Source organism: Veillonella sp. S13054-11, from assembly GCF_002959795.1.
Taxonomy (GTDB): Bacteria; Bacillota; Negativicutes; order Veillonellales; family Veillonellaceae; genus Veillonella; species Veillonella parvula_E.
In genome coordinates this window covers 1-115,343 of sequence record NZ_PPCY01000009.1, presented here as the reverse complement: position 1 = coordinate 115,343, position 115,343 = coordinate 1, and the positions used below count along the sequence as shown (strand labels likewise).

Here is a 115,343-nt window from a genome sequence, read left to right as displayed (position 1 = left end):
TAGATTGAATATGAGCTGGTGTTGTACCACAGCAGCCGCCAACATAGCTTGCACCAGCATCAACAATTGGAAGCATCAAAGGCCCCATCTCTTCAGCTGAAAGTGGGAATACAGTTTGTTTATTTATTAATTGAGGCATACCGGCATTTGGTTGACAGCTAATTGGTAAATTTGTAACGCTTGCAATCTCTTCGATAAGTGGTGTAATTTGTTCAGGCCCAAGGGAACAGTTGATACCAATGATATCAGCCCCTATAGCTTCTACGATAGTAGTTGCTACTGCTGGTGGTGTACCTGTAATAGTACGACCGTCTTCACTAAAAGAAAATTGACAAATGATTTGTACATCATCCTTTGTCTTTCCTGCTGCTTCACGAGCATCTAAAGAAGCTAATAAAGCGGCACGCATTTCCTGTACATCGATGATAGTTTCGATAATAATAAAATCAACGCCACCTTCGATTAATGCTTCGGCTTGTTCACGATATGTATCATAGATAGAGTCAAAGCTCATATTGCCTAATGGTTGTAAAAAACGGCCTGTAGGACCCATAGAACCTGCTACACGAGCAGATGGCTTAGTCTCTGCAATAGCCTCTTTTGCCACCTTTACAGCTGCAATATTAATTTCTCTTACGCGATCCTGTAAATCATAATCTTCTAATTTAAGACCACAAGCACCGAATGTATTGGTAGTGATTACATCACTGCCATGTTGTAAGTATTGAGCATGAATATCCTTTACTACTTCTGGTCTTTCAATATTAAATAGCTCTGGACAATAGCCTTCTTCTAAGCCTGCCGCTTGAAGCATTGTGCCCATAGCACCGTCAAATATATACATAAACATCTTCCTTTAACATCCTAAATTACAATGTTTCACGTGAAACACTATTGTATTGGTTGCCCCTTCATGGCAATACCAGAAATGTCGGCAGTAGTTTTACTACCTTCCTCTTCTCCCCCATCTTGGGTGTTGACTGTTGCTTTCTCTGGTAATTTTCGAGATGCACAGTTTTGTTGTGAACAAGATGTACAGCCTCGTTTAGTTTTAATATCTTCGTTTGCTGGCATTAAACCGATGATAGCCGTTACAGACTTACGTGGGAATAATAAATAGTTCTCTGTTACTTGTAAGCCAATCATCTCTGTTTTGATGATTTTAGCTAATTGTGGTTGGATTTCTAGTGGCCAGTTGCCATAACCAGGGCTAAAACGCCAAGTTGGCTTATAGCCTTGTTTTTTAGCAATTGTATTGATTACTTCGTTTACCTGATCAGCTACCTGTTCTACAGCAGTTGTGGCTGCTGCATCAAGTAATAAGCCTACCGTATAGTTACCTTGTTTAAATAACTGTTCACTACGAATTTCTACATCTTCTCCAACTGTTACGCCTAATACGTATACTTTAGTAGATTTTTCTAGATGCTTTTCGATGATAGACCCTTCAATTTTAAGCGGTGGATTGCTTAAAATTGTTTTTGTTTCTGCATCGTAATCATATTCTTGATATACACCCCTAGGTGTAGCCAATAATTGGATTTCCTTACATGCTTCGTCAACATAGTTTTGTGGGAAATCCTCAGCGTGACGAAGTCCTGCGTATCGTTTTACTTCTGCTTTGTCGATGGCAGGAAGCATTCCGTTATAGATGGGCATAGAAACGCCTCCTCTTCAAAATAAAAAGCTCTGCGTGTCCGTAGAGCGTGTGCTTACTGTTATTAATTGTATATATAAATCTTATAAAGTGATTTTTCTAGACTCTTAAGATTATCAATCTAATTACTATCTAACTAATAGTATATAGATATGAATAATACCTGTCAAAGTATATGGGGCCTGTATTCTCATATAATTTAGTAGTATATAGGTATAGTTTAAAGTTATATCAAAATGATTTTTGTTCATAAAAGTTATTGGTGATGAAGGTTTTATATGTTTAATGTTAACCATAATGTTTCACGTGAAACAATTTATTAAATATAATCTAATAATTTGTTATGAGTATATAAGTATATTAATATTAGTTCATTACATTCCGTATATTACTGTTATATATAATGTTACCGATCAAAAGTTGATTACTTTATACCTTTCGCTAATGGTGTTGTTCTATAAATAAAAAAGATGATATAAAATAATTTTGTGTATATTTGTCTATTGGTATAGATTTATATTAATATGATAATTTTTTACTGTAAAATTTTTTATTAATTTTATAACTTAATTTTTGCGTTAGATTTTAATCCTTAAATGTTTCACGTGAAACATCTAATCGTAAAACTTATAGAACATTTGATGTAATTTTTCTTATTTTGTGTTGTACTATATAGTAAAGGAATAAATTGCTATGTTTCACGTGAAACAATAAAAAATAAGTGTTGTAATTATATTAATGAAGTTATTTACCTATAAGTTTATGTGCGTAATATAAATGTAAGTAGGAAAAAATGTAGTAGATAAATAAAATAATGTAGTAGATAAAAAATTAATGAGAATTTGATTTATAAATACCGTAATTAGCATTGTTTTATGTTATAATGGAAAAGAAATATTTTGAACGAAGATGTGAGGTGAATTAAGTGGGCAAAGTTATAGCTATTACTAATCAAAAAGGTGGCGTTGGTAAAACTACAACATCAGTAAATTTGAGCGCTTGTTTAGCTGATGCAGGTAAGAAAGTGTTACTGGTTGATTTGGATCCACAAGGTAATGCTAGTTCTGGGTTAGGTATTGAAAAGGATGATTTAGAACTCTGTGTGCATGATGTTCTAATTGATGGAGAACCAATTGCTGATATTGTACAACCTACAATGCTTGAAAACCTATTTGTGGCGCCTGCAACAATTCAACTAGCTGGTGCTGAAGTAGAACTAGTTTCCGTTGTTTCACGTGAAACAATGTTGAAAAAAGCATTAGCGTCAGTACGAGATACATATGATTTTATCGTCATTGACTGTCCACCATCTCTCGGGTTATTAACATTAAATGCCTTCACTGCTGCTGATAGTGTATTGATTCCGATTCAAAGTGAATTTTACGCATTGGAAGGGGTTAGTCAATTAGTTAAAACGATAACAATTGTACAACAAACATCCAATAAGGATCTTGAAATTGAAGGCGTGCTATTGACTATGTTTGATGGCCGCACAAATTTATCTATTCAAGTAGCCGATGAAGTAAAAAAATTCTTTGGCAATAAAGTATATAAAACAATTATTCCTCGTAATGTACGTTTAAGTGAGGCGCCTAGTTATGGGGAGCCAATCATTGTATATGATCCAAAATCCAAAGGTGCTGATGTATATACGAAATTAGCTAAAGAGGTAATTAAAGCATCTAAAACTAAATAAGCACTAAAGATAAATAAGTACTAAAGCTCAATAAACACAAAAGCGAAGTAAGTACCTAAAGGTAATAAGTATCTGTTATATGTATGTATCTAATGCTAAGAATATTAGTTTTTGGTGGTTTGCGTGATTTACATATTTTAAATTTGTAAATATTTGTAAGGCCGAGAGAGGTTAGTTGTATGCCAAGAGAAATTAAAAGCAAAAAAAGCAAAGCGTCTGGATTGGGGAAGGGCCTTGAGAATTTAATGAAGGTTGACTCTGTAGAGTCTGTATTGCCTGAAAAGGAGATACATGAACTGCCAATTTCTGAGTTAGTTCCAAATGTAGATCAACCGCGTAAAAGTTTTGATGAAGATAGTCTAGCTACATTGGCTGAATCAATCAAGAATCTTGGTATTTTCCAACCGATTGTAGTTCGTAAACAAAAGAATAAATATCAAATTGTAGCTGGTGAGCGCCGTTATCGTGCTGCTATGATTGCTGGATTGAAAACAGTACCAGTTATTGTTAAAAAATATAATACCGAAGAAATGACAGAGGTTGCTCTTGTAGAGAACCTACAACGTGAAGGATTAGATCCCATTGAAGAAGCATTGGCTTATCAAGGATTGATGGATACCTATAAGCAAACGCAAGAAATGATTTCCGCTCGTCTTGGCCGTAGCCGTTCGTATATTGCTAATATGGTTCGCCTTTTAAAATTATGTGATTCTGTACAAAAAGATCTTATCGAAGGTGATTTAACCGTTGGTCAAGCTCGTCCGTTATTAGCGTTAAGAAGTGCAGCTCAACAAATGGAAGCAGCTGAACGTATTAAAGAGGGCGAGCTAAGCGCTAGACAAGCAGAGGCCCTTGTTAAGTCTATGCAAAATAAATCGTCTAAAGCAAAGGCTGGTAAACCTCAAAATACGGCAGAGGTTCGTGCTCTAATGGACCGTTTAAAACTAAGCTTAGGGTCTCCTGTGAATATTAAATTCCGTGCAGGCAAAAAGGTACAAGGAAAAATTGAAATTGCTTTCTCCTCTGAAGCTGAATTAGAAAGACTTATTGCATATATGGATGGGCAAGATCAAACAGAAGATGTGGAAACAATAGAGTTTAGAGTATAATTGGCTAGCAAAAGCAAAAGCAAAAGCAAAAGCAAAAGCAAAAGCAAAAGCAAAAGCAATAATAATAACAATCTGCGGTAAAAGTGTAGTCTACGGGCTGCGCTTTTACTATATGTAAGAGATTTATTAAATAATAAGATAAGATGTAAGACGTTTTATAATATATTTTGTAATATATGTGAAGGTTAAGTAACAAGGATAGGTTATGGAACAAACACCTAAGGCAAACCGCATACATATTGGCTTTTTTGGCCGTTGTAATGCCGGTAAGTCTACATTGATCAACATGTTAACTGATCAGCCTGTATCGTTAGTATCCGATGTGGCAGGGACTACAACAGATCCTGTAAGCAAAGCTATGGAAATCTTACCACTTGGCCCTGTGGTGATTACTGATACTGCTGGTATAGATGATACAACTGAATTAGGTGCATTGCGCATGGAGAAAACCGAAGAGGTCGTGAAAAAGATTAACTTGGCTGTTTATGTGCTTCGCACCGATGAAGAGCCAACCTCCGACGATATGCACTGGTTAGGTCTTTTGAAACAAAATAATGTACCTGTTGCACTTTTCATTAATGAGATTAATGCGGTGCCAAACAATTTAACGGAGTCTAAAGCTAGTGTAGGTAGAGATATACTGGGAGAGCGTTATATAGCAGATCATACGGGTTTATCTGATTTGGTTACTGTCATTGGCTCTGCTGACTTCACATCTGATGCGAAACGATTAGAGTTGCTTGATCTACTCGGTGGGCTAACACCACTTGATGTAGAAGGGGAGCAAACTCTTTTACAAGGTTTAGTTGAAGAGGGGGATACAATCATTCTTGTATGTCCTATCGACAGTGCCGCACCAAAGGGGCGACTCATCTTGCCACAGGTACAGACTATCCGAGAAATTCTCGATCATAAAGGCCTAGCTTTAGTCTGCCAAACAGAAGAATTACCGGCTATGATTCACTCGCTTAAGAATCCCCCTAAAATGGTAATCTGTGATTCCCAAGCATTTGATCGGGTTGATGAGTTAACGCCTGATTCGATTCCGTTGACGTCTTTTTCTATTTTGATGGCGCGGTTCAAGGGAAAATTACAGGATTTAGTAGCTGGTGTTAAGGCTATTAAGAATTTGAAAGCTGGTTCCAAGGTACTTATTAGTGAAGGTTGTACACATCGTCGTCAATGCGATGATATTGGGACTGTAAAAATACCTAATCTTTTAAAGAAGCAAGGCTATACAGATTTACAGTTAGAATTCACTAGTGGGGGAGCATTCCCTAAGGATGTATCACAGTATGATTTGATCATCCACTGTGGTGCTTGTATGCTAACACGCCGTGAGGTGTTACGTCGTATAGAATGCGCTGTTGTACAAGGTACACCCATTGTAAATTACGGTGTACTCATAGCAGCTCTACATGGTATACTAGAACGAGCAATAAGCCCATTTGTTGACGAACTAGAGGGCTAATAAATAGCATTGTAATATGTATGTAACACATACATTTAGATATACATTACATACTTGTTATATACATTGTTATATAGGTATCGTTTATCTATATTAGATATATTAAATTAAATTGCATGCAGTCATTTAACTTTCACAATAGGAGTGGTATAATTAACTGTTGGAGTTTTGATGATTGTATAGGAAGGAAAATACATGTTCGAATCGATTCAACCGTGGATAGGCATGGTTACCATCGTTCTTGTTATAGTGTTATTCGTATATTGTGTAATCTTACACATTCGTTTAGGTAGCTTGAAAAAGAAATACGATTTTTTTATGCAAGGGGAGCATGGTGCGAGCCTAGAGCGTAAATTATCTGTAGAGGTCAGTGAAATTCGCGATGCTGCGAAAGGCCTTGAGTCCTTGTTATCCGAGCAAGTGGCAATCCGCAATATTCAGAGTAATACGATACAAAAAATTGGCTTTATTAAGTATAATGCCTTTGAAAATATCGGAAATGATCTGTCCTTTGCGCTTACCTTGCTAGATGGGAACAATAATGGCATCTGTATCTCCAGTATTTACGGTCGTAGCGAATCTCGTATTTTTAGTAAACCTATTGTGAAAGGTAAAAGTTTAGTAAGTCTTTCACAAGAAGAATTAGAAAGTTTGAACGAAGCGTTGGGTGAGCGTACCAATGAGGAAGCGTTGACGAGCGCTATCGTCTCGAAATAAGGAAGTTTTATGTTGAAAATACCGGCATTCATTTCAAACAAAGTTGAAAGAAATGGTGACAACTGCATATTGACATTAACTACCAAGCAAGCGAAACTCGTTGCCATTATTGGTTCTGTAGTATTGGTCTTGGCATTGGTACTCGGTATTTGGGGCATTGTGCGTCAAGCTGAGGTTGTGCAATTACGTCAACAAACGCAATTGCAATCGGAACAGTTGAAATTGTTACAACAAAAAACAGAGGTTTTGGATAAGAAAATTCAAAACTTAAATCAAATTAGTGAAGAAAATAAGAAAATGTTGAAGGGCGCTGAATCTGGCACACCAGCTCAAGGTGGCGGGGATGGTAGCGACCCAAAGCAGGAAGCCGCTGATAATAGTGAAGCACAGACGTTAACAGCGGCACAATTATCGGCTCGACTATCCAAAATGGATAAGGAAGCACAAAAATTGCTTGTTAGTTTCTATACAATGCGCAATATCCTTCGCGATGGTGGCGCACAAGATTTGATGGCATTACAATCCATCAATTTCTCCGCTGGTTCTGGTGGTGCTGTGAATAGTACGACACCTAGTATTTGGCCAAGTAAGGGCGTTATTACATCTCCATTTGGTAGCCGTGTTGACCCTGTTACGGGTGCTATTGGTGCATTCCATGAAGGTATTGATATTGCCGATGACTATGGTTCCCAAATCGTGGCTACTGCGGCAGGGGTGGTAACCTTTGCGGGGTATACAAGCGGCGGTTATGGTAATCTCGTTGAAATCGATCATGGCAATGGCTTTGTTACCCGTTATGGCCATAATAGTGCCGTATTGGTAACGGTAGGGATGAGCGTGAAACAAGGTCAAACCATAGCTTTGATGGGTAGTACTGGTAAAAGTACGGGTGCCCACGTTCACTACGAGGTACGCCTTAACAATACGCCTGTAGACCCTATGATCTTCTTACCAATTAGCAATTAGAAATATAAAAGCTTATATAAGACCTAAAAAGAACTTGTTATGCGTGCATATGCGCTTATAGCAAGTTCTTTTTCTTTCCTTTTGTATATATATATTGTAAAATAAAAGTATATGAACGGAGGTATATCTATGAAGGCCTATGTACAAGTTTATACCGGCGAAGGCAAGGGCAAAACAACTGCCGCAATCGGCCTAGCCATTCGTGCCATCGGCGCTGGCAAGAAAGTCCTCTTCTTACAATTTATGAAATCTAAAGTATATAGTGAACATACTATTTTACCTACCTTAACAAATTTAACGTTAGAAACTGTGGGCAAGCCATTCTTTATCATCAAAGAAGGGATGAAGAGTAAGGATGAACTTGCTAAATGGGGCGATGAAGTCGTTGTCTTTGAGTCTGGTAATCCTCCGAAGGATTATGTAGCTCTCATCGAAAAAGGCTATGAACGTGCACTCGCTGCAATCAGCAGTGGTGAGTACGACCTCGTTGTACTTGATGAGTACAATATGGCTCTCTTCTTTGAACTCATTACATGGGATAAAACTAAAGCTTTACTCGATGCTCGTCATCCAGAAACGGAACTCGTATTTACGGGCCGTGGGGCTCCTCAAGAATTAATTGATGAGGCAGATCTCGTAACGGAGATGAAAGAGATTAAACATTACTACCTACAAGGTGTAATGGCTCGAAAAGGCATTGAAAACTAATCATAGGAACACCTAAGGAGGTGATGTGGTTGAGTACAGTGGCTATTGTGGTCCTCGTTATTGTGGCCATTATTGTAGCACTCATCTTGACTATCCTACTGGCACCAATCACATATAGCATCGAAATTGATGGACGGACGCCATATCGTGGCGAACTGCGCATCAAATGGCTGTGGCGCGTATTTTCACTCCACTTAGCGTACATTCAAAATAAACCATTTTTTAAGGAATTATACGTTTTAGGTGTACTTAAGATCGGTCCTGTGAAAGACTATGAACAATGGCTTGAAAATCGTGTAGATGAAGAATATCAAAAGTTAATGGATGATGACGGCGACATATCACAAGCAGAAGCTTTTGCAAAGGCTATGCAAGGAGGTGGACAAGGTCCGACTGCAAGCTCTAGCGGCACAAGCTTTGATGATTTGAAGAGCGCCCAAGGCTCCAATACAATCTTTGATGATGACGAATCACCAGGGGCGGGGAGCGCACCTAGGGCAAAGGAGCGCATTGAGCGACCTGATGCGGCTTCTAAGGATATGGATGCACAAGCTCGTGCTGAGCGGTATGATTCGATACAACAAGATCCAACGGCTCATATTCAAGATGATGATGAAGTAGTAAGTCATGTTACTTTCAATAGTGACGGATCTATCAAGGAAAAGGTATTTACAAAGGTAAATGATATTAAAACGACTGTGAAACAACGTTTTGGAAAGCCTGATCCCAATGATCCGGTAGCATCATTCAAGTCTGAAATTCCTACATTCTGGTTCATGAAACACTTGAGAAATACAGAGTTGTGGCGTCAGATATTCCTTGTGTCGAAACGATGCTATAATCACTCTAAACCACGTGATATGGCTATAGAGGGCCGATTTGGTATTGGTGATCCGTATCGGATGGGGCTTATTGCCTCTATGTTGTATAGCATTTGGCCTGAGCAAGCAGAGTCTATTGAGATAGATTATGTGAACTGGGTAGCTGAAGGCAGCGGCCATATTAAAGGTCGTATGATTCTTGCCGTATTGGCGTGGTATGGTACTAGATTCTTGGTATCTAAACCTATGCGTTCCCTATTGGGTGAAAGTGCTCGTGTCTTCTGGGTTAAACGGAAGGAAGCAAAGCAGCTAGAAAAGCTAAAAGCCGAACAGGGTCAAACAGCGTAAGGATATATAAAGTCAATTGAGTATATGAGCTGTATTATTATAGCTATAATAATAATACTTTCACAAAAAGCGGAGGTACTGTGATGGAGAACAGTAATGTAAAAGAGAATTTGGAAGTCCTATTCGAGAAGTTTAAAAATATGATTAAAGTGGAAACTGTAGTTGGTGAAGCTGTGCAAATCGGTGATACCACACTCGTTCCATTTGTTGATGTAACCTTTGGCTTCGGTACTGGTACAAACCACTGCACAGCCAATAAAAGCCAAGAGTCTGGCGGCGGTGGCGGTGGTGCCAAGATGGAACCAAGTGCGATCCTTGTCATTAAAGGTGACCGCATCGAATTGTTCAACATTAAGGGCAATCCTTACAGCAGCAGCTTTGATCGTCTTATCGGTTTGGTACCTGATCTCGTGTCCAAATTGAAATCCGATAAATACATCTATTTAAATGATGAACAATAATTCGGTGAATAATAAACCATTATTTGATGACAAATTATAAATAATTGGTGAAAGCCGAAATGCCCACATGTGTGTTCTGAATATGTCTGTATCGACTGCTTTAAGGGTCTCAGAGTATGCTTGTGGGTATTATTTTAAGTTCTAATAACTTTCATAAGTAGTTCATAGGCCTTTATTATGCTATTTATCATAGTCTTGTGAAAGTTAGCAAGATTTGTTATAGTAAAAATAGTACACTATTGGATTGTATAGTGACACTTTTAATCGAGGAGGATTTCAGATGAAATTATCTAAAAAATTGACTACCTTAGCTATCGTTGGTGCTATGTCTGCTACTGCTGCAGTAGCAAGTGCTGCTAACATTGGCTTAGTAAATATGAGCCAAGTAGTAAATAGCTACCCTGGCTATGGTGCATTAGATATGAAAATGCAACAAGTAGACGCTCAATACCGTCCACAAATTGAAAAAAAAGTACAAGAAATTGAAAAGATTAAAGACTCTGCACAAGCAGAAGCAGAATTCAACAAAACTGTAGCTCCATTGCTTCAAAAAGAAAACGAAGAAATCAATAAAATTGCTCAACCTATGATGCAAGCAATTCACAATACTGTTGAAGCTATCCGCGTTGAAAAACAAATGGACGTAGTATTGGATGATCCATACACAATTCGTGCTGCTGATGCTAACAGCAAAATCGAAAACATTACTAACGAAGTAATTAGCCGTCTTAAAAAATAATAAGCACAAAACCCCCTAACTGAGGTATCAGCTAGGGGGTTATTTATTAAAATACATTTTAATAAATCCGATAAAGGAGTGAGATTTAATGAAAGATTTTAAAGTATTAGCCACAGAGCGGTATTCGGTTCGGAAGTTCGATGCTCGACCAGTGGAGCAGGAGAAGGTAGATATGTTACTAGCAGTCGCTCGATTAGCACCTACGGCGCATAATTATCAGCCACAACGACTGCTCGTGTTAAATACAGAAGATAGCTTAAAGAAACTAAAAGATTGCACAAATGGTCATTTTAATGCACCGTTAGCGATTATTGTTTGTTACGATAATACGGTGAGCTGGAAGCGAGAATACGATGATGCGGATATGGGTGTTGTAGATGCTAGCATTGTAGGATCCCACATTATGTTTACCGTGGCCGATATCGGTTTAGGTACAACGTGGATTGCTCACTTTGATCCTGCTAAAGTACGCAAGGCATATAACTTGCCTGATAATATCATCCCTGTAGCCATCTTCCCAATTGGTTACCCTCATCCAGACTGTGTTCCTGCACCGGGCCATACAAAACGCTTTGATGTGAGTGAATTTACAATCTATAATTCCTTTTAAAAGAATGTTTTTTAGACTATGTATTACTCTATAAGTATTTAATAACTATGGATATAACTGAACTATTAAACAGTTCTATAAAACTTAATAACTATATGATTTCTCTTTAATACATAGTTCATATAAAAAGGACAGTTGTTTGTATCAACTGTCCTTTGGTATTTTATTCTGGTTTATGAATGAGGTTTACAACGAATTCGCTGTCTTCTACGAGTGTAGCTTGGATGTAGTTGTCGCCGTTGAATTCCAATACTTGTCCTGGTACGAGTACATGCTCTTCCGTTTCATTAAGGAACACTTGTACTTTACCTTTTACAACTGTAAAAATGACATTAGCTTCAGGGTGGTTATGTTTTTCCACCTTTTCACCAGCCTTGCCGCCTTTTTTTACGATTACATAGTTAGGACCTTGGAATAATAAACCTAATTCTTGATTAACTGTGCCTGCCATAATGGACCTCCTAGTTCTAATTTTTATATTGAAAGTTTAATGTAATACATACTATGTTGTATATCTGTCTTATAATTGTATTATAAATGATATTGTTTATCAATGCTGTGCTTATGGCTACAGTTTCGAAAATAGTTAAGCTATTGTATAATTTATATAAAAATAGGTATGAAAAAAGGAGCGTAAGTTACGCTCCTTTTTCAGTACATATATCTGAGAGTAGATAGTTTATATTATTTTTTACGAATTGTATATAAACGTGTACCGTTTTCTTCTGTCGTTACAAGTTCAAATGCTGGATCGATAGCTTTTACAAAAGCCTCGAACCATGTTTGGTAAGCTAATGCCATAAACTTAGGGTCAACGCCCGCTGTACGCCAGTAGCCTGCTTGTAATCTGTGGTCGCCAACCCAGGTAAATTCTTCTGGGCTTTCAGAAACCACTTGGTCACCACCATCGCAAGGCATGCCATTTACGTAGAAGTTTTGTAACGCATTGTAAATCGCTGGTGCAGTGTGTTCTTCAAGGTTATCTTGAGCCACAACGCCACATGCTTGGCCTTGTACTGCAAAGGCATCTAGAATAGCGGTTACTACGTGTACTGCTTCATCGCCGGAATTTGTGTCGAGCATATCTTTGATGAAAGCTGCTTCACGAACGGAAGCAATATTGATTTGGTTAGCTAACCAGCCGTGAATATTGCCATGGTCGATGATATTTTCCAAGGGAATGCTTGGATTAATTGGCTCGCCGTATGTATCTACGGAGATGGAGTGTAGTTCCTCCGCCAAATCATCAACAACTTTAGAAGTTTTTTCTAAAATCAAATTTTCACGCTCAACGAGCAATTGAATTTTGCGATATAACCAGTAATGGATGTGACCTAAGAATGCGGACATATTAAGCTCCTTTTCGTGCTGTTTCTAATTTCTCTACTAAATCGTATACATTAAAACCGTGGATTTCTGCGGCTTGCCATAATGGCTCAGCTGTTGCAGATGGGCAACCTAGGCAACCCATACCAATACCTTGTAATACAGGTACAACATGTGGATAGGTTTCAACGATGTCGCGAATAATTGTGTCTGGAGTGATAGGGGAACCTGCTTCGAGGCGTGGTGCTTCTACTTCAGGATCGTTACCTTGACCAGGCAAGAACACAGCTGGTTCTTCGGACTTGCTTTCAGCTGGAGCACCTTCAAGGTCGCCCAATACAGCTGCTTTGAAAGCCTCTAAACCAATGCGGTCGATGAATTCGCCCATGCGTTCGATTTGTGCGTTTTCTTTATAGTATGCGATGATTCGATCAACTAATGCAAGAGCTTCTTTTTCTGTTTTAACTTCTGCGATGAGGTCGCCGATGCGTGGATGCGCACCGCCGCTACCGCCAGCGTATACATTCCAACCGTCTACAGTACCGATAACGCCCACATCTTTCATGCGGCTTTCAGTACAAGAGTTTGGACAACCGGACACGCCGATTTTCATTTTACTTGGCATTTCAAGAGATAAATATTTGCGTTCGATTTGCATGCCAAGATGTACGCTGTCTTGTTTAGCGCGTTTACAGAAGGTAGTACCTGGGCAGATTTTTACGCTGCGCACGCGGTTGGACACAGTGTATGCTGGCTCCATACCAAGCATTTCCCATGCTTTATCTACGTCTTCTGCTTTCAAATTCGTAATCATAATGCGTTGGCTGCCAGTTAATTTAAGAACAGCGCCGAACTCATTCGCTACGTCGATATATTTTTGTAATTGATCTGGTTGAATGAAACCTGCAGGAACGCGAGGTGTAATTGCATAACGGCGTTGACCGTTTTTTATGCGTTGTAAATTTGCTGCAATTTGTGCCATATTAAATCCTTTCTCGAGCCCTCTCTGCGGAGAATAGTGGCTAAAACTACTTAGTTAATCTATAAAACTCTTTATATATTAATTATTTACGCCCTAGGGTTTTGTGAAAGCTTCGCACATATATACGGACAAGTGGGATGAGATCAACTAGGCGATGCCTCATCAAAACCCGGCGTAATGATCAGTATGGGTATTTAGAATACTGACCCGACGCTCTTAGTATAAACCATTTTAACAAACAATAATGTAACTCAAGCTACAAAAATAGAACTTTTTTAATATTAATTATTGATTGTTTACTAACTATCATTATATACGATACTGTTTACAGATGAAACCCAAGGTTACATATCGTATAATAGACATATAGAATGTTCTTGATGTAGGAGAAACGATGAAAGTCCTTTACGATACTATTTTAAAAGCAACATATATAGGTCGCCCGAATCGTTTTGTGGTGACTTTAGATTTGAATGGTGAAAGTGTGCTCGCTCATTTGCCAAATCCTGGTCGCATGTGGGAGCTCTTGTTTACGGGGGTAACGATGTACATCGTGCCTCACGGCAAGCCGGCTGCGAAGACGAAATATCGTGTGGTAGGCATCGAGCGCAATGGCGTTGTTATCATGCTCGATACAAACTACAGCAACGATGTGGCGCAACATTTGATTGAAAATAAATGTATCCCTGGTTGGGAGGAGTGGCGAGTAGTGAGACGGGAATATACGGTTAAACTACACGGCATATCATCTCGCTTTGACTTGCTCCTCACCAATGATAAGGGGGATGAGTTTTTACTAGAGGTTAAGTCTTGTACCTTGTTCTCCAAGACGGGAGCCATGTTCCCTGATGCTATTACAGAGCGAGGCCGCAAGCATTTATTGCATCTGAAAGAATTACAAAACGAAGGCTACCACACAGGTGTTCTATTCCTCGTACAATGGGACCAAGCGCAGTGGTTCTTGCCAGATTATCATACGGATTTGGAATTTGCTAAAACCTTTAAAGAGGTGGCACCTTCATTAGATTGGAAAGCCGTGGCTGTGGCGTGGGATGAGACTTTCACCATGCCTACGGTGACACATGAATGTTCCTATCCTAGTAGTATCCTCGACACAGAAGCTCATGATAGTGGCGTGTATGTGATGGTCATGCACCTCGATCACGATTTAGATCTCGAAATCGGTTCTAAAGGGATGATGCATTTCAAACCTGGTTACTATATGTACGTAGGCTCTGCGAAGACAAATTTAACAAAACGCATTGAACGTCATAAAAGAAAACGTAAGAAAATGCATTGGCATCTAGATTACTTCCGCGGTCACTGTGCAATGATAGCGGGCTTGCCGATTCGTACTAGTGGGAGGCCGCAGGCTATGACAACTTCTTCTCAGGAATGGGGTAAAGGTAAACTCTCTGACGATGCTCCGGCTGCTCGTGAAAGCACAGATGTAGATTTAACCAAAATTGACGTAGAATGTGCTCTTGCTGATGCGGTGCGAGCTATTGCGGAATGGAATGTACCGAACTTTGGGTGTAGCGACTGTGACTGCAACAGCCATCTATTCGGAATGAGCGAAAATCCGATACACAATAAAAAATTTATGAATGTAGTGGAAAACTTTAGAATGAATACATTGGATGCGCTAGTTAAGTGATTGTTGTTAATGGAGCATAACTAAAAATAGTATGGATGGGGCCCGAATACAAACATGCGAGATTATTAAAAAAGGGGTTCCCTTATCTTTTCGCTCCATAGTGACCTAAGTCGCTTATCAATAAGGGAACCCCTTTTTTATAACTGTATATGTGAATACGTCCCATCCATACCTATGTTTTGTGTTAATTAATTACTTTGACATTAACAACAAATTCACTTTTCCTTTCGCATGGGGCAAGGCCCCTGTTGGGGAAGGGGCGTGAAGTAGAGTATCAACAATTAGCTAAATTTATAAATGATTGTATTTATATATTTGATAATAAGATTTGATATGTGACGGATTATTGGGGAGAGGTGTGGTTGTGTATGAGGTTGTTTAGGCATGTGTTGTTAGGTATCGTTGGTGTTTGTAGTGTAGTGTTGAGTGGTTGTTCTTTTATTTGGACGACGGAGAATGGTGATCCTGCGACACCAGAGGATATCAAGTCTAGCGTGGAGAAGGAGTTTTCGGTTGTGCATCCGAATCTTGTTCTTCAGTCATCTGTGGTGGAGAAGGAGAAGCCATTCCAGCGAAATGTGTATGTATTTTATGATGAAAGTAATGGTATTTCCTTTACTACAAATTCTGTAGTCAAGTGGCCAACATTGCCGGCCCCTGGTGGCGAGCGAAAAAATGATGCGGATTTTGCGTATTCACAAGCGTATTTAGTTCATTTGAATGGTTCGTTAGTGGAACGTGCTAAGCAGTATGGCATGCGGATGGCGACGCACGAGGAAGCCTTGGAGCTAGCTAAGTCTAAAGCGACACGTGTAGCAGGTACTAATAAGATATCTCTATTCACATATGATGAGATTATCTTTGTAGACGAATCTGTAAAGGGTGGAGATATTCTAACCTTTATGAAATCTATATATAGCCTGTATAAACCGCAAGACAACCCAGCGTTATTGCACCCTCGTTCTGATAGAAGCGTAGGCTTTTATTATCTACCAAAAGGAGAAGCGGACAAAACAAAAGCTAAGTATTTGATCGCCTTTCGATTTATGGCAAAAAATGATTGGAAAGAAACCATGCTAACAGGTATTGGCAGTACTGGTAACGACACTTCGGCTGTAGAACGAGACTTTGCTAGCATTTTAGATGATATGATACAACATGCGGTGCATTAGCTTTGAGAGCTATGGTAATATACATTGAAAAATGATAGCTCGATATAACCGATATTTAGTATGTAAATAGACATAAAAGATAGCGTTAACACCTTAAAAATGCTATAATTATATGATGAATTAGTATAAGTGTTAGTAAAATGAGGTGAGATTGTGGCAGACCAACAATGGTCCCACGGGAATATTCATCCCGTTCAGATTGATAAAGAAATGAAGAATGCGTACATCGATTATGCAATGTCCGTAATCGTTATGCGTGCGCTTCCAGATGTGCGCGATGGCTTGAAACCAGTACATCGTCGTATTTTGTACGCGATGCACGAAACAGGCATGACGCCAAATAAACCGTACAAGAAATCCGCTCGTATCGTCGGTGACGTACTCGGTAAGTATCATCCACATGGTGATAGCTCCGTTTACGATGCGACAGTTCGTTTGGCACAGGATTTTAATACGCGCTACCTTTTGGTTGACGGTCACGGTAACTTTGGCTCCATCGACGGCGATAGTGCCGCTGCGATGCGTTATACCGAAGTACGTATGGCGAAGATTACAACGGAAATGCTTGCCGATATCGACAAGGAAACTGTTGATTTCATGCCGAACTATGATGAAAGCTTGCAAGAACCAACTGTATTGCCAGCGAAGATTCCTAATCTTCTCATCAATGGTTCCAGCGGTATCGCCGTAGGGATGGCGACAAATATTCCACCACATAATCTTAACGAGGTATGTAATGGCCTAGCGATGCTCATCGACAATCCGGATGTGACTGTAGATGAATTGATGACCGCTATTAAAGGGCCAGACTTCCCAACTGGTGCACTCATTTTGGGCCGAGAAGGCATCAAAAAAGCGTACTCCACAGGTCGTGGTAGCGTTAAAATGCGTGCTCGTGCGACTATCGAAGAGATGTCTAAGGGCAAGCATAAAATCGTAGTGACTGAGATTCCGTACCAAGTGAATAAGGCTCGCGTTATCGAAACCATTGCGAACTTGAGCCGTGACAAGGTCATCGATGGCATCACAGCACTTCGCGATGAATCTGACCGCCAAGGTATGCGCATCGTTATCGAATTACGGGCTGACGTGCAACCAGATATCGTACTTAACAAATTATATAAACACACTCAACTTCAAGAAACATTCGGCGTGATTATGCTAGCTCTCGTAGATGGACATCCTCGCGTATTGAATTTGAAAGAAGTATTGGGTTACTACTTAGATCATCGCCTCGATGTTATCGTACGCCGCACTCAATTCGAGCTTAACAAAGCTGAGGCGCGCGCTCACATCTTGGAAGGCTTGTTGATTGCCCTCGACCACATCGATGAAGTAATCGCTACAATCCGCAGTTCCCAAACTGACGAAATTGCACGCAATGCATTAATGCAAAAATTCGGGCTTTCAGAGAAACAAGCAGTAGCCATCCTCGACATGCGTTTACGCCGTTTAACAGGTTTGGAACGCGAGAAAATCGAAGAGGAATACAAGGAATTGTTGGCATTGATCGAAGATTTAAAAGCTATCTTGGCTAGCGAAGCGCGTCAACGTCAAATCATCAAAGACGAACTCGATGATATGAAGAAGAAATACGGCGACCCTCGTCGTTCTGAAATCACCATCGATACGTCTGACCTTGATGTAGAAGACCTCATTGCTGACGAAGAAATGGTTATTACCTTGACTAAACAAGGTTACATCAAACGCATGAACGCGAACGTATATCGCAACCAACATAAAGGCGGCGCTGGCGTTATCGGCATGAAGACGAAGGAAGATGATTATGTAACGCAAATTATGCATGTGCGGACCCATAATACATTGCTATTCTTCACATCTGCAGGCCGTGCATATCGCCTCAAGGCGTACGAAGTGCCAGAAGCAGGCTCCCGCAACTCTCGTGGTACTGCTATGGTTAACGTATTGCCGCTCGCGGTAGGCGAATCCGTTACGACTATGATTGACCTTGAACGGGTCCATGAAGATGTAAATTTATTCATGGTTACTGAGTTCGGCGTTGTAAAACGTACAGCTATTGAAGAATACCGCAATATCCGTCGTTCTGGCCTCAATGCAATTAACCTCGACGAAGGCGATCGTTTGATTTCCGTTAACGTAACGACTGGCAACCAAGACATCTTGATTGGCACTAAATTAGGCATTGCTATTCGCTTTAGCGAACATGATGTGCGCCTCATGAAACGGGCGGCTCATGGCGTGCGCGGCATTAAATTGAATGCAGGCGACGTGGTTGTAGGCGCTGGTGTTCTTAATACTGATGAAAGTGAAGCACAAGTGTTTACTATCTCTGAAGAAGGTTTTGGTAAACGCAATGATGCGGAAGCTTATACATTGCAAAAACGCGGTGGTAAAGGCTCTAAGAACTTCAAGATTACTAACAAAACCGGCGATGTAGTAGCCGTAGAGGTTGTTCATAACGATGACGAAGTCATGCTTATCTCTGAGCAAGGTAAAATCATCCGCTTCAATATGAATGACATCGCTGTGAAGAAGGGCAAAGCTATCTCTGGTGTGAAAACACAAAACCTCGACGAAGGTGATAAGGTAGCTAGTATTGCTGTTATTCCAGGCGCTGAAATCGAAGAAGAAGTAGAATAATATAAAACACTATATAACTATTAAGTAACCATGGGCGATCATCTTAGATGGTCGCCTCTAGTGTTGAGGAGTTTAAAAATGAAAAAATGGCTAGCTGCTATGTTTGCAGCAGGAGTTTTCTTTGTAGGTGGCTTTGGTCAAGCTAGTGCTGCTGACTGGTACTATATCGATGCTGATGCTGACGATGCGGCATGGTTTATTGACAACTCTTCTGTATATAAAACAGATGATGCGGCTACAGTACTTGTTAAAATTAACAATGTAGAAGGCTTTACATATATCTACACAGTACGGATTGATCGTAAAGAAAAAACATGGACAGAACTTGATACAACAGTATATAGCAATGCTGGTATAGCATTGTTATCCAGTAAACAAGCACAAAAACCTACGAAAATTGAACCGGATACCATGGGGGCGGAAGTTATGCAGGCCCTATGGGGTAAATAATCCAACAATTTAATAGAAGCTGATATTCGCTCTGTCTATTTAGATACTCAGAACGTATAAGTAGCCCCGAACTATCCTGAAAGCCTCCATAGTGACCTAAGTCGTTTTCAGAATAGTTCGGGGCTTTCTATATTATTAGTACTCTTACAGGGCGAATATCAGTTTTCAAATTCGTTGGATCACACACGGTAGAGAAGTAGAGAGTTATTTATTCCCTTATTTTATGGTATAATTTAAGGGAATAGTTTTATTTGTAAGGGATTAGAGCGGAATGGAGGTGTGTGTATGCGTCGTTTTGAGTATGGCCAGATTCAATCTTTGTCGTGGAAGATGGATATTTTGAGTCTTATTGCGGGGATTTATCGGGCAAATGGTAAGGAGGAGGTTTTGCTTTCACAGAGTCCTGCCATATTAGACTCGCTTGTGGAGTTGGCAAAGGTACAGAGTACAGAGGCTTCAAATGCGATTGAAGGGATTGTGACGACGAGAACTCGCCTCCGGCAATTAGTGGCTGACAAGACGACACCTCGTAACCGGGATGAGCAGGAAATCATGGGATATCGTGATGCATTGAATGTTATCCATGGGAGTTATGATTCCATATCGTTGTCGCGGAACCATATTTTGCAGTTGCACAAGATTTTGTATAATTACCAGTTTAATGCACGTGGTGGGCAGTTGAAGAGCGTACAGAATTATATTAGTGCTACGTATCCAGATGGTCGAACAGAGGTATTATTTACTCCGCTAGCACCTTATGAAACGGCGGAGGCTCTCGATCAGATTTGCGCGGAATATAATCGGGTTGTAGGTAATGGAGAGGTGGAACCACTCCTAGCGATTCCCATATTTATTCATGACTTTTTATGTATTCACCCATTTAATGATGGGAACGGTCGCATGAGTCGATTGTTGACGACGTTATTGCTGTATCGCAGTGGCTTTATGGTCGGTAAATATGTGTCCTTAGAAGCTAAAATTGCAGCAAATAAGGACATGTATTATGCGGCTTTATGCGAGTCTAGTGATGCGTGGTATGGTGAAAGCTTCTGTCCTATGGCTTTCATTCGGTATTGGTTACAAATGTTATTGGCCGTTTATCATGACTTTGAGGATCGTAGTGCTTTACTAGTAAATAGCGGTTCTGCGATGAATCAGGTGCAAGCTGCCATCGATAGGTATTTAGGGGCTTTCACAAAGCAAGATATTAGAGAATGGTGTCCAAATATCAGTGATAGTACTATTGAAAGTGCAGTGCGTACACTTGTAAAAAAAGGCAGTATCCAGCGTAAGGGTGGCGGCCGTTCGACCTATTATGTGAAGCTTTAAGTCATGGGCTCAATAGTTAGATACGATAGCCTAATCATTACGTTAATTGTTACGCTAATAATTAATCTCTATACCTAATTATTGAGTATGTTTGTCTTTCATAAAATATTTAGTTTTCCCTTATATACTAGTTTGTATATTTTTGTATTTTCTTTGAGAGGTATTAATATGAAAAAAACATTGGCAGCTGTTTTGGCAGCAGGCGCATTATTAATCGGCGGTATTGGTAGTGTTGATGCGGCTAATTGGTATACAGTAGGCACAGATAGCAATGGTGTTACTTGGTCTATCGACAACGATTCTGTTAAAAAAGACGATAAAAAAGCGGTAATGGACATTAAAGCGATGGACTACGAAGGTTACCACTATATCGTGACTGAAGAGTTCAATCATAAAAAACGGGAAGTTAAGGATCTTAAGGTGACTCTTTATAACCCACAAGGTTATGTTGTGAAAGAGGAACAAGTTAATAAAAATAGCCGTAAAGTTGAGCCAGGTACGCCTGCGTACGCTGTATTCCAACTTATTTGGGGCGGTAAATAATTGAATCCTACAGACGAGTACACTGTTGATCAGTTTAGGCTTGTTTAGATTGAATGATTTTGTGAAAGCTTCACTGGCGCACGTTCTTTTAAAGAGCGTGCGTTTTTTATGTACAATATAATTTTGTTTTAGCTCTTATAGTATTAACAATTAAGCCATTAGTTTTTATAGCGCTATAAGTAAGTCACTTATTAAGGCACGTTAGTTAACGCTTTTAAGATAGATGAATTATTCATCTTTCTATGTTAAAATGTGATTTATAGTACACTTTTTTGGAGATTTTGTGCAAAAGTGTAACAATTCTACATAGTATAAACTTTCACCATAGCGTATACTATAGGTAAGATGCAGAAGTATGGCTTGGGCGCAGTGCTCCGTAGTTTGGCATATTTCGCCCCAATAGGTTTGGTAGTTATAGTTTGTTAGAGGAGGTCCTCATGTCTCAATACGAATTTATCGATAAACGCGTGCCGATTGCACTCGACAATCCATCCATTTATCACGACATTTCCAAGTGTAAAAACTGTACGTTATGCCGTCGCGCTTGTGCGGATGTAATGAGCGTACTTGATTACTACGACCTTGATGCAAACGGCGATGTGCCTGTATGTATCCATTGCGGTCAATGTGCGGCAGCATGCCCATTCGACTCCATGCATGCTAAATCCGAGCTTGAAAAGGTAAAAGCAGCCCTTGCTGATCCTGAAAAAATCGTCGTTATCCAAACGGCTCCTGCTGTTCGTGTATCCATCGGTGAAGGTTTTGGTTATGAACCAGGTACATTCTTGGAAGGCAAAATGGTTGGTGCCTTGCGTAAACTTGGTGCAGACTATGTAGTAGATACTAACTTTGGTGCGGACTTAACCATTATGGAGGAAGCATCCGAGCTTGTAGAACGCCTTAAAAATGGCGGCCAAATTCCTCAGTTTACAAGTTGCTGCCCAGCGTGGGTACGCTTTGCGGAAATCTATTTCCCTGAATTGATTCCTAATTTGTCTTCCACACGTTCTTGTATCGCTATGGAAGCGGCTATGATTAAAACGTACTTTGCAGAGAAAAAAGGCATCGATCCTCGTAATATCGTATCCGTATCTGTAAACCCTTGTACGGCTAAAAAAGCAGAAACGAAACGGGAAGAAGAAAATGCAGCGGCTCGTTACCACAATGACGAATCCCTTGGCATGGACACAGATATTTCCATCACAACTCGTGAGTTTATTCGTTGGATTCAAGAGGAAAATATCGACTTCAACACAGTAGAAGAATCTCAATTCGACGACTTAATCGGCATGGAAACTGGCGCATCCATCATCTTCGGTAACACAGGTGGTGTTATGGAAGCGGCGATGCGTACGGCTTACAAGCTCATCACTGATAAAGAGCCACCTCCATATGCGTTGACTCACCTCGAAGACGTTCGCGGTATGGAAGGTGTAAAAGAGGCAACTGTTCAATTGGGTGATGACGTAACATTGTCCGTTGCTGTTGTTCATGGCGGTAAAAACACACGTGACTTCTTGAATGCATTGAAAGACAGTGGTAAACACTATGACTTCATCGAAGTTATGGCGTGCCCAGGCGGTTGCATTGGTGGTGGTGGCCAACCGCGCACTAAATTGCCGCAAGCGGTGAAAACTAAAGAAGCTCGTATCGGCGGTCTTTACGAAGCTGATGAAAACTACAAATGGGTTGCGTCCTATGAAAATGAAGAAATCCAAACATTGTACAAAGATTTCTTAGGCGAACCATTGGGCCATAAAGCACACGAACTTTTACACACACACTACACAGACCGCAGCGCGGTTCTTGGTACTCGTAAAGACGTAACACCTGAAACATGCCCAACATCCCCTAAATTTAAAGGTTAATGACAGCCAATTGCTTGAATATGGTGTAAGTTGGTGTTGACTATGTGTCAGTAAAGAAAGAAAAATTTAAAGGTTAATAATAGTCGATTACTCAAACAGCAGGCTGTTATAAAGTAATCAAATGCTTATACACTCATAGTAGCGTTAGCTATTTAGGGTACAACAATATAAAATAGAAAATCCTACGGGTCATGAGTGACTTGATACTCACGTAGCCTTTGTTACAGTGCGGTCACTTTTTAAACGATTCGTAGGATTTTTTTATATAATTATTCAAAATTCACATATTTTTACTGTATAACTTTATTATAATAATCCAGTATAAAAAAATTATTTTATTATGAGGAAAAGATGAATCATTTAGTGTATAATATAAAAATATACTGTACGGATCAAGAGGGGACTTATGGGTGTTGCATTGGGAGAGCAACATAGAAAGCCCATAATATTCATAATATTGCGTAAGCATTAAGGAGCTTTTAGGAGAGATGAACCAGTTTTTTCGGCGGGTCCTGAGTGGCCTTGCCTTACTAGTTGCTGTCGTTGGTACAACTGGATGCCAACATGAGAGTCAGGCAGAACAAGAAACGGTACGAACCGTATCGTACCGTGCCGTCCTGGAGTCCAATAAACCCGTGTCTGAAAAGGTGGACACTTGGATTGCGGCCATGTCTCAAGAGGATAAGGTGGGGCAGCTGATGATGATCAGCCTTCATGGTAGTACGATAGGACAATCCCAAAAGGATGTGATCCGAAAATACCGTGTCAGTGGCGTTATGCTAACGAATGAAAATCTTATTAATAAGAACCAAGTGAAAACTTTCACCAGCGATATCATGCAAACGGCGATAACCTCTAGCATGGTGACACCCTATATTGCGGTGCATCGTGATCGCATATTGCATGGGAATGAAAGTTTCTTGCGGTTGCCGAAGCCCAATCGATGGGGGCAATTGCCTATGGATCGTATCATTAATTTGGCCACGCGATCTGCTATTGAAATGCGGGATATGGGCTTTAACTTGGTTATTGGGCCTAATGCTAACCTTGGTGTACCGAATATGTCTTACACATCCGACCCCACGTGGGCAGGTCATATAAACCTTGCCATGGTGGAGCGTTACCAAATTAATCATATGTGGTCTGCTTATAACTACTTTCCGGCAGTGACCTTAGGGGATGCGTCCTTTGGATCAGCTAATGAGGCGAAAGCGTATCTCAGCAATAATGATGTAGCCGTCTTTAAACGGCTTATTGCGCAGACGACGGCGAATAGCTATATGCTTGTGATGAGCCATATCCAGATTCCTGCTATCGATAACGAACACTTGGCGAGTTCCTCTAAGCCGATTATTGATGGTTGGCTTCGCAAGGAGCTCGGCTATAAAGGTATCGTTATGACGGATCGTATCGATGTGGGTGCGTTGCAATCCAATCAAAAGATAGGCGATTACGCTGTGGCCTCTATTTTGGCAGGCAGTGATCTCATTCTTGTTGATGCGGATACGATTCATATCGATGAAGTCCATCGTGCGCTGACGCAAGCGGTGGCGGATGGAACGATTACGACCGAGCGCCTTAACGAATCGGTTAAGCGCATCTTATTGATGAAAATGCAAACGCAAATGGATCCATAAGATATTTAGGAATATTAGATTTTGTAATCAGAAATTTACGAATTAGATATTTACAAGTTAGAAATTTACAAGTTAGAAATTTACCATTAATAAACTTAGTATAAGAAAATTCAGTAACAATTTAATATACTTTATATGCAAATGACGTGCTATACCTCTCGGGTAGCACGTCATTTTTAACATATATGGATTAAACTATATAGATTAAAATCTATAGTTTAATATGTATAGCTTATCTTATAATGTATAACTTATATAACCATGCCTTATAGGATATGTGGATATCAAAGGTATATGAAAATAAAGTAATCATAAGACCTTTTATGATAGTAAGGCAACATGTATCGCATGAAAGCTCTGATTTGATGCGTAAAAAAATTAACATAATAAAAAGCTATGTTAACTATATGAAAAAAAGTTTAATAATGATTTAAAATTATGATATAATAATTTCCGTAAATAGTTGGAGGTGAGTATATGAATTTTGTGGGACGTGCTGAAATTATAGAGCGTATCCAGTCCCGAATTGCAATGGGCCAAATGAGTTTATGTGTTGTATATGGTCCTCATCGTAGTGGTAAATCCTATGTGGCTTCGCAACTTGTACGCCGTCATAAGGCGATATATTTGGCGGGGCGTATGGCTAATGAATCCGTCCATGTGGCTGATATAAATAGAGCTCTTGAGGCACGTTTTGTTCCTGCTAATGCTCAAGATACATTCGAGCCTGTAGAGAGTTTGCAGCAGGCTTTTGTGAGACTTTTTGAAAGCAGTGTGAAAACACCTCAGACTGTGGTGATTGACGATTATCCATCCTTGGTGGAAGCAGTTCCTCAGTTTCCCATTCACTTGCGCGATTTATTAGATACCTATAAAGATACGAGCCGTTTGAACATCATATTGATGGCTAATGGTCTGGAACAGCTCGATGGCCGCATCATTGGCGATCGCAGCCTTATCGGTCCTTTCGTGTCCGAATATCTCGAGGTGAAACCTTTTTCCTTAGTTGATATGAAATCCTTGGGCCTTCACTATGCAAAGGATGATTTGCGCACCGTCTTTGCCGTAACCGGTGGGTTACCTGCCTATGTGCAATACTTTGATAATGGTGAAAGTATTGATACGAATATTATTAACTTGTTCTTCTCAGTAACGGGAGCTCTCTTTGAAGAAACACAATATATCTTGCATCGAGATATGAAAAATATAACCGGAGCCAATGCCATTTTAACGGGCCTTGCTAGCTTGGAAAGACCGTATTACGTGGAGCTTTTACAAGAAAGCCAAATTAAAAGTGGTACCTTTACATCTCGTTTGAACGATCTCATGTCTATGGGACTCGTGGGCCGCATTCAGGCAAGTAACCGTGGGAACGCGAAGTATGCGGATTACCATTTCACGAATAGTATGTTCCATTTCTGGTACCGCTATGTATATAAATACTGGGGCGATATCGTGCGCGGCTATGGCGCTGATGTATATTATAATCATGTAAAACCGCAGCTAAAGGACTTTGTCCAAGCCGCGTGTATTGCGATTTAATCAGATAATTTCAGATTGAATACTACTACCTAAAGATTGAATACTATTACCCAATGATAGTATATTTCCTCTTACAATGACACCACATTGCGTATGTGGTGTCATTTTTAGTAATTATCTATTTTCAGCAATTACCCTTTGAATCGCAACGTATGGTGTACTATGGATGGAAACTAAGGCTCAAATATAACAGAATATAGGGAAATTCCAAGGAATTGCCGATTTGTCAAAACACTCTTTCCGCGGTATTGTGTACATAAGCGCTATGCCATGGCAGGAAAGGGGATTTATGTTATACACAAACGAAGAACCTTTAGTACAAAAAACATGTATTAAAACTGCAAACTTACAACATGACAACTATCAGTCAGAAACGTTAGAAACACAGGCATTACCATCTCATTCTTTACTATCGAAAGCTAATGAGTCTAGGGAAAGTATTCCAGAGGAATTGAAATTACAGACCCTCGTCTGTGGTCATCAAGTTTTATCGTCCTTGTCGGACAAGAGCCTCGTGTCCATCTGTCAAAAGCCGAATATGCGGATTCAGACGGTAGGGTATCAGCCGTGGTCCGTTGATGAACTTCGTCATGATGCGGCACAAATCGAGCTCTGTCGCAGGTATCGACCGCTCATCTTGCACTATACGAATCGCATGGGAAACCGCGAATTCCGCGAGGACGTAGAGAGCTATCTTTGGGCCATCCTCATAGAATCGATTTATAGCTTTGATTTGAACGGGGCAGTACCGTTCCCAGGCTTTGTGAAAGCTGGCGTCATGTACGGTTACATGCGGTACTGGAAGCGTGAACGATTGCGATATCGCCGTGAAATTCACATCCCAGATCGGACCACCGATGATGGAGAAGTCGCCTTTGGTATGGATATCTTCGCATCTGGCGAGAATGTAGCGGATATGGTGATGAGTGCCGATGAAGAGCATAGGCTTCGAGCACGCCTCGTATGGGCCTTAGGCAGACTATCTCCTGATCAACGAGACCTACTGCGCCGTGTCTACGGTGAGTGCCAAAGCTTGGTATCGGTTAGTGAAGAACTGAACTGCAGCCGCCAAGCCATCCAACGGCGTCACGAACGAGCTATTCGGAAGCTGCGTAGGTATTTGAGTACGGACTTTGAACACTTGTGTGTGCATTAGTTATTATAATTTAATTTCTTATTTATATCCTATATATTGCATATTTCTTTTAATCTCGATTAACAAATATACATAAAATATGCAATTCTCAATTTAAATGAGAAAATAATGACACATCAAGGTATATATAACTTTTACAAGATCATAAAGTCATTAAATATACGTAAATTTCTATAGTTTTGTATATATATTTACAAATTATACAGGCTGATATACAATTAAGTCAGCAGCAGATTAAAGCATGCTAATCTGCTTTCACAGAACACGTGTTCATTGTATTGTTGAAAGGAATGTTCCTGATTAGATTGGAGAGGATTCCATGGCAATAGATGATAAACTAACAGATTTGATGGCCGCTCGGCTATCTAAGGGAGAAGATTTGGATTTGATCTATACGAATCCAAAGAATCACATTGTTTGTTTTATTCCTACCTATCAACCTAGTGGTGGGGACAGTACGAAGTGTTATTTTGTGGATGGACGGGAAGAAATGGTTCATCTGCCGATGCGCACGATTACGCGAGAGCTGGCGATGCAGGAAGGGCTGAGACCCAATTACATCATGACCAGCGACGGTCGACGCAGCAGCTATACGGCACCTAAGACCTATGGTCCGCATCTAACCTTTGCTCATATTAAATGTCGCCGCCCTATCGGCAAGGACGTGGTGTACGGCCTCTTTAACGTGGCTATACCCTATGAATATATCGTTACTGAAGGTCCGGAACCCGATACGAGCTATATTCATGTGGCGGACTTTGCACCGATCTTGGTGTACCAATCCCCGCGTCATGTCAAACACAAACTGAACGAAGCGATGCTAGAACACTGCAACTACGTGAGAAAAATGCTAGCTCGCATCAAACTCAGCCAAAACCCTCAAGTCGTGGCCGAACTATTTATCGCCTGGAGAGACCTAACGAGATAACTCGTTGGACGGTGAAAGTAGAAATAGGAGGGTGGAGAGAAATCTGGAAAAGGAGGATAGGCGTATAAGAAAATAAATAGAACTGCGGGAGCAGATGAATTATTGAAAATAAGTTACATATGGCACCTCAATAGAGCCACCTTATATAAGGTGGCTCTATTTTCATATGTTTTTCATTAATGCTATTGATGTGCTATAATAGACCTAGATTTAATCTTTTGAAAATCAAATCTGCGCCGTTGTGATAGTGGCGCGGTTAAACGACATTATTTTAGCTCATTAAAGTGCCTTCTGGGGTGGAGTTACAATCTCCGCCGTTTTTGGTATTTTAGAACCAGTAAATATCTGTTGTTTCAAAGACAGGGTTAAATTAAATGATCCCCTAATGGGGACGGAAACCTTAGATTACGTGCATCTTTCTGATGCAGAGGGATTTCCAGGTTAAATTAAATGATCCCCTAATGGGGACGGAAACTAAAGCCATAAGCATTTTATTTTGCTCTTTTAGCAATTCGTTAAATTAAATGATCCCCTAATGGGGACGGAAACAATTTACAAAAACACGATGTTATAGGATTAGCATACCTTTTAAGTTAAATTAAATGATCCCCTAATGGGGACGGAAACTCCCTTTCGTATCGTTGGCTACTAAATATTTAAAGCCTTTCACGTGTTAAATTAAATGATCCCCTAATGGGGACGGAAACAAATCATAGATTTTTCATCGAGTGTAAATAAGTTTTTGTTAAATTAAATGATCCCCTAATGGGGACGGAAACATTTAAGAAAGGAGTACAGTATGGATATTAGTACTGTGCAAATGTTAAATTAAATGATCCCCTAATGGGGACGGAAACTTCATCGTAGGTTCTTCATATGTATTACCACTACGATTAAGCGTTAAATTAAATGATCCCCTAATGGGGACGGAAACCGTTTTACTGTGTGATATACTAACATACCCATAAGAAAATAACGTTAAATTAAATGATCCCCTAATGGGGACGGAAACGCCCCCTGTAATAACTCTTGGTGTTCTTGTGCCCTCCGTTTAGTTAAATTAAATGATCCCCTAATGGGGACGGAAACACATGGCTTGCAAGTGGTATAATTTGTTCCCCATCTTTGTCGTGTTAAATTAAATGATCCCCTAATGGGGACGGAAACTTAGTTACAGCCATTTTATTCACCGTATGTTAGCCTGTTGGTTAAATTAAATGATCCCCTAATGGGGACGGAAACCCTAAAACCCCACGTTTAAAATATTGGTATTCCAGCATAATTGTTAAATTAAATGATCCCCTAATGGGGACGGAAACGGTATCTTTTCTTCACCTCTAATGCTAATCCTTTTCCAGATGGTTAAATTAAATGATCCCCTAATGGGGACGGAAACTTTTGAGTTTTGTTGATTTCAATAGATTTCTTAGTTACAGCCATGTTAAATTAAATGATCCCCTAATGGGGACGGAAACGTACAGCAGGGCAGGAATCATCGTTACGACCGCAATAACCTGTTAAATTAAATGATCCCCTAATGGGGACGGAAACTATTACACGCTTGAGTTAACTAATGCATTGAAAGAGTTGCATTGTTAAATTAAATGATCCCCTAATGGGGACGGAAACAAAATCACGGAGTTATATCTGAAATTCTTGTAACTTTATACAAGTTAAATTAAATGATCCCCTGATGGGGGCGGAAACGAGTTATTGAACTTTTGATTAATAAACTTTTTCATAACATTTAGTTAAATTAAATGATCCCCTGATGGGGACGGAAACCCCTTTGTTATCCATTTCATTAAATGCGGTCTCCGGCATCTTGTTAAATTAAATAATCCCCATTAGGGGACGGAAACTTGTAGTTATTTACTATCCGATAGGTCTCGGGGTTTTCCTTTGGTTAAATTAAATAATCCCCTGATGGGGACGGAAACAGTAACTAATAAGAATTCCATATGACGTCCTTTCTGTGATATAGTTAAATTAAATGATCCCCATTAGGGGACGGAAACATGAAATCGCCTTCATAAGCTAATGCTTCTTTAGTAGCAGATTTGTTAAATTAAATAATCCCCATTAGGGGACGGAAACTCTACTACCACGTCCTGACGGTTGTATTCGATGAATCTTGCCCAGTTAAATTAAATGATCCCCTGATGGGGACGAGAACAATTCATGTGATTTGTACTCTATAAGTATATTCTCCAATACGTTAAATTAAATAATCCCCCTTACGGGGCCGGTTCTTATGTCAAAAACTCATATAAGTACAAAAATATAGCCAGTATATTCTTTTTAGTGAATATACTGGCTTTTTTGTATAAATCGGATGGTTTTTCTATTGGTTTTAATCAGAAATGAATATATAATGAAGTCAATAGGTTTTTTATTTCTTAAGTAGAGTTTGGAGGCGATGTGATGGGTAAATGGGATGCACTGGTAAAGGGTGCATTGCTTCATGATATCGGCAAAGTCGTGTATCGAGCTAATCAGGGAACCGATGCACATTCTAAGCGCGGCGCTGCTTTCATTGAGCCCTATTTTTCCGATATGGGCTTAAAGCAAAGTATTACTCATTGTTTGAAGTATCATCACGGGAAAGAGCTTAGTGCAGCTCAACTAAAAAATGATGATTATGCATACATTGTGTACGAAGCGGATAATATTGCTGCAGCTGTAGATCGTCGAGATCTTGAGGAAGGTGAAAATACCTCTACACAGAAGTTTGATAAAGAGTTAGCGCTTCAATCAATCTTCCGTGTATTTGGCGGTAAAACTAGTACTCAACCCTTACAGTATTATCTACGTGGCATTGATGTGTCGGACCATTTTAATTATCCTGAAAGTGATAAAACTATATGTGCATCAAGTGATAAATATAAGGCACTATATGATGTGTTAGTACAGAACTTTCAGCAACAACCAATAGATAAGATGTCCGTTAATGAGTTGTTGAGAATTTATGAAGACACTGTGTCCTATATGCCATCTAGTACGGCAACAGATCAAGCCAATGATATCTCTTTGTATATGCACTCAAAGATAACAGCAGCTGTGGCACATAGTATGGTGCATTATTTTGAGGAGCAAGGTATTACTGATTATAAAGAATACTGTTATCAGAATTCTAAAAAGTTTCGCGAAATGCCAGCGTTTCGATTAATATCTGGAGATATTTCTGGCATTCAGAATTTTATTTATACGATTCCGTCTAAAGGTGCATTGAAATCATTACGTGGTCGCTCATTCTATTTAGAAATTTTGATGGAACAAATTGTAGATGAGCTATTAGATGCATTGCAGTTAACTCGGGCAAATCTTATTTACAATGGTGGCGGTCATTTTTATGTATTGGCTCCTAATACAACAAAAACTTGTACTGCTATTGAATCTATGGAAAAATCTATTAACGAATGGTTCTTAACCGTATTTGGTACTAAATTGTATTTAGCACTTGGTTCTGCTACAGCAACAGCTGCCGAGTTAATTCAATCGCAACGTACATTATTTCGCAAGGTGAGCCAATCTGTTGGTGAGGCTAAGGCTAAACGATATTCTGAACAACACCTAACAGATCTATTTAATCCAAATAGTACGTATAATACAGTTCTTCATGGTGAGCGAGAATGTTCCATTTGCCATACTTCAACAGCAATACTATCGCCTTATGGTAAGGATACCGATGCTGAGGCTTGTCCAATTTGTAATGGCTTGTATCGCTTAGGGGAACAGATTGTTGACAGTCGAGATACGGTCTTTGTATTAGCTAGCCCTAATACGAGTGATGATAGTGAAAGTATCCCTAAGGTTGAAGTATATGTTAATAATTTGAATAGTGATGCGGATAATTTGAAGTTATATCTTTATGTGGTCCCTGAAGCATCATTACAGAAGTTTGAATCTAGTCATGAGATTTTTAGAATATACTCTAAGAATACAGCTAAAACTGGACATAATGTATTCAATCGTATTTGGTTAGCGGATTATGTAGCACGCAAGGATAATGGTCAAGTTTATGAATTTGAAGAACTTGCCGCATCTAGTGGCTTAGGGGATGATAAAGGTATTAAGCGACTTGGTGTATTGCGAGCAGACGTAGATAACCTTGGTGCTGCCTTTATCGGAGGCTTTATTTCTGAGGGCTCTGATAAATTTAAATATGGTACTTTATCACGATATGCTGACTTATCTCGTGATTTGGCAATGTTCTTTAAGGTTGCCGTTAATAAAATGGCTCAAGGTGATGTGCAAGGTTTTGGTAGATCTGTTACACCATTTACTATTTGGGCTAATAAAAAAGTTACGACTAGAAAAATTCACGTTATTTATTCCGGTGGTGACGATGTATTCCTTGTTGGTGCATGGGACGAATTGTTAGAATTAGCAATTGATATTCGTGAAAAACTGGCAGAGGTTACAGATAATAAAATTACTATGTCTGCTGGATTAGCCTTATTTTCTCCATCCTATCCAATAAGCCAAATGGCAGCGATTACGGGCCTACTTGAAAGTGTTGCTAAAGACAATGATGGCAAAGATAGTATTGCCTTGTTTGGGTTTGAAACAAATTCAAATGGTGAAGAGCGTATATGTCGTCATGTGTATAAGTGGGAGGAGCTCATTGATAATGTAATAGAAGACAAACTTTATACACTAGATCAATTGTTTGTTATTCCGGGGATTAATGAGGCTCAACCATCAAAACTGAAATTAGGGAAAGGTTTAGTTTATAAGTTGATGGACTTATTACAAGGAATTTTAAATGATAGAGTACAGGGGAAGCATATTAATGTAGCTCGTATTCTTTATTTATTAGCCCGTTTAGAACCTAAGAAACATGATCCTGCGTATGGATCATATAAAAATTTTGTTACAGCAATTCATACTTGGATTCAAACAGAAGCAGATTGTAAAGCATTATTAACAGCTTGCAACCTCATTGTTTACTATATGCGTGAGACGAAGTGAGGACAACTATATGGCACAAGATACATTTAATTGGAGTTTAGACCTTGTTAAGGTGGCTGAGGCCGTTATTAATAAGTTAGATAAGAATAAAAGCGGTAGTGCTTTTTTATTAAAATATGCACAATTACGTAAAATTTTATCTAGTGTAGTAGCAATTAAAAATAAACTGAGTGTTGCTCAACGAAGAAGCAAAGCTTTTGATAAGTTACCTAATGATATTGCAATGGATGTACGTTTTTTAAAAACTACACTTTTGTATCAAGCTGGTCGTATTGAAGAGTCTGTTGGTCGTGGTAAAAAAGTTTATCCAGTAAAGCAATTGATTGATATTAGTAAGCTTTTAAATATGATTGAAGATATTGGCACAGATGTTAAGCGTTTTGATTTACTATGTAAATATGTAGAGGCTTTAGTAGCATTCTATAAATATCGTTCTGTAGAGTTATCTCAATCACCAGAACCGGCATTTAATACTAATCAAAATAATCGTCCATCATTTGGTAACCGATAATAGGAGGAGCTTAACATGGAGAGCAATGATAAATTAAAATCTTTACGTGGTAAATTACTAATTACAGGTACTATTAAACTAGAAACGGGTATGCATATTGGGGCTAGTAATGATTTTGCACCTATTGGCTCTGTTGATACACCATTCATTCGTGATGTAGTTACTCAAGAGCCAATTATTCCTGGTAGTTCTATTAAAGGCAAATTACGTACCCTACTAGCTAAAAGTCATTGTAACGATTATATAATGAATGATATTAAAGAGGATAAAGAGGAAATCAAACGTTTATTTGGCTCCGTAAATCCTGTAAAACCAGCTCGTTTACAGTTTTATGATTTATTTATCACAGATGAAACTCGTCAACTGTTTGCTAATATAGAGACAGATACTTATATGGGTGAAATCAAGTTTGAAAACACCATTAATCGTGTTGATGGTAGTGCTAACCCTCGTCAAATTGAACGTGTTCCAGCAGGTACTGTATTTACATTTAAAGTTGCATATAACATTGAAAATGAAGCCGAAGTTACTGAAGATATGAAGATTTTACAAGAAGGTCTTGCATTACTAGGTATCGACTATTTGGGTGGTCATGGGTCTCGCGGCTACGGTCGTGTAAATATTTCTATTGATGATGTGAAGCCAGTAGGTAATAGTGCTATTAATACGCAGGATTTATTAGATATATTAAGAAAGTAGGTTGTTATTATGAACTACTATCTATATCCATTGCGTTTTCTTACACCGGTACATTTCGGGGATACCTCAGAAGGCGGTAGTTTAGAAACTATTTCTCTTACATTAGGCTCTGATGCACTATTTGGTGCATGTTGTCATGAAATCTGCCATGATACAGGTTTATTACAATCTTTTATCGACTCTGTAAAAGATCAACATATTGTACTATCTAGTTTGTTTCCGTACTGCATAGATAATGGGGAATATCAATTGTATGTACCTACACCTATCATGCAAATTGATTCAAAAGAGCTGCCTATTACAAGTTTCGCAGAGACAAAACGTGTAGCGACAGAGCAAAAGAAGATTAAGAAGATTGAGTATATCCGAGCATCACAGCTACAAAATTTTAGTCAGTATATAGAGGCCGATATTTCACAAAAATATATGCCTACCTTTGGTGCTAAACAAACATCTGCGCAGGTAAATATGCGTGGAGAAATGAGCCGACCATATTATGTGGGCAACTATCAATTCATGTCACATACGGGGTTATACTTTATTGCTGGTTTTAATGACGATGCAAGCCGGGAGTTATTTGAAGGCATATTTGAAGTTTTAGGACTATCTGGTATCGGTGGTAAACGCAGTGGTGGTTATGGGAAATTTGAGTTAGCTGACAATCCTATTAAACTAGAAGTTCAAGATATCTATAAAGATATTTCTGCTTTATATGCGTTGATTCATAATAAGCAAGGAAACATGATGTGCATTAGTGCCTGTGTTCCGACTAGTGATGAAGTGGCTACTTTAAAACAAGGTTCCTATAAATTACAAAAGCGTGGAGGCTTTGTAGGGGCTGCTGGAACTACGACTCAAGTAAAACGTAATTCCTATTATGTTGTTAAGGAAGGCTCTGTTTGTCCAAAAGCATTAGTAGGACAAATGCTTACTATTACGGGGGATACTTTACCTCATCCTGTATATCGTAATGGTATGGGCTTATGGATTGGGGTGGATTATGAGTAATCGTATAAATCATGCACAACTATCGCTCACTATTGTGAGTCCTACCAATATTGGTGGCCCTGAAAAGCTAACGACTAAGGACTATATGTACAATTACGATGCTGGTGAAGTATATCTTCTTAATAACTACGAGTGGTTTCGCTTTTTAGCACGTCATAATAAATTAGCAGAGTTTGAAGCATATATGCAGGATGAGATGGTGAGACCAAATGGTCGAACTATGTATGATTGGGCTAAAAATGCTATTGGTGCATCTCAATTAACAAAAGATACATTAGGTTCTGCTATTGGCTCTATTATGAAATCATCGATATATAATAAAGGGCGTAAAAACTCATTGAATGATATTACGCCTCAGATTCGTGGAGCCAATGGGGATGTTTATATCCCTGGTAGTTCTATTAAAGGTGTTATTGATAGTGCTATTGTTTCACATATACTCCGTAGAGATGCCAGGTTTAGAGCTACAGTGCAACAAAAACTAAAGGAAATTTTACAGAAATATAGAGATTTCCAATATGATAAGAAGCGTTGTAAACGTGAAATCGGTTCTGTATTACGAGAAGTGAACAAGTTGATTGATCGTAATATACAAGTACTGTTCGGGAATTCAGAAAAGAGAGTTAATGGTATCTTAGCTAGTGCTTTCCGAGGTGTTTCTGTTTCTGATGCTATGCCTATGGGTGTGATTAAAACAGAGGTATTAAAGAAAGAGGATTCTTGTGTTGAGGAAGATGGAACTCATGATATTTCTGTACATCGTGAGTGCATTTTACCAAATCAACAGTTCTCCTTTACATTAACCCTTGATACAGCTATGACTAAAGAAATAGGGATTACTAGTATCGATCAAGTGTTAGATATTTTACAGGAAGACTTTGATACTACTCATAAGTTATTAGCCTCTAAATTTAAGAAGGTTAGTCCGTCTGTCTTTAAAGCTCTAGACTCAGCTAATGCGTATATTGGTAGTAATACAGGATTTATTCAAAAGACTATTATTATGGCTGCTTTCACGGATGATGAAAAAACAGGAATTGATATTATTAGAGCTATTTTAGATGTGAATTTTCAAAAGGCTAAACATGATAGTAAGGATAAATTTATGGCACCACGTGCGATTAAATTAGTAAAGTGGAATGGCAATTATTATGAGATGGGGGGCATTCATATTGGCAGATAATGTTGAAATTATGGCCATTGAGTTAGGAATAACAGCAGACCCATCGATTAAAATTGTGCAGTCTATAGGTAGCGTGCTACATGGAGTCTTAATGGAGCTGGTGGGAATAGAATATGCAGGTCAGTTACATGAAACGGGCCTGCGCCCTTATAGCCAATATATCTATTTTGATAAAGAAAAAGGTCAATATATTTGGCGTCTTTCTGCTGTAACAGCAGAGGCTGTTGAGCGTATATTACGACCAGCACTAGATATGCCTGAAAAGATTTTTTTGAAACAAAAACGAGGGCATATTTATATTCAAGATAGAACTATTTTAGAGGAAACCTCTTATGAAGCGTTAATGGCTAAGTTTTGGAGTGGTGAAGCAGAATATGCGCAGGCTAAATTGCGGTGTGTGACTACAACAAGCTTTAAAGTAGATCAACAATATACAATATTCCCTGAAGCCTTTCGTATCTATCGCTATTTATTGCGTCAGTGGAACCAGTTCACTACGTTTGAAATGATGGACTCTGAAGATTTATTAGCTGCACTTGAATCAGCTGCTTTCATTCGCGACTATAATTTGCGAATGAGCATGTATGGTTTAGAAGGAGTTAAAATCCGTGGTTTCCGTGGAGAGATTGTAATGCAATTTAAGCGAAATTTAGTGATGCAACGTATCCTATCTCTATTGACTTATTATAGCCAATTCACAGGGCTCGGAATTAAGACCGCATTAGGTATGGGTGGGGTACAAAGTGAGGTAGTACAATGAGAATTCTTTATACTCCTGTAGGAGATACAGATCCTATTCGTGGTTGCTATGATGGTGGGATGCTTCATATAGTAAGGCATTATAACCCTGATATGGCAATCCTCGTATTGAGTAAGGATATGGAGCAAAAGGAAGCATCTGATAGCCGATTTTCTAAGGCTTTAAAACATGTGAAAGCTGATTTAGATATCAAGCTTATATACACAGGTCTTGAAGATGTACATCGTATTGATACTTTACAACCGTTTGTTGACCATTTCTATGAGATGCTTTCAGAATATCCTGATGCAGAGATATTGATTAATTTAAGCTCTGGTACACCTCAAATGAAGTTAATTATGTCTTATCTCAGCGTAGAGCATGATGCGGTACGAGGTATACAAGTCGATAGTCCTCAAGGTGGCTCTAATCGTTCTGAGCCAGCAGTTAATGATGACGAAGATATTGAAATCGTTATTGAAAATAACTTTGATGATCAAGGAGATACTGAAAATCGATGCCATGAACCTCAGATGGGATATATTAAGCGTAACAATCTTAAACAATCTCTTCATACTCTTATTAATAGCTATAAATATAAAGAGGCTATAGGTCTTTATCATGGCTATAAAAGAACCTTTAAAGATGGTGTTGTTATTGATGTATTACCGCTCTTAGAACATGCTCAATTGCGATTGGGTTTAGATTATAATGGTGCTTTACAAAAGTCTCGTAAAGTAGGCTCTATAAACTTATCTTCTATATTTACCGATAAGGTGCTACGCAAATTACATGAGTTTTTAATGCTTATGGAAGTGCGGTTAAAACAAGGTCAAATTGAGGACTTTATTTTAAAAACCACTCCATTTATGTATGAGTTGATGCGTTATTACTTTACTAAAGAGTTCCATGTAAACTGGCGTCAAGTTGAGAAAAAAACATCTATGGGCATAAGCCTTGATATGGTAGCATTTGAAAGCCAATATCCTAAACTATATACATCATGGAAGTCTAATACTAATAAACCTTATCGACAAGAGCTCCAATTATCTTTTTATCATATGTTACATATGTTGGAAGATCAGGATACAGTTGATACCTCTTTATTGAAGCAATTAAAAGAGATACGTAGAATTGAGAAAAAAATTCGCAATAAAATGGCTCATGAGGTTGTTGTATTTACAGAACAAGATATTTGTAGTGCTGCAGAGATTCAATCATTGCAATCTTTCTTACATCAGATTAAGGATGTCTTCTTTATTATTACTGGACGAGAAAAACAGAATAAACTAATTTACGATACTATCAATACATATGTGTTAGAACAAATTCAATAGTGTGAAAATTCATTAAACTGAATAATTTTATAGATTATCATCTTTAGACCCAAATTGATTCCTTAGCGTATTCATTTATATAAAAGGAGGCGACTATATGTCATCCCTATATGTTACAGAAGCAGGATCGTTTATCAAGCGTGACGGGGGTCATGTTGTAGTTGGTCGTAATAATGAGGTATTGTTCGAGGTTCCTTTAGAGCGAATTGAAGATATTACTGTCTTTGACTCAGTATCTATAACAAGCTCATTGGTAACTGATTTTATTGAACGTGGCGTACCTATTACATGGCTATCTGGTTATGGAAAGTATTTTGGTACTATAATCAATACTAATACTATTGACATTAACAAACATAAGAAGCAATTTGATTTGTTAGATGATAATGCATTTAGAGTGGCTATGTCACGTAAAATTATTCGGGCAAAGGTGCGTAATCAGCTGACTATTCTTCGTCGCTACGCACGAAATCTAGAAGAGGATATCAATATAGATGTGCAAATTGCGAATATTAAATCTGTACGTAGCCATATTGGTGAATGTATGCGTGTATCTGAACTCATGGGCTATGAAGGACTGATAAGTCGTCTTTATTTTGAAGCACTAGGTAAAATTGTGCCATCTGTTTTTGCTTTTACAAAACGTACAAAACAACCGCCTCGAGATCCCTTTAATGCTATGCTCGGATTAGGTTATAGCATGCTGTTTAATGAAATCTTAGCTGGTGTTATTAATGCTGGTCTCCATCCATTCGTAGGAGTCATGCATAGCCTAGCTAAAGGCCATCCAGCCCTCGCATCTGACTTAATTGAAGAATGGCGGGCGCCAATTATAGATTCTATGGTGCTATCTATGGTGAGCCGTAATATGGTAGATTTATCCGAATTTGATAATTCTGATAAAGGTTGCTACCTGACAGCAGAGGGACGTAAGGCATTTTTAATGGCCTATAATAAGAAAATTCGTTCTGAAAATCAATATATTGATGATTGTAAAAGCTATCGTGAATCTATCTATAAACAGTGTAAGCAATTTGCTAGTGCAATTATACACGAAGATGTAGATTTGTATACGCCATTGGAGATTCACTGATATGAAAAAGTTTATCGTCCTAGTTATCTATGATGTGGTGGATAACAAAACGCGTAACCGTCTTGTTAAATGCTTGGAACGTTATGGCGTTCGTGTCCAAAAGTCTGCGTTTGAAGCTTTGCTTAATAGGAAGCAATATGATGCTATGATGCGGCGAGCTAGTAAGATGATTAACCCTATAGAGGACTCCTTACGAGTCTATGTCCTTGATGACATTATAAATATCTATACTTGGGGTATTGGAGAACGTAAGGAACAAGACTGCATCATTCTTTAAATATAAACAGTTACTCTCGATTAATACTGTTACGATGTAGAAGTGTAATTAACAATAATAGAATCATTAATATTGGTAAAAGTATTTCAAGACTTGATGTTTTGCATTGATGATTCTATTATTGTATTATCTATTTTCTTATATGATATAATGGGTCTAGAATTTAACTCCTGAGAAATTAAATCTGCGCCGTTGTTATAGTGGTGCGGTTTAACGGTGTTATTTTAGTTTGCTAAAGTGCCTTTTAGGATCAATTTGTAATCTCCGCCGTTTTTTGTATTTTGGAACCAGTAAATATCTGTTGTTTCAAAGACAGGGTTAAATTAAATAATCCCCTGGTGGGGACGGAAACTAGAGGATACAAAAACAAGTATCTAATCATATTTACACCGCAAGTTAAATTAAATAATCCCCTGGTGGGGACGGAAACTAGTATTAAGAGCCGATGATGAACGTGATATGGCTCGTATTGAAGTTAAATTAAATAATCCCCTGGTGGGGACGGAAACATGTTTTTTTCATCAAGTTTAAAGCTATTCACTGCTTTTTTATGTTAAATTAAATAATCCCCTGGTGGGGACGGAAACTCGTCAGATAACGAGGAAAACTCAACTTCTTCTTTATTGTTAAATTAAATAATCCCCTGGTGGGGACGGAAACAGATTAGCTGTAATAGTTACGGTTACAGTTCCAGTGCTTTCATGTTAAATTAAATAATCCCCTGGTGGGGACGGAAACATGTCTTCGACATAGTATTTAATACGCTCTAAATCACGGCTGGTTAAATTAAATAATCCCCTGGTGGGGACGGAAACTTTCATTTTTAGTTTTAGAATTTCTTCTAACTAAAATATGTTAAATTAAATAATCCCCTGGTGGGGACGGAAACTCTACGCTTTCAAGCGTGTTAATGAATAGTTGATAGCGTTTAGTTAAATTAAATAATCCCCTGATGGGGACGGAAACCATTCCTCTCTTATTTCTGCGATAGTTGGCAGAAACTTACAACGGTTAAACTAAATAATCCCCTGATGGGGACGGAAACCTCATCGCTGCGCTTTCGTTATAGCTTTGACAATTTCTTGGAGTTAAACTAAATAATCCCCATTAGGGGACGGAAACACCTCCAATTCTTTGGCTTCTAATAATACGAGTAAGTCGATAAGTTAAACTAAATAATCCCCTAATGGGGACGGAAACTACAACATGCTCGCCAGCCGTTGCCTTTTCGTTATTTTTCATGTTAAATTAAATAATCCCCACATTAGGGGGTCGAAGCTATTTTCCAGTACGTGTTATATATTAAAATTTGCTAGTGAATGATTAAATAAAATAATCCCCATTAGGGGACGGAAACTCACGGACAAAAACATAACCGTTACCATAACCAAAGTCTTCAATGGTTAAATTAAATAATCCCCATTAGGGGACGGAAACCTTAATTTTTGTTTACTGATATGCGATTTTGTCATTTTATGGCGTTAAATTAAATAATCTCCCTATGGGTTTAGGTGCTTAGTACATAGTAAATTCATATATTAGTGATAAAGTTAAATTGTCCTTAATAAGGGACGGAAACTGACTAAGTGAAACTGGCGTAATAATTAAATCTGCAGTTTCGTTAAATTAAATAATCCCCTAATGGGGACGGAAACAAGTACCCTTTAAGGTCTATCGGTATTTGTTGATGGTTGGCGCTGGTTAAATTAAATAATCCCCAATGGGGTCAGAAAAGCACTATCTTATTATTTGTAGATAGTGCTTTTTCTTATTTTATATAAATATTAATTTTTTACGGTTGCCATTTTGAATATCCAAATCCCATCATAATAATACTCACCACGAGCATGCCGTTACCAAGGGTAATGGCGCTTTCACTTGTGGCTAGACAGGTAATAAAGGATCCGATGCCCATAATGATTGTGCCTAGTATAGCAGATAGTTTATGAATTGCCATGATAATCACCCTTTGCTTTCACTAACAACATTAGGTTTAACAATATACGTAATGACTGCGTACAGTAGGGCACCGATTACAATCCCGTTCAGCGAAGCCAGTCCGAATGGTATGAATTTAACACAGACCAATGCGATGGCCCATGTGATCCATGGAACTAGATTCCATTTTTTGAAAGTCGCTTTGTTGTAATCGATATAGTTTCCGCGATGAATCAGGTAAAAGTCTGCTAAGATAATACCGCATAGTGGTGGAACAATGATGCCTAGTGTACTTAAGAATACAAAGAGGGAGTCAATTTTATATGGTTGTGTCATTGTTGCTAATGCAGAGATAGCAATGAGCACGGCTAGCATAATATTTCTGTTTAGTTTGAAAGAGTTTGCTAGGTTCAATGATGTGGAATAGAGGTTCGCACCATTTGTTGTAAAAATGTTTGTAGTCAACAATAGTAAGCTTGGGAACACGAGGCCAAAGCTTAATAGTACGTTGATTAAGTCACCATCATTCATAGCAACGCCTGCGATAGCACCGCAACTAATCATCAACGTATTGCCGCCCAATAGACCGATTGTGCTCGCTGTAATAACATCTTTCTTGCTTTTACCATAGCGCATAATATCGGCGATACATGTGGCAGTGGATAGAATCCATGTACCGATAACGATGGTAATGCCTGAAAGTAAATCGATAGATTGTAATGGCACATAGTTAAATAATTCTTGCCAGCCACCGATTGTTTGAACCGAGCGAGCCGCTGTTCCTAGGGAAAGGAATACGATGGACGGAATTGCAATATAGCCGAATACGGCGAGGGATTTAATGCCGAGAACTGCAAAGATACCCATGATAACGGCGCTGAGCATCATAGCAATAATTTCGCCTATGTAGGAAAGGTTGAATACTTGAGCAATAAAATGTCCGTATAAAGCCGCTTGAATCGTGTACCAACCTAGATTGACGATAGGTACGAAGAGAGAGGCAATTCTAGATCCTTCCTGACCGAAGCTGTATCTCGTCAAAAGGGCAAAGGTAAGGCCTGTTTTATAGGCGATTACACTTACTAGCCCTGCAATGATACATAAGAAAATGTTGCCTAGAATCATGGCTAATAGTAATTCGTTGAAAGTCAGCCCTGCAGCTAACCCGCCTCCAGCCATCATACTAGTAACAAGAAAAACAAACCCAGTCCAAACGATAGTGAGAGAAAAGCAGGACTTCCTTGCCCCTAACGGCACAGGCTCTCTCGAGTACTCATTATCTGTGTTCGTATCAACTGGTTCAACAAACTCTAATTTCTCCTTACTCATACATCTATACTCCTTTACGTAATAAAAAAGCTACCATGATGCGTTTTAAGATTTATATAAGCATGGTAGTAAAGAACTATTATGTAGTGTAAATATAGTGAATTTTTCTAATAAAGGATACATATTTAATTTGTCATAAACGAATGGTATTTGTCTTCATTAAAACATACGTAGAATGAATATTCAATATGTACAATTGTATTAGATTCTTAAACGGATTTATTTTTGAGTACTGATAATTAAATTTAATGATAAGATATATAATAAAGTATAGTAATTCAATCAACATAATTTGCATTAAGTATACTCTTGGCAAACCGCATATATGAATGTGTATGGTGTGCAATTCGATGATGTAGTTGGAGAATAGGAGGGGCATATTATGGCAAGCACAGTAATCGATAGTAAAGTGTTTGGTGCATTATTTAGTACTGATGAAATGAGACGTGTATTTAGCGATCTAAATCTTGTACAGAAATGGTTAGATACTGAGGCAGCTCTTGCACAGGCGCAAGGTGAACTCGGTGTGATTCCTAAAACTCAAGCTGAAGATATCGTTAAGTATGCTGATGCAAAGGCTCTTAATATTGATGAGATTGGCGAGTTCTATAAATCCTCTATTACCATTGTTCCTTTGTTGAAAGCTTTCAAAGAAATCCTGCCAGATAATGCAGGCGAATATGTCCATTGGGGAGCCACAAGCCAAGATATTGTCGATACAGGTCTTATCTTGCAAGAGAAAGAGGCATACCAAATTATCTTACGAGATATGAAAGTGTGCCAACAACATGTACTCAATCTTGTAAAAAAATATAAAGATACCATTATGTGCGGTCGTACTCATGTTATTCATGCCTTGCCGATTACATTAGGTTATAAAGTAGCTGTATGGGCAGATGAATTGGGGCGCGATATTCAACGGTTAGAAGAGATTGAAAAACGTGTATTTGTGGGTCAAATGTCTGGTGCGGTTGGTACATTAGCATCACAACCAGAAAAAGGCTTAGAAACACAACAACGCATGATGGAGATTCTTGAATTAGAACAACCAACTATCTCTTGGCATGTTGCTCGTGATAGCCAAGCAGAGTTTGCTAGTACACTAGCTTTGTGTGCCGGGACATTAGGCCGCATCGCTCATGAAATATTAAGCTTACAACGTACCGAAATTCTTGAGTTAGAAGAACCGTTCTTCATGGGTAAAGTTGGTTCCTCTACTATGCCACATAAACGTAATCCTCAAGTATTAGAAAACATTATCGCTGTTTGTCGTAGTGTACGTACCATTGCTCCTGGTATTACAGAAGCCATGATTTGTGAAAACGAACGCGATTGGGGATGCTTATTAACAGAATGGGAATCTATCCCGAGAGCCTGTGAATTATTGGCTGCTGCCTTAGAAAAATCTAAAGACGTATTAGAAAATCTTATTGTATATCCAAAACATATGGAACAAAATCTATACAAACTACGTGGCTTGATGATGAGCGAATGTATCATGATGCATTTGGCACCTTGTTTGGGGCGTATGACAGCACATTCCATTGTTTACCGTACATGTATGAAAGCCTATGAAGAAGAAGCACAAATGAAAGATGCCTTGATGGCTGAACCAGAGGTTACGGAAGCCTTTACAGAAGCAGAAATCGACTATATGTTGGACCCTCATAACTACCTTGGCCTAGCCGTTCAATTTGCAGATCGAGTACTACAAAAATATAAATAAATCACTATCCTATGAATACTAAAAAGCCCGTCCTAAGACGGGCTTTCCTTATATATTTATCTATATATCCCTATTATTCGTTCCTTTTTGTATCGTATATTAGTTCGTTCTATAATAGACTTAGGATAGTTAGATGAGGTTGGGCCTCTCTTCGTCATCGAAGGGAGGGATAAGCCTATGAGTGATTATGAAATAATCATGCTCTTATTACAGGTAATAACGGTTGTTATTGCCTTTGGGGCATTAATAGTGCTTATTTGTCTCACAAAAGACAAATAGCCCTCCGTTGCCTAGTGTAACTAGATAACTGAAAGGCCATTTCCTAATCTTTTTTCAATTTCGAGATGCGCCTGACGTTACGACTCGTCTGACTATCTTCTTATATTATAGTAAGGTTATTATATATCGTCAAATTATGATGAACACTTGTATGGCATACAGTTTGATGATGGTATTGTAAAATGAGAAAACTCCTATTGGCTTTCACCGATAGGAGTTTTAATTTTATAATTGTAATTTTATAGCACTTTTAGGGCTATTATTAAGTTATAGATTTTAATAAATTGATTATATTTCTTTTACATCATCAGGTATAGCCGGAGGAGCCGGTGGTTTACCCATGGCTCTTTCAATGAACACCACAGCTACAAAGACGATGAGGCTGACGATGGAACCAAAGATGATGGACATAATGCCATATGGGTTGCCAACGAATTCCCAGTACACGCCTGCGATGGAGCCGAGCACGATGGACCAAATGCCAGCGCCAGCTGTTGCATTTTTCCAAGTAAGGCCTAGTAGGAATGCGGCGAATGGGCCCGCAGATCTCATTGTGAAAGCAAATACGAGCATCGGAATGATGGCTTTACTTACGAGGGAGATGATAATGGCGATGATACCGAGGAATAGCACGCATAGACGGCTATATCTAGTGAGCTGTGCATCGGTGAGGCTTTTACCAAAATGATGTTCCACAATATCCTTGGTAAATACAGTTGCGGCGCCTAATAGGTCGCCTGCGCCTGATGAAAGTGTGGCCGATACGACAGCGGCCATAACGAAGCCCGCCATTACTGGAGGCATGAGGTTAAGTGCTACCGTTGCCACTGCATTGTTGGCTTCAATTCCGGGGAATTCAGCTAATGCTACAAGGCCTAATACGGCAGGAACAAAGGCGAATAGAGCCATAATAATCCCGCAAATGATAGAACCGAGAACGGCCGTTCTTTCATTTTTCGCTGCGAAGTACCGTTGAACTGACTCTTGCCCAGTGGAGAAGGTCATGAAGTACATGATGATAAGGCCAATGATGGTTTTCCAACCAACCTTTGTGAAGCCCAGCTGTTCAGGTGGCAATTTTGTCACTACCGATTCCCAGCCACCCACATTGTGTAACACAAACGGCACCGCGAGGGAGAAGCCCCCAACGAGAACGAAGAAATGGATAACGTCTGTCATCGTTACGCTCCACATACCGCCGGACATGGTGTAAATTACGAGTACCGCACCGCAGATGAGGATGGCGAGCTCTGTTGAAAGTCCGGTGAGAACGCTAATAATGGTTGCAGTTGCTGTAATCTGTACGCCTGCCAGTGTAATTGTTGCCAGCATGGACAGAATGGAAGTAATGAGATGGCTAGACGCGCCGAAGCGACGGCCGATAATCTCCGGTACAGTTGTTGCCATGGCACGCCGTAAGAGCGGTGCGATGAAAGCAACGAGAATAACACCAATCCCTGCAGATACGACGTACCAACCTGCAGATAAGCCCCAAGAGCCATACGCTTTCGCTGCTACACCTACGGTACTCCCACCACCGATTTCTGTAGCCGCTAATGTGCCTGCCGTCATAAGAACCCCAATACGACGACCTGCGAGTAGATAGTCAGTACTATCTTTTACACGAATATGACAATACACGCCGACTAATAAATTCAGTAATAAATAGGCGCAAACAATAACCCAAATAATAGTCAGAGAATCCATATGACACCTCCAAAAATTTACACGATCTAGAGATTCATACTAAATCACCCTTACTACTTGCGGTGCATATATCAAGTATAGTTTAATTATCCATAAAAACTGGGGAAAATACAAAGAGGAGTTTTGTTAGAGAATATAGAATAAGAATATAATGACTAAAAATTTTGATTATGGGGTTAATCATGGGTTTTAGGGGGGGGAATAAAATGGCTTTTACAACTGAGAATCGGACTGTTTCTGATATTTTTCAACGTGCAGCAAGATACATAGTTCCACGCTATCAGCGTGATTATGTCTGGACTGTAGTTAATTGGAAAGAGTTATGGACAGATTTAAGATTTACATTAGATAATCAAGGTTCGATTCCTTGGTCACATTTTTTGGGAACTATAGTTCTAAATCATAAGTCAAATAATGAAGATGGATTAATAGTTTATGAGATTATTGATGGCCAACAAAGATTAATGACTTTGTATATTATATTAACTTGTATATATAGGAGTTATAGGCGAATAGGAACAGAAGAAGCCAATCATCGGGCCCAATATATATGAATCTTTTTTGACTTCTTTATCTCGTGATAATAATCGAGAACCAGTTATTAATAATAGCTTATATGATTATTCAATAAAAGAACTTGTAGACAAATCTATGCATAGTGAGAATATCCCCGATAATAATAAGCTTATTAAAGTTTTTTCGTACTTTGACAATCTTTTACAAGATAAAAACTTTAGTTATATTAGTGATTTTTTGGATAAAGTTTTATCAGTTAATATAGTTGAAATAATTTCAGGGGAAGATGAAGAAATATATAATATTTTTGAAGTTTTAAATGCTAGAGGGCAGAAGTTAAGACAAATAGATTTACTGAAAAACCATATTATGAAATATGTTCAACCACGAGCAGGTACATTTATTGATGAAGCTGAAAGAAAGTGGCGAGTTATACTAGATAATGCGAGTATATTAAATGACCCAGACTATATGATACATCATTTCGCCAAGTGCTATATTGATAAAAATGCAGAGAATAAGGATTCTGTTTATCGGCTTATAAAAGATGAAATTGATATACAAGAATTAGGTGTGTTTTTAGATAAGCTATATGAATTCTCTGAGAGGTATAAAGAATTAGTTAGTGGATTAGAGCATAACAGTTTAACTAAATATTTTAAAATTAAGAATAATCAACAAGTTAGATCTTTAATTGTTGCTATTTATGTTCTGCTTAATCAAAATATAATTGATAATAGTTTAGCTAATGATGCTATATTACAAATTCGAAATTTCTTTTTCAATTTTAATGTTACTAGACAAACATCTAATCAAACAGATTCTTTAATATCAAGTGCATCATACAATATATATCATTGCAAGACTGAGACTCACTTTAAATTTATACTTACTGATTTATTACTTAAGTGTAAAGAGTATATTCAGGGATATGATTTATCACAAGTGTTTACAACCAACCGAACTTTTCAATATTCTAATGTTGATCATAGTTTACGTAGAAATGCTAAGTTAGTTAGGTTTATTCTAGAAAATGTATATAATCTAGTTCAAATTGATAATTGTATTTCGATAGATGAAATGACAATTGAACATTTAATATCTGATAATGGACATGAGCCAAGCATTTTCCTATGGAATTTGACATTGACTAGTGAGGTCTTGAATAACAGTTTGGGAAATCGTCCGATTGAAGAGAAAATATCAATATTAAAAAAATCAATCCTCTATTAGAGCAAATCAGATGTTAGACTTATATATGGAAGATCAGGGTTTTAATTTTGATAGACGTAGACATGATTTATTAGATGATCTCTTTAATCATGTTTTTGTATTAAAGCCTAATATATTTCATCTAACTAGTGAGGATGTTGAGAGGTTTAATTATATCGAGTCTGTTTTGAAAGAAGCAAATGAACTAGACTTATTAAATCTTCTTTATAAGCATGGAAAAAATCTAAAGCATAAACTTACTAATTGTTTAGAGTATGAGAATTTATTGAGAATATACACAGATCTTTTTGATGAGTAGAAAGATAATTCATAGGCACAATTTTATTTGCATAGTATACTTATGCTAATATGATTGTGCCTATTTCGATTGCTTAAAATTTGGTTAAAGATTTGTTAGATTCAGTGGGTAAACTTATATATGTCATTAAAACTATACTAGTGCTTTATTTCAAGCTTTTGCTTGTTATTATGTGGGGGATTTCTTTAGGCCTTTTTTCTACGATGTCCCAAAATCCTGCATTAGAGCCCTATTCACTAGGGAATTTAAAATTATATACAATACTCTTATTGGGGAATATATGCTGTATTCCGTGGCTTGTATTATGGTGTAAAAGATTATCCCCATCCTTTAATAAACCGAAAATATACTATAGGGCTAAAGACTGAATCCGCACCAAGAAAGAAGAAGTATTTACTTATAAGGTTATTTTCCTTTGCTTAGGTATTCTGGTAAAAGCATATTTAGTAATTTATCTTGCTATTTTACTTGGCTACTGTATTGTTGTAAGCATTCCATTTTTATTTAGTATACTATCTCTTATTGTTTCTTTAATTATTTAAGAATCTGAAAGCCGAGTTACTCATCGATTTGAGTAACTCGGCTTTTATTAGTTTATCCATATATTTCTATTATTCGTTCCTTATTGTATCGTATATTAGTTCGCTATATAATAATTATAGGATAGTTAGACGAGGTTGGGCCTCTCTTCGTCATCGAAGGGAGGGATAAGCCTATGAGTGATTATGAAATAATCATGCTCTTATTACAGGTAATAACGGTTGTTATTGCCTTTGGGGCATTAATAGCGCTTATTTGTCTCACAAAAGACAAATAGCCCTTCGTTATCTTAGATGATTCGATAACTGAAAGGCCATTTCTCAAGATTTTCTGTTTTAGAGATGCGCCTGACGGTACGACTCGTCTGACTATCTACTTATATTATAGGGATAAAGATATATATCGTCAAATTGAGATAAACCTTATAAATACTAAATATATATATATGAAATCTATACATACTAAATTATAAAATTATTAATTATAGGCACGACCTTGTTTGCATAGTATACTTATGCTAATAAGGTTGTGCTTATTTTATTGAGAGACAAGATTCATTTTTTGAGAGAGGTTTTTATGATTCAACGTATTTTGATGCTAGCTCTTGTGTTGCTGGCGTTCACCATGCCTATAGAGGCAATTACATTTCAGGAGCTGAAGACATCACCACAGTTTAAGTTGGTTCATCAGCATGAGTATGAGAAACCGAGTGCTATTGTTAATGATGGTGGTGGTATGTATGTGTATTTAAATACCTATTCCGTGGAGGTTCAAAAGTATGCGCCACCACAGTATACATTAAGTGCTATTTATTATGTGGTACACACGTCGCACTATCAGGCTGAGATTATGGAAAATAAGCTTACTGTTAATTATGATGCAAACTATTCATTGGCGACTTTGATTAAATCATCTAATATGATGAATCCTAGTCCATCTATGCTGGCTTTGATTGAGGCTAGTGAAAGTAAGTCGGGCTTATTTATGTCTGATTCAGATAGTGCGATTTATACACTGGATGGTGCGCTTAAGAAGAACCCATCTTCGGAAGGTACTAGGAATCTTCCGCTCAATCGCAAGAATATTATTATGTATAATTTAGCTGATGCTATGTTTATGTCTGCGTATCAGCAGCATTTTGATGATATTGTGGTACAGTGAGGTGGACGATGAAACGCATATATTTACTTTCACTATGGTTATTAGCCTGCCTCGTATTACCTATGAAAGGTCAAGCCGTATCACAGGCAGAGTTACTAAATCCGGAGCATTATCAACATATCGACTCTACTGTTGATTCTGGCCGTGGGGATGGCAAATACTTGGACCTCAGTTCCATTAAAGCTGTGGATGCACCCGATGGTCATCGACGTGTGGAGGCGACTATTTACGTCTTAATGCCTGCATCAAATCTCATTCAAGGCATTCAACTACAATATGATTACGACTTAGAGCGATCCTTACGTCATTTGATCACTATTCATGACAGAGGATTACAACAAGGCGCTAATACGCCGTATATCTCTATTTGGCGTGCAAAACAGGAAAATTCCGGTATTATAGGGACCGTTAACGGTGGCATTGCTTTTAATAATGAAGGTAAAACACGCCGTCAACGACTTCAAAAAGAACATTTAGAAGCGATGATATTACCACCTCAATTTGGAATGGAACGGTATACAATAGCAAATATAATCTATCAGAAGGCCTATGGAGTGGCCTATGATGATGAGCCGTGATAGGTTATGAACAATACGAGAATGGTTCAAGCAGTGGATAGACTTAGGTGGATAATTAAACTTGTTTTTGGACTCTTGTTAAAACTTATACTTTTGCTTATTTGGGGGCTCTCTCTTTGGGGCTTTAGTAATCTGCTGTACGATCGATATGTATTAGAAGCATATCCATTGAAGGATTATCTTCCAGTATTGATATTTACCTTTGGGAATATTTGTATTTTGCCGGGGATTATTTTATGGTATGAAAAGATTTATCCCACATTTGATAAACCTAATATATATTATAGAGTGAGAGTCTGGTACATTTCTCTGAAAGAGCGATCTTTAGTGGGAGCATCTATCTTTTATAGTATAGATTTTGTTATAAAGCTAGGGCTATTAATGTATGGCACTCTTATTGTTTTAGCTATTGTTATTTTTGTGTCTCTTACTTGGCTCCGGTTCTGATCATTACTGGACTGATTCTTCATTAGCTCTTAAAAGCTCCTAAACACTCATATTGGATTTCTGATATATTCTTAACTTATTTACACAATGCAAAAGCCAAGCTATTCATATTTAAAAATAGCTTGGCTTTTATTATTGTCTTTAGACTGGTTCGTGACGTAGTCGCGAACCATAAAACCACCCGCTATGCGGGTGCGGCAACGAAAGTTATACAAAAAAATCACCTTGCTTAAGTATAATGTAGGTGTTCAAGCCGCATTATATGCAAAAGAAAGGTGATTTTATATGGCAACAAAGACACAGAGTCTTGCGCACACAAAATGGTTATGCAAATACCACATAGTATTTACACCTAAGTATAGACGTAAAGTTATATATAATCAATATAGAAATAGTTTACGTGAAATACTGAGGCGTTTATGTGAATATAAGGGCGTCAAGATTATAGAGGGGGAGCTTATGGCAGATCATGTGCATATGTTAGTATTAATCCCACCTAAAATAGCAGTTTCATCTTTTATGGGATATTTAAAAGGTAAAAGTGCACTTATGATGTTCGATAAACACGCAAACTTAAAGTATAAATTTGGAAATAGACACTTTTGGTCTGAGGGATATTATGTTAGTACGGTAGGTCTAAATGAGGCAACAGTAAAAAAATATATACGTGAGCAAGAGTTACATGACCAAATGAAGGATAAGTTAAGTGTAAAAGAATATGAGGACCCTTTTAAGGGTAGCAAGTAATACATATCCCCTTTGAGGGGAAGGTTACGAGTCAATGGCTATGCGGCTTGAACGTAGTGAAAGCCAGCGCCTTTAGACGCTGGCCTAGTACTACGGGCTTATAACCCGTGAGCAAACCACCCGTTTTACGGGTGGTTCTGATTAGTGGAGCACTTGTGGCGCTTATTTGTCTAGAAATAGCAAAATAGCCCTTCATTTCTTCGGAATTTAGATAAAACGAAAAGGCCATTTCTACATGTTCATATGTTATTAGAGATGAGCTTGACGGCACTACTCGTCTGACTATCTACTTATATTATATGAATAAAGATATATATCGTCAAATTGAGATAAACCTTATAAATACTAAATATATACACAAAACTTATACATACTAAAATATAAAATTATTAATAATAGGCATAGTCTTGTTTGCATAGTATACTTATGCTAACAAGGTTGTGCTTATTTATTTTATAAAAATTGAGAGAGGGTACTATGTTACGTAAAAGTTTGATTATGATGGCACTAGCAACTGCTTTCACCATGAACGTAAACGCTGTGCAAATCAAAGTGCCAGAGGGGCAACCACCTGTGCCTGGGGCCGATGCAAGCATTCCTGCTAATGCATATGAAAATTATTCCCATATTAATGAAAAGGCGATACAAGAAGCAGAGGCATTTAGTGCCAAAGTACAGAAGACCGTAGAGAAACCTAGCATTGCGATAGAAAAGGTTTTCAAAGAGAAATCTGGATTGGCTAAAGCGGTTAAGCTGGGGGAGTACTCACAATCTACTGTCATCTTACTTCATGATGAAAAGAATAATATCCGTTTAGCTGTTCCAAATATTAGCTTACGTGGAGACACGGTTGAATCTAAATCGAGTGACGGTCCTTTATTTGTGGTTCGTGGTTTTACAAGTATTTTGATGGTGGGGCCACCACATGGTAAAGAATTTAGTAAACGTATGCACAATGAAGGTGTCTATACCTATTCGGGCTTAGAAAATGCATCTTGGAAAATCCTTAAAGCCAAGACACATGTAATGTATACAGAGTTTACGCCTAAGAACACGAACACTACCTATGGTATTACATATCTTGGAGGTGGTGATGTGAAGGAACCATACCAAGATAAAATAGCTGAAGTGGTAATGAGTAATTATATTATTCCATCTATTGAATCTCTATCTAGGCTGGATAATTATAGCCATGTTAAACATTGGGACAATTTCAGTTATCGTATTCCTAAAAAGGCTAAGTTAGTGAGCGAGGTTATGGAAGATAACAAATATGAGGTTCGTACTTATGAAGATGCAGGCATTAAGATCCGTGTGTTACGCTTTCAAATAGACCCTAATGTTGTTGATAAAAGTTTGGCAAAAAAACAAATTTTTGCATTTTTGAATAAATATGGTGACCTTGAGGCGCCTACACAGTATGCAACAGTTTGGAATAATGGTCTTCCAGGCTTCCTAGTTGATCGCTATAAATCTAATGGGGGATCCTATTTACGCCATTTTACAAAGGATTCTGAATATTATTATAGTTATCGCATTGACTATGATGAAAGCAAATCTTCGTATAAGCATAAACAATTGCGCGATATGGTTGAGTATGTAGATTTTGATAATGTTGAAAGTTTACGAAAGGCACCTCAATGGCGTATAAGTGATAGCCATAAAAAGAAGCTTGATGCGGATCCAATCTTTAATCCGTGGTATATGGAATGGATTAAAATATTAACTCAATAAGATTATGTATAAAATAAGTGGTTTGAGTTGTTCATAAAATAGTTCAGGAGAGAGATCATGAAAAGAAAATATTTGATTACAGGGCTTGTTATAGGCCTGCAACTGGTAAGTGGTTATAGTTATGAATCGGATGCAAGTTGGCTGAGTAAAACTTGGGACCGCCTTGAAACAAATGCAGCGAAGCAGTCTTATGATTGGCCAAAAGCCGAACAATATAGACATTATAGTATTGGTCAGTATGTAGGTGAGAGATTGCCACAAGAAGAACTTATGGTGCTTGGAGTTCCATTAGGTAGTACTTTTGATGCGGTGAAAGCCAGTCTAGGCCAACCAACAAAGGAAACTAGATATGGCTTATCCTATGGTGGGGTAACTTTTGGTAATACTGTATTGGGAGGTATGGATAATACTGTTACGTATATATCGATTACGAATCGTGATGCGGTAACTTATAGAGGAATAGCTGTGGGAGACTCTATGAGAAAAGTCTTAAAAGTTTATGGGCGCCCAGATTACATTGATTATGATGATCGTTGGTTTTATGGATTATTACAATATAGAACTGATATGATGAACGGCATACTATTTGAACACAAAGGAGATAAAGTAAGTAAAATTATGATTTATAAATGATTATATTCTTACCATATCTATGAAAAAAGCCGAGCTTTTAATTCATAGAATTAGCTCGGCTTTTATTACTGTATTCATATATTTGTATAATATAATGCTTATTGTATCGCATATTAGTTCGCTATATAATAATCATAGGATAGTTAGACGAGGTTGGGCCTCTCTTCGTCATCGAAGGGAGGGATAAGCCTATGAGTGATTATGAAATAATCATGCTCTTATTACAGGTGATAACTGTGGTTATTGCTTTTGGAGCTTTAATAGCGCTTATTTGTCTCACAAAAGACAAATAGCCCTTCGTTATCTTAGATGATTCGATAACTGAAAGGCCATTTCTCAAGCTTTTTTGTTTTCAGAGATGAGCCTGACGGTACGACTCGTCTGACTATCTACCTATATTATAGGGGTAAAGATTTATATCGTCAAATTGAGATAAACTGGAGGTTCTTATGAAACCATTTGAAACAAAGGATTATAAAGCTTTTACCATGTTTGAGAATCGTTGGGCTCTTGTTACGGCTGGAACGCTTGATGATTTTAATACGTGTACGGTTAGTTGGGGTAGTATGGGCAACATATGGGGCCCTAATGGTGGTGATATATCCACTGTGACGGTGTATATCCATCCGGCGCGTTACACTCAAGAGTTTATGGCTAAATATGATACCTTTACAGTTAGTTTTTTCCCTGAAAGCTATCGCAAGGCTCTTGGTTATTTAGGTTCTCATTCTGGCCGCGACGAAAATAAGGTGGCTAATTCTGGACTAACACCAGTTGCGGCGGGCGATGGGGTGACTTTCAAAGAAGCAGAGTTAACATTTGTATGTAAAAAGCTATATGAACACCAATTCGATGAAGCCCACTTAGCAGATAATGTAAAGGAATATTATGCAGCGAATCCATCTATGTATACTCAAGTTGGTAAAGATCGCTGGGAACCACATTATATGTACATCGGAGAAGTAGTTGAGGCTATAGGAGTCTAGTTTTATATAAGATTTATTCATGTTGAGAGAATGATATGATTAAGAGCGTGTTTTTAATAGGTTTTTGTTCACTTGGCTTTATGGTAACGGCACATGCTGCCAATATAGATCTTCCTGGTGGAGATGCCATGGTGTCTGATACTGCTTATGAAAGCTATTCTTATAATAGTGTTGATATGGATTTGGTAGAGGCTCAGTTTAGACGTCACTCAGGCCCTGTGGTAGCACAGACTGTGAAAAATGGGCGTAGGACGGTAGAGCAAGCTAAGGCATATATGGATGGCAATGCCAAGTTTTTAAAACGCCAAGCTAATCAAAGTACGGTGTTCATCTTTGACGATGGTACACAGCATATTCGCTTTTCTATGCCTTATCCAAGTCTTGAAAGTAAGGCGATTAATGATAACACTAATTCCGTTGTTAATGTCGTAAATGGTATCCCTCAATATTATATTAAAAGTATAAATGCAGATATCGTAGTCGATGTGGATGATAAGACTACCTATACGGATCGTGCCTTCACATATAAAACGGTAAAAAATGGTCAATGGCAGCAGAAGTATGGGATTATGACACGTATCTCTGGAAAAGAAGAGAAAGCTGAGCCGCGTACGAGTACGGGTGTTGAGTTTTCCCTGCCTAGTGATACGAACCATGTGTATCGTGTTAACATCATAAATCGAGGTAATGGCAATCCAGATCATATTAGGTATGCAGAAGGGGCTTTAGCGAATTATGTGATTCCATCGGTAGAGGATACAAAAGCGATAGATCGCTATTCTAATGTTGAGAAATGGGGAAACTTTGAATATCGTGTGCTCAAGAATAGTACGAGAAAAGCCGATTATGAGCCTACCTCCTATGGTGAGGAAACGCGCGTTTATAAGGGGGGCGATATAGTGCAGCTGATTAAGCGCCGTCCGATTTTTTCAAATGATGAAAAACATTTTTATTCAGGTGCTTTTTCTACGATGGATACGATGAGCCGAAAATACCCATATTCAGTTAATGATAATGCGACCATTTGGCGTAATGGTATGCCTGCATTTAGTGGCAGTGTAAAATTTGATAATGGTATTAATTATACATATTTTACAATCCGTGATGATAAATATGTGTACAGCATTGAAGTTGCTTATAAAGCCAATATGGTGAAGACGTCTTATCATGATATTCGTAATATGGTAGAAATGGCAAAATTGATCAATCATCCGCATAAGCAAGCGTTTCCTGCGTTGGAGTACCTTTGGGAAGCTGATGTTTTTAAACTGCCTTAAAGCTAAACTAATATTTTGTCTATATGTAGATACACTTAGGTATAAAAAGAAATAGAGAGAAATAAAACAGTCAGTATTGTGATTCAGTACTGGCTGTTTATTTACATATCTGATAGTATTAGGTTATTTTTGAACAGTGTTTTAATATGTATCGATTTCCTATGCTTCTGGAAATAGGACATGTTCTTGCATTTTAAAACTAGGATTATTGGTAGAGTCAAAGAACTCAATCATATTTCGTAATTTTTGAACCTCTTCAGCATGTAAAAAACTTGGATAAAAGATGATATAGGTAAAGCTATAGGTCCCATCATAGGAGTTAAAGGTTAGGATGTGATCATCCTTATGAGGTGTATAGATGTGTGTGGATAATCCAGGAATATTATTATTCCATATAACGGCATAATTAATATAATCTGATGTTGGCTGGGAATAGTAAATATCCCAGAACGTATCTAAATTAATTTTAAAATTGTAATGACCGTTTACAACAAGATCACGCGCATATGGGTTTTTAGGAATATTATTAGTAGAAACAAAGAATGTTATGTCCCCCTTTTTGTAGGATCTAATATCTTGGTACTCGGTGCCCTTTTCCTCACCTATGTATATAGCGTCTTTTGGTACACGGTATTGTACACCGTTTAAGCTTTCTATGCGTGAATATTGATTTAATTCATTTAGGTTTTGTACAGAGGGAAGCACATAATTAGCCAATAACTTATCTGTAGGAACCTTGTTCAGAACGGGGCTATTATCATAATAGACAAACTCTGCGTGATATAAGGGATGACGCATGTTATAGCCCTTAAATTTAAAATTGATCGTGTCGATGGTGAGCGTTGTTTTTTTACCGTTTTTAAAGTGTGGCATCTTCATGCTATCCCAAGTGCTGTAGGTAACAGTAGGATATGAAAATACAGTGCCCTTTATATCAGAAATCTGTTTGGAGGACTTTCGTTTCGCATTGTCTTGCAAGAAATTACGGACGTCTTTGTCTGTTAGCTTTTCATAAGCTATTTTGGTGTTGCGCCAGTCGTAATCTTTAAAATCTGCGTAGTCAATTTCTAAATTGAGACTTCCATTATTGGTTAAAACTCGATAGTCCTCAATGGTTCGACTTGGATTTTGGTAACGTCCTATATGATAATCACTTTTTATGCCCGCTACTGGGAATGAAAGGCGAATTTGGTTGTATTGATCATGAACGGAAATGACCGTATTATGGTAATTTTGACCGCGATATATAGAGGCTGCTTTAGTATACTCAATTTCGTTTTTATTAATACCGTTAGCCTTGTCCGTTAACTTTAATGTTTTCACATAGTTTGCTACATCCTTTTCAATATCAGGGTTCGTGGTTTGGTAATTTATGTAGGCATCCTTTGGAATCTTCGAATCTGCACCAGGAATATTAACATCGATGGCTCCTATTGGTGATAATATAGTGCTCATGATGAAAGCACACGCTAATAGTGGTAGTTTAGTCATGGTGGTATCTCCCGCTTACATTTCTGTATTTATTGGTATTGTAGTAATCCGTAGGTTATGTTATTAAGTATAATTATATAACTAAATGACTATATTTTTAAGTGACATGGAGCGTGTTTTGCTTACATGCTACTACTTCCTGTAGGACATTCTTTGATGCAAGATAGTCGTCCTATCGTATGGTATATGACTGTCAGCAATCGTGATGCCGTGACTGCCCGTGGCATTGCTGTTGGCGATTCCTTGAAAAAAGTGATGGATATCTATGGCCGTCCTGATTTTATAGACTTTAATAATCGATGGTTCTATGGATATCTACGCTATAACAGTGACAATATTGTAGGTATATTTTTTGAGCACAATGGCAGCAAGGTGACGAAAATTATTATTAGTGACAACTAAACTGCTTTTATTAGTGAAAGTCTTAATACATATATGCAGCCCTTTATCTGTTAAAATGGATAAAGGGCTTTTTAGAATGATAAAATAAAGAGGAATGGCTTATATAGTGACTCCTTTTGTTGATTAGTACTATAAATAGTGTAAATTGATAAAATTTTTATAAAATATAATCCCACAAGAACTACAAAATCTGATATAATATTAGTATGAAAATCGACGTATATAAGGACTGGAAAAATGGTGTGTATGAAGTGATTTTCTAGCCTAGAAAATCGCTATATCCTTGGTATTCAGTCGATATAATCGGAATGTTGTATATATGAAATGACTACGCAAATGCGTAGTTTTTATTATTTTTTGTTTGGTGTAGGTAGTCCCATGAGTGTAGTGAAGCCCTTATTATGGCTATTAGAACCGTATATCGTATATAAAGCCTATTTGTGGGGTGCCCGTTTCATGGCACAACCCTTCACGTGGGAAGGTGAATTAGATTGGTTTGCTTTTATGTTAACCCTATTGCTCGTCATTGATGTGGTGGCGTTGCCCTTGGTGATCTTCTATTGCCCTGGTTTGAATCCTGGGGTACGTGCTCCAGACTGGATTCGCCGTTTAGGAACGCCTATTTACACCGTCCATAATTGGCTTGATAGTAAGGTAGGGGGCGACACATCTACGCCGATTGTATGGCTTCGTAAAGCCTTGCATTCCTTGCTTTTATTCATTTATTATCTAGTGCCATTTTATGTGGGTGGTCATCTCGTAATGGGCCTCGTAGTAGCGCTCATGTATGACGTCCTCGTATGGGCTCATGGAGGTGTGTGATGACGACTTGTGAATGGCCGACGACGCCTTTATATCAGGATTACCACGATTACGAGTGGGGCCGACCAATTCATGATGACCAACATCAATTTGAACATCTTTGTCTTGAAAGTCTCCAATGTGGTCTCAGTTGGCTTACGATTTTGAATAAACGGAACATCATTCGAGAATGCTTTGATCATTTTGATATTGATGCGGTGGCTGCTTATGGTGAAAGTGATATTGAACGCATCATGCAGACGGAAGGGATGCTTAAGCATCGTTCTAAAATTGAAGCTATTATCAATAATGCTGCTGCTTTTAAACGTATTCAATCTGAATTTGGTTCGTTCTGCAACTATATTTGGGGATTTACCAATCATAAAACGATTATTTATGAAAACCATCCAGAAGGTCATTTCCCTACAAAGAATGGTTTATCTACGCGGATTAGCAAAGACCTAAAGACGAGGGGCTTTAAGTTTGTAGGCCCTGTCACAATTTATTCGCATCTACAAGCTAGTGGCCTTATCAATGATCACGGTAAAGACTGCCCTTGCTTTGAGGAGATTAATAAAACAGCAGATATCGTACGGTTACCTGTAGACGATGAAGCGTAAGGGTGATAAGTATAAATTAGTTAACAATAGTTTTTATGCATACTTGTGTTTACATAATTGAATTTGTTGTTATGTGGAATTGGGTGTACACTAAAGTCGATGAGGCGATAGCGACTCATCTCATGTCGGCCCGCTTTATATATAAACACATATACTCTCTCTCTCCTAAGCGGGTCTATCATTAGTTCTCTCTCAACGCTATAAACTATACAGAGCCTCTACCCTTATTGGGTAGAGGCTTTTTGCTATATAATGTTATAAAAGGAGTCATACTGTATTAGGAAAACCTATAGCAGCATTAATCAGGCTATATGTATGGTCCTAAAAAACTTTAATTAATCCAATTTCATACTATATATTTTATACCATATAAATTGATTTATTTCGATATGATTGATATACTGAAGTAAATTGATAGTGTTACTTTCACAATTAAAGAAGGGAAATATATGATTGGTTTGGGAACGGCCATTAATGTTGGCCTTATCATAGCTGGCAGCCTATGTGGCCTCGCGTTTGGTCGCTTTATGAAAGAAAATTTAAAGCAAACGCTCATGATTGTGAGCGGTATTATCGTGCTCCTCCTCGGTATGAGCGGGGCCATGCAGTATATGCTCGTCATTGTCAATGGATCTCTACAAACAACGGGCCCTCTATTGATGATTATTAGCATGGTTGTAGGTGCCGTTATTGGCGAAATTATCGACCTTAATCATTGGATTACTGTATTTGGTGACTGGGTGAAAGCTCGCACTGGCAACGCTGGGGATCCAAAGTTTACCCATGCTTTTATCACTGCATCTTTAACGTTTACCGTAGGTGCTATGGGTGTACTTGGTTCCATTCAAGATGGCCTTACTGGAAATTATCAGACATTACTTTTAAAAGGCATCCTCGACGGCATCATCGTTATGGTTATGGTATCCTCTATGGGTAAAGGGGCGCTATTCTCCTTTATTCCTGTAGGTATTACGCAATGGCTCATCACGGCAATGGCACATATTGCAGCGCCTCTGATGACACCTAGTGCCATCGATAACCTATCCTACGTCGGATCTATTCTGATTTTCTGTGTTGGTATCGACCTCATTTGGCCTGGTAAAGTACGTATTGCCAACCTTTTGCCAGCCATCTTCGTGGCAATGGGGCTTACATTTTTGCTATAACTAGTATTATAAATAATACATAGATTTTTATAAGAGACCTATATTCTCTCAACCTTTAATATGTATTTTATACATGATACGGTCGAGGATGTAGGTCTTTTTACTTTTTAAAATTAATTTAGTTGAAGTGGGAATTAATGATAGTTTTAATTCAATTATGACGATAGGGTAAATTGATTACATTCCGAAATAGGTGGCCAATAGAGTCATCGCGAGTGTAGGATTTAGATAATGTTTTATAGAATCTTTTTACCAAAATTGTTTGTAGAATAATTTTAATTTTATGTATAGTTATTATTCAAGTATATGTTATTGAATTATACCTGTTAAACAGGTATAATCAAAGGAGAGATTCTATGATTATCGGATTTGTAGATTATCATTAATAGAGAGGAAATTAATATGGAAAAGTTTATTCCTACACCTACCATTAGTGAAATATTAAAAGAAGAGTTTATGGATCCATTAGGACTATCTGCATATCGATTGGCTAAGGATATACATGTGCCTGTTTCACGGATTCAAGAAATATTGAATGGTACACGATCTATTTCAGCAGATACATCGTTGCGTTTAGCGAAATACTTTGATGTTTCGGAAGGGTATTTCTTGCGTTTACAGATGGATGTTGATTTGCGTACAGCAAAACTTAGTGAGGGGATGGATGAAGTATTATCCTCTATTGCACATTGTGCTTCATTAGAACCCGTAGACTGTCAATAAGAGATTGATAATTTTCGATGTATTTGGTACAATTATCTTAAATTAGTAAGTTGTTATAACATTGAATATTGATATAAGGAGAACCTATGTTATTCGTTGAATATCCTAAATGCACAACATGCAAAAAAGCAAAGAAATTCTTAGATGATCATAACATTAAGTACACAGATCGTGACATCAAGTCCGAAAATCCTACAGCAGAGGAAATTGCTGCTTGGTATCCACAATCTGGCAAGGATTTGAAAGCATTCTTTAATACTTCTGGTATGATTTACCGTGAACAACAATTAAAGGATAAATTGCCGAACCTTAGTGAAGAAGAAAAACTAGCTTTATTAGCATCTAATGGCATGCTTGTAAAACGTCCTATCTTGGTTCTTGAAGACAAAGTACTCGTTGGATTTAAAGAAGCAGAATGGATTGAGGCGTTGAAGCTCTAATTTCATAACCTTGTGTCAAAGCCCCTATCTCTAAAAGCCTCCATAGCGAGCTAAGTCATTTTTAGAGATAGGGGCTTTTCCTTTTATATGAAATTAGGATCTTCAACTAGTGCCTATTAAAATGAGCTCCATAGCGAACTAAGTCGTTTTTAGGGACTTGTTCTTTCTACGTTTTTAATAAAGAAATTAGAGCTCACAACTAGGACCTTTTACCGGCTAAGCCATTTTTAAAGATAGGGGTTTTCATTTATTAAAAAATTTGATTTGTATATTTCTTTTATGTTTTGTATAATAATTACACCATAGCAATACCCCTATGGGTATTTTAGGCGTTAGCAATATAAGTGTTAATAGTATTATTTATAGAAGTAAAAGGTATTTCCGGATTAAGTAAGGCCGGTATCTCATTTATAGAGAGGTCTATATGAAGTTTTTACAGTCTTTATCAGCGCAGGTGTCTCTGCGCACGCAGGGGGCTATTTTGGCACTCGGCTTATTATTTATCATATTAGATGCGCTTACGGAGCCTATGAACCCAGCTATTGATTTGGCGTGGGTAACGGTCATCATTTGTGGCTTGCCATTGCTCATCAACAGCGTGCAAAGTATTTTGGATCATTTAGAGATTCACGCTAATTTTCTTATCGTGATAGCCATGGTCGCGCTTATTGCGATTGGAGATTATCATACGGCGGCTTATGTAGGTCTCATCGTACATGGTGGCTTTTTCTTAGAGCAGCTTATTACGGGCAATGTGCATTATACATTGGATGATGACATGTTGCCGACCATGCCTACACAGCTTGTAGCCTTGCGTCAGGGCCTCAACAATTATTCATCCGTCATCGTTGTGGCCGTTATGTTACTTTCCATGGGTTCCTATGCATTGACACAGAACTTTATGCATACCATTACATTGCTAGTTATTCTTTGTCCATGCTCTTTGGAACTCGTTCTTGTGGCACTCATGATGGGGTCTCTTGTAGATGAAAACTCTCCGACGGCGGGGCTTTCAAAAGAGGCGAAACAATGCCATTTGGGCCTACTCATCGTGTCCATTTTATTCCACGTTGCGATCATCGCTGCTGGCGTGTTAGGATCTATCAATCCTGTAACCGCTGCTGCATTGCACGGCTTGGCGCGACTCGGTCTCGTGTATAATCTGAAAGTATTAAACGGCTCCTTGTGCGTCGCATAAATAATTAAACTCCCCTAGTAATCCTTAGATTACTAGGGGAGTTTTGTATATACAACAGTGAGTTGTACAGTATGTATTTTACATTACGTATTATATAGTACGTATTATACAGTACATATTCTATTGTTGTCCTTTGTCTCCAAGGGTGAGGAGTAGGAAGACGATGGATAGGATACATGCACCAACGAGGGCAATGAAACCACCATCCCAACCGTAGAGGTCAACCATGAGACCCATGAAAGCACCAGCACCAGCAGAACCGATGAGGTAACCAAGAAGGCCTGTAAGGCCAGTAGCACCACCTGTTGCTACACGTGGCACCATATCTGCTGCTTGAAGGCCAATCATCATAACAGGACCGTAGATGAGGAAGCCGATAGCAATGAGTGCTAAGTTATCGATGAGGACATTGCCTGCAGGGTTAAACCAGTATACAAGGATCGCTAAGATAACGAATAACATAAAACAAATCGTAGCTGGAGCACGACGGCCGCGGAATACGCGGTCACTTAAGTAACCACTTACAAGCATGCCTGGAATACCAGCCCATTCGTATAAGAAGTAAGCCCAACGGGAACCTTCTTTTGTGAAGCCTTTCACAGCGGTTAAATAGGTCGGTGCCCAGCTAACTACGCCGTAACGGATGAAGTATACAAAGATGTTCGCAATCGCAAGATACCATAAGTATTTATTATGCAAAATATATTTGTAGAAGATTTCTTTAAAAGTACTTTTTTCTTCATTTTCTGTATGTGTATGAACTACTTCGTGTTTGTATTCTTCGATAGGCGGTAAGCCACAGGATTGAGGCGTATCTTTCAACAATACAAAGGTAATAATCGCTAACACGATAGAAATAAGGGCAGGGAAGAAGAAGATACTATGCCATGTACCGAATAGGTAGATGCCAAGCGTAGCAAGAGGAGCGATAATGCCGCCACCTAGGTTGTGGGACACGTTCCACCAAGACCACCAAGCACCGCGTTCGGAACGGGAGAACCAAGTTACCATGTTTTTTGCATATGGAGGGTAGCCCATACCTTGGAACCAACCGTTTAATAAGGCAAGAACGCACATGATAGGAATACTGCTCATAACACCTGGTAAGGTGCCGAATAATAACATAACTAAAGCACTAAGCAATAGACCTACTGTGGAGAAGTATTTTGGGTTAGAGCGGTCAGACGCATTACCCATAACAAATTTACTTACGCCGTAAGCTACGGATAAGATGGTCATAACTATACCGAGATCCGCTTTAGTGTAGCCGTACTCAGCAATCATGTACGGAACAGCCAAACTAAAGTTTTGGCGGATCAAATAGAATGTAGCATAACCAATAAATGTACCTGCAAAGACTTCGCGTCGAAGACGTTTGTAGGTGGAATCGATTTGCGCCTCTGGTAAACGTTCAATATGAGGAGCAGGAGAGAAAATCGACATCGTTACACATCCTTTCTACAACATGTCATTTGTAATAATACCATGTAGGGTATGTAGTCGACTATACTTAATTTTTTATTATAATAAATAGTTATTAGAAAATTGCATTATGGATAGTATTGATTAGGGTGAAATAGTATTGAATGGATTGAGAATTATCAGAATATCTTCTATGTAAAAATTATTAGATTTGCAAATAAATATATGAATAACTGCTCATGCATTTGTGTAATATGATCATGTGTGAATAATATAATCTCAATAGATCCAGTATTTACCTGTGTTTTTGATTATATATGAATATTTGTACATATTTTATTATTGACACAAATATACCCATAGGGGTATAACATAATCATAAGGTATACCCCTATGGGTATAAAACAATAAAAATGGTAAACAGAACGATAAATAACATGTTTGCCCTTAAGGTGTTATATACATGGACGCATGTATATAGACCACAATCAATGTGTACATATCATTATATATAAGCTTTCACAGGAGGTACGTATGGAACGGTGGAGCAAAATAGCAGAGTGGTTCGATTTGAATCGTGAAAAGATTACATTAGTAGCCGGCGGTATCGGCGTAGTATTTAGTTTATTAGGTGTTCGTTTAGGTTTGCCTTTCGACTGGGCTTGGTTCACAATAGTATTGTGTGGCCTTCCTATCGTGTGGGGCGCAGCAGTTGCCATGTATGAAGAGTTCGACGTAAAAGTAGATTTGCTTGTGTCCTTGGCGCTTATTGCAGCTGTTGCAATTGGCGAAGTATTTGCGGCCGCAGAAATTGCTTTCATCATGCAACTGGGGGCCATGCTCGAAGAGTTCACCGTATCTAAAGCGCAAGCGGGCATCGAACGTCTCGTTAAATTGACGCCTACAACGGCGCGCATCGTTCGTAACGGTAAGGAAGAGGTATTGCCTGCAGATATCGTAATGGTAGGCGACGTAATCCGCGTATTGCCAGGCGAGGTTATCCCTGTGGATGGCACGATTTTGTCTGGTGATACAGCGATTGATCAATCCGTTATGACTGGTGAGTCTATGCCGGTAGATAAAACAACGGGTGATGAAGTGTTCTCTGGTACGGTGAACCAATTCGGCGCCTTCGATATGACTGCTACCAAAGAGGGCGAAGATAGCTCTATTCAACGTATGATTAAGCTCGTTAAATCTACGGATCCAGGTAATGCGAAAATCGTTAGCCTTGCAGACCGCTGGGCTACGTGGATTGTAGTGATTGCGTTATTGGCAGCGGTTGGCACCTATGTGGTAACTGGTGAAATCATTCGTGCCGTGACCATCCTCGTTGTGTTCTGTCCTTGTGCTCTCGTATTGGCAACGCCGGCAGCGATTATGGCAGCTATTTCTAATGCGAGCCAACACGGTTTCCTCGTGCGTCGTGGCAATATTATGGAACGCTTGGCGAAGGTTGATACGATGACCTTTGATAAAACAGGTACCTTGACCTATGGTACGCCTGAGGTGACAGCCGTTGAAAGTGTGGGTTCCATGCCTACTGATGAGTTGTATCGCTTGGTGGCTTCTGTAGAAACTAAATCTGAGCATCCATTGGGCAAGGCTATCGTGAATGGATTTACATCCCATCATGGTGAAAGCTTTGTTTCGGTAGATTCCTTCCGCATGGTTCCTGGTAAAGGCTTAGAGGCTACTGTACAAGATAAAGCCGTCTTGGCTGGTAACGAAGCGATGATGACCTTGTCTAATATTTCTATTGCTGACTCCGTGAAAGAGGCTGTTCATGAGCATTTGAACCGAGGTGCATCCATTGTATATGTTGCCGTTGATGGCGTATTGGCTGGCTATGTGGCTTTGGCTGATCGTGTTCGCCGTGAAAGTCGCGCCGTAGTAGAGTCTTTAAACGATCTTGATGTAATGCCTGTTCTTTTAACAGGTGACCATGTGGCAACAGCAAAAACGATTGGTAAACGATTGAACGTATCCAATGTGATTGCAGACTGTTTGCCAGAAGACAAAATGGATACAGTGGCTCAATTACAACAAGACGGCAATATTGTAGCCATGGTTGGCGATGGTGTAAACGATGCACCAGCCCTCAAAAAATCTGATGTGGGCATTGCCATGGGCGGTGTTGGTAGCGATATCGCAGTAGAGGCAGCAGATATCGTTCTTGTAAACGACAATGTTAAAGAAATTCCTCATCTCGTGGCCTTATCTAAACGCATGATGACCACCATTAAGGTAAACCTTTCTTTCTCCTTGATCTTGAACTTTGTGGCCATCATCTTGGCAATGGTTGGTACCTTATCCCCCGTTTGGGGCGCCCTTGTTCACAACGGCGGTAGCCTTCTCGTAGTGGCAAACTCTGCACTATTGTTGCGTTGGGCTTACAAATCTAACCACGTAGTAGATGATGATCATTCCGTCCTTGTGAAAGCAGCTCGTAAAGGCGTGTTTGAGGCTTAATGGTAGTTCATTATACATATAAGTATGGAGTGTGCATCGATTTGATTACTAAATCGGTGAGAGTTAAAAAATAATATAGTCAATAAAAAGCGCTATCTATTCCTAACGAAACTCAAATAGAGTTGTGGGATAGATAGCGCTTTTGTTTCACTTATAGTATGAAATCGATGGTTTCTAGTGTTGATTAATCAATATATGTTACAGGATAACCTTTGGCTTCGATTTCACGGCGGTTAAGACCATTTGGTAGATCTGGGTAGCCGATAGCGAGGCTAGCATAGACTTTTTCGTCTTCGCTAAGACCTAGTTCACGCATTTTGGCTTGGATGCGTTCATTATCTTGAAGATGACGGATTTGGTTAACCCAGCAACTGCCAAGGTCGAGTTCATTGCAAGCAAGCATCATATTTTGCATAGCACAAGATACATCAGCAAAGTTATTAGCATAGTTTGCTTTACTAGCTAATACGATGAGCACAGGTGCATTATAGTGGAATACAAATTTGCCTTCGGCGGACATCTTAATGATATTCACCATGTAAGGTAAAGTATTTTCTGTAATCGGCATTTTGCCGTATTCTTCTTGAATGAGTGTTACTAGTTCTTGAAGCACATCTTGGTTCGTAATGACCATGAAATGTGTTAATTGTGTATTACCGCCAGATGGAGCACGACGACCAGCGTCGAGGACTTGATCAATAAGTTCTCGAGATACTTGATCTGCTTTAAATTTACGCGTACTATGACGAGTTTTGATGCACTCTAAGGTGTTCATATAGGCCTCCTATTATAAGTTAGCTTTGATATAGAATTTCTTTTATTATACTACAAGGAAGGACCTAGTAGGGGGGCGTATTTTTACTAAGTCATTTATTAGAAGTCGGTCCTGCAACGAAAAAAGATTTCATTGAAAACAGAAGTTATAACTTTCTAATTTAATATCAAAATAATTTATAAATAAAGTAACAATTTTATGGTATGATTTTTACCCATAAATTCTATAGAAGCGCCTAATTCTTAACGAATAAGAAAATAAATATTAATTAATTGACAAATTTAAAAATATCTGTTCAAAGTAGGCTTTTTACGTTGACTGTTTGCCGTAAAATTGTGTACAATTAATTAGTAGATAATTGTGTGCATACGGAGGTAGATTATGGCAGAAATTGGTGTACTCGAAGGGTACAAACATAAAGAAGATGTTCCTGATTCAGAATATTTAAGATTGGAAAATCAATTGAGCTTTCCACTTTATGTAGTGGCGAAGGAAATTGTTAATGCATATCGTAATCACTTAGATCCTTTAAATTTGACATATACTCAATACCTCGTAATGATGGCATTGTGGCAATATGGTGATTTATCTGTTAAGGAATTGGGCCAAGTATTGCGCCTAGATTCCGGTACATTAACACCGCTTTTAAAGAAATTAGAAGCTAAAGCATTCTTGAAACGCAAACGCAGTCGTCAAGATGAACGCGTAGTTATGGTAACCCTTACTGATACGGGCAAAGAATTACGTGATGTAGCTGTTCATATACCACGCCGCTTGGCTGAAGCGTCAGGTCCAATTTTTGATGTAGAAGAGACACGTCAATTGCGTATGTTGCTCAATAAATTACTAGAAGCAATCGATAATGCAAACGCAAAAACAGCAGAGAACATGAAGGGCTAATTTGATACAACCTCATATGCATATATTCTGTAACCTTGGAAATCTAAAAATTTTATTAAAAATGTGATATACTATACCTATAGCGTATTGTATTCAGGTCATGTGAGAGTATGACTGATTCGTGATTTGCCCTCGTGGCACAAAGGAGAGCATTATGAATAAAAATTTATTAGGTGCATTTGTATTAGCCGGTACATTATTAGTAGGTGGTGTTGCAAACGCAGCAAACTGGAATGGGTTAGCTAACTATCCAGAGGTTCCAAATAGTGCAAATGGTACAGAAACGTATTTCTTTGATAAAGCATCTGAGTTTAAAGGTATCGATAGCAGCCGTAACCATGTATTTGGTGTTAATGTAATTAATATGCATAATAACCAATACGGGGAAGCTACATTGTTCAAATATCTTGTTCATCCAAGCTTACATACTGTATATCGTTACGCTCCAGATGGTCAAGTTTACCAAATTCAACCTGGAACAAATGAGTTCAATATGTTCATGGCTGCTTGGAAAGAAGTATACGGCACAACTTTCGAATTCCCAGCGTTATAATTTGATGGCCCGTATCGTAATAATTACATAACTATTGCTGGTGAAAGCTCCTTTTGGGCTTTCACCAGTGTTGTTTATGGAGGTTTTTTATGTCTAAATCTGAATTTGCTCAAGCCTACACTGAGCGTATGTTCCCTGATATTGCAGCCCCAGCAGGTTATATTGATCCAGAGTTTGAAGTATTGTTTGATAATTTTGCCTTTGATGAAGTCATCACCGAAGAAGGCCGTAATGTACCGGCAAAAGATCGCTTCTTAGCCATTCTTGCAACATTAGTAGGCGCCTCTGCTGTTGATGAATATGCATTAATGCTACCGGCAGCATTAAACTTTGGTCTTATTCCTGATGAAGTGGTAGAGCTCATTTATCAAGCGGTACCCTATCTTGGCATCGGACGTGTGCGCCCATTCTTTAAGGTGACCAATAAGATTTTTGACTATCGAGGAGAAGCTATTGTTGATCCATCTCGTAGCACGATTACTGGCGAGTCTCGTCTTGAAAAAGGCGTAGAAAAGCAAGTGGAAATCTTTGGCGAGCCTATGCGTAATTCTTACCAAGAAGGGCCAGAAGATATTCGTCACATCAACAAATGGCTTGCCAATATGTTCGGCGATTACTATACGCGTAAAGGCCTTAGCGTGGCTCATCGTGAAATGATTACTTTCTGCTTCCTTGCGGCTCAAGGTGGCTGTGAAGCTCAACTCAAGGCTCATGTAGAGGGTAATTTGAACGTAGGGAACAGCAAACAATATTTGATTAACATCGCATCCCAATGCGTGCCGTATATCGGCTATCCTCGTACCTTGAATGCCCTTCGTTGCATTCAAGAAGGTTACACCGCATGGGAAGCTAAACAATAAAGGAGTTCTATGTTTGATTTAAATCCAGTTCAGATATTAGCAAGTATTCCTGCTATTATGATCGTTTTTTCTATCTTTGGATATGCAGAGGCGAAGGTAGCAACTTGGTTTGGTGATCCAACGCCGCGTCTGGCGGGACGCCTCACATTGTCACCAATGGCGCACCTTGATCTAATTGGTACCATCTGTATTATTCTTGTTGGCTTCGGTTGGGCAAAACCTATGTCAATTAATCCATCTTACTTTAAAGATCCACGACGTGATATAAGCTTGCTTGCTTTTGCAGGTCCTGTGGCAGGTCTTATAGCAGGCTTCATATTCACCTTTATATATATGCTTCTTGGAAAATTAGGCCTCATGGAGTCCCAAGGTCTTGCCATGGTTATGCAATATATTATTTTATATAGTATTGGCTTATCAATCTTCTGTTTGATTCCGTTCCCACCATTGCCTGGTTTTAATATTATCTTACCGTGGTTGCCTACAGAGTGGCAGATGAGATATTACCAATTAGGGATGCTTAATTTATTATTCTTTATCATCCTTATTAATACACCCATTATTTCCATGGTTATTCGTCCATTACAACAAACGATATTTAAAATCTACTTTGCCATTATTGGGCTCATACTATAATTATATTTTGTGAAAGTCTCTACCATAAAGATAATATCTTTATGGTAGTTTTTTATAGATAGATTTAGTATATATATCGTGTATTTGTACATTCTACTGTTTTTTATAGTAGCAGGTTAACTTTTGACTGTTCTTTAGATTTTATATTAAAAACTATCGATATAGTTCCTCGATTGTGTTATAATGAGTACGGAAATCGTAAATTTTCGATATAGCAATATTATAGTGTTTTATTAGATACTATTGATATAGTAAATCGATACACTAAATCGATACTGTATATAGATATTCAAGTGAATAGAAGAGGAATTACATATGAATTTTGAAGAAAATCAAGTGCCAGAGGCGATTTTGGACAAGCTTACAAAGGTGTGTACTTGCCGTAGCATTACGCGCAAAACGATTAAAGAAGCTATTTTAAATGGTGCTCATACATTTCCACAAGTAAAAGAAGTAACTCGTGCTGGTACGGGCGCTTGCGGTGGTAAAGGCTGTGGGCCTCGCATCGTAAAGTTGTTAGCTGAAATGAAAGAACAAGGCAAAATTTAAATTAAAACATCCAAAATATGAAATGTAAATTACGAAATTTCAAATTACAAAGTCGAAGCTAAGAACTATAAGCAATATAATATAAATTTAAAAGTTGAATCTATAAGCTGTAAATAGTAAACTTCAAAGATTAGATTAAATACATAAAGATTGTTGCTTAATCCTGCTATCGGACGTATCCGCAGGGTTTGGGTAACAGTCTTTTTGTGTTGTTGGGGTGGTCTTTATTTTTTGATATACTATACATAATACTTTTTAGAGATTTTGGAGGTATATATGTTTCGACGTTTCGTGGCAGCCACGATGATCGGCGCCTTAGCACTCACAACGGGCTGTGGTTTACATAATCCATTTACTTCAAAGACAGAGCCTGTGACCTATGAGTCCGTAGTACAAAGCGAGCTTTCACCAGAGCAAAAGGTGGACAAGCTAGTGGCGAATATGTCCGATGCGGACAAGGTGGGGCAATTGTTGATGATTGGCATCCACGGCACAACGTTAAACGATGACGCAAAGTTTATGCTCAACGAGTACCGCGTGGGCGGCATTATTTTGTTCGATCGGAACATGGAGTCCAAGGATCAAGTTAAAACGCTCATTGCAGACATTAATAAGGCTGGTAAAAGTGCGGGTTTAACTCCATTGTTCCTCGGCATTGACCAAGAGGGTGGTGTCGTAGCACGCATGGAGGATCAGCTCATTAAGGTTCCTCCTGCTGAGGAGCTAGGTAATGCACCTATTGAACAGGCTGCATCCTTGGCAAAACAGTCTGGTGCGGAATTAAAAGACTTGGGCTTTAACATTAACTTTGCTCCTGTGGCGGATTTGGGATTAACCTATGGTCGTTCTTATAGTACAAACCCTGATGAGGTTGTGCGCTATGCAGGTGCCGTTGGTAAGGCTTACGATGAAGCGGGCTTGTGGTATTCCTATAAACACTTCCCCGGCATTGGCAAGACTGACGTAGACTTGCATGCGGACACAAGCATCGTTCCTGTATCTAAAGAAGCATTGCTTTCAGAGGACACAAAGGTATTCGTAGACCTCATTAAACAGTCTAAACCGAATACCTATACAATTATGGTGTCTCATGCGATGTACCCACAAATCGATCCAGACCATCCCGCTAGTTTATCGAAGACGATTATTACTGATTGATTGCGCAAGGACATGGGTTACAATGGCGTTGTCGTAACAGACGATATGGATATGGGAGCCCTCGCGAAACACTATACCTTTGGTGACATGGCTGTACAATCCATCCTCGCAGGCAGTGACATCTTGCTTGTGTGCCACGAATACGAACACATGCAAGAGGCTTACAATGGCCTTATGAAAGCCGTGAAAGACGGTCGCATCTCAAAAGAACGACTCGATGAATCGGTGAAACGGATTTTGCTCATGAAAATGAGCCGAGGATTGTAATCTCAAATGCCTCCGAATGTGTAAAGAAAATACATTTACACACTTGCTTAACAAAACTAGCCATCTCTTTTTAGAGGTGGCTAGCTTTGTGTTTAAAGCGCTATCTATTGTTTTGTGACTCGGACCTTTGACCTCGTGTTCAGTGAGAAAGCTATTTTTATACATAATCCTTTCTTGAAAATGGTGGATTACATAAGTATACTAATGATATGAATAGATAGTTTGACTGAGAGTAAAGCGATTTCGGTAGATGGCACTCAATGACTAGGTGCTTAGTTCAACCCGTTAAATCACTGAGATGGTTACATGTGATGTTTAGATAGGTGTTAGATAGTAATGCTAAGGAGAATCTTATGAAATTATGGAAATTTAATAAGCGTAGTTCTACCTTGGCAGATATGTCTATGAATCGCGTGCTTTTAACGGAGCTCATTGCAAAGGGGGCCCTTGTTGGGGTGATTGCAGGTTTCTTTGGGGCATCATACCGTTATTTGATACTTGAATCAGAGCATATCAGGTGGCATCTGATGGATGGTATTACTATGGAATGGGCCATAGGTTGGCTTGTGGCCATGGTCATTTTTGCGTTTATTGTAGATCGATTGCTCGCGTGGGCGCCATTATCCGGTGGTTCAGGGATTCCTCAAATCGAAGGGGAAATGCTTGGACTCTTTGATATGAAGCCGTATCGGACGCTAGTATCTAAAATGATTGGTGGCGTACTGACCGGCTTTGCAGGATTTTCCGTAGGTCGTGAAGGACCAGCCGTACAGATTGGTGGCTCTGCTGGGAAGATTGTGTCCTACTGGATGAATTCAGGGCTACGAGAACAGCGTATTTTGACATCCGCAGGTGCAGGGGCAGGCTTAACAGCCGCCTTTAGTGCACCCGTATCGGGGGCGATGTTCGTCTTTGAAGAGGTACATAAAAGCTTTTATCCGTATCTTGTTGTGCCAACCTTTGTGGCGACCTTGATTTCTAACTATATTACGGTTAGTATCTTTGGACTTACACCAGCACTGGGCTTTACGGTGACCTCAGGGGTTCCTCTTGAATATTTTCCAATACTGCTCATGGTTGGGGGTATCATGGGGCTATGTGGGGTGTTATTCTGCCGTATGATTTTCGCGTTCAAGAGGTTTTTTGATTGGCTTAAATGTTCTCGATTCTTGAAATTAGTCCTTACCTTTGTGGCGGTGGCGGCCATTGGCTTTGATTCGCAGCTTCTCTTGGGCGGGGGCAATGACCTCGTGGGGCAGCTGGCCTTTCAATCTCACGGTGTATTGCTCCTGGCAGGCATTGTGCTAGGCAAGATTTTACTCACCACCTTCTGCTATGGTAGTGGTGCTCAAGGTGGCATATTTTTGCCTATGCTTGTTATAGGGGCTTCTGCAGGTGCTTTTTGTGAAAGCTTACTTTCCACATTAGGGCTCATTTCTCCTGATTTTGTACCGCAATTTGTTATCTGTGCTATGGGTGGCATGTTAGCGGCCGCTATGCGGACCCCAATTTTGGCGATTTTGCTAGTTCTTGAAATGACGAATAGTTTCTCCAATATTTACGCCATCGGGATTGTTACGCTCGTAGCCTACCTTGTGGCGGAGCTTTTAAAAGAACCACCTATTTACGATTCCTTGTTGCAAGCCATGAGTGGTCAAAGCAATCTAGAGTCTGTGCAAACCTTCTTTCAAACGAAGGTGCCTGTGGTGGCAAACTATACAGATGTACAACTACAAGACTTAGCATTACCAGATGGTACACTCATCGTAAGCATTCGGCGTAACGGTACCTACATTGTGCCACTAGGAGACGTGAAACTCGAACCGGGGGATGAATTACAAGTCTCTTGTGAACGGGGCCGATTGAAGGCGGCGAAAGAATTTTTCCAATCAAATTAGCCATTATATGTAAAGTTAATCGTTGATTCGTGGTATATATTAGGAGTAGTTTATGAAAATTGTGAACGCTACTGAGTCAGATATATTAGAATTGTATCGATTGCAATTGCTTACCTTTGAAAGCGAAGCGGAGATGATTGGCAGTCGAATGGTTCCTGCATTGATGGAGTCGGAAGAGGAGTTTAAAGCTACTTTCACCCAATGGCATACCTATAAACTGGTAGATGATGCGGGAAGAATCATCGGAGGTATTCGCTATCAATATGACGATGGAGTGGTAGAGGTCGGTCGCTTGATGGTGCATCCAGACTATCGGCAACAAGGGCTGGCTCGGAAATTATTAGCCTTCGTAGATGAACAATGCAGTCAAGATCGGCGCGTATTATATACATGTACGAAAAGCTGGATTAATATAAAGTTATATACAAAAATGGGGTATAAAGCCGTTAGAGAAATACAGGATGACACGGGATTATCCTTTGTATATATGGAGAAGCAATAATTCAAACGGCATGGGAGGTCTTAATGTGCTTGATAATATAGTGGTATTCTATATATTCTTTACCATAGTTGGCTTTTTAGCGGCTATGCTTGGCACCATCATCGGTGCCGGTGGGGGACTCGTATTCGTGCCTCTCTTTATGTATTGGTTCCCTGAGTGGTCTCCGTCCATGATTGTAGGGACGTCACTCTTTTCTGTTATGTGTAATGCTATTTCTGGATCTATAGCGTATCTAAAACAAAAAAAGGTATATATTAATGCTGCTATTGTATTTAGTTTAGCTACATTCCCAGGCGCCATTTTAGGGGCTCAAATGTCGGGATGGTTCTCCGGCAAGGGCTTTATGTTTGCCTTTGGATGCTTTATGCTGTGTGCATCTGTATTGATTGGTTTTAAAAATTTTAGAAAAGGGGAACGCAAGGAAGAGTCTCTGACTCTTGAGCAGTTGAGCTATAGTAAGCCCATCGGTATTAGTATTAGCTTCTTTGTAGGCTTTATTTCTAGTATCTTTGGTATCGGTGGAGGACTTATTCATGTGCCGGCTTTGATTTATCTCATGGGATTTCCTACACATATGGCAACGGCTACAAGTCAATCTATTCTCGCCGTATCAACAACGGTGGGGGTTATTACACATTTGATTGAAAGTCATATTGTATTTAGCATTGCTATCCCTACTAGTATTGGCGCTATCTTTGGCGCTCAAGCGGGGGCCCGTATTGCAAAACGTCTCAAAGCAAAAGCTATCCTCGCTCTCATGAGCGTAGCTGTCTTTGCATTGGCGGTACGCCTCATTCTTAAATCTGGTATCTTGGGATGATATAATTTAATACAAGCCCTCTAATGGTGATTCGTAAGCATGTTACCATTAGAGGGCTTTCTGTATTTTCAGCATTTTATAAAAGGGTATAACTAAAAGTCATAGAGAACTATAAATGAGAATGAAAAATTTAAAATATATAAATCATACTATTTTTATGCATAATGTTAGTAATGTATTTACTATAGAATTATAGGTAGTACGAATCGTTATTTAGAGAGGTTTTAGCATATAATTACTGACTATATCTATACATGCTTAATAAATAAGGATTCTTGATTGTATATGAGGAAAAATGGGTACATGATAATGCTAATGAGATGTACTTTCAACTGAGGGAATAAAAGGGGAATGCATATCGATTTTTATTAGAAGAGATATAAATTATGCATAATTATAGTGAGGAGAATGAGAACGGCGTATACTAAAAGTAATAGATTCCTTAAGAAAGGATAGGAGGAAATAGAAGTGAGTACACTTATTAGAGATTATGAACGTTTTGCCAAGGAGGCAAATGAGATTTGTAAAGGTCGCGTATACACCGATCATTTACGTCGTTATGCATATGGCGTTGATGCGTCTTGCTATAGCTATTTACCAAAGGTAGTTGTTAAAGCTGAAGATGAACGAGAAGTAAGACGACTTATTCGTTTGTGTCAACAATGTGGGACACCATTTACATTCCGTGCGGCCGGCTCCTCCTTGTCTGGTCAATGCTCCAGTGAAGATGTGCTCATCGTATGTAATGATGGCTTCAAGAAAATGGAAGTTATTGATGATGGGAAAGCCTTGAAATGTGAATGCGGTGTTATCGGTTCCGATGCGAATGATTTATTGAAACCGTACAATCGTAAAATTGGTCCAGATCCTGCAACGCTTGCTACAGCATTAGTAGGTGGTATCTTGAATAATAACTCCTCTGGTATGTGCTGTGGTACGGCGCAAAACTCTTATAAAACAATTCGGTCCATTCGCGTTGTATTATTAGATGGCTCCATCCTTGATACGTCTGACCAAAAGAGTATTGATCAATTCCTTAAAGAAAAACCTCAAATGGTAGAGGATATCTTACAATTGCGTAAGGATATTTTGGCCGATGAAGAATTGACACACTTGATTCACCATAAGTACAAAATCAAAAATACCACAGGTTACGGCTTGAACTCCCTTGTTGATTTTGAAGATATTATTGATATCATCAACCACTTGTTCATCGGTTCTGAAGGTACATTGGGTTTCGTATCTGAAATCGTATATAACACTGTTGAGGACGTACCTTACAAAGGTTGCGGTCTCATGTTCTTCAAAACATTGAATGATGCATCTCTTGCGGTTGTAGCCTTGGCTAATATGGGTCGTGACAAGGTTGTAGCTGCTGAAATGATGGACTATCAATCCCTTAAGGCCGTTCAATCGCTAGATAATGTGCCTGAATTTGTTCGTGAAGTTCCTGAAGGTACAAGTGCTATCCTGTTCCAAACTGAAAGCTACTCCAAAGAAACTGTCGATGAAAACTTAGCTTTCATTAAAGACAAATTGAAAGATATTCCAACGGCTATCCCAAGTCTTTACTCTCAAGATCCTAAAGAATACGATTCCTGGTGGGCAATCCGTAAAGGTATCTTGCCAATCGTTGGTGGTCAACGTAGAAAAGGCACCACTGTTATTACAGAAGACGTATGCTTCCAAATCGAAGATTTCACGAAGGGCATCGAAATGCTTACCGAATTATTCCACAAATACGATTTCGTAGACGGTGGCGTAATCTTCGGCCATGCGTTATCTGGTAATGTTCACTTTAACATTACGCCTGATTTCAGTGATCCTAAAGATACTAAGAACTTTGGCGATTTGGTAAAAGAAATGTCCGAACGCGTTTCTGGCTTCGGTGGTTCTTTGAAAGCTGAACATGGTACGGGTCGCATGGTGGCACCGTTCATTGAAATGGAATGGGGCCGTAAAGCGTACGAAATCAACCGTCGTATTAAAGCTATCTTTGACCCTGAACGCATCTTGAATCCTGATGTTATCATTACTGATGACCCAGATGTGTATAAGAAAAACCTTAAAGCTCAATGCGTTATCGATGATGCTTTCACAATCTGTATGGAATGTGGTTTTTGTGAAAAACATTGTCCAAGCCGTAATTTAACATTGACTCCACGCCAACGTATTGCATTGTTGCGCGAAACGAAACGCCTTGAAAACGAAGGCAATTTCACATTGGCTGCAGAGCTTAAAAAAGGCTATGAATACTTTGGTGTAGATACCTGTGCTGCGTGCTCCATGTGTAAAGGCCTTTGCCCACTCAGCATCGATACGGCTCAAATTGCATTATCTATGCGCCGCATCGATCCTCCAGCACCAGAATTGGCTAAGAAGATTTACGATAATTTCCCTACTACACTTCAAATGGCTCGTGCCGGCGTAAGTCTCGAAGGTATTGCAGGCTCTATTGTTACACAAAAAGCGATTTCCAAGATTACAGAAGGCTTACATGGTGTAACTGGTATTACTCCGTACATTCCTAAGACTACGCCTAAGGCCAACCGTTACAGATTAAGAAGCCGCATTAAACCGACTAATTTTGAAAAGGTTGTATACTTTAGTACCTGTGCGAACCGCGCTTTCAAACCTAATCAAGGTTATGACGATGAACGCAGCTTACAACAAGTAGTGGAAAGCCTTTGCAACAAGGCCCATATCGATATTATCTACCCTGAACATATCGAAAACCTCTGCTGTGGCTTGAGCTTTGAAAACTACGATGACGTTCATGAGCGTGCTGTAAAAGACTTACACGATGCGTTGATGAAAGCATCTCAAAATGGTAAATACCCAATCGTGATTGACCATAGTGCATGCTTTAATCATGCTTTCAAACATATGCCAGACTTAGAAATCAACGATATTTCTGAATTCTTGTGCAAATACGTTGTGCCTCATCTCGACATTGAAAAATGCGATGAACGCGTAATTGTACACAAACAATGTAAGATCAAATCCTTGAATAAATCTCAATATATTGAAGATTTGGCTCGTCTATGCACAGACCATGTATTCAACATTAAATCCTTTGCATGTGATGGCTTTGCTGGTCAAAAAGGGTTCTTCACACCAGAACTCAACAAATGTGCTACCAAAGACCTTGCAGCTGAAATCGCTGAATACGGTGCAACACTAGGCGTAAGCTCCAGCTCTACCTGTGAAATCGGCCTTGGCGAAAACGGCGGCATCCCATTCATTGGTGTTGCATTCCTATTGGACCGTTGCTCTAAGGCTAAGAAATAAGTCTTGTATAGCTATTGCTATTTACGTTAATGTTGCTAGTAGTTTACACTAAGGTTACTAGTAGGTTGGGTTAAAGTAACTGGTAGTTTATGTTAATGTTGCTTTAATATTGCTCGTAAATTATGTTAAAACTACTAATAGTTTTTTAGGAGTTTTATGAGATTTATTGTTAATTCTTTATTTTTCTAAGAAATGTGGTATACTAAACGTAGGTAGTAGAGTGTATGAAATTACCTGCAATATAACCAAAAAAAAGGACGAGTGGCAGCTCGTCCTTTTTCTTGCTTATTTTTTGTTTTTATTGTTAAGCCAGTAGCTGTAGGTAGTTACAACTAAGGCAACAATAATAGGGGCAAGCAAGGTGCCCCAGAGTGCATAAAACAGCTCCTGCAATATACCACCTCCTTTCGGGAGGTATTTTATATTATATCATCATGCTATGGAGTCTTGTATATAATTAATGATTGGAGAATTTCTAATGAAGAAGGTTGTGCTTTTCTTTCTTTTAATAACAGCCCTTACGGGATGTGGATTGAATCAAAATGCGAATAGTAATAAAACAGAATCAAATGCAACTAGTTCTGCTGCTGGTTCCTCTACATCTGCTGCGGGAAACAGCCAAGCGACTACCAAGCAAGATGGACATCTAATTACAGCAAAGCAAGCCTTATCCGCTGGTGAGTATGCGAAAGCCATAGAGGAAGCTACAGCGGCCATTAAGGATAATGCTAATAATGCAGAAGCCTATTCTGTACGTGGCTTTGCAACAGCATTAAACGGTGATGCGGCTAAAGGTTTGACAGATACTAAAAAGGCTTATGATTTAGACCCTAACAATGTGGCTAATTACTATAACATGGCCATGGTATATAAGTTACAAGGACAGTTAGATGACTCTAAACAATGGTTCGAAAAGGTATTAGAAAAGGACCCTAGCAACACCTGGTCTGTGTATGGAATTGCTACCATTTACGCAGACCAAGGGGATGATACTAAGGCCCTTGATTGGTTAGAAAAGGCTATAAAAATTGATCCCTCTGTAAAATCCGTTGCAGCCGAACAAGACCATTTTGAACGCTTTCACAATAATAGGCGATTTAAAACATTGGTAGGATTATAGACATGGATGTGAAACAGATGATTCGCCTTATTATAAAGGTGATAGGATTTATATATTGGCTTATTTTTCTATACCTTGGCGGTCTAATGGTTGTAGACTGGTCAGGGTTTATGACTCGGTACAATATTGAAACACCAATTTTCCTTAGCTATATAGTGGTGGTAGGGTGTATTGTTATGCCTTATTTGGTGTTTTATTGGAAAAAACTGAATCCTAATGTTAAACCGCCCTATTTGGTGCGATGTCTTAGTGCCTATATGGACCGTCTAGAGGACCAACATAGTATATGGTTTGATGTACTATATGTACTCAAGCTACTGCTCTATTTTGTAATAATCTTGTGGATGATCTGTATACTATTACTAACCTTAGCATCTATTGCATGGACAATAGTTCTAATTTTACTGAGCAATTGATGATGTAAATTACATTGTTTTCTCTACTAATGCTTCTTGTAAAAGTTGAGAAAAATTAATTCCTTTAGCCAATGCTCTGTCGTTAAGCCATGCAGGAATCGTTAGGGTTTTCTTTACGGACTTACTATTTTTAGCTAAATCAATATCTGTTTGAACTAATGTAGGATATGTTGTATCGGTACATGGTAAGCTGCGAATAGATGTGGGGGTAGGTAGAGTTTGTCCATCTTCTAAAGCGCCTAATATATAGAGTTCCATAGCCTCTTGTGCATTGGTTATTAATTCTGTTAGTGTTGAGCCGGTGCTACTAGTGTATTCTAGGTCTGGAAATTCAGCCCAGAAACCATCGGCATCATCATGGATTATAGCAGGGTATATAAATTTCATAGGTCCTCCTTATTTTAGTCCCGTACGTTTTAAGATGGCATTTAATAAACCGATAGGTACATCTTTCCCATGTACGGCAATAACTTCAACTTGATTATCCTTTTTTAAACGATGATGACTACCTCGTTGCCGTACATCCTTCCAGCCATTTTGCAGTAATAATTTAAGTAAATCCTTATCCTTCATATTCTCTCCTTTTATAATAACACGTGTATACGTACAAAACAATTATTAGGAGTTATACATTCTTATTTATAGTCTAACAGTATATAAAGGAAAATAGGGGTGACCATTGGTCACCCCTGATTCTATTAGTCACTTGACAAAATTGATACATGACCTTTATATATTAATCCTATTCATAAAAATCATATTAGTATATAATTAATATATATAAATTAGGTTGTGTATTGATGAAAGGAGAGGATTCATCATGAAACCATTTGGTAAAAGGGGCGCAATGGCTGTGTTGTGTGCGGCTATATTGACATCCCCATTATTGTTGAGTGGTTGTAGTATGTCAGAGCTATGGCAGGGTACTGAACAGAGCCGCAAGGAAATTGCGCAGCGGTCTGAGCAGGATCAGGTGCAGTTATTTAATCAATATGTGAAAGCTGTAAGTCGATACAATCGCATGGCTGTCATGTTTGATTATGCGAATACGCCAACTCTTAATGAGTTAAAAGCAGGGCAGCATTTAACTGTATTTAGTGCACCGAACTTTAAGCAGCTACAAAAAGAATTAGAAGAGGCTAAGCAAGCCGGTATTCCGTATGATGAAATGAAGGAGCCTTTAGATAAGCTACTTTCAAAATTGAACGAAATTACACCGGTAGCCGAAGAGCTCGATGCATACTATAAATCTAAAGGGTATACCACAGATAACTATGCTAAGGAGCAACAATTAGGCCCTAAATATGTTCAATTGTATGAACAATTTGTTCCTATTTATGCTGACTTTGATAATGTTATGCATAAAATCAATACGGATCGATTGCAACAACGGTTGCAACAATTGCGTGATGCAGGCAAGAAAAATGCCGCTGCAGCACAAGAGGTTCATTTGCGACTTACTGCGGTCCTAGAAAAGATCGATAGTGAAAAACAACTAGACGTAAATGCTATCAATCAAGAATTACAATCTATTGGTGATGTATCAAATGGTATTACTAGTCCTAAGTATGATTCTGTTAAGACCTCTGTAAACTCTACGATTGGTGCAATCCGTACCTATATGGGTTCGAAACAAGATAACGACTATAATCGTATGATTGAGGCCTATAACCATTACATTTCTAATCTGAATACGACCAATATGAATGAGTTAGATTAAAATAAGTTAGATTAATACGTCTATATAAAAGAAAGCTGTATCAAATGAGAGTGTCATTTGATACAGCTTTTTAGTTGATATATAGGATATACCTTACTTTTTTAGGCTAATGCGCGTTGTAATTTGGCTTGATAAGGAGAATAATACTAAGGCTATCCAGATACAACCGAAAGCGATCATCTGTGGTGTGCCAAAGCTTTCACCAAAGTAAAAGATGGCAAGCAACAAGGCAATGGTAGGGGATACATATTGCAAGAAGCCTAGTAGATTGAGCGGCAATAGTTGTGCACCATAGGAGAATAGCACCAATGGGACAGATGTAGTTAGACCGCAGGCTATGAGCAACATGGTTGTATACCAGTCTGTGCCGAAATAGGACCACACGGTATTATCGACCATGGTCGTATATAGTAAGGCTAGCGGTGTTAATAGCCAGGCCTCAAAGGCGATGCTCGTAAAGGGAGAGATGAGCAGTTTCTTTTTTACAGCCCCATAGAGACCGAAGGAAACGGCGAGGATCATCGATACTAATGGCAAGGATCCCACTTGATAGGTGAGTAAGGCGATGCCGATGGTAGCGATAAGGACACTCAGCTTTTTGGGTATAGATAGAACCTCTTTAAATAGGATGACACCTAATACTACATTGAAGAGTGGGTTGATGTAATAGCCAAGGCTCGTATTCATAACTTGATTATTGGCGATGGCCCAAATGTAGGTGAACCAGTTTACACTGATGATGACTGCCGCAACTAAAAGTAGGAATAATTGTGAACGTTGTTCTTTTAGTAATTGAAAGTCCTTTTTGAATTGTTTAAAGTGTAGGCCAAATACAACGATAGCCATGCAAACACCTGACCAGATAATGCGCTGTGCCAGTATATTATACGGCGAAACATGGTTTAATAATGCCCAATATAGAGGGAGTAAGCCCCAAATTATATAACAACTAAGGGCTGTGATTAACCCTTTTTTACTTGTATGCTCCATAATGCCTCCTCGTGATAGTATTTATTATATCACTAATTCTCAAGTCATGCATTTTAGTTATTGCATATGATTTTCAGTTATAACTTTGATTTTGGCACTTATGATTAAATGTTATGTTCATTGACTTTGTGCATATTGTTACACTATATTGGACTTAGAACAACGAATATAGAGAATAGGTGTCGCAAGACTTAATAGAGAAATCGGTATAAGCCGATGCGGTCCCGCCACTGTAAGGATGAGCCTGCTTTCATACATGTCACTGGAGTAATCTGGGAAGGCGAAAGCGAGGTGATGATCCCGAGCCAGGAGAACTGCCTATTTGATAATCACCGTTATGTACCTACGAGCGATAGGAAGGGGATTGGGGTATGCTGGCTACAGTATTTTTTAGTGTACCTTTCAATAAGAAACCTTACGTGTCACTTTAGGTGGCACGTTTTTTATTGCCCTTAGAGTGGATGTTGAGTATAGGAATCAGGTTTTATAGATATTAAACAGATGGACACATTTTGAGGTTGATGTGGTCCAATAAGATAAAGCTCGAGTGATTCATATATCTAACAATTCGCAGGTACGGTGCGCTGTTTCTCGGTATGGTTTCGAGTTGAAAAGGAGGCACATATATGTCTGACAAAAAGACTTCAAAGGATGCTGAACGCGATTTATTAGCACCTGTATCCTTTGATGAGTTTAAGAAACCTACGTATGAACAATGGCAGGCCGAGGTTGAAAAAGCGTTAAAAGGTGGCGACTTCCATAAGAAGATGTTCACTAAAACCTATGAGGGAATTACGTTACAACCAATTTATACGCCTGCATTGCATGGAGAAAAAATTCCAAAGGGTGTATACCCTGGGGCAGGTGAGTTCCTACGTGGCACAAAGGCAAGTGGTTATATTAAAGACTCTTGGGGCGTATCCCAATATGTAGACGAATCCTTTCCTAAGGATGCTAATCATGCAAGTTTATACGAAATTGTAAAAGGTGGCACCATTCACAATATTCGCCTTGATGAAGCAACACGCCATGATCAAGATGTGCAAGTAGGCGCAGCTGTTGGTATCGGCGGTACATCTCTGTCTACTATGGATGATTGTAGCCAATTGATTGAGCGTTTTAATTTGAAGGAAAACCCTTTATACATTGAAACAGGTGCTTCTGCAGCTATCTTGCTCGGTATGTTAGCCGCTACGGTGAAAGGCTCTAAAAAACAAACCTCTGACTTGAAAGGTCTCGTTGGTGCAGACCCTATTGGTGTTTGGGCTAAAGATGGTACATTGCACATGTCTTTAGATACAGCCTTTGATGAAATGGCACATACTGTTGTATGGGCTAAAGAACAAGCTCCAGAACTTAAAACTGTACTCGTATCTGGCGATGTATACGCTAATGGTGGCGCTAATGATGTGCAAGAGGTTGCGTATGCATTGGCAACAGCAGTTTGTTATGTTCGTCAATTAGCACAACGGAACATCGATATTCACACTATTGCTAACAGTATGATGTTTACATTCTCCTTGGGTGCAAACTTCTTCATGGAAATTGCTAAATTACGTGCATTGCGGGTGCTTTGGGCTCGCATCATGGAGGCCTTCGGTGCAGAAGAAGCTGACCGTGCTGTTCATGTACACGGCAGAACGTCGGCTTTCACAAAAACTGTATACGACCCATATGTAAACTTGTTGCGCAATACAACACAAGCATTCTCTGGCGTTGTAGGCGGTTTGAATAGCCTTGAAGTGTCCCCATTCGACCAACCAATTCGCAAAGCTGACGATTTCTCTCGCCGTATTGCCCGTAATATTCAAGTTATGTTGCAAACTGAATTCGAGTTGCGTCAACCAGTGGACCCTGTAGGTGGCTCTTGGTATGTGGAAACATTGGCAGCTGAATTATGCGAAAAAATTTGGGCTGAATTCCAAACTATTGAGGCTAAAGGTGGTATAATAGCAGCCTTGAAAGAAGGCTATCCACAAGCTCAAGTTAAAGCAGTTCTTGATGAACGCTTCAAAAACCTTGCATTCCGCAAAGATGTGGCTGTAGGTAACAACATGTATGCGAATATGACTGAAGAATTGCTTGATCCAAAACCAGAAAATCAAGAAACATTGCGTCAAAAACGGGTTGCTCAAATCGAAGAGTACTTGGCGAGTGCGGAGCCAGATGCGGTTGTGAAAGCACAGGCTACCCTAGAAGCAGGTACGACAGAGCCAGGCGCTTTGATTGGCCTTATTGAACTCGGTGCATTACAAAAATTAACAATACGTCAAATCCGCAAGGCTTTAGATGCTGGCGATATTGCTTCCGAAACGATTGAATCCATTGCAGCTCATCGCTGGACTGAACAGTTTGAAGCACTTCGCATGCGCACTGAGAATTATAAACAACGTACGAAAGATAATGTGAAGGTATTCTTGGCTAACATGGGGCCAATCCCTCAACATAAACCTCGTGCGGACTTCTCCACAGGCTTCTTCGAAGTAGGGGCTTTTGAAGTTATCAAAAATGATGGCCATGAAACAACGGCTGATGCGGCGAAGGCTGCTCGTGAAAGTGGTGCTGATGTAGTTGTTATCTGTTCTACAGATGATACCTATCCAGAATTGGTACCACCACTCGCTAAGGAATTGAAAGAAACTATGCCGCATGTAACGGTTATTTTAGCAGGGGCACCTCCTAAGGACTTAGAACCTGTATACCGTGAAGCTGGCGTAGACGACTTCATTTCTGTTCGTGCAAATTGTTACGAAATCTTGAATACGTTACAAGATAAGAAAGGGATGTGAGCTCATGTTTAAAAATCCAGACTTCTCCTCTCTTGGCTTGGGATCTCAGACAGCAACATCTCGCGATGCATGGCTTGCTGAACTTCAAAAAGAAACAGGAAAAAGCTTTGAAGATTTATATAATACAACAATGGAGCAAATCCAACTAAAGCCTCTCTATACAGAGATGGATTATGAAGGGATGACACACCTTGACTATATGGCTGGTGTACCTCCATTCTTGCGTGGACCTTATTCCACAATGTATGTTACTCGTCCTTGGACAGTACGTCAGTACGCTGGTTTCTCCACGGCGGAAGAATCCAATGCATTCTATCGTCGTAACTTGGCAGCGGGCCAAAAAGGCTTGTCTATCGCCTTTGACCTTGCTACTCACCGTGGTTATGACTCCGATCATCCTCGTGTAGTAGGTGACGTTGGTAAAGCGGGTGTTGCGGTAGACTCCATCCTCGACATGGAAATTCTATTCTCCGGTATCCCTCTTGATCAAATGTCCGTATCCATGACAATGAACGGCGCCGTATTGCCAGTAATGGCGTTCTACATCTTGGCTGGTGAAGAACAAGGCGTAGATAAAAAGGTTATGGCTGGTACAATCCAAAATGATATTTTGAAAGAGTTCATGGTACGTAATACCTATATTTACCCTCCAGCTACATCCATGCGTATTATCGGTGATATCTTTGCGTATACATCCCAGTACATGCCTAAGTTCAACAGTATCTCCATTTCTGGCTACCATATGCAAGAAGCGGGCGCTACTGCAGATATCGAATTAGGTTACACATTGGCCGATGGTCTCGAATATATCCGTACCGGTGTTAATGCAGGTCTTCACGTTGACCAGTTCGCACCACGGTTGTCCTTCTTCTGGGCAATCGGCAAAAACTACTTCATGGAAGTGGCAAAAATGCGTGCGGCTCGTATGTTGTGGGCTAAGATTATCAACAGCTTCGGCTCTGAAAATCCTAAATCCATGGCACTTCGTACTCATAGCCAAACATCTGGTTGGTCTCTTACAGAACAAGATCCGTTCAACAACGTGGCTCGTACATGTATGGAAGCGATGGGTGCCGCATTAGGTCATACGCAATCTCTACATACAAATGCGCTTGATGAAGCGATCGCGTTGCCTACGGACTTCTCTGCACGTATTGCGCGTAATACTCAGCTTTACATCCAAGATGAAACTAAGGTATGTAAGGTTATCGACCCATGGGGCGGTTCCTATTATGTAGAAGCATTGACAGACGAATTGATTCGTCGCGCTTGGGGTCATATTCAAGAAATCGAATCCCTTGGCGGTATGGCGAAAGCTATCGATACAGGGCTTCCTAAGATGCGTATCGAAGAAGCTGCGGCACGTCGCCAAGCTCGTATCGACTCTGGTCGTGAAGCGATTATTGGTATCAATAAATATCGTCTAGATAAAGAAGATCCATTGGATATCCTCGACGTAGATAACACAGCTGTACGGGAAGCGCAAATTCGTCGCCTTGAACAATTGCGTGCTAACCGGGATGAAGAAAAGGTTCAATCCTGTCTTGAAGCGATTACAAAGGCTACAGAATCGGGCGAAGGCAACTTGCTTGCCCTTGCACTTGAAGCAGCTCGTGCTCGTGCGTCCTTGGGTGAAATTTCCTTTGCTGTTGAAAAGGTATGCGGCCGTCATAAAGCGGTTATTCGCTCTATTTCCGGTGTATACTCCAGTGAATTTGAAGATGACGATGTAATCAAAGAAGTACGCCAAATGGCGGATAACTTTGAAGAACTCGAAGGTCGTCGTCCTCGTATCATGATTGCGAAGATGGGCCAAGACGGTCATGACCGTGGTGCCAAAGTTATCGCTACATCCTTCGCGGACATGGGCTTTGACGTGGATATCGGACCTTTGTTCCAAACTCCAGAAGAAACAGCACAAGATGCGGTGGATAATGACGTTCATATTGTCGGATTTAGTTCTCTTGCGGCGGGGCATAAGACATTATTGCCTCAACTTGTAGAGGAACTCAACAAGCGGGGCCGTGGAGATATTTTAGTTGCCATCGGCGGCGTAATCCCTGCTCAGGACTATGAATTCCTACGCGAACATGGCGCAGTGGCTATCTTTGGCCCTGGTACAGTTTTGCCAGTAGCGGCGAAAAAATTACTAGAAACATTGACTAGTCACGTTCAAGACGAGTCTCATGACTGATAACAAACGGCCTACTCCGGATGAATTGCGCAATACACAGGACGCAACTTTCACCACTGGTGAAGGCAAAGCCCCTGAATTAGGTGTAAAAAACGCAAGCACCGAGGGTAGTACCTATCGTCCCGACTGGGTGCCAGAAGAAGCGAAAAAAGATGACACTTACGCGTGTCACGTAATGAAAGGCGTCAAGGAAATGCATGACGGCCTCTTATCCAGCTCTGCTCATCTGGCTCCAGCGGTACGTCCCGTACAGCGGCGAAAGAAATTAACTGTCGCTGATTATGTACGCGGTATCGAGCAGGGGGACCGCGTTATACTTTCACGGGCTATCACATTAGTAGAAAGTAATAATAAGGACCATTTCAAACTAGCTCAACAGGTGTTGCAAGCCGTATTGCCTCGCACGGGCAAGGCATTGCGCATCGGTATTACTGGTGTGCCTGGGGCCGGTAAAAGTACGTTTATTGAAGCCTTCGGTAACATGCTCATTGAAGCGGGTTACAAGGTTGCCGTACTGGCTGTAGACCCTACGAGCCAAGTCACAAAAGGCAGTATCTTGGGTGATAAAACGCGGATGGAAACGTTGACGAAACATCCAGAGGCTTATATTCGTCCATCGCCGGCTGGTGGTACGCTAGGCGGTGTGGCTCGTAAAAGTAGAGAAACTATGCTACTTTGCGAGGCTGCTGGGTACGATATTATTCTCGTTGAAACCGTTGGGGTTGGGCAAAGCGAAGTTACCGTGCGTTCCATGGTAGACTTCTTTATGCTCATCGTTTTAACGGGGGCAGGCGATGAATTGCAAGGCATCAAAAAAGGCGTTATGGAACTTGCTGATGCTATTGTGGTCAACAAGGCTGATGGGGATAACCTCAAACGAGCTCTCATTGCTCGTAGCGACTATGATCGGATGTTACATTACATTCGTCCAGCTACGGAAAAATGGAAGACTCAAGCCTATACATGTTCAGCTGTCACAAAGGATGGCCTCGATGAATTGTGGGATGTTATCCAAGAATTCACTGAACAAGGCAAAGAAAATGGGGTCTTCTTAAAACGCCGTCAAGAACAATCCCTCCGTTGGGTACGCGATATGATTGACGAACACTTGCACAACCTATTCTTTAATAATGTAGTCATTCAAGGTCGCATGGGCGAAGTCGAAGCTGCTGTCTTAGACGGTGAAATGAGCGAATCTCAAGCCGTTGAAGAGCTTATTGGCGTTTTCGATAAGTCTTTACAATAAGTAGATCGGTAAATACATATTGTATTGTTAAATATATATTAGATAAGCCGGCATAACTTATCTTAATACGCACTCCGTTAGCAATCGTATGTATTTCGATATAATTAAAGATGTATTTGTAAAAGGCATAGTATTAATTTCACTGTTGGATTTGGACCAATAGTAGTTGCATACTATGCCTTTTTCTATATCATAATAACTAGTTCCCATTAATTGTCTAATAAAAGATGATTAATATATAAGTTCATCTTTTTAAAATGCAAAAATCAGTGTATAATTAAGTTATATTATTTATTAATCGTTTAATGTTACGAGAGGGGCATTCAAATGAACAAAAAATTATTATTACCTGTAGGTGTAGTCGTTCTAATTATTGGTATTGCGATTCTATTATTAAATCCAGATCCAGGGGCGGCTAATTTGGAAATTGCGAGAAATGCTACAAATGCTCAAGCGGCAGCAAAGGCGATTTCTGAGAATAACCAATCTTACACATTGTGGTATACTATTGGCATGTTCTGTAGCGGTTTAGGCATTGCACTGTCAGTAGGTGGCTTCATTGTAGGCTTTATTAAAAAAGACTAATCTATTTAGGAACGCATAAAAGGCTGTACTAGAATGTATATCATTTCTAGTGCAGCCTTTTTGTATTTTAATTTTATCCTGTGGACTTTAGCTAGCTTATGTCTATCTAGCGAATTAGTCTATATTTATCTTGTAAGTCGTCCTATATCTATTTATGTTGTGGTTTTACGCTCTATATCTGTTTTCGGTGGGATAAAACGTGGTATAATTAACCCGGATAGAGCCTAAAGGTATGTGGCTTTTGGAGGTTAGTATGAGTAGTATAGCGCATTTATTTGTAGCTGGTGGATTTGTTATGTATCCGCTGGTGATTTTTTTACTGTTTACCTTGATGATTGGCATTGAACGTATCTTTCTATATCGCAAGTTTACAAAGGACTTGCGCCGTTTTAATAAGGTCTTAGAGAAGAATCAATCTTGGATTATGTTACCAAGTGTTTTAGAACGGGATACAGAGGAACTTGGTTCTTTATTTGCCCGTGCTATCCGCAATGCAAAGAATTATAATGGCTTGGAAAATCGCCTTCAAGATGTGGTGTCGTACGCTGATGAACGTTTAAAACGCGGCCTTAGTTGGCTCAGCATGGTTGTAACAATGGCTCCGTTATTGGGGTTGCTAGGGACGGTCCTCGGCATGATTCGTGCGTTTGCTGTGGTAGGCGGCGATATTGGGGCTCCGACCATTATTACAGGTGGTGTTTCTGAAGCCTTAGTGGCAACGGCTACAGGTTTGACCGTGGCCATTATTGCCCTTGGCTTTCACAGTTACTGTGCAGCAAAGGTTAATGATTCTGTGGCGACATTAGAACATGAGTGCGGCAACATCCTTGATGCGTACAACGAGGAACATGATATATGAGACGACGCACGTTAGGGGTTAAAAAAGAGCCTACCATCATGATTATTCCTATGATTGATATCGTATTTTTTTTATTAGTATTTTTCATGGTAGGCACGCTGTACATGAATACAGAGCAACAAATTCCGCTTAATTTACCATCTGCATCGACGTCTACGGCGAAATCTATCGAACCTATCACCATTACCTTAACTACAACGCACACGCTATATATCGATAATCAGGAAATCTCTTCGGATCGCTTGGCGCAAGAGGTCAAATCTATCGTTACACAAGCACCTCAACAGGCCTTTGTGATTCGTGCTTCAAAAGATGTATATTATAACGATGTTATCGAGCTTTTGGACATGCTCAAGGTGAACGGTGCTAAATATATTAGCGTCGCTACGGAACGGAAGTGATTCCATGTTTGAATCACATTATCTGAAACCTTTTATTGTATCTTTAGGCATTACCATCATGCTTATCTCTGGCATGGGGTTTTCCTTGCGTGGCATCGTTGGAACCGGTGTGGCTTATGATGCTGCAGAGGTTAGCTTTCATCTGCCTGAGGATAGTGAAAGTGATGCGGAAACTACGGCTATTGAGCCTATACCTAAGGATAAGCCACCGGTTGAACCTCCGACTCCAGAAGGGCCTGCGCCTAAGGCAGATCCTCTTGTAACGGAAAATACAGGTGATGAAAGTGCTCACAATTTAAATGCCAATAAGACTACATCTAATGCTCGTCGTGAATGGGCCGTTCCAAAGGTCATAGAATCGGAAACGACTAATAATGAACAAGCTGTAGTTACGGGTGGAAATGATTCCAAAGACGGGAAATTCTCTAAACCTGACAATGCTCCTATGGGTAAGGATATAACATCTGATCCGAATGCCAATGGAAACGGCTTTGCCGAAGCTAGTGATTTATCCTTCCTATCTGATCTTGCGTGGGGACTCCTAACACCAGGTCAACAAGCGCTTTTACAAAAGTCGGATATCAACCCCCAAGAATATTTACGAACTGTACAAGAACAGGGGAAGGGGTCAATCGTAACAGGTAAGGTTGTAGTGCGCGTTAACTTTGACGTTAATGGACATGTCATCGTAGGAGAACATACACCGCTCATCGCAGAAGATGTGCCGCAACCAGTCAAAGAGGAAGCAATACGCATTGTTAAAAGCAGTGGTTCTATTATCAATCGAAGAGGGGAACCTGTATATCTAGCGGTTCCTGTTGTATTAGGACAATAAAGAGGCATATCTTACATACATTAGTATGGGATATGCCTCTTTGTTATGGTTGTAAAAAATGATTGTATTGATTGATACTATGTATTACTATGAAATACTTGTTCTATCTGAGTCATGTTGAGTTATATTTCAAGGATTAATTATATGTATTGTATTAATTTTGATTGGTAAGTATTGTTTTCGTGGAGTTGAAGACGGCTAGATATACGATGGCGCCGCCGATGAATAATGTGACTTGCATAGGAGTGCTGAATTGATCAGCTCGCCACAATGCAAAAGCATAGAAGAACATGGTAATCAACATGATGAGAAATGCGATGATAACGCGTACATTTGTGTTTACTGCTAAGGATGTAGTAATACGCGATTTATTCGTCATTACGTAAATTAAAGATACTACGATGTCTGCCGTAAAGATGGAGAAGATAAAGTTATAATCAAACTCGCCAAAAAGGACTACCGCCAAGCCGATAAAGCTGAGCCCAAAGAATAGACGTAATAGAATACCTATAGTATTAGATTCGTTGCGCTGTGCGCGGCGTTCCTTACGATTTAAAGTTGCCATGAAAGCCTCCCCCATAGTAGAAATGTTTGTTACTATTAGTATAAAGCTCGTGTATAGATTGAGCAATTATTCGCAGTACATTTAGTCTGTATGTTTATTATATATCACAATGTATAGCTATGATATATTATAAATTAATTTATTACTATATAACTATATGAGAAATCAAAGTGAGAGATTATGATTCAAGTTATTCTTACCTATATTGTTAATGTTATTATTGTATTTGTATTTTTTCCTATTTTAGAATCTGTAGTTCAATATGTGTATCCGTTTTCATGGGACTGGCTTATAAAACCGCTACATTTAGTGGATAAGCTCGATGTATATATTATTATATCCTTTGCGTTGCCTATTATTGTGGCCATCGGATTATTTTTGCCACCTTTTAGTTGGATTGTCCATGTATTGCAAGGTGAAAGAAAACCAAATGCAGAAGAATCTGAATATATTGAACCGCTGTTTGAGGAATTATGTGCATTTAGCGGTGTAGCACGTAACTCACTGATATTGCGCATGCGTACAGATGAGGAAATTAATGCCTTTGCATCTGGATTAAATCACATTACGATTTATACAGGAGCCTTGTATTCGTTAGATAAACGGCATTTATTAGGTGTTCTTGCCCATGAATTAGGCCATTTACGGCATCGTGATACTATCTATTTAACCATTACCTATGCTATGGATCGACTAGGGCAATTAATTTTAAATCTTGTAATATATCTAAATTTTGCTTTAAATATACTGGCTATTATACCAATTGTTAATATCGTAGTACGTATTATTCAATTAATTCTTATCGTTATGATTGCAATCGTGAAATATGTACTTCTATTACCGAAGTGGATTACCTATTATTTTGATAGCCGTCGTCGAGAGTATGCTGCTGATGCCTATGCCGTTTCGATTGGTTTGGGGCGGGAGCTGCGTGATGGTCTAGTTTCATTAGGACTTGCTACTGAACAAATTGGTATTCTAGAGAATGGTGAATTATATGATTGTGAAAGTACAGGATTTTTCAGTCGCTTGTTTATTACTCATCCAAAAATGATTAAGCGAATACAACGTATCAATGAAGGGATAGAGGTATATAATCTCAAGCAAAGTCTTAAAGAAAATCGTTAAAGTGATAATTAATTTAATAAATACGAACAATAAGTAAAATTAATATAATTATCATTCGGAAAATTTAGTTCCGTTCGTTGAATGGAGCTTTCACATATGGTACAATAATCCTATAAATCTAGCTTTTATCATGCAAAGGAGATATCATGATACCACGTTATACACGAGAAGAAATGGGCCATATTTGGAGCGAACGCAACGAATTCGACACAATGTTATTGGTGGAGACCCTCGCATCTGAGGCACAAGCTGAGTTGGGCGTTATTCCTAAAGAAGCGGCGAAAACAATTCGGGAAAAGGGCAATTTCGACGTTGAGCGCATTCATGAGATCGAAAAGGAAACGAATCATGATATCATTTCCTTCGTAACAGCAGTGGGCGAATACGTAGGTCCTGAAGCGGCTAAATACATCCATCTTGGTCTTACCTCTACAGATGTGAAAGATACGGCGCTTGGGTATATGATGAAACAAGCCTGTGATATCTTAATTGATGATTTAAAGCGTTTGCACGAAGTATTGCGTCGTCGTGCAGCTGAGTTCAAATACACACCTATGATTGGCCGTACCCACGGTATCCACGGCGAACCAACTACATTCGGCTTGAAATTGGCGTTGTGGATGGCAGAGGTAGAACGTGATATTGAACGCATGGAACATGCGCGTAAAAGCGTTGCCGTTGGTAAATTGTCTGGCGCTGTTGGTACATACTCCAATATCGATCCATTCGTAGAACAATATGTGTGTGAAAAATTAGGTCTTGAACCTGTTAAAATTGCTACACAAGTGGTGCAACGTGACCGTCACGCTGAATTGTTGTCCACTATTGCTGTTGTAGGCGGCACATTGGATAAAATCGCTTTAGAAATCCGTCACTTACAACGTACAGAGGTGCGCGAAGCAGAAGAATATTTTAGCCCTAAACAAAAGGGTTCCTCTGCGATGCCTCATAAACGCAACCCTATCACATGTGAAAGAATTTGCGGTATGGCTCGCTTACTTCGTGGCTATGCACAATCTGCTTACGAAGATCAAGCATTGTGGCATGAACGCGATATTTCTCATAGCTCTGTAGAACGAGTTATCTTGCCGGATGCGACAATCTCGTTAAATTATATGTTGCACCTAACAATCCGAACCATTGATAAATTGTTGGTATACCCTGAAACTATGCTTAAAAATCTTAACCTTACAGGGGGCCTCGTATTTAGCCAAACAATTTTGACACACCTTGTAGACAAAGGTGCGGTACGTGACGAAGCATATCGTTGGGTTCAAAAACATGCTATGGAACGCTGGCTTGAAGGCAAAGATTTCGCAACAGGTTTAAAAGCTGATGAAAACATTAAGAAGTACATGACTGATGAGGAAATCGATGCATGCTTTGATCCGTATAAATTGCTAAGACATGTAGATACAATCATGGCTCGCTTTGGCCTATAATTGTAGGGTACTTCCCACATAACATATGAAAGACTAGGGTAGGTATAGACCAACAAGCCTATGGTACATGCAGTAGGTGTTGGCTATATCTACCTTTTTTGTTTTGAAAGCAATATGCCATTTTAGATAGAAGTATATTATTTTAACAGATAATTATAAATTAGTTTTCTAGCAGGCTTTTATATACTCGTCTTACATTAGGAAACCATCTATTTGTTTTAGGAGGTTATATGAAACGTATTATACGGAAGTACGGACCGCCTATTTTTCACTGTATTAATGACTTTGGTCAAGGTTCGCTGGCGGCCCTCATACCGTTTTTTATCGCTAACTTTGGCCTTAATTATTATCAATCGGCTTCCATCATTTTCTGTAATACCGTGGTGGCTTCCGTGGCACAGCCCGTATTGGGTTATGTGGCAGATCGGTGGCGCGTACCCTGGTTTATTCCCGTTGGGTTTACGGTGACTCTTGTGTCGATTAGCGCTATGGCATTGGCTACGAGTTACGAAATGATTCTTGCTTTGTCGCTCTTGGCCGGGGTAGGTGCTGCGTTATTCCATCCCGAGGCGGCTCTTCTTGTAAATCGTACGCAATCTCATGAAATCGGTAACGCCATGGGCCGCTTTGCAGTCGGCGGCAGTGCGGGCTTTGCGTTGGGACCCTTTATTGCTGGTGGTGTTTACGTCTTTGGGGGACAATTCCTTTGGGTATTTACGCTTATCGCTCTACTTGGTGTATTGTTATATCTTTATGCCTTTATGGGTGAGGGTGAAGCTGATACCGATGATACTGATATTGCTGATTCTGCTGATACTGGTAACCGTGAAAGCCGTGCTAAGGTTCTTAGTACCGGTACAAATGATTGGGTGAGTTTCGGTAAGTTATTTTTTGTGATTGCTTCTCGATCTATACTCTTCTCTGTATTGGCTATCTTTATTCCTATTTTGTATATTACTGTTATTAATGGTGAAGCCGGTGCATCTAGTTTGGCCCTTACTGCGTACTTCACGATGGGGGCAGTCCTTACCTATATGGGTGGTGCCTTATCTGACCGTTTGGGCTTCCTAAAAACCGTGCGCTTAGGGTATCTTATCTTCTTGCCATCTGTACTTGTATTTATCTTTGTACCTAATATATGGGGCTTCTTTGGTGCTATGATACCGATGGCTTTTGGTGTATTCTCACAATACGGACCAATTACGGTACTAGGTCAAAAATACCTTGCAAAAAATGCAGGCTTTGCATCAGGTATTACGCTAGGTCTTGGGATTACCTTAGGGGGCCTTGTGGCACCTTATGTAGGACATCTAGCAGATATCTATGACGTACAAACGGCATTGATGACCTTGATACCGGTAGGTGTTATAGGCTTATTGATGAGTTTTTGGTTAAAAGAACCAAAATGACATCTCTGTAATAGAGTAATAGAGCCATATTAAAGACGTGATGGCAACCCATCCTTAAAAACTTTACAGAAAATAGCGCATGCATTTGGAAAGAAACTAAAGATTGAATTTGTATAAATACTTTCACAGAATCCGAACATTGTTGTATAATGATATTGAATTATTTAGACTTTCATATGGAGGATATAGATATGGCAACTAGTATGGTTATCGGCACTCAATGGGGTGACGAGGGGAAAGGTAAAATTGTTGACTGGATCGCAGAACGTGCGGATGTTGTGGTGCGCAGTCAAGGTGGTAATAACGCGGGTCATACTGTTGTAGTTGATGATAAAGCGTTTGCACTTCGCCTTTTACCAAGTGGTATCTTATACGATAACAAACAAAATATCGTGGGTACTGGTGTTGTTATCGACCCTAAAGTTCTGCTACAAGAAATTGAAGGTCTTGAAAAGCAAGGCAGATCTGCTAAATCCCTTCAAGTTTCCAATCGTGCACATGTAATCATGCCATACCATATCGCTCTAGATACTGCGGAAGAAGCATCTAAAGGGGATGCTAAAATCGGTACTACTAAAAATGGTATTGGTCCTTGCTACGCTGATAAAATCAATCGTATTGGTATCCGTATCTGCGATTTGTATGATATGGAAACATTTAAACAAAAATTAGCGTACAATGTAGAGTTCAAAAATAAAATGCTTACTAAGGTATACGATGCTGAACCTGTTAGCTACGATGAAATCTTAGCGGATTACATCAAATACGCTGAAGCCTTGAAACCTTATGTAACAGATACTAATGCGGCTGTTCTTAAAGCTGTAAAAGAGGATAAAAAGGTATTGTTCGAAGGTGCTCAAGCTACTATGCTCGACCTTGATCATGGTACTTATCCATTTGTAACATCCTCTCATCCAATCGCAGGTGGCGCTTCCACAGGCGCTGGTGTGGGGCCTAACTACTTGAAAAACATCTTTGGCGTTGTAAAAGCGTATGCAACACGTGTTGGTGCAGGTCCATTCCCTACAGAGCTTCTTAACGAAACTGGGGATAATCTCCGTGAACTTGGTCATGAGTTCGGTACTGTAACGGGTCGTCCTCGTCGTTGTGGTTGGTTAGACCTCATGGTTGTAAAATACGCAGCAGGTCTTAATAGCCTTGATTACTTAGCTATTACACGGTTGGATATTCTTGATACCTTTAAAGAATTGAAGATCTGCGTAGGTTACAAATTGAATGGTAAAGACGTAGAAGGGTTTCCAGCTAACTTAAAAGATCTTGAAGCCTGCGAAGCAGTTTACGAAACATTGCCAGGTTGGGAAACAGATATTTCTGGTATCCGTGAATATGATAAATTGCCTGAAAATGCTCGTAAATATGTAGAACGTATTGCAGAAGTAACAGGCGTGCCTTTAGGCATTGTATCTGTTGGTCCTAACCGCAGCCAAACTATCGATCTAGTAAATGTATTCTAAGCTATACTAATTTGATATAATAGAAAATTTGCATTTGGTAGCATTGATAGAGTGTTATATATTTTAACATTTTTTGCTATGCAATCGATTTATAGAATTATACAGATTAGACCCCTCACAGAGGGGTCTTTTGTATTGAATGGATGCAGAATACAAACGTGGATCCTTATATCTAATCCTTTAGGTTGCTACAGTAGTGCGGTATATCGAAGTATGCTTTATAGTTATTAAAGCGTGAGCATATCGAGAAATATATAACGAATAATAGAGTGCAATTGTTATATATACAGAAAAATGTATATTCAAATAAACCTATCAAATGAAAAATTGTTTAAAATATTCATTTTATACAAATAGCTACGTGCTTAAATTAGTTTATAATTAGGCGAAATTTACTTATCTATAATTTTTTTGTATTCATAATAAATTATTAAGATACAAATATAAAGAAAAAAATAGATTTACATTAAGAAATAGTATATAATAGTACCAAGAAGTAGATTGATATTTTTTGATAAGGATCTGAGGAGTTAAAGATATGGTTGAAGTTTCTTACGAACGTTTAGCGACGATTTTTAAGGCATTAAGCGATGAAACAAGATTACACATCATCGATATGTTGTCTTGCAATGAATTATGTGCAGCCGATATTTTAGCGAGCTTCAATTTGTCTCAATCTACGTTGAGTTACCACATGAAAATCTTAATTGATGCAGGTGTAGTTAACTCTCAACGTAATGGTTTATGGACGCGTTACTCCATTAATGAAGCTACATTTGCAGATATTTTAGATATTCTCCCTCAATTATACAAAACTAAAGATGAGTGCATTTGCGCGCAAATTAAATACTGCCGCATTTCTGAGCACGAAAAAGAAGCGTAACAATGAGACGTTGGATTATGCATGTTGATATGGATGCATTCTTCGCGTCCATAGAACAACTGGATCATCCAGAGTATAAAGGCCACCCCGTAATCGTGGGTGGTCTTTCTTCACGTGGTGTCGTAGCTACCTGTTCCTATGAGGCCCGAAAATTTGGTGTTCACTCTGCGATGCCAATATCGAGGGCTAAGAAACTCTGTCCTGATGGGATTTATGTATATCCTCGAATGGATCGCTATAAAGAGGTGTCGAACCAAATTTTTTCCATTATGAAAGAATTTACCCCTTATATTGAGCCTTTATCTATTGATGAAGCCTTTCTTGAAGTGAGCGGCATGTCCACCATGTATAGCGGCCCCAAAGCGCTAGGACGAGCCATTAAAGATCGTGTATTCGAGAAAACAGGACTTATTATTTCTGCAGGCTTAGCACCCAATAAATTTCTTGCTAAATTGGCCTCTGATTTAGATAAACCTGATGGTCTTGTGGTCATCCCATACGGTCGTGAAAGAAAGGTGCTGGCTCCTTTGCCTATTAAACGTATTTGGGGTGTTGGTCCTCGGACAGAGAAAATTTTGAAAGCCGGTGGCTTTCACCTGATGCGTCATATTCAGTCTTTGCCTGATGAAAGTAGTTTAATTCCTCTCGTGGGTAATCAGGCAAAGCGCATATGGGAACTGGCGAATGGTATCGACGATAGACCTGTTGAAACAGATCGCAAGATACAATCAATTGGAGCTGAGGAAACTTACGAAGAAGACCTCACCGATGGCCGTGCTATTGAATTAGAATTTAGGTACTTTGCAAACCGTCTATCGAAACGGCTTCGGAGGCGTAACCTTCATGGACATACTGTATCTATCAAGGTTCGGTATGATGATTTTACGACCGTATCACGGCAGAAGCGGCTAGATACACCGTCAGACCAGGAACATGTATTTTTCGAAACAGCATTGATTCTGTGGAATAAATTGGTGCAGGATAAGACGAGTAAGCGGCCTAAAGAGTCTAAGAAAGATACGGAACCGTTAGGGGCCACTACAAAGGTAAAGTCTAGGAATTTTAAATGTAGTAGTTCTAAAGGGATTACCTGTATGGATCCGCCTGGCCCTATACGATTATTAGGTCTCACTGTGAGTGGCCTCGATGAGGAGGTTCCTATGCAGGATAGTCTCTTTGATTCTCTACAGGATGAAACAGAGGACAAGCTTGCTAGCGTGTTAGATTCGTTAGAGTCTAAATTTGGTGAGACTGCTGTTATGAGTGGCGCATTATGGCAACGCTTTCACGGAGACAATGGAATACGCAGAAAACGGTCAGAGTTGAAAGCGGCCGTGGATGCACAGACTGCTCAAGAGGATGGAGCATCTACTAAAGTTGATGCAGGCTCGACTAAAAAGGCTGATCGGTCTACAGTTACAGATATACACCCATCTATTGAAGAACCTAAAAAGATCCTCAAAAAGGACTTATAAAGTTTATATTGAATACTTTCACTAATATAATTGTTCATGTTACAATATGGGTGTAGTGTTAATAAATTACCGCAAGAGAGGTATAGATATGAGTTTATTTCGTGTGGCCATCCATTATGGCGTAAACAGTAATGGTTTCTTGTCCTATGACACAGAAACAAAAACAGTGTCCGTAGATTTACCTGAACAAGAGTGGGTTGATAAGGTAATCGCTTACTTGAATAATGAACATGCTATTGAGCATGCTACAGGTCTTGATACGTATGAACGGTTAACCGTAAAACCATTAGAATCTTTGGATAATCTTAAGTTAGCTTTAACACGCATGTGGGAAGCTATCGACGTACAAGTTGACTGGAGTCGTCCGGCATAAATTGAATGAAAACACCTTGTGATCTACAAGTTAGTAGAAACAAGGTGTTTTTTGTTTTGCGTATTTTTGTAGGTATATCTTAATAGGTTTTAAATATATAGCATTGAAATTCTCATTTTAAAATTATAAATGATATCGTGTATACAAGATTTGTAAAAGTTTAGGGTTGTTATGTTAAAAAATTTGTGATATTCTAATTACATATTAATGGATAATAATTATCCATTAATAATTTTTATCGTAATTAAGATGTATGATTTAAAAATTATGTAAAGTAAATTACTTTCATTTTGATCTCTAAGTAGGAGTTTGTAACATGAATAATGAAAAGAAACTAACAACAGCCTTTGGTGCTCCCGTACCAGATAATCGCAACTCTGCTACAGCAGGTAAACGTGGTCCTGTATTGATGCAAGATGTTTGGCTCATGGAGAAATTAGCTCATTTTGAGCGCGAAGTGATTCCTGAACGCCGTATGCATGCTAAAGGATCCGGTGCATTTGGTACTTTCACAGTAACCAATGACATTACAAAATATACGAAAGCAAAAATTTTCTCTGAAGTAGGCAAGCAAACGCCGTTATTCGTGCGTTTCTCCACCGTTGCCGGTGAGCGCGGTGCGGCCGATGCAGAACGCGACATTCGTGGCTTTGCCGTAAAATTTTATACGGAAGAAGGAAACTGGGACCTCGTAGGTAACAATACACCGGTATTCTTTATCCGCGATCCATTGCAATTCCCTGATTTGAACCGCGCTGTAAAACGGAATCCGAAAACAAATCTTCGCGATGCGACAGCAAACTGGGATTTCTGGACTAGCTTGCCAGAGGCAATCCACCAAGTAACAATCGTCATGAGTGACCGTGGTATTCCTAAATCCTACCGCACAATGCATGGTTTCGGCAGTCATACATACAGTCTTATTAACGAAAACGATGAGCGCGTATGGGTTAAATTCCATTGGGTTTGCCAACAGCCGATTGAAAATCTTTCCGATGCTGAGGCGGCTAATGTGGTAGCTAGTGACCGTGAAAGTCACCAACGTGACCTCTTTGAGGCTATTGAAAAAGGCGATTTCCCTAAATGGAAATTATGCATCCAAGTGATGACGGAAGAACAAGCTAACAATATGCCATACAATCCATTCGATTTAACAAAAGTATGGTATCATGACGAATTCCCATTGATTGAAGTTGGTGTGATGGAACTTAATCGCAACCCAGAAAATTATTTCCAAGATGTAGAACAAGCTGCATTTGCACCAACAACTATCGTTCCTGGTATCTCTTTCTCTCCTGACAGAATGCTACAAGGTCGTTTGTTCTCCTATGCGGATGCGCAACGCTATCGTCTAGGGGCAAATTATTATCAAATCCCTGTTAATGCCGCTAAATGCCCTGTAAATATCTATCACCGAGATGGGCAAGGTCGTATAGATGGTAATCATGGTTCTACAATTGGCTATGCACCAAATAGCTTTGGTGAATGGGCTGAACAACCAGAATTCAAAAATCCTCCTCTCGATGTATCTGGTCCAGCTTACCAATACGACTTTTATGAAGACGACTCTGACTTCTTTACACAACCAGGTAAATTGTTCCGCCTCATGAGCCCTGAACAACAACAAGTTTTATTTGATAACACCGCAGCGGCTATGAATGGCGTACCTGATTTTATCAAAGAACGTCATGCAAAACATTGTTACCAATGCGATCCAGCTTATGGTGAAGGCGTTGCTAAAGCCTTGGGTATGAACATCGATTTTAGCGATGTAAAATAAGACTAACGATACTATTTAAACAATATTAAAATAGTTTATCTAAACAATACTAACGATTGAAAAGAACTTTCTTAACTAATAACACTTTCACATTTATACAAAATACTAATCTATAAAAATCTAAATTCACACAAAATTTTTATACACTGATACCAATTATCTTATAAACACAAACAAATAAACCCCTTGAAAGAGCCTTTGCTAATCATATCTAAACTAAATGTTATTAAAGATATGTAGCAAAGGCTCTTTTATTGTGTTAGTAATATACAAATTTTAAAAGGATTTTAGTATAACTATGTAGAATTATATGATGTGTTGAATTTGCACGAAATGTTACATGTGAATAGGAGGCAGTTATGAAATCTAGTAGTTTGGCATGGTATGTGATGGTGGCTTGCATGGGAGGAAGCCTTTGTGTTGGATCTGTAGTACAGGCGAATTCTCCAGCAACGGTGAAAGCAAATAGCTTTGTTCCCGTAGCTATTGTAACGCAGGCTCAATCAGCTAAGGCGGTTACAACAGCTAAGAATGATGGAGTTAGTGCTACAGCAAATCATACAGTAACTAATAATGCAGTAGCTAATAATGTAGTAGCTAATGATGTGGTGGCACAGGAAGCCCTCAAGCAAAAACAACAGTACCAAGCCGAAACTGAAACGATGGGCTTGCTATGGATGCGCACCTCTGCAGAGTACAGAGCGTTGGCGTATCAAGGGTACAATGTGGCAATGAATGCCGTTAAGATGGCCGTTACTGATCCATCTCATCAAAGAAAACCTTTAGCTATCGTTCTTGATGCGGACGAAACTGTAGTGGATAATACCAAGTTGATGGGTGAAAGTATAGCAAACGGTAATGGTCGTTTTGATGCTCCTTGGTGGCGTCAAGCCGTGCATCAAGGAAAATCGCAAGCCATGCCTGGAGCCGTTGAATTTTTAAATGAAGTTCATAAACAAGGGGTAGAAATCTTCTATGTTTCAAATCGCTACGCACCTGTAAACCTTGACGTAACGATACAGAATTTTAAAGAACTAGGATTCCTATCTGTCGATAAAGACCATGTACTACTATTCGAAAAAGACTCTGATAAACAACCTCGCTTTGATATGATTGCTAAAAAATATTATGTCGTTGTATACATGGGCGATAACGCTGGTGATTTCCCTATTGGCACAAAAGGTAAGACCTTAGCTGAAAGAAATGCTATCATCGATGCTCATAAAGAGGACTTTGGTACTACCTTTGTAGTGTTTCCAAACCCTGCCTACGGATCTTGGGTAAGTTCGTTAGCGAAAGGCTACCAAAATCTAAGCCCAGAAGAACAAAAACAAGTGAATAACCAATACCTACAACAATAAGGACGCCTTGCGTATACTTTATTAAAAACGATATAATAAAGTATACATGCGTCTATAGCTCAGTTGGATAGAGCGGCAGTTTCCTAAACTGCGTGTCACTGGTTCGATTCCGGTTAGGCGCACCATAGATTAATACTGGCTTATAAGTTGATTAGAATTTTCTCTTATTATAGAAATAAGCCAATTAATAAGCCAGTTTTCATTAGTTTATAGATAGATAAACTATGTTAGTAGGTAAAATTATCTTTCGATTAAGTGAAAAACATGATTCCATATACAGATGATATAATTAATACAGTAAATAAATTATTGCCACAAGATGAAAGTGCTTGGGAGTTGGTTGGATTTATAAATAAAGAAAAAAATATATATACCTTTGGAAATGATTCGAAGATTATAGGTAGATTATTTGAAGTCATAATATTTGATACTTTAAATAAAGTTGCTAATGAGCTTGGTTATATATTAAAAGAGTCAGAAATGCAAACAGTTTATCCTGATTTTTATTTTATAAAGCCAGATGGAAGAAAGATAGCTATAGACGTTAAGACTACTTATAGAAGAAGTAACAATTCTCGCTATGGCTTTACTGGTGGAAGTTTTACTAGTTTTATGCGGAATGGTACTAAAAATATAGTTGGAAATTATTCTGATTATGATCAACACTATATCTTGGGCGTGGTATATACAAGAGAAAGCAATCCAACTACAGGTCATATAAATTTTAACAAAATATCAGATATAATACCTGCTTATAAAAATATAGAAGTATTTATTCAAGAGAAGTATAGAATATGTGGGGATAAGAAGGGGAGTGGGAACACTGATAATATTGGTACAATTAAGGCCAATTCTATAGAACCTTTTGTATATGGTGCAGGCCCCTTTTCTGTGCTAGGTGAGGAGGTTTTCCACGATTACTGGGTTAATCATCCTAAGTATACAGATAGTCCTGAAAAAGCAAATTCTTTATTTAATGATTTAGCATCATATATTGAATGGGTAAGGAAAAGCGATTCTGATAGAGCCGATGAATTAAATAGATTGTATGATCTATATAAGGATGAATATAATAATATATGGGGAAAAAAATAGAGCTATTTTTTAGCTCTATTTTTTATGTATCAAATAATGAGATTTCTATATTATCGTCTGGAATATTTTCAAAATTTAAGTTTTCGGGGCTTATTACAAGTGCTTCTATCATTTTATTCCTATTTAGTTCTTTACCACCTAAATGATAGAAATGCTCTGTCGTGAGTATTTTGCCTTTATTCCAAATCTCCATGTGAGTATTTTTTCTATACTGATTTTCATACCACATACTAAATGCAAACCCTGCTTTTCCGTTTTGGGTTAGAGTTGCCAATAGAATTGCATTTTCTTTGCTCCAAGAATCATAGTATCCATCATATCTATCGATATATGGTGGATCTAAGTATACAAAGTCACCTGATTTCATCATGTTAAAAGCTTCAGTAAATGGCATACATAAGAATTGCCAATCTTTATTATAGATAGTTTTTTCTACCCATTTGACTTGATTAACAATCTTTGTTATTAAAGCTTTTTTAAAACGATCTGGTTTACGTCCGAAAGGGACATTGTAGGCACCTTTGTTATTAAATCGAATCATGCCATTAAAGTTAGATCTTTGGAGAAATAGAAAATCTAGCGAACTATGGCTAGTATTAAATCTATCTCTAACAGTATAATAATATGAATTTTTATCTGGGGGCGTATTCTTTAATTTAATAGCTTCTTCTTCTAGAAATTCTCTTACTATTTTGGAAGTTATAATTCTATTCTGTATATCTTTGTAAAATTGTATAATATACGGATTTGTATCACTGAAAATAGCTTTGGTTGGGTTTAAATTAAAACCAACAACTCCTGAACCCATGAAGGGTTCAAAATATGTTCCGTTTCCATTCCATTTAATTGACTTAGCAATAAATGGTACTAGCTTTGTTTTTATGCCTTGTATTTTGATAGGTGGAATCTTAGGTGTAGAAATTTTTTTTGGTAACAATTGGTTAGCTCCTTAAGTATGAATGTCAATATTTCTAATATATCATAGATTATATACATATTGAAACTAGCTTGAGTGGAACTTTATTAATTAATGATTTTATTATAGATTTAATTTATCTAATGCAGTAATAGCGACAGCCTGATCAGCAAGTGCTACATGAGAGTAAATGTCTAAAGTAACATTAATACTAGAATGGCCTAAACGTTCTTGAACGATTTTAGGATTTACACCTGATAGAAGTAAAAGTGTGGCATGGGTATGTCTTAAATCATGAAATCTAACACGTCTATCTATTCCTGCTCGTTGTAGTAGTTGCTTGAATAACCTAGAGCTATAATGACGAGCGTGAAAGCCTTTACCAAGTAGTCCACCTATAATTCTATAATCATTTTCATAGAGATCTTCTAGCTCTTTCTTATAAGTGTTTTGAATCTTTTTGTGTTCTTTTAAAGCTGATATAAGACGTTGGCTTATTTGTATTTTCCTTCCGATTCCAGTATTAGGTGAGGTTATATTTTGCTCTTTAACTTCTGATTTTGACCGCTGAACAGTAATATAAGAATCAATTACTATATCGCTCCAACGAAGGGCCATAATTTCTCCTAAACGCATTCCTGTTTCAAGTGCAATATAGATACCTATATATAAATCTGCGGAGACCATTATCTTATGTGCGTTTTTAATTGTTTTGGCTTCCGCTAGCTCTTGTTGCGCTTGATTGATTAATGTTTGTGCTTCGTATTGAGAGAGAGGTTGTATCTCTGCTTTAGTTTGTTTGGGAGATTTAGTTAATCTCACAGGGTTTTTGTTAGTTAATCTTAGTTTTAAGGCAGTATCAATACAGTTAGCGAAATATCTGCGTTGATTTCGAACGGTAAAAGGAGATAATCCAGTATGGTTTCGTCCGCCATGGGTTAACTGTTTATTGAAATAGTTTTGAAGTTGTGTTGATTCTAATTGATCTAGTCGGTGCTTAGTAAAGGCTTGTCTGATAGGAGCTAGGCACACTTTATAGATTTTATATGTAGCAGGTCTGACCGCATTTTTTACATAAGTTTCTAACCATTCATCAATCCATTCACTAACCAGTGGGTTTTTAGTCAGTTTATTATCCTTAGATAGGCTAGCTTTCTTCCATTCTTTTGCTTTATGTTTTGCTTCTGCAGCAGTAGATCCATAAATATGTTTACGTTTTTTTATACCTAGTGAATCCTCATAGGTTAGTCTGACAACATAGTGATTGCGCTTTTTATCGTGAAAGATACTACCTTCACCATTACTACGACGTTTCATAGAGTATTTTTACCCTTGATTTCTATATTATATAGATAGCGTTGAAAATCATCCTGTTTTATTAGAATGCGACGACCTACTCGAGTTGTTGGAATCTCTTTACGATTAATTGCATTTACAATCGCTGTACGAGATACATTTAGATAACTTGCTATATCATTTATGGTGAGCCAGTTTTTATTCATCTTAATTCTCCTTTTTTAAGGTGTTAAAGGTATATACCCATTTATTATTAAGGTTTGCAGAGGATTATTTTCGCTGATTGTGTGCTTTTTGAGTTTCAACATATGTGGTTTGATTATCAGCATCAAACCAGTACTTCGTTTCTCCTTTATAAAGGGTGTGTATCATATTTATTTGTGTATATAACTCCTCTAAATGATTATTTAGTTTGTAATTATAATAGAATTGGAAGATAAGCATAGCGCTAAGAATAACTACTAATAACTTTTTTCCAAAACTCCAAAATTCAAGCGTTTCACGACCTTTATTTAGCATCTTTTCATAGTTTTCGATTGTTTTATCTAATCGATCACATTGTCCTTTACTATAAGCTATACCTGCCTCTTCAATATTTTGGAAAATCCGTTTTAAGTCAGCTGTGGTGCGTTCATGTGCTGAATTAGCTGCATTATCTATACGTTTATCTAAGTCTTTTATAGATCCGATAACATTACTGGTTATAGATTCAAATTTATTTGTTGATATATTAATTGTCTTCTCAAGAGACTCCATTAATTCACTTTCTTCTCTAATTTTTTTCTGGAGCAATTCTCCTAAAAAAATGACATCAGTACTTAATTGGAGGTTTTCTTTTTTTATATTATATAAACGTTTTGCAATTTCCTCTTCTTCTGTAAGTGGGGAATCTATTGAAATAGACTCTTTCTTTGGAGTGGAATAGCTACCTAATGAAAAACCACCTCTACTTCGACCATCATATTCTAACTCTTTACGACGCTTTTTATTTAGTATATTCATAATTACCTCCCTAATGACATAGAGCGTGTTCGTGCTAGTTTTCTTGTACGCTCTCTATCTAATGTTTTAGATTGCTCTAGTTCCAATGTTTTGGTTGCTATTTGTTGGGTATAGTTTTCTTTATTGATTCGAAAAATAGCTTGCATAGTATCTTTAGAAGAAAGATTATTTAATGTAAATGTTTTAGCTAAATTAGTATTACGCACTTTTTTTAAGGGGTCATTGATATAGGCGAATGTTATATGTTTGCGTGTATTGGACCAATTACAAGTTAATCCACATTCATTGCAACGCAATATAAAATCTGTCTTATTCTTTGCGTGTTCTAAAGCTGTATAAACCTTTTCTGCGATATCCGCTTTCCAAGATTTACCATGTTCAATTAGTTTATGTTCTATAATGTTATGTGTAACGACATGTCCTTGTTCATATTGTTTACGACCAATACTTAAAGTGGTATCTAAGCCTAGCTCATGTGCTTTTAATTGGACCTTTTCCATGATGTCATGCATCCCTTTTCGTCCGGCTATTTGTAGTTTATTACCAGTTTCAAGATTTACCGAGTTGATAACTATATGAACATGCAAATGTTCTGTATCATTATGCATCCCTAGCCAGATTTGATTGTCCGGAAATATTTTTTTTGTAATCTCTATTGACTTCTGGAATAATTCCTTAGGTGTAAATTTGGTTTCCTCTGCCGGCGAAAAGGCGAGTACCATATGATGAGCTTTACGCCCACCGTATTTTTGAAAGGTATCCCTAATAAGTTCAAAGTCGTGAATTGCATCTTTATAGTAAGGACTACAATTAATACCATCAGAAAATATAATACGGGTGTTAGTAGTGCCTTTTTCGTACTGTACGTACTTTATAGATCCCGCTGCGCTACTACTTCCTTTGCCTGCGCTAATAATTGCCATAAATCCTTTAGCTCCTGTTCGTATTCTACGGTTAAAATAGGACTTTTATAGTTACGTGTTATCATCCAATGGCGAATGGTATTGTAGTGTCGTTGTAGTCCTAATAAAGGCCGTAAAATTGCTTGTGTATCTATTTCATAGATTGTGATTTTGCCTTTTAGTATAGTTGTAAGTATAAATGCTGAAATCGTCATTCCAGTACGATTTGCCAATTCGTTAATAATAAGCCATTCATCATCTGTTAATCATATGTTTAGGCGGCGTGTTTTTCTTTGATTGTTCATTGTTAAATCCTCTTATGGGGTGCAGGGGACTCCCGCCCGTCGGAGACGAACCAAGCTACTTTACGTATAATGCATAAGCATTGTATGTACAAGTAGTATGGTTCGTACCGATGCAATCATATTAATACTCTGAATTTTGAGTACGCTGTAACAGTGTTTCAAGTTCCTTAATCGTGGTTATATTGTATGTTTTCTCTAAGTAGATAGCGATATGATTGCGTCGGGCTTGTAGGCGAGCATCTTTCTTCTCTTGTAGTTTGTTTAAACGCTCATTTGCAAGCCTTATTTTTTTGTCTAACTCTTCATCACTTATTCTTTTCATGGGTATAGTCCTTTTTTATGGTCATTAATGTTTTCTGTAATAGAGGTTGATTAAATATCAATAAATCGTTTATATCTTTGATATTTTCCGGAAGTGGTTCTTTAAAAAGATTCCATAAATTTATAGGTGGTGATAATCCTACTTTTGAGGAAATTATTTTGGCTAGAGTAAATGCATTTGAACCAGCTTCGTCTAGATCAAGTGCTAAAATAATTGTGGCTGAATTGTTTTTAAGAAATTCTTCATAAAAGTGTTTAAGTTTTGTAACGCCTCCTAGAGCAATTACATTGGGGTAATCACAAGCTAGAAGGGATAAAGCATCAATTTCTCCTTCGGTAATGATGAATGGTAGTGAGTTGTAAAATCTATTAGCAAAAAAGTAATCTCTTAAATCATAAGAACGATTATATTTAGGTTTTCTGTCATTATTAAATCTTTGGATAAAGCCCTTATCTCCAACTGGTATGATGTATGCATCTAGTGCTTCATCATAGTCAAGACTATATTCTTCGACAATATGTGATGGAATAGAACGTAATGACCATTTATCATCTATTAATACTTTATTAGTGGTGCATAAATCTATGTATTCTAAAATTTGTTGGTTATCAACCTTTTTGTGTTGATAGTATTCATAGTGGGCTGATGGAATAGGATTGTTTGGATCTAGATGAAAATAATTACAAATATAAAAGTATTGATTTACAAAGCCCTGTATATGATCTACAAGTTCGACTAGATTAAATAAATCTAGTACTAGACCACATACCTGACATTTTAATCTTAGTTTTCCATCCCTCCTCCCTTTATACAAACACATGGAAGGATTATTATCTGTATGATTTGGATTTAAACAGTGATATTTATAGCGGGTAGTGGTTGTTAAATTTTTTGATTTTAAGTAATCAGGTAAATATGTTTGTACAATTTTAATATGATTAGGTTCAATTGGGTATAGGTTTGTATTCATATATATGGCTTCTCTATGGTTGAAGATAAGTGGTATCTATCCACTAGTGATAGCGGGAAAAGCCTCTGCACATACTAAAAAAGGGTACACAAAATAACCCTGGCAGATTATTAAAATCTGATAGGGAATTGCGCACCCAAAAATGCGTAAAGTTTAATATAAACCTTGCGCATTAGACAGCTGTTATATATACTAATAGTGCAAGGATTTTTCTTTGAACGGGAAATACTTAGCGAAGCTCATAATGGTTGCCGCCATTATGGGCTTTTTTTATACATATTTTTGCTTTAGGGTTTCTGTATTAATAAGGACTTTTTTGCCAATCTTTATTGCAGGTAATTCACCTGCAGTAATCAGACGATATAGTGAAGAAACAGAGATTTTTCCTTCAAAGAAAATTTGTGAAGTTTCTTTGACTGTTAGAAATCGTTTGTCCATATGAGTACCTTTCTTTATGATAATAAATTTATGTTATAATTGAATTAAAACTTTAATCTGACTAAAAGTTTCTGTGAATATATAAAATTTTGTTTGTATTAAAAATAATATTTTGATTTAATCAAAATATTAAGTTAATAATACATAAAATAATAAGAAAGGTCAATACTTTTATATGAAATTAAATATACTAGAGAAAATTTCGGGAAAATCAAAGACCTTAGAATATAGTAACTTCCATTTTGGTGAGCGCCTTAAAAGTCTAAGAAGAAAATATAAGTTAAGCCAAGCTGATTTTGGTAAAAAGGTAGGTTTGACATTAGGTCAAGTATCTTCTTATGAGCGAGAAGCCTCTCAACCTACATTAGAAACAATTCTTAAGATAGCTCACTTTTTTAATTGTGCTTTGGAAGAATTAACGGATATCCCAATTCGGCACGATTTTTACTTTAATTGGATGTTAGATCAAAGTACACATAAACTTAGTTTTCAATATGATTATTCTAATAAAGTAGAATTCGATGCTAGAGCGGGATTGATTGGGATTACACAAAATGAATATTTAACATACGGTATTCAATCTGGTATTGGACCTGATGATTTAGCACTAGTTGGAGCTAATTTTCTTTTATTAGAATCACATAATAATAATGTTATACAGAAACATTTTGAAAGAATAGCGAATACTTTGGAGTCAATTCCTAGTGAAGATATTTTGTTAGGTTATTCAACTAAAGAATCTTTTTCACATAAAGTTGTACCTAAAGATGAAAATTTACGTATAGATGGATATCCACTATTAATCAGCTTGTATATGGCATTAGAAAAAAAATCATGGTTAGGTCATCCTGCTTGTTGGCCGACGAGAGGACCTAATATATTAGCTTTAAAATTATCTAGTGGCAAAATTATACGATTACATATTTCTAGTTTAGCTACGGGGTGTCAATTATATGCAAGCTATTCAGTTGAGTTAGAAAAAAGAATCAATAGTTGGCTTGAGTTAGATAAAAAGGAAGCTCAATCTTTAGCAATTGAATATGCACTTGAATGGAATGAGGCAAAAACAAAAAAAGAGATTGAATTTGAAGAAAAACTTATATCTGAAGGAAAGTCAATTAAATGAGGAAAAATTAGGGAAGGGTAATATTAGTATGGATTCTATTTAAGCAAATAGATTGTGGGGCGTAATTATATTATCGATATAAAGTAAAAAATAGCTATGTTTTATAAAGTTGGGCTTGAAGAAAATTTAATAGATTGAATTGAGATAATATAAAAATAGGTTTGGGTGAGGTAGTATATGAAAATAAATGAGTGCTCCAAGAGTGCAATTAAGCAGTTTGAACATATAAAAAAAATTTCTTTAGTTGATACTAATGATGAATTAGGACATATTGAATTATTTATATTCCCTATTAAATCGAAAGATTTTGATTATAGTACAGTTAGCGAGTGTTTATTACCCTCTGTTCCAGAATTCACACTATCTGCACATACGCAGGCGTTATATGCTAAAAGTCCAATGAAACTAAGCCAAGTTGCACGTGAAAAGTTTAAAGATGCGCTTAAAAATAAAGGGGAATTAGGTGAGTTTTTATTATTTTGCTTTTTAGAAGGCCATTTAGATGCACCTCAAATTATCGCTAAGTATGAATTAAAAACAGCCCAAAATATGCCTGTTCATGGATCCGATGGAATCCATATTAAACAAAATGAAAATAGTTATTACCATTTAATTTTTGGTGAGTCTAAAACTTATGCTACATTGAAATCTGCCATAACAGATGCTTTTAACTCTATAAACGAGTTTATGTTAGAGATTAATCAAACTGGTGATAGAAAGAGCGGGATAAATTTTGAGCGAGGATTATTGTCTCAACATATTGAGCATAGTGTCTTTGAAGATGATGATAAGAAAATTTTGGAGGCTTTAATTTATCCAGCTGCTAAATCAAGTGAGATTTCTATAGATGATGCATTTGGGGTTTTCATTGGTTATGAGATTCAGATAAAGCCAGAGCTGAAGGCTTTATCTCATAAAGAATTTGAAATGGCTATAAAAAAAATGATTATGGATCAAGTCAAGGATATAAAAGGGTATATTCTTGATAAAATTAAAAAATATGGGCTAGAAGGATATCCATTTTATTTTTATTTATTACCATTTACTAATATAGATCTTAATAGAACACAAATATTACAGGATGTGCTTAAATAATGAATGCATTACAATATTTAGCTGATAAAGCGGGTAACGATGAATACTTATCTTTATTATTATATGAATTAGAGGTAGATTATAGTCATTATATAGTGAATGACCTGAATCATATAAAACTGATTACATCTTTAAAATTAGGACATCTTTTGCGATTTGCAGATATATTATGTCGTTCAATGAATAGTGAACATAGGAATCTTTCATTAAAAATAATTAGTTTACTTTTAGAGTTTCAAGATTATAAAAAGGATGATTATGTAAAGCTAATTTGTATTAATACATTAGTTAAATTAGGGAATTTTCCATCTTTAGAATGTATTCCTAACAAAGACGCTTTTTTTGATATTGATGAAATTGGCGTTGATTATGATATTAAATGCGCTATGCAGGAATCTCCATTAGGTGATCCATTTACTGA

The 115,343-nt window shown here is 38.5% G+C and carries 101 protein-coding genes, 1 tRNA gene, 3 pseudogenes, 2 CRISPR repeat arrays and 1 riboswitch (1 of these 108 running past the window's edge); of the genes and pseudogenes, 81 read left to right on the top strand and 24 right to left on the bottom strand.

The genetic code is table 11. The annotated features are described in order from the left end of the window. Both VPHSUH08_RS09205 and VPHSUH08_RS09200 read right to left on the bottom strand, forming a co-directional pair. Window positions 1–844 carry the 5' end (the start) of a homocysteine S-methyltransferase family protein gene (locus VPHSUH08_RS09205; RefSeq protein ID WP_105087300.1) on the bottom strand. The gene continues 1,592 nt to the left of window position 1, outside the view, so only the first 844 of its 2,436 coding nucleotides appear in the window; it begins with the start codon at window positions 842–844; its stop codon lies off the left edge, out of view. Between the two features lie 47 nt (window positions 845–891). Beyond that, a complete protein-coding gene (locus tag VPHSUH08_RS09200; protein ID WP_004698043.1) occupies window positions 892–1,659 on the bottom strand; it encodes a hypothetical protein in 768 nt (255 codons plus the stop codon). A 923-nt stretch (window positions 1,660–2,582) separates the two neighbouring features. Between VPHSUH08_RS09200 and VPHSUH08_RS09195 the strand changes: the two genes are divergently transcribed. From VPHSUH08_RS09195 to VPHSUH08_RS09150, 10 genes are all read left to right on the top strand, one after another. Next, the gene (locus VPHSUH08_RS09195) at window positions 2,583–3,353 is read left to right on the top strand and encodes a ParA family protein (RefSeq protein WP_004698040.1); all 771 of its coding nucleotides are present in this window, start codon (window positions 2,583–2,585) and stop codon (window positions 3,351–3,353) included. Window positions 3,354–3,532: 179 nt separating this feature from the next. Further along, a complete protein-coding gene (locus tag VPHSUH08_RS09190; protein ID WP_105087299.1) occupies window positions 3,533–4,462 on the top strand; it encodes a ParB/RepB/Spo0J family partition protein in 930 nt (309 codons plus the stop codon). A 205-nt stretch (window positions 4,463–4,667) separates the two neighbouring features. Further along, a complete protein-coding gene (gene hydF / locus VPHSUH08_RS09185) occupies window positions 4,668–5,933 on the top strand; it encodes a [FeFe] hydrogenase H-cluster maturation GTPase HydF (protein WP_105087298.1) in 1,266 nt (421 codons plus the stop codon). A 195-nt stretch (window positions 5,934–6,128) separates the two neighbouring features. Further along, window positions 6,129–6,650, top strand: coding sequence for a DUF4446 family protein (locus VPHSUH08_RS09180; protein WP_004694397.1), 522 nt, complete (start codon window positions 6,129–6,131; stop codon window positions 6,648–6,650). A gap of 9 nt (window positions 6,651–6,659) precedes the next feature. Beyond that, window positions 6,660–7,616: a M23 family metallopeptidase gene (locus VPHSUH08_RS09175; RefSeq protein WP_105087297.1), complete on the top strand. Its 957-nt coding sequence runs from the start codon at window positions 6,660–6,662 to the stop codon at window positions 7,614–7,616. Window positions 7,617–7,745: 129 nt separating this feature from the next. Next, entirely contained in the window at window positions 7,746–8,324 is a 579-nt protein-coding gene (locus tag VPHSUH08_RS09170; RefSeq protein WP_004694402.1) for a cob(I)yrinic acid a,c-diamide adenosyltransferase, read from the top strand. Between the two features lie 29 nt (window positions 8,325–8,353). Further along, window positions 8,354–9,493: a hypothetical protein gene (locus VPHSUH08_RS09165; protein WP_105087348.1), complete on the top strand. Its 1,140-nt coding sequence runs from the start codon at window positions 8,354–8,356 to the stop codon at window positions 9,491–9,493. Window positions 9,494–9,576: 83 nt separating this feature from the next. Further along, the gene (locus VPHSUH08_RS09160) at window positions 9,577–9,954 is read left to right on the top strand and encodes a GerW family sporulation protein (protein WP_004698027.1); all 378 of its coding nucleotides are present in this window, start codon (window positions 9,577–9,579) and stop codon (window positions 9,952–9,954) included. 280 nt (window positions 9,955–10,234) lie between these two features. Next, window positions 10,235–10,693 carry an OmpH family outer membrane protein gene (locus VPHSUH08_RS09155; RefSeq protein ID WP_004698051.1) on the top strand — a complete coding sequence of 153 codons (459 nt, stop codon included), beginning with the start codon at window positions 10,235–10,237 and terminating at the stop codon, window positions 10,691–10,693. 88 nt (window positions 10,694–10,781) lie between these two features. After that, window positions 10,782–11,303: a nitroreductase family protein gene (locus tag VPHSUH08_RS09150; RefSeq protein ID WP_105087296.1), complete on the top strand. Its 522-nt coding sequence runs from the start codon at window positions 10,782–10,784 to the stop codon at window positions 11,301–11,303. 163 nt (window positions 11,304–11,466) lie between these two features. Here VPHSUH08_RS09150 and VPHSUH08_RS09145 read toward each other — a convergent pair whose 3' ends face one another. From VPHSUH08_RS09145 to VPHSUH08_RS09135, 3 genes are all read right to left on the bottom strand, one after another. Beyond that, window positions 11,467–11,754 carry a cupin domain-containing protein gene (locus VPHSUH08_RS09145; protein WP_004694414.1) on the bottom strand — a complete coding sequence of 96 codons (288 nt, stop codon included), beginning with the start codon at window positions 11,752–11,754 and terminating at the stop codon, window positions 11,467–11,469. Window positions 11,755–11,987: 233 nt separating this feature from the next. Next, window positions 11,988–12,653: a hypothetical protein gene (locus VPHSUH08_RS09140; protein ID WP_105087295.1), complete on the bottom strand. Its 666-nt coding sequence runs from the start codon at window positions 12,651–12,653 to the stop codon at window positions 11,988–11,990. Between the two features lies 1 nt (window position 12,654). Beyond that, window positions 12,655–13,611: a DUF1858 domain-containing protein gene (locus VPHSUH08_RS09135; protein WP_004694418.1), complete on the bottom strand. Its 957-nt coding sequence runs from the start codon at window positions 13,609–13,611 to the stop codon at window positions 12,655–12,657. A gap of 394 nt (window positions 13,612–14,005) precedes the next feature. Here VPHSUH08_RS09135 and sfsA point away from each other — a divergent pair, with 394 nt between their 5' ends. From sfsA to cas2, 20 genes are all read left to right on the top strand, one after another. Continuing rightward, on the top strand, window positions 14,006–15,268 hold the full coding sequence (sfsA, locus tag VPHSUH08_RS09130; protein ID WP_105087294.1) for a DNA/RNA nuclease SfsA: 1,263 nt from the start codon (window positions 14,006–14,008) through the stop codon (window positions 15,266–15,268). A 368-nt stretch (window positions 15,269–15,636) separates the two neighbouring features. Further along, window positions 15,637–16,440, top strand: a complete 804-nt coding sequence (locus tag VPHSUH08_RS09125; protein ID WP_105087293.1) for a hypothetical protein — start codon at window positions 15,637–15,639, stop codon at window positions 16,438–16,440. A gap of 153 nt (window positions 16,441–16,593) precedes the next feature. Then, window positions 16,594–19,062, top strand: a complete 2,469-nt coding sequence (gyrA, locus tag VPHSUH08_RS09120) for a DNA gyrase subunit A (protein ID WP_004698046.1) — start codon at window positions 16,594–16,596, stop codon at window positions 19,060–19,062. 78 nt (window positions 19,063–19,140) lie between these two features. Further along, window positions 19,141–19,512, top strand: a complete 372-nt coding sequence (locus VPHSUH08_RS09115) for a hypothetical protein (protein WP_004698032.1) — start codon at window positions 19,141–19,143, stop codon at window positions 19,510–19,512. 285 nt (window positions 19,513–19,797) lie between these two features. Then, entirely contained in the window at window positions 19,798–20,841 is a 1,044-nt protein-coding gene (locus VPHSUH08_RS09110; RefSeq protein WP_105087292.1) for a Fic family protein, read from the top strand. A 168-nt stretch (window positions 20,842–21,009) separates the two neighbouring features. Further along, window positions 21,010–21,384 (top strand): hypothetical protein, encoded by a 375-nt coding sequence (locus VPHSUH08_RS09105; RefSeq protein ID WP_004694437.1) that lies wholly within the window; start codon window positions 21,010–21,012, stop codon window positions 21,382–21,384. 437 nt (window positions 21,385–21,821) lie between these two features. Beyond that, complete coding sequence (locus tag VPHSUH08_RS09100; protein ID WP_105087291.1) at window positions 21,822–23,252, top strand: [FeFe] hydrogenase, group A; 1,431 nt, start codon at window positions 21,822–21,824, stop codon at window positions 23,250–23,252. Between the two features lie 488 nt (window positions 23,253–23,740). Continuing rightward, window positions 23,741–24,889 carry a glycoside hydrolase family 3 N-terminal domain-containing protein gene (locus VPHSUH08_RS09095; protein WP_105087290.1) on the top strand — a complete coding sequence of 383 codons (1,149 nt, stop codon included), beginning with the start codon at window positions 23,741–23,743 and terminating at the stop codon, window positions 24,887–24,889. A gap of 477 nt (window positions 24,890–25,366) precedes the next feature. Further along, complete coding sequence (locus VPHSUH08_RS09090) at window positions 25,367–26,431, top strand: ATP-binding protein (RefSeq protein WP_004694443.1); 1,065 nt, start codon at window positions 25,367–25,369, stop codon at window positions 26,429–26,431. Window positions 26,432–26,720: 289 nt separating this feature from the next. Then, on the top strand, window positions 26,721–27,587 hold the full coding sequence (locus VPHSUH08_RS09085; protein WP_105087289.1) for a sigma-70 family RNA polymerase sigma factor: 867 nt from the start codon (window positions 26,721–26,723) through the stop codon (window positions 27,585–27,587). A 319-nt stretch (window positions 27,588–27,906) separates the two neighbouring features. Further along, window positions 27,907–28,515: a hypothetical protein gene (locus tag VPHSUH08_RS09080; RefSeq protein ID WP_004694448.1), complete on the top strand. Its 609-nt coding sequence runs from the start codon at window positions 27,907–27,909 to the stop codon at window positions 28,513–28,515. Between the two features lie 364 nt (window positions 28,516–28,879). Beyond that, window positions 28,880–30,767: a CRISPR direct-repeat array (repeat unit 35 nt; unit sequence GTTAAATTAAATGATCCCCTAATGGGGACGGAAAC). A gap of 172 nt (window positions 30,768–30,939) precedes the next feature. Further along, window positions 30,940–33,489 (top strand): type III-A CRISPR-associated protein Cas10/Csm1, encoded by a 2,550-nt coding sequence (gene cas10, locus VPHSUH08_RS09075; RefSeq protein ID WP_105087288.1) that lies wholly within the window; start codon window positions 30,940–30,942, stop codon window positions 33,487–33,489. A gap of 10 nt (window positions 33,490–33,499) precedes the next feature. Beyond that, window positions 33,500–34,000: a type III-A CRISPR-associated protein Csm2 gene (gene csm2, locus VPHSUH08_RS09070; RefSeq protein WP_105087287.1), complete on the top strand. Its 501-nt coding sequence runs from the start codon at window positions 33,500–33,502 to the stop codon at window positions 33,998–34,000. Between the two features lie 15 nt (window positions 34,001–34,015). Then, the gene (gene csm3, locus VPHSUH08_RS09065; protein ID WP_105087286.1) at window positions 34,016–34,699 is read left to right on the top strand and encodes a type III-A CRISPR-associated RAMP protein Csm3; all 684 of its coding nucleotides are present in this window, start codon (window positions 34,016–34,018) and stop codon (window positions 34,697–34,699) included. Window positions 34,700–34,708: 9 nt separating this feature from the next. Beyond that, window positions 34,709–35,707 carry a type III-A CRISPR-associated RAMP protein Csm4 gene (gene csm4 / locus VPHSUH08_RS09060; protein WP_105087285.1) on the top strand — a complete coding sequence of 333 codons (999 nt, stop codon included), beginning with the start codon at window positions 34,709–34,711 and terminating at the stop codon, window positions 35,705–35,707. Further along, window positions 35,700–36,890 (top strand): type III-A CRISPR-associated RAMP protein Csm5, encoded by a 1,191-nt coding sequence (gene csm5, locus VPHSUH08_RS09055; protein ID WP_105087284.1) that lies wholly within the window; start codon window positions 35,700–35,702, stop codon window positions 36,888–36,890. Before csm4 ends, csm5 begins: the two co-directional genes overlap by 8 nt. After that, window positions 36,880–37,650 (top strand): CRISPR system precrRNA processing endoribonuclease RAMP protein Cas6, encoded by a 771-nt coding sequence (gene cas6 / locus VPHSUH08_RS09050; protein ID WP_105087283.1) that lies wholly within the window; start codon window positions 36,880–36,882, stop codon window positions 37,648–37,650. Before csm5 ends, cas6 begins: the two co-directional genes overlap by 11 nt. Beyond that, window positions 37,647–38,966 (top strand): CRISPR-associated protein Csm6, encoded by a 1,320-nt coding sequence (locus VPHSUH08_RS09045; protein WP_105087282.1) that lies wholly within the window; start codon window positions 37,647–37,649, stop codon window positions 38,964–38,966. Before cas6 ends, VPHSUH08_RS09045 begins: the two co-directional genes overlap by 4 nt. 97 nt (window positions 38,967–39,063) lie before the next feature. After that, window positions 39,064–40,059 carry a CRISPR-associated endonuclease Cas1 gene (cas1, locus tag VPHSUH08_RS09040; protein WP_060919606.1) on the top strand — a complete coding sequence of 332 codons (996 nt, stop codon included), beginning with the start codon at window positions 39,064–39,066 and terminating at the stop codon, window positions 40,057–40,059. A 1-nt stretch (window position 40,060) separates the two neighbouring features. Next, window positions 40,061–40,336 carry a CRISPR-associated endonuclease Cas2 gene (cas2, locus tag VPHSUH08_RS09035; protein ID WP_060919607.1) on the top strand — a complete coding sequence of 92 codons (276 nt, stop codon included), beginning with the start codon at window positions 40,061–40,063 and terminating at the stop codon, window positions 40,334–40,336. A 317-nt stretch (window positions 40,337–40,653) separates the two neighbouring features. Next, a CRISPR array of direct repeats spans window positions 40,654–41,773; the repeat unit is 19 nt; unit sequence GTTAAATTAAATAATCCCC. 355 nt (window positions 41,774–42,128) lie between these two features. Here cas2 and VPHSUH08_RS09570 read toward each other — a convergent pair. Both VPHSUH08_RS09570 and VPHSUH08_RS09030 read right to left on the bottom strand, forming a co-directional pair. After that, a complete protein-coding gene (locus VPHSUH08_RS09570) occupies window positions 42,129–42,293 on the bottom strand; it encodes a hypothetical protein (protein ID WP_165850987.1) in 165 nt (54 codons plus the stop codon). Window positions 42,294–42,298: 5 nt separating this feature from the next. Beyond that, the gene (locus VPHSUH08_RS09030; protein WP_105087281.1) at window positions 42,299–43,603 is read right to left on the bottom strand and encodes a cytosine permease; all 1,305 of its coding nucleotides are present in this window, start codon (window positions 43,601–43,603) and stop codon (window positions 42,299–42,301) included. A 382-nt stretch (window positions 43,604–43,985) separates the two neighbouring features. Between VPHSUH08_RS09030 and purB (VPHSUH08_RS09025) the strand changes: the two genes are divergently transcribed. Then, window positions 43,986–45,329, top strand: coding sequence for an adenylosuccinate lyase (gene purB / locus VPHSUH08_RS09025; RefSeq protein WP_105087280.1), 1,344 nt, complete (start codon window positions 43,986–43,988; stop codon window positions 45,327–45,329). Between the two features lie 567 nt (window positions 45,330–45,896). Here purB (VPHSUH08_RS09025) and VPHSUH08_RS09020 read toward each other — a convergent pair. Beyond that, window positions 45,897–47,315, bottom strand: a complete 1,419-nt coding sequence (locus VPHSUH08_RS09020) for a sodium:solute symporter (protein ID WP_105087279.1) — start codon at window positions 47,313–47,315, stop codon at window positions 45,897–45,899. Window positions 47,316–47,521: 206 nt separating this feature from the next. Here VPHSUH08_RS09020 and VPHSUH08_RS09630 point away from each other — a divergent pair, with 206 nt between their 5' ends. The 9 genes from VPHSUH08_RS09630 to VPHSUH08_RS08960 all read left to right on the top strand — a co-directional run bounded on the left by VPHSUH08_RS09630 (window position 47,522) and on the right by VPHSUH08_RS08960 (window position 57,465). Further along, the gene (locus VPHSUH08_RS09630; RefSeq protein ID WP_158251061.1) at window positions 47,522–47,869 is read left to right on the top strand and encodes a DUF262 domain-containing protein; all 348 of its coding nucleotides are present in this window, start codon (window positions 47,522–47,524) and stop codon (window positions 47,867–47,869) included. Window positions 47,870–47,876: 7 nt separating this feature from the next. After that, window positions 47,877–49,064, top strand: coding sequence for a DUF262 domain-containing protein (locus VPHSUH08_RS09010; RefSeq protein WP_158251060.1), 1,188 nt, complete (start codon window positions 47,877–47,879; stop codon window positions 49,062–49,064). A gap of 1,414 nt (window positions 49,065–50,478) precedes the next feature. After that, window positions 50,479–51,063, top strand: a complete 585-nt coding sequence (locus VPHSUH08_RS08995) for a hypothetical protein (protein ID WP_105087275.1) — start codon at window positions 50,479–50,481, stop codon at window positions 51,061–51,063. Between the two features lie 8 nt (window positions 51,064–51,071). After that, on the top strand, window positions 51,072–51,641 hold the full coding sequence (locus VPHSUH08_RS08990; protein WP_105087274.1) for a hypothetical protein: 570 nt from the start codon (window positions 51,072–51,074) through the stop codon (window positions 51,639–51,641). Between the two features lie 732 nt (window positions 51,642–52,373). After that, window positions 52,374–52,835 (top strand): IS200/IS605 family transposase, encoded by a 462-nt coding sequence (gene tnpA, locus VPHSUH08_RS08980; RefSeq protein WP_004693034.1) that lies wholly within the window; start codon window positions 52,374–52,376, stop codon window positions 52,833–52,835. A 477-nt stretch (window positions 52,836–53,312) separates the two neighbouring features. After that, the gene (locus VPHSUH08_RS08975; RefSeq protein WP_077707830.1) at window positions 53,313–54,569 is read left to right on the top strand and encodes a hypothetical protein; all 1,257 of its coding nucleotides are present in this window, start codon (window positions 53,313–53,315) and stop codon (window positions 54,567–54,569) included. 57 nt (window positions 54,570–54,626) lie between these two features. Continuing rightward, a complete protein-coding gene (locus tag VPHSUH08_RS08970) occupies window positions 54,627–55,202 on the top strand; it encodes a TonB-dependent receptor (protein WP_105087272.1) in 576 nt (191 codons plus the stop codon). A gap of 449 nt (window positions 55,203–55,651) precedes the next feature. Continuing rightward, a complete protein-coding gene (locus tag VPHSUH08_RS08965; RefSeq protein WP_105087271.1) occupies window positions 55,652–56,188 on the top strand; it encodes a flavin reductase in 537 nt (178 codons plus the stop codon). Window positions 56,189–56,223: 35 nt separating this feature from the next. Beyond that, complete coding sequence (locus VPHSUH08_RS08960; protein ID WP_199176066.1) at window positions 56,224–57,465, top strand: hypothetical protein; 1,242 nt, start codon at window positions 56,224–56,226, stop codon at window positions 57,463–57,465. A gap of 159 nt (window positions 57,466–57,624) precedes the next feature. Here the strand turns inward: VPHSUH08_RS08960 and VPHSUH08_RS08955 are convergent, their stop codons facing one another. Continuing rightward, entirely contained in the window at window positions 57,625–58,956 is a 1,332-nt protein-coding gene (locus tag VPHSUH08_RS08955) for a hypothetical protein (RefSeq protein WP_105087270.1), read from the bottom strand. 144 nt (window positions 58,957–59,100) lie between these two features. On the opposite strand from VPHSUH08_RS08955, the pseudogene VPHSUH08_RS08950 reads away from it, so the two are divergent. The 7 genes and pseudogenes from VPHSUH08_RS08950 to VPHSUH08_RS08920 all read left to right on the top strand — a co-directional run. After that, window positions 59,101–59,358, top strand: a pseudogene (locus tag VPHSUH08_RS08950) (TonB-dependent receptor); the annotation flags it as partial. Between the two features lie 378 nt (window positions 59,359–59,736). Continuing rightward, window positions 59,737–60,180: a hypothetical protein gene (locus tag VPHSUH08_RS08945; protein ID WP_038125642.1), complete on the top strand. Its 444-nt coding sequence runs from the start codon at window positions 59,737–59,739 to the stop codon at window positions 60,178–60,180. Next, window positions 60,180–60,779 (top strand): DNA-3-methyladenine glycosylase I, encoded by a 600-nt coding sequence (locus tag VPHSUH08_RS08940; RefSeq protein ID WP_105087269.1) that lies wholly within the window; start codon window positions 60,180–60,182, stop codon window positions 60,777–60,779. Before VPHSUH08_RS08945 ends, VPHSUH08_RS08940 begins: the two co-directional genes overlap by 1 nt. Before the next feature lie 449 nt (window positions 60,780–61,228). Then, a complete protein-coding gene (locus VPHSUH08_RS08935) occupies window positions 61,229–61,945 on the top strand; it encodes a DUF554 domain-containing protein (protein ID WP_008602003.1) in 717 nt (238 codons plus the stop codon). 402 nt (window positions 61,946–62,347) lie between these two features. Continuing rightward, window positions 62,348–62,668: a HigA family addiction module antitoxin gene (locus VPHSUH08_RS08930; RefSeq protein WP_058948305.1), complete on the top strand. Its 321-nt coding sequence runs from the start codon at window positions 62,348–62,350 to the stop codon at window positions 62,666–62,668. 86 nt (window positions 62,669–62,754) lie between these two features. Next, entirely contained in the window at window positions 62,755–63,108 is a 354-nt protein-coding gene (locus VPHSUH08_RS08925) for a Spx/MgsR family RNA polymerase-binding regulatory protein (RefSeq protein ID WP_005384960.1), read from the top strand. Between the two features lie 424 nt (window positions 63,109–63,532). Beyond that, window positions 63,533–64,306: a hypothetical protein gene (locus VPHSUH08_RS08920; protein WP_105087268.1), complete on the top strand. Its 774-nt coding sequence runs from the start codon at window positions 63,533–63,535 to the stop codon at window positions 64,304–64,306. A 120-nt stretch (window positions 64,307–64,426) separates the two neighbouring features. Here the strand turns inward: VPHSUH08_RS08920 and pgtP are convergent, their stop codons facing one another. Beyond that, window positions 64,427–65,749, bottom strand: a complete 1,323-nt coding sequence (pgtP, locus tag VPHSUH08_RS08915; RefSeq protein ID WP_021148764.1) for a phosphoglycerate transporter protein PgtP — start codon at window positions 65,747–65,749, stop codon at window positions 64,427–64,429. 513 nt (window positions 65,750–66,262) lie between these two features. Between pgtP and VPHSUH08_RS08910 the strand changes: the two genes are divergently transcribed. Next, the gene (locus VPHSUH08_RS08910; RefSeq protein WP_105087267.1) at window positions 66,263–68,200 is read left to right on the top strand and encodes a cation-translocating P-type ATPase; all 1,938 of its coding nucleotides are present in this window, start codon (window positions 66,263–66,265) and stop codon (window positions 68,198–68,200) included. Window positions 68,201–68,384: 184 nt separating this feature from the next. Here the strand turns inward: VPHSUH08_RS08910 and VPHSUH08_RS08905 are convergent, their stop codons facing one another. Further along, entirely contained in the window at window positions 68,385–68,975 is a 591-nt protein-coding gene (locus VPHSUH08_RS08905) for a nitroreductase (protein ID WP_105087266.1), read from the bottom strand. Between the two features lie 381 nt (window positions 68,976–69,356). On the opposite strand from VPHSUH08_RS08905, the gene VPHSUH08_RS08900 reads away from it, so the two are divergent. From VPHSUH08_RS08900 to VPHSUH08_RS08855, 10 genes and pseudogenes are all read left to right on the top strand, one after another. Then, window positions 69,357–69,875, top strand: coding sequence for a MarR family winged helix-turn-helix transcriptional regulator (locus VPHSUH08_RS08900; protein ID WP_105087265.1), 519 nt, complete (start codon window positions 69,357–69,359; stop codon window positions 69,873–69,875). A 154-nt stretch (window positions 69,876–70,029) separates the two neighbouring features. Beyond that, complete coding sequence (locus VPHSUH08_RS08895; RefSeq protein ID WP_021148759.1) at window positions 70,030–70,428, top strand: hypothetical protein; 399 nt, start codon at window positions 70,030–70,032, stop codon at window positions 70,426–70,428. Between the two features lie 89 nt (window positions 70,429–70,517). Further along, on the top strand, window positions 70,518–71,288 hold the full coding sequence (locus VPHSUH08_RS08890) for a carboxymuconolactone decarboxylase family protein (RefSeq protein ID WP_008714656.1): 771 nt from the start codon (window positions 70,518–70,520) through the stop codon (window positions 71,286–71,288). Window positions 71,289–71,297: 9 nt separating this feature from the next. Next, complete coding sequence (locus VPHSUH08_RS08885; RefSeq protein WP_004698228.1) at window positions 71,298–71,924, top strand: site-2 protease family protein; 627 nt, start codon at window positions 71,298–71,300, stop codon at window positions 71,922–71,924. A gap of 315 nt (window positions 71,925–72,239) precedes the next feature. Then, on the top strand, window positions 72,240–72,473 hold the full coding sequence (locus VPHSUH08_RS08880) for a (2Fe-2S)-binding protein (protein WP_024061575.1): 234 nt from the start codon (window positions 72,240–72,242) through the stop codon (window positions 72,471–72,473). A 276-nt stretch (window positions 72,474–72,749) separates the two neighbouring features. Beyond that, window positions 72,750–73,898: pseudogene (locus VPHSUH08_RS08875) on the top strand (glycoside hydrolase family 3 N-terminal domain-containing protein). Between the two features lie 353 nt (window positions 73,899–74,251). After that, window positions 74,252–75,796, top strand: coding sequence for a ClC family H(+)/Cl(-) exchange transporter (locus tag VPHSUH08_RS08870; RefSeq protein WP_105087264.1), 1,545 nt, complete (start codon window positions 74,252–74,254; stop codon window positions 75,794–75,796). A 52-nt stretch (window positions 75,797–75,848) separates the two neighbouring features. After that, the gene (locus VPHSUH08_RS08865; RefSeq protein WP_060919476.1) at window positions 75,849–76,298 is read left to right on the top strand and encodes a GNAT family N-acetyltransferase; all 450 of its coding nucleotides are present in this window, start codon (window positions 75,849–75,851) and stop codon (window positions 76,296–76,298) included. A gap of 25 nt (window positions 76,299–76,323) precedes the next feature. After that, window positions 76,324–77,118, top strand: coding sequence for a sulfite exporter TauE/SafE family protein (locus VPHSUH08_RS08860; protein ID WP_077707813.1), 795 nt, complete (start codon window positions 76,324–76,326; stop codon window positions 77,116–77,118). A 468-nt stretch (window positions 77,119–77,586) separates the two neighbouring features. Beyond that, complete coding sequence (locus VPHSUH08_RS08855) at window positions 77,587–80,409, top strand: FAD-binding and (Fe-S)-binding domain-containing protein (protein ID WP_077707812.1); 2,823 nt, start codon at window positions 77,587–77,589, stop codon at window positions 80,407–80,409. 285 nt (window positions 80,410–80,694) lie between these two features. On the opposite strand, the gene VPHSUH08_RS09520 is transcribed toward VPHSUH08_RS08855, so the two are convergent. After that, window positions 80,695–80,769, bottom strand: a complete 75-nt coding sequence (locus VPHSUH08_RS09520; RefSeq protein ID WP_229039624.1) for a type I toxin-antitoxin system Fst family toxin — start codon at window positions 80,767–80,769, stop codon at window positions 80,695–80,697. A 118-nt stretch (window positions 80,770–80,887) separates the two neighbouring features. Between VPHSUH08_RS09520 and VPHSUH08_RS08850 the strand changes: the two genes are divergently transcribed. Next, entirely contained in the window at window positions 80,888–81,529 is a 642-nt protein-coding gene (locus tag VPHSUH08_RS08850; protein ID WP_105087263.1) for a tetratricopeptide repeat protein, read from the top strand. A 425-nt stretch (window positions 81,530–81,954) separates the two neighbouring features. Here VPHSUH08_RS08850 and VPHSUH08_RS08840 read toward each other — a convergent pair whose 3' ends face one another. Together VPHSUH08_RS08840 and VPHSUH08_RS08835 are read right to left on the bottom strand one after the other, a co-directional pair. After that, window positions 81,955–82,332 (bottom strand): type II toxin-antitoxin system HicB family antitoxin, encoded by a 378-nt coding sequence (locus VPHSUH08_RS08840; RefSeq protein WP_008714666.1) that lies wholly within the window; start codon window positions 82,330–82,332, stop codon window positions 81,955–81,957. Window positions 82,333–82,341: 9 nt separating this feature from the next. Next, window positions 82,342–82,518 (bottom strand): type II toxin-antitoxin system HicA family toxin, encoded by a 177-nt coding sequence (locus tag VPHSUH08_RS08835; protein ID WP_021148751.1) that lies wholly within the window; start codon window positions 82,516–82,518, stop codon window positions 82,342–82,344. A gap of 247 nt (window positions 82,519–82,765) precedes the next feature. Between VPHSUH08_RS08835 and VPHSUH08_RS08830 the strand changes: the two genes are divergently transcribed. Next, window positions 82,766–83,665, top strand: coding sequence for a DUF3829 domain-containing protein (locus tag VPHSUH08_RS08830; RefSeq protein ID WP_105087262.1), 900 nt, complete (start codon window positions 82,766–82,768; stop codon window positions 83,663–83,665). A 93-nt stretch (window positions 83,666–83,758) separates the two neighbouring features. Here VPHSUH08_RS08830 and rarD read toward each other — a convergent pair whose 3' ends face one another. Beyond that, complete coding sequence (gene rarD, locus VPHSUH08_RS08825; RefSeq protein WP_105087261.1) at window positions 83,759–84,655, bottom strand: EamA family transporter RarD; 897 nt, start codon at window positions 84,653–84,655, stop codon at window positions 83,759–83,761. Window positions 84,656–84,815: 160 nt separating this feature from the next. Beyond that, window positions 84,816–84,992: riboswitch (cobalamin riboswitch) on the top strand. A gap of 289 nt (window positions 84,993–85,281) precedes the next feature. Between rarD and VPHSUH08_RS08820 the strand changes: the two genes are divergently transcribed. The 7 genes from VPHSUH08_RS08820 (at window position 85,282) to VPHSUH08_RS08790 (ending at window position 93,564) form a co-directional block, all read left to right on the top strand. Further along, window positions 85,282–87,444 carry a methylmalonyl-CoA mutase family protein gene (locus VPHSUH08_RS08820; RefSeq protein ID WP_105087260.1) on the top strand — a complete coding sequence of 721 codons (2,163 nt, stop codon included), beginning with the start codon at window positions 85,282–85,284 and terminating at the stop codon, window positions 87,442–87,444. Window positions 87,445–87,448: 4 nt separating this feature from the next. After that, a complete protein-coding gene (gene scpA / locus VPHSUH08_RS08815) occupies window positions 87,449–89,638 on the top strand; it encodes a methylmalonyl-CoA mutase (RefSeq protein ID WP_004694550.1) in 2,190 nt (729 codons plus the stop codon). Next, window positions 89,631–90,884 (top strand): methylmalonyl Co-A mutase-associated GTPase MeaB, encoded by a 1,254-nt coding sequence (gene meaB / locus VPHSUH08_RS08810; RefSeq protein ID WP_004694551.1) that lies wholly within the window; start codon window positions 89,631–89,633, stop codon window positions 90,882–90,884. Before scpA ends, meaB begins: the two co-directional genes overlap by 8 nt. 327 nt (window positions 90,885–91,211) lie before the next feature. After that, complete coding sequence (locus VPHSUH08_RS08805) at window positions 91,212–91,469, top strand: hypothetical protein (protein ID WP_004694554.1); 258 nt, start codon at window positions 91,212–91,214, stop codon at window positions 91,467–91,469. Window positions 91,470–91,722: 253 nt separating this feature from the next. Further along, complete coding sequence (locus VPHSUH08_RS08800) at window positions 91,723–92,328, top strand: MotA/TolQ/ExbB proton channel family protein (RefSeq protein ID WP_077707807.1); 606 nt, start codon at window positions 91,723–91,725, stop codon at window positions 92,326–92,328. Next, window positions 92,325–92,729, top strand: a complete 405-nt coding sequence (locus VPHSUH08_RS08795; RefSeq protein WP_004694558.1) for a biopolymer transporter ExbD — start codon at window positions 92,325–92,327, stop codon at window positions 92,727–92,729. The genes VPHSUH08_RS08800 and VPHSUH08_RS08795 overlap by 4 nt, the downstream gene beginning before the upstream one ends. A gap of 4 nt (window positions 92,730–92,733) precedes the next feature. Continuing rightward, window positions 92,734–93,564, top strand: a complete 831-nt coding sequence (locus VPHSUH08_RS08790; RefSeq protein ID WP_105087259.1) for a hypothetical protein — start codon at window positions 92,734–92,736, stop codon at window positions 93,562–93,564. Between the two features lie 154 nt (window positions 93,565–93,718). Here the strand turns inward: VPHSUH08_RS08790 and VPHSUH08_RS08785 are convergent, their stop codons facing one another. Further along, the gene (locus VPHSUH08_RS08785; protein ID WP_004698294.1) at window positions 93,719–94,129 is read right to left on the bottom strand and encodes a hypothetical protein; all 411 of its coding nucleotides are present in this window, start codon (window positions 94,127–94,129) and stop codon (window positions 93,719–93,721) included. Window positions 94,130–94,309: 180 nt separating this feature from the next. On the opposite strand from VPHSUH08_RS08785, the gene VPHSUH08_RS08780 reads away from it, so the two are divergent. The 11 genes from VPHSUH08_RS08780 to VPHSUH08_RS08725 all read left to right on the top strand — a co-directional run bounded on the left by VPHSUH08_RS08780 (window position 94,310) and on the right by VPHSUH08_RS08725 (window position 106,550). Beyond that, the gene (locus tag VPHSUH08_RS08780; RefSeq protein ID WP_004698199.1) at window positions 94,310–95,257 is read left to right on the top strand and encodes a zinc metalloprotease HtpX; all 948 of its coding nucleotides are present in this window, start codon (window positions 94,310–94,312) and stop codon (window positions 95,255–95,257) included. A 146-nt stretch (window positions 95,258–95,403) separates the two neighbouring features. After that, window positions 95,404–96,699, top strand: coding sequence for an adenylosuccinate lyase (gene purB, locus VPHSUH08_RS08775; protein WP_008714679.1), 1,296 nt, complete (start codon window positions 95,404–95,406; stop codon window positions 96,697–96,699). 230 nt (window positions 96,700–96,929) lie between these two features. Then, window positions 96,930–98,108: an MFS transporter gene (locus tag VPHSUH08_RS08770; RefSeq protein WP_024061494.1), complete on the top strand. Its 1,179-nt coding sequence runs from the start codon at window positions 96,930–96,932 to the stop codon at window positions 98,106–98,108. 191 nt (window positions 98,109–98,299) lie between these two features. Then, window positions 98,300–99,583: an adenylosuccinate synthase gene (locus tag VPHSUH08_RS08760; protein ID WP_008602060.1), complete on the top strand. Its 1,284-nt coding sequence runs from the start codon at window positions 98,300–98,302 to the stop codon at window positions 99,581–99,583. Between the two features lie 538 nt (window positions 99,584–100,121). Continuing rightward, the gene (locus VPHSUH08_RS08755; protein WP_004694570.1) at window positions 100,122–100,466 is read left to right on the top strand and encodes a helix-turn-helix transcriptional regulator; all 345 of its coding nucleotides are present in this window, start codon (window positions 100,122–100,124) and stop codon (window positions 100,464–100,466) included. Window positions 100,467–100,468: 2 nt separating this feature from the next. Continuing rightward, window positions 100,469–101,941, top strand: coding sequence for a DNA polymerase IV (gene dinB, locus VPHSUH08_RS08750; RefSeq protein ID WP_105087258.1), 1,473 nt, complete (start codon window positions 100,469–100,471; stop codon window positions 101,939–101,941). 88 nt (window positions 101,942–102,029) lie between these two features. Then, complete coding sequence (locus tag VPHSUH08_RS08745) at window positions 102,030–102,314, top strand: hypothetical protein (protein ID WP_004694573.1); 285 nt, start codon at window positions 102,030–102,032, stop codon at window positions 102,312–102,314. Between the two features lie 316 nt (window positions 102,315–102,630). Next, window positions 102,631–104,094, top strand: a complete 1,464-nt coding sequence (locus VPHSUH08_RS08740; protein ID WP_012864949.1) for a catalase — start codon at window positions 102,631–102,633, stop codon at window positions 104,092–104,094. 359 nt (window positions 104,095–104,453) lie between these two features. Then, window positions 104,454–105,455, top strand: a complete 1,002-nt coding sequence (locus tag VPHSUH08_RS08735) for a 5'-nucleotidase, lipoprotein e(P4) family (protein ID WP_105087257.1) — start codon at window positions 104,454–104,456, stop codon at window positions 105,453–105,455. A 48-nt stretch (window positions 105,456–105,503) separates the two neighbouring features. Beyond that, a tRNA-Arg gene (locus VPHSUH08_RS08730) sits at window positions 105,504–105,580 on the top strand. 139 nt (window positions 105,581–105,719) lie between these two features. After that, a complete protein-coding gene (locus tag VPHSUH08_RS08725) occupies window positions 105,720–106,550 on the top strand; it encodes a type II restriction endonuclease (protein WP_105087256.1) in 831 nt (276 codons plus the stop codon). 22 nt (window positions 106,551–106,572) lie between these two features. On the opposite strand, the gene VPHSUH08_RS08720 is transcribed toward VPHSUH08_RS08725, so the two are convergent. The 8 genes from VPHSUH08_RS08720 to VPHSUH08_RS08685 form a co-directional block, all read right to left on the bottom strand. Continuing rightward, on the bottom strand, window positions 106,573–107,487 hold the full coding sequence (locus VPHSUH08_RS08720) for a Dam family site-specific DNA-(adenine-N6)-methyltransferase (protein WP_105087255.1): 915 nt from the start codon (window positions 107,485–107,487) through the stop codon (window positions 106,573–106,575). Between the two features lie 102 nt (window positions 107,488–107,589). Continuing rightward, the gene (gene xerC, locus VPHSUH08_RS08715) at window positions 107,590–108,783 is read right to left on the bottom strand and encodes a tyrosine recombinase XerC (protein WP_199176065.1); all 1,194 of its coding nucleotides are present in this window, start codon (window positions 108,781–108,783) and stop codon (window positions 107,590–107,592) included. Next, window positions 108,780–108,968, bottom strand: coding sequence for a helix-turn-helix domain-containing protein (locus tag VPHSUH08_RS08710; protein WP_105087254.1), 189 nt, complete (start codon window positions 108,966–108,968; stop codon window positions 108,780–108,782). Before VPHSUH08_RS08710 ends, xerC begins: the two co-directional genes overlap by 4 nt. 64 nt (window positions 108,969–109,032) lie before the next feature. Then, window positions 109,033–109,764, bottom strand: a complete 732-nt coding sequence (locus VPHSUH08_RS08705) for a hypothetical protein (protein WP_009660737.1) — start codon at window positions 109,762–109,764, stop codon at window positions 109,033–109,035. Window positions 109,765–109,766: 2 nt separating this feature from the next. Next, on the bottom strand, window positions 109,767–110,687 hold the full coding sequence (locus VPHSUH08_RS08700; protein WP_105087253.1) for a relaxase/mobilization nuclease domain-containing protein: 921 nt from the start codon (window positions 110,685–110,687) through the stop codon (window positions 109,767–109,769). A gap of 405 nt (window positions 110,688–111,092) precedes the next feature. Beyond that, a complete protein-coding gene (locus VPHSUH08_RS08695) occupies window positions 111,093–111,293 on the bottom strand; it encodes a hypothetical protein (RefSeq protein WP_038141045.1) in 201 nt (66 codons plus the stop codon). Further along, complete coding sequence (locus VPHSUH08_RS08690; RefSeq protein ID WP_105087252.1) at window positions 111,277–112,263, bottom strand: toprim domain-containing protein; 987 nt, start codon at window positions 112,261–112,263, stop codon at window positions 111,277–111,279. Before VPHSUH08_RS08690 ends, VPHSUH08_RS08695 begins: the two co-directional genes overlap by 17 nt. Window positions 112,264–112,533: 270 nt before the next feature. Then, complete coding sequence (locus tag VPHSUH08_RS08685) at window positions 112,534–112,701, bottom strand: helix-turn-helix domain-containing protein (RefSeq protein ID WP_105087251.1); 168 nt, start codon at window positions 112,699–112,701, stop codon at window positions 112,534–112,536. 175 nt (window positions 112,702–112,876) lie between these two features. Here VPHSUH08_RS08685 and VPHSUH08_RS08680 point away from each other — a divergent pair, with 175 nt between their 5' ends. The 3 genes and pseudogenes from VPHSUH08_RS08680 to VPHSUH08_RS08670 all read left to right on the top strand — a co-directional run. After that, window positions 112,877–113,827 (top strand): helix-turn-helix transcriptional regulator, encoded by a 951-nt coding sequence (locus VPHSUH08_RS08680; RefSeq protein WP_105087250.1) that lies wholly within the window; start codon window positions 112,877–112,879, stop codon window positions 113,825–113,827. 177 nt (window positions 113,828–114,004) lie between these two features. Next, window positions 114,005–114,922, top strand: a complete 918-nt coding sequence (locus VPHSUH08_RS08675; RefSeq protein WP_105087249.1) for a DUF1837 domain-containing protein — start codon at window positions 114,005–114,007, stop codon at window positions 114,920–114,922. Then, window positions 114,922–115,343: pseudogene (locus VPHSUH08_RS08670) on the top strand (helicase); the annotation flags it as partial. The gene VPHSUH08_RS08675 and the pseudogene VPHSUH08_RS08670, both read left to right, overlap by 1 nt.

Excerpts from the sequence above, each read along its gene's own strand:
- VPHSUH08_RS09200 (WP_004698043.1), bottom strand. The coding sequence starts at position 1,659 with ATGCCCATCTATAACGGAATGCTTCCTGCCATCGACAAAGCAGAAGTA.
- VPHSUH08_RS09190 (WP_105087299.1), top strand. The coding sequence starts at position 3,533 with ATGCCAAGAGAAATTAAAAGCAAAAAAAGCAAAGCGTCTGGATTGGGG.
- hydF (WP_105087298.1), top strand. The coding sequence starts at position 4,668 with ATGGAACAAACACCTAAGGCAAACCGCATACATATTGGCTTTTTTGGC.
- VPHSUH08_RS09180 (WP_004694397.1), top strand. The coding sequence starts at position 6,129 with ATGTTCGAATCGATTCAACCGTGGATAGGCATGGTTACCATCGTTCTT.
- VPHSUH08_RS09175 (WP_105087297.1), top strand. The coding sequence starts at position 6,660 with ATGTTGAAAATACCGGCATTCATTTCAAACAAAGTTGAAAGAAATGGT.
- VPHSUH08_RS09170 (WP_004694402.1), top strand. The coding sequence starts at position 7,746 with ATGAAGGCCTATGTACAAGTTTATACCGGCGAAGGCAAGGGCAAAACA.
- VPHSUH08_RS09160 (WP_004698027.1), top strand. The coding sequence starts at position 9,577 with ATGGAGAACAGTAATGTAAAAGAGAATTTGGAAGTCCTATTCGAGAAG.
- VPHSUH08_RS09155 (WP_004698051.1), top strand. The coding sequence starts at position 10,235 with ATGAAATTATCTAAAAAATTGACTACCTTAGCTATCGTTGGTGCTATG.
- VPHSUH08_RS09150 (WP_105087296.1), top strand. The coding sequence starts at position 10,782 with ATGAAAGATTTTAAAGTATTAGCCACAGAGCGGTATTCGGTTCGGAAG.
- VPHSUH08_RS09145 (WP_004694414.1), bottom strand. The coding sequence starts at position 11,754 with ATGGCAGGCACAGTTAATCAAGAATTAGGTTTATTATTCCAAGGTCCT.
- VPHSUH08_RS09140 (WP_105087295.1), bottom strand. The coding sequence starts at position 12,653 with ATGTCCGCATTCTTAGGTCACATCCATTACTGGTTATATCGCAAAATT.
- VPHSUH08_RS09135 (WP_004694418.1), bottom strand. The coding sequence starts at position 13,611 with ATGGCACAAATTGCAGCAAATTTACAACGCATAAAAAACGGTCAACGC.
- sfsA (WP_105087294.1), top strand. The coding sequence starts at position 14,006 with ATGAAAGTCCTTTACGATACTATTTTAAAAGCAACATATATAGGTCGC.
- VPHSUH08_RS09125 (WP_105087293.1), top strand. The coding sequence starts at position 15,637 with ATGAGGTTGTTTAGGCATGTGTTGTTAGGTATCGTTGGTGTTTGTAGT.
- VPHSUH08_RS09115 (WP_004698032.1), top strand. The coding sequence starts at position 19,141 with ATGAAAAAATGGCTAGCTGCTATGTTTGCAGCAGGAGTTTTCTTTGTA.
- VPHSUH08_RS09110 (WP_105087292.1), top strand. The coding sequence starts at position 19,798 with ATGCGTCGTTTTGAGTATGGCCAGATTCAATCTTTGTCGTGGAAGATG.
- VPHSUH08_RS09105 (WP_004694437.1), top strand. The coding sequence starts at position 21,010 with ATGAAAAAAACATTGGCAGCTGTTTTGGCAGCAGGCGCATTATTAATC.
- VPHSUH08_RS09100 (WP_105087291.1), top strand. The coding sequence starts at position 21,822 with ATGTCTCAATACGAATTTATCGATAAACGCGTGCCGATTGCACTCGAC.
- VPHSUH08_RS09095 (WP_105087290.1), top strand. The coding sequence starts at position 23,741 with ATGAACCAGTTTTTTCGGCGGGTCCTGAGTGGCCTTGCCTTACTAGTT.
- VPHSUH08_RS09090 (WP_004694443.1), top strand. The coding sequence starts at position 25,367 with ATGAATTTTGTGGGACGTGCTGAAATTATAGAGCGTATCCAGTCCCGA.
- VPHSUH08_RS09085 (WP_105087289.1), top strand. The coding sequence starts at position 26,721 with ATGTTATACACAAACGAAGAACCTTTAGTACAAAAAACATGTATTAAA.
- VPHSUH08_RS09080 (WP_004694448.1), top strand. The coding sequence starts at position 27,907 with ATGGCAATAGATGATAAACTAACAGATTTGATGGCCGCTCGGCTATCT.
- cas10 (WP_105087288.1), top strand. The coding sequence starts at position 30,940 with ATGGGTAAATGGGATGCACTGGTAAAGGGTGCATTGCTTCATGATATC.
- csm2 (WP_105087287.1), top strand. The coding sequence starts at position 33,500 with ATGGCACAAGATACATTTAATTGGAGTTTAGACCTTGTTAAGGTGGCT.
- csm3 (WP_105087286.1), top strand. The coding sequence starts at position 34,016 with ATGGAGAGCAATGATAAATTAAAATCTTTACGTGGTAAATTACTAATT.
- csm4 (WP_105087285.1), top strand. The coding sequence starts at position 34,709 with ATGAACTACTATCTATATCCATTGCGTTTTCTTACACCGGTACATTTC.
- csm5 (WP_105087284.1), top strand. The coding sequence starts at position 35,700 with ATGAGTAATCGTATAAATCATGCACAACTATCGCTCACTATTGTGAGT.
- VPHSUH08_RS09045 (WP_105087282.1), top strand. The coding sequence starts at position 37,647 with ATGAGAATTCTTTATACTCCTGTAGGAGATACAGATCCTATTCGTGGT.
- cas1 (WP_060919606.1), top strand. The coding sequence starts at position 39,064 with ATGTCATCCCTATATGTTACAGAAGCAGGATCGTTTATCAAGCGTGAC.
- cas2 (WP_060919607.1), top strand. The coding sequence starts at position 40,061 with ATGAAAAAGTTTATCGTCCTAGTTATCTATGATGTGGTGGATAACAAA.
- VPHSUH08_RS09570 (WP_165850987.1), bottom strand. The coding sequence starts at position 42,293 with ATGGCAATTCATAAACTATCTGCTATACTAGGCACAATCATTATGGGC.
- VPHSUH08_RS09030 (WP_105087281.1), bottom strand. The coding sequence starts at position 43,603 with ATGAGTAAGGAGAAATTAGAGTTTGTTGAACCAGTTGATACGAACACA.
- purB (WP_105087280.1), top strand. The coding sequence starts at position 43,986 with ATGGCAAGCACAGTAATCGATAGTAAAGTGTTTGGTGCATTATTTAGT.
- VPHSUH08_RS09020 (WP_105087279.1), bottom strand. The coding sequence starts at position 47,315 with ATGGATTCTCTGACTATTATTTGGGTTATTGTTTGCGCCTATTTATTA.
- VPHSUH08_RS09630 (WP_158251061.1), top strand. The coding sequence starts at position 47,522 with ATGGCTTTTACAACTGAGAATCGGACTGTTTCTGATATTTTTCAACGT.
- VPHSUH08_RS08995 (WP_105087275.1), top strand. The coding sequence starts at position 50,479 with ATGATTCAACGTATTTTGATGCTAGCTCTTGTGTTGCTGGCGTTCACC.
- VPHSUH08_RS08990 (WP_105087274.1), top strand. The coding sequence starts at position 51,072 with ATGAAACGCATATATTTACTTTCACTATGGTTATTAGCCTGCCTCGTA.
- tnpA (WP_004693034.1), top strand. The coding sequence starts at position 52,374 with ATGGCAACAAAGACACAGAGTCTTGCGCACACAAAATGGTTATGCAAA.
- VPHSUH08_RS08975 (WP_077707830.1), top strand. The coding sequence starts at position 53,313 with ATGTTACGTAAAAGTTTGATTATGATGGCACTAGCAACTGCTTTCACC.
- VPHSUH08_RS08970 (WP_105087272.1), top strand. The coding sequence starts at position 54,627 with ATGAAAAGAAAATATTTGATTACAGGGCTTGTTATAGGCCTGCAACTG.
- VPHSUH08_RS08965 (WP_105087271.1), top strand. The coding sequence starts at position 55,652 with ATGAAACCATTTGAAACAAAGGATTATAAAGCTTTTACCATGTTTGAG.
- VPHSUH08_RS08960 (WP_199176066.1), top strand. The coding sequence starts at position 56,224 with ATGATTAAGAGCGTGTTTTTAATAGGTTTTTGTTCACTTGGCTTTATG.
- VPHSUH08_RS08955 (WP_105087270.1), bottom strand. The coding sequence starts at position 58,956 with ATGACTAAACTACCACTATTAGCGTGTGCTTTCATCATGAGCACTATA.
- VPHSUH08_RS08945 (WP_038125642.1), top strand. The coding sequence starts at position 59,737 with ATGAGTGTAGTGAAGCCCTTATTATGGCTATTAGAACCGTATATCGTA.
- VPHSUH08_RS08940 (WP_105087269.1), top strand. The coding sequence starts at position 60,180 with ATGACGACTTGTGAATGGCCGACGACGCCTTTATATCAGGATTACCAC.
- VPHSUH08_RS08935 (WP_008602003.1), top strand. The coding sequence starts at position 61,229 with ATGATTGGTTTGGGAACGGCCATTAATGTTGGCCTTATCATAGCTGGC.
- VPHSUH08_RS08930 (WP_058948305.1), top strand. The coding sequence starts at position 62,348 with ATGGAAAAGTTTATTCCTACACCTACCATTAGTGAAATATTAAAAGAA.
- VPHSUH08_RS08925 (WP_005384960.1), top strand. The coding sequence starts at position 62,755 with ATGTTATTCGTTGAATATCCTAAATGCACAACATGCAAAAAAGCAAAG.
- VPHSUH08_RS08920 (WP_105087268.1), top strand. The coding sequence starts at position 63,533 with ATGAAGTTTTTACAGTCTTTATCAGCGCAGGTGTCTCTGCGCACGCAG.
- pgtP (WP_021148764.1), bottom strand. The coding sequence starts at position 65,749 with ATGTCGATTTTCTCTCCTGCTCCTCATATTGAACGTTTACCAGAGGCG.
- VPHSUH08_RS08910 (WP_105087267.1), top strand. The coding sequence starts at position 66,263 with ATGGAACGGTGGAGCAAAATAGCAGAGTGGTTCGATTTGAATCGTGAA.
- VPHSUH08_RS08905 (WP_105087266.1), bottom strand. The coding sequence starts at position 68,975 with ATGAACACCTTAGAGTGCATCAAAACTCGTCATAGTACGCGTAAATTT.
- VPHSUH08_RS08900 (WP_105087265.1), top strand. The coding sequence starts at position 69,357 with ATGGCAGAAATTGGTGTACTCGAAGGGTACAAACATAAAGAAGATGTT.
- VPHSUH08_RS08895 (WP_021148759.1), top strand. The coding sequence starts at position 70,030 with ATGAATAAAAATTTATTAGGTGCATTTGTATTAGCCGGTACATTATTA.
- VPHSUH08_RS08890 (WP_008714656.1), top strand. The coding sequence starts at position 70,518 with ATGTCTAAATCTGAATTTGCTCAAGCCTACACTGAGCGTATGTTCCCT.
- VPHSUH08_RS08885 (WP_004698228.1), top strand. The coding sequence starts at position 71,298 with ATGTTTGATTTAAATCCAGTTCAGATATTAGCAAGTATTCCTGCTATT.
- VPHSUH08_RS08880 (WP_024061575.1), top strand. The coding sequence starts at position 72,240 with ATGAATTTTGAAGAAAATCAAGTGCCAGAGGCGATTTTGGACAAGCTT.
- VPHSUH08_RS08870 (WP_105087264.1), top strand. The coding sequence starts at position 74,252 with ATGAAATTATGGAAATTTAATAAGCGTAGTTCTACCTTGGCAGATATG.
- VPHSUH08_RS08865 (WP_060919476.1), top strand. The coding sequence starts at position 75,849 with ATGAAAATTGTGAACGCTACTGAGTCAGATATATTAGAATTGTATCGA.
- VPHSUH08_RS08850 (WP_105087263.1), top strand. The coding sequence starts at position 80,888 with ATGAAGAAGGTTGTGCTTTTCTTTCTTTTAATAACAGCCCTTACGGGA.
- VPHSUH08_RS08840 (WP_008714666.1), bottom strand. The coding sequence starts at position 82,332 with ATGAAATTTATATACCCTGCTATAATCCATGATGATGCCGATGGTTTC.
- VPHSUH08_RS08835 (WP_021148751.1), bottom strand. The coding sequence starts at position 82,518 with ATGAAGGATAAGGATTTACTTAAATTATTACTGCAAAATGGCTGGAAG.
- VPHSUH08_RS08830 (WP_105087262.1), top strand. The coding sequence starts at position 82,766 with ATGAAACCATTTGGTAAAAGGGGCGCAATGGCTGTGTTGTGTGCGGCT.
- rarD (WP_105087261.1), bottom strand. The coding sequence starts at position 84,655 with ATGGAGCATACAAGTAAAAAAGGGTTAATCACAGCCCTTAGTTGTTAT.
- VPHSUH08_RS08820 (WP_105087260.1), top strand. The coding sequence starts at position 85,282 with ATGTCTGACAAAAAGACTTCAAAGGATGCTGAACGCGATTTATTAGCA.
- scpA (WP_004694550.1), top strand. The coding sequence starts at position 87,449 with ATGTTTAAAAATCCAGACTTCTCCTCTCTTGGCTTGGGATCTCAGACA.
- meaB (WP_004694551.1), top strand. The coding sequence starts at position 89,631 with ATGACTGATAACAAACGGCCTACTCCGGATGAATTGCGCAATACACAG.
- VPHSUH08_RS08805 (WP_004694554.1), top strand. The coding sequence starts at position 91,212 with ATGAACAAAAAATTATTATTACCTGTAGGTGTAGTCGTTCTAATTATT.
- VPHSUH08_RS08800 (WP_077707807.1), top strand. The coding sequence starts at position 91,723 with ATGAGTAGTATAGCGCATTTATTTGTAGCTGGTGGATTTGTTATGTAT.
- VPHSUH08_RS08795 (WP_004694558.1), top strand. The coding sequence starts at position 92,325 with ATGAGACGACGCACGTTAGGGGTTAAAAAAGAGCCTACCATCATGATT.
- VPHSUH08_RS08790 (WP_105087259.1), top strand. The coding sequence starts at position 92,734 with ATGTTTGAATCACATTATCTGAAACCTTTTATTGTATCTTTAGGCATT.
- VPHSUH08_RS08785 (WP_004698294.1), bottom strand. The coding sequence starts at position 94,129 with ATGGCAACTTTAAATCGTAAGGAACGCCGCGCACAGCGCAACGAATCT.
- VPHSUH08_RS08780 (WP_004698199.1), top strand. The coding sequence starts at position 94,310 with ATGATTCAAGTTATTCTTACCTATATTGTTAATGTTATTATTGTATTT.
- purB (WP_008714679.1), top strand. The coding sequence starts at position 95,404 with ATGATACCACGTTATACACGAGAAGAAATGGGCCATATTTGGAGCGAA.
- VPHSUH08_RS08770 (WP_024061494.1), top strand. The coding sequence starts at position 96,930 with ATGAAACGTATTATACGGAAGTACGGACCGCCTATTTTTCACTGTATT.
- VPHSUH08_RS08760 (WP_008602060.1), top strand. The coding sequence starts at position 98,300 with ATGGCAACTAGTATGGTTATCGGCACTCAATGGGGTGACGAGGGGAAA.
- VPHSUH08_RS08755 (WP_004694570.1), top strand. The coding sequence starts at position 100,122 with ATGGTTGAAGTTTCTTACGAACGTTTAGCGACGATTTTTAAGGCATTA.
- dinB (WP_105087258.1), top strand. The coding sequence starts at position 100,469 with ATGAGACGTTGGATTATGCATGTTGATATGGATGCATTCTTCGCGTCC.
- VPHSUH08_RS08745 (WP_004694573.1), top strand. The coding sequence starts at position 102,030 with ATGAGTTTATTTCGTGTGGCCATCCATTATGGCGTAAACAGTAATGGT.
- VPHSUH08_RS08740 (WP_012864949.1), top strand. The coding sequence starts at position 102,631 with ATGAATAATGAAAAGAAACTAACAACAGCCTTTGGTGCTCCCGTACCA.
- VPHSUH08_RS08735 (WP_105087257.1), top strand. The coding sequence starts at position 104,454 with ATGAAATCTAGTAGTTTGGCATGGTATGTGATGGTGGCTTGCATGGGA.
- VPHSUH08_RS08725 (WP_105087256.1), top strand. The coding sequence starts at position 105,720 with ATGATTCCATATACAGATGATATAATTAATACAGTAAATAAATTATTG.
- xerC (WP_199176065.1), bottom strand. The coding sequence starts at position 108,783 with ATGAAACGTCGTAGTAATGGTGAAGGTAGTATCTTTCACGATAAAAAG.
- VPHSUH08_RS08710 (WP_105087254.1), bottom strand. The coding sequence starts at position 108,968 with ATGAATAAAAACTGGCTCACCATAAATGATATAGCAAGTTATCTAAAT.
- VPHSUH08_RS08705 (WP_009660737.1), bottom strand. The coding sequence starts at position 109,764 with ATGAATATACTAAATAAAAAGCGTCGTAAAGAGTTAGAATATGATGGT.
- VPHSUH08_RS08700 (WP_105087253.1), bottom strand. The coding sequence starts at position 110,687 with ATGGCAATTATTAGCGCAGGCAAAGGAAGTAGTAGCGCAGCGGGATCT.
- VPHSUH08_RS08695 (WP_038141045.1), bottom strand. The coding sequence starts at position 111,293 with ATGAAAAGAATAAGTGATGAAGAGTTAGACAAAAAAATAAGGCTTGCA.
- VPHSUH08_RS08690 (WP_105087252.1), bottom strand. The coding sequence starts at position 112,263 with ATGAATACAAACCTATACCCAATTGAACCTAATCATATTAAAATTGTA.
- VPHSUH08_RS08685 (WP_105087251.1), bottom strand. The coding sequence starts at position 112,701 with ATGGACAAACGATTTCTAACAGTCAAAGAAACTTCACAAATTTTCTTT.
- VPHSUH08_RS08680 (WP_105087250.1), top strand. The coding sequence starts at position 112,877 with ATGAAATTAAATATACTAGAGAAAATTTCGGGAAAATCAAAGACCTTA.
- VPHSUH08_RS08675 (WP_105087249.1), top strand. The coding sequence starts at position 114,005 with ATGAAAATAAATGAGTGCTCCAAGAGTGCAATTAAGCAGTTTGAACAT.